Source organism: Streptococcus halichoeri (assembly GCF_019774635.1).
Classification (GTDB): domain Bacteria; phylum Bacillota; class Bacilli; order Lactobacillales; family Streptococcaceae; genus Streptococcus; species Streptococcus halichoeri.
The window spans coordinates 403177-518519 of sequence record NZ_CP081502.1 but is presented as its reverse complement, the minus strand read 5'-3'; the positions used below and the strand labels follow the sequence as shown (position 1 = coordinate 518519).

The window sequence follows — 115343 nt, the reverse complement described above, 5'->3', positions numbered from 1 at the left end:
ATGGCGGCATTTTGCATCGCTGTGGTGCTCATAAAACTATACTTGAGATATGAAGTACCAGCCTTAATCTTTTTTAGCACTTCTGGGTCGAACTGCTTATTCTTATAATATTTTGTCAAGTCATCCCGCGTGAGCCCTAAATCCAATAGGAAATCCGCATAAACATAACGATAAATAATAATATTCCAGGGGATCACTAACTTATGAGTGGCTTGATCTAAGAGCCTGATGGCCTGCTGCAGCTCAGGTGATAATTGTTGAATATTCCCTTTAACCTGGTCAATACTGGTATTGATTGGCGTTGCTTGGTTATAAGTATAAGCCTTCATCATCACTTTTTCAGCATCCGTAAAGTGAATCTTGCCTGACCAGCGGTCATTAATGATTGTATTGGTAACATCAGAATCTAGGAATTTAAAATAGGTCTTATCTCCCTCAAATACTACTGACTCGGTTTCATCATAGGGACTATTAGCCAAACTATAGGGCTGACCAACAACTAATGCACTTAGCAAACCGAGAGCAAGCACTAGTTGGCATACTTTTTTCTTCATCTCTTTATCCTTTTATATATCTTTGACCTTCCACAATGGCTTTAGCAGGTACTACCAAGTGGTAAGCTAAGCTTTTTTTGCTTGCTTTTGGGGTGACTGTTGACAGGGTGTGAGTAACACCACACCTTAATCTGTCGGACGATCTGCTCTTTCTGGCTGCCAATCACCACTAAAGCCCCAAACGCTTTGGTTTTTATCAACTTGTGCTTGCACATCAGTTACGGTGCCCATTTCAAATAGGGCGTGTAACAGTAGTAATTCTGTATTCATCATTCCTCCTTTTGAAATTAAATCTTAAATTACCTTTTTCAGAAAGGGAATGAAAGAACATTTTTTAAGAGGGCCACTAAAATTTAAACCTAACACAAATTTTTAAAAGCGCAGTATAAACACCCTATTGACCTAAAAGACCTAGCTGATTTGCAATGCAAAAAACTGCTCAGCGATTTTGCCAAACAGAGCACTTCTTCGAGCCAAATCTCGTCTATTTATCAGTATGTTTCAGAGTCGCATTCGTCTGGTCACCAGTATTTTACTAAAAATGTAGCCATTTTCTGGGATTGGGTTTTTTCTAAGCATTGTTACAGGTTGTGTTTTTGCTTTGGTTCTATTTTTGAGAGGCTTGCCTTTGCTAGACCCAGCGAACTTGCTATAAAGCCTACTTGGCAACGGGAGTTTATAAAAAGGCTCACAATGGTCCTAAGCAGCCTCTAGGAGTCATTCTGACCTAGTTTTTTGAAGCTTTTCAAGCCTGCTGTAACTATGCTATAATATGGCAAAGGAGTTTTTCCATGACGATAAAAGTAATAAAACAAAATGCAAAAGAAACCCTCAAGCACTTGCCTGGCAAATTTATCCTCTTTCTTGCCCCCATTTTGCTTGGCTTATTTTCCTTTACAATCCAAGTTCACCAAAATTACCTGGTCGAACAAAACATCTCTATCTCGGCTGGGGTCACCTACTTTCCGATTTTATTAAGAGTGCTAACCTTTTATCTGACCTGCTCGGCCACCTTTACCATGTTAGAGGTCATTCGTAAACGAAAAACCACCATCCATCACGGTGATAATATCATTGCTTTGACGCGCCCTTATGTTTGGCACTTACTAGCGCTAGAGGTGGTTAAATTTCTCTTATTGGCTGTCTGGTCCTTGCTACTAATGGTTGGTTTGACACTTGTTCTTTTTGGCATTTATCCCCTCTTGTATGGCAAAAACTTTGAGGGCTTGGCCTATGATGCTAATAGCCTCTTGATTGCGGGGATTATTTTAAGCCTGATTGGCCTTGGCGTACGGATCATCAAGGAGCTGTCTTATAGCATGAGTGAATACCTTTTTTATGATCAGATAAGGACAAGTCACTACCAAAGTCCGCTAGCTGTCATCCAAGCCAGCAAAAGCCTAATGAAGGGACACAAATGGCGCTTTTTCCTCTTTCAATTGAGCTTTATTGGTTGGTTTGTGCTCGTCTTTTTAAGCTTTGGCATTCTCTACTTCTATGTCTTGCCTTACTATCTGACCAGCACAGCGATTTTTTACCAAAACCTTCTAGAAGAAAGCCGAGCTGCTAGCTAAAGGCTTTCGGGGCATTTAGAGGCCGGATTCACGCACGCTTTTCTAGCCTGAGCAAATACTAAAAAACTTGGTCGCAGTCCTTGCGATCAAGTTTTTTGATAGGGTTAATACCCCTTAGCCTGGCACTTAGGGCAAATACCATAGGCAACCAGAGGAATCCGGTTGACCCGGTAGCCAGTTTGGTCGTGGGCTTCTTTGGCCACATCCATAACATCAACGTCCATAAAGTCCGCAATTTGTCCACAGACTTCACAGACAATGTTGACATGCTGATGCCCCATGAAATCATAATAGGTTGTCAAATCATTGCTAATCTTGATTTCAGTGACAAACCCTTCATCAACGAGCACCTTCAAATTATTATAAACTGTTGCCAAACTCATGTTGGGGTAGTCATCTTTTAAATCTTTATAAATCTTATCCGCACTGGGATGCTCAGTTGAATGCACCATATAGGAGATGATTGCCTTGCGCGTCTGCGTTATGCGAATATGCTTTTCTCTTAGATGCTCCAAGACATTTTCATAGGCATCTAGAGCTTGCTGATGTGAATGAATGTCCATAAGCGATCTCCAATCTTTTTTCATTATAGCACAGAGCCACAGTAAAAACAAAGGGCCTAGACCCTTAGCCTAATAGTCTTAGATATTCGATCTTCAAGCATTTATCCATCACCACATCGTGGCGGTTAGCCTGGGACAAGTACTGGGCAGCCTCTTGACTAAACAGGCCTAATTGGGCCCAAAAGACCTTGGCCTTTGTTTGGCTAAAGGCCCTGGCTACCTCAGGTAGGGCCTCACTGCGTCGAAAAACATCAACAATATCAATGGGCTCAGGCACCTCTGTTAGCTGAGCATAAACCACTTGGCCAAGGACAGTTTGACCCGCTAATCGGGGATTGACCGGGATAATCTCATAGCCTTTACTCTGCATAAATTGGGCCACTTGATAAGAGGCGGTTTCTGGTCTGTTGGACAAGCCAACCACTGCGATACGCCGCGCTTTTTGAAGGTAATCTGTGATGAGCTGATCGCTCGGATTGTGAAACTGATACATGTCACTTCCTCTTTTCTTTTTTGCAAATACAAAAACCACAGCAGGCAAGCTGGAGGCAGCACGCTGGCAGGAACAGCGAGATGGCAGAAATAGGCTGAGCTACTAGCTGAATCAGGGCAAGCTTAGTTAGCTGAGCCAGTGTGAGCTGAGCCAGCAAACCAGAACAGCCAGCTAGACCAGCTGGTCAAAACTAGCTGAGCTAAAGGCAGGTCTTGCCTGTAAGCTAACGTAGCAGCAGGCTTTTCTCTACTTAGCCTCATACCAGGTTTTGCCGGCATTTTCATCAGCACGCAAGGGCACAACTAGAGTCACTGCAGCTTCCATGATTTCTTTGACCAGACTCTTAATCTGCGCCAGCTCATCATTTGGCACTTCCAAGACGATTTCGTCATGAACTTGCAAGAGCATACGGCTAGCATAGCCACCTTCTGTCAGGGCTTTGTCCAAATTAATCATGGCAATTTTCAAAATATCAGCGGCACTGCCTTGGATGGGCGAGTTAATGGCTGTGCGCTCAGCAAAGGAGCGCACGTTAAAGTTACGCGAGTTGATGTCTGGCAACTCACGGCGCCGCTTAAAGAGTGTCTCGACATAACCTTTATCTTTGGCTTTGCGTACAACATTATCCATGTAATCTTTAATGCCCGGGTAGCGTTCGAAATAAGTTGTGATATAGTCTTTAGCTTGCTTGCGGCTGATGCCTAGGTTATTGGCCAGGCCAAAATCAGAAATGCCATAAACAATGCCAAAGTTAACTGCCTTAGCATTTCTGCGGTCATTTGGCGTGACGTCTTCTGGTTTATCAATGCCAAAAACACGCATGGCTGTTGCGGTATGAATATCGGCATTGTCTTGGAAAGCCTTAATCAGATGCGCATCCTCAGAGATGTGAGCTAGGACCCGCAGCTCAATCTGGGAATAGTCTGAGCTTAACAGGACAGCCTTAGAATCAGAAGGTTGAAAGGCCTTACGTATCAAGCGACCTTGTTCCAAGCGAATGGGAATATTTTGTAAGTTCGGATCAACACTAGATAGTCGACCAGTCTGGGTCAAATCTTGCACATAGCGGGTGTGGATCTTACCATCAGCCATGATGTAATCTTGCAGGCCAATAAGATAGGTCGACTGCAGTTTGCTGATTTGCCGGTAATCAAGAATCTTGGCCACGATTGGTGCAATCGGTGCCAGACGCTCCAAAACATCAACTGCTGTTGAGTAGCCGGTTTTGGTCTTTTTGGTCATCTCAAGCGGCAGCTGCATTTTTTCAAATAAGATACTGCCCAGCTGTTTAGGGGAATTAATATTGAAGTGCTCACCGGCCATCTCATAAATATCTTGGGTTAGCTGCTCAAGCACCAGCTGATTTTCCTGCGCCATCTGCTCAAGCGTTGCCTTATTCACACTAATGCCTGCAATTTCCATCTTAGCTAGAACATTGGCTAAGGGCAACTCAATCCCAAAATAAAGCTCTTCTTGCTGGTGAGCGGCGAGCTTATCTAGCATGACGGGCTGACTGGCTACCAAGACGGCAATCTTTCTGGCCAGATGCTCAAAGAGCTGCTCATCTGCAGGCACTGCTCGTTTTACGCCCTTGCCGTAGACTTCCTCATCAGCGGCTAGATCAATTGCCGTATGCAGGCGAGCAATCGTCTCCATCTCATTGTTTTCGACATTGGACAAGAGATAGTTGGCCAGGCGCGCATCATAGGCTGCAGCAGGCAAATCCACTCCCAGATGACTCAAAAGCACCTTGCTGCGTTTAAAATCATAGGTCGCAATCGGCTGACTAAGCGCCGTTTTAAAAAGGTCCGAAGTCAAAAGACTGGTGTCTTTTGACACAAAAATCTGCTCTTTTGTCCCCCAGGCAAAGGCTATAATTGCTTCACGATGGTAATTTTCCCGCAACACTTCAAAATAATACACCGTGTCTTGGGTAAATTGCTCAGCACTTAAGGTCGTAACCACTTGATAGTCGATTTGAGCCCTTGCTGGTTGGGGCAAGTCTTTGGCTAAGCCGGCTTTGAATTGGACAAAGTTCATCTCATCATAAAAAGCAGCCAGTCTGTCTACATCTGGACCGGTGAAATACAAATCATCTAAGCTGATGGTTAAGGGAATCTGGGTGTTAATGGTCGCAAGCTTCTTGGACAAGAACGCCACTTCCTTGTCCTTTAGCAAGTTTTCCTTCATTTTAGAGGCTTTAAAGCTATCGAGCTGCTCATAGATCCCTTCTAGGCTACCATACTCGTGCAAGAGCTTGAGGCCCGTTTTTTCGCCAATTTTAGTGACCCCTGGGATATTATCAGACTTATCCCCCATGAGAGCTTTTAGGTCGATGAATTGCTCGGGTGTGATCCCCATTTTCTCCATGAGGTAGGCCGGCGTGAATTCTTCAAATTCGGCCACTCCCTTTTTAGAAATCTCAACCACGGTATTTTCGTCAGTCAGCTGGATTAAGTCTTTGTCACCGCTGACAATGGTCACATCAAAGGGTGTCTTTGTCTGCTCAGCCATTTTATCCAAAGTCCCAATAATATCATCGGCTTCATAATTGGCAAGTTCATAAAAAGGAATCCCACGCGCACTTAGCATGTCACGGATATAGGGGAACTGCTCGCGAAATTCATCCGGCGTTTGGGCGCGGCCAGCCTTGTAGTCGGCAAAGAGCTCAGTGCGAAAGGTGGTCTTACCCGCATCAAAGGCCACAAGGACATGCGTGGGCTGGACCCGCTTGAGCATATGGTCCAACATCAAATGAAAGCCATAGATAGCATTCGTATGTAGGCCAGAAGCATTGCGAAAACGATCGATCTGATTGTAGAGAGCAAAGAAGGCGCGAAAAGCGACAGAAGAACCGTCAATTAAGAGTAATTTATTCTTGTTTTCCATGCTTCTATTATAACACACCTCTAGCTAGGAGGCGTAATTATGGCGACATTGTCAAGAAGCAGAACGCAAGTGTGCCTGGTGGCATCAGGACAAAACAACAGGCAAGTCCGTGCTGCTGATTGCAGACCAGGACACATTTTCACGAAAACTTCATAAAGCTGGCCTGTTGGTGGGTGATTGGCTCGCCGCTACGTAGGCCACCTTTTTTGTGGACATACCATTGTTGATGAGAATGTCTGGACTAAAAGCTTTTTTCGGACTACCTTTGGCGGTGGTTCTGAGCTAGCTTTTGGTGATGAGGCTTAGGGAAGGCAGCCACAGTATAGTTTTGCCGGGCACTAGTCCTAGGCCCATCACAGAACGGCAAAACCCTTCCTGCTGGTGGCAAGAAGGGTTTTGATGTGGATTGAGTCTTAGCTAGCGCCCAAGGAGCGTGGTCCCTAGCTTACTTATAGGAAAAGGAGTAGAAATTGGCTTGCCGATGATAGCGGTGCTTAGTCTTTCTTGCGCTTGAGGCTAAGGACACCAGCAGAAGCCATGACAGACAGAGCAGCTGCCGTGAAGAAGCTAGTAGCCGCCTCACCAGTGGCAGGTAGTTGGTTGGCGCTGTGCTTGCCACCTGGTACTGACTGAGCAGCAGGTGCTGCTTGGCTTGCTGTGTTAGCAGCAGCTTTGCCTTTGTTTTGCTTGTCAGCTGGTGCCTGTGTGGTCTTGTCATCTTTGGCATTCTTAGCGTTGGCATCCTTGCTTGGAGCAGCAGGTGTTAGCGCCGTCCAAGGAATGCTGTGTTTCTCAGGCTTAGCCTGTGGAGTTTGGGCACTTGGCTTGTCTGTGCCAGCTTCTGGCTTAGCTTGCGGTGTTTCTGGAGCTTTCGGCTCAGCTGGTTTTTCCTCAGGAACTTTAGGTTCTGGTGCAGGCTTAGGTTGCGGTGTAACCTCTGGGTTTTGAGGAGTCTCTGGCGTGCTTGGAGCTTTTGGCTGATCCTCAGGCTTCGTCTCAGGAGTCTGAGGCATGTCAGGCGTTTTCTCATGCTCTTTTTTAAGCATGTCAAGCTTAGCCATCAAGTCTTGCAGTTCTTTTTCAAGCTTAGCCTTGTCCTCAGCGCTGAGCTTGCTTTGGTTTTCAAGCTTAGCAGTCGTTTCAGTTAGCTTACTTTCAAGACTCTTGATAGCGTTTTCCTTTTCAGTGATTTTTGCTTGCACATCAGCTAATTGAGCTTGAAGGTTAGCTTTATCGGCTTCACTGAGTTTGCTTTGGTCTTGCAGTTGAGCTTCAACTTCTGCTTTGGCCTTGCTGAGCTGCTCTTTTTCAGCCGTTAGTGCAGCGACCTGAGTCTCAGCAGCCTGCTTTTCAGAAGTTAGCTTGTTAACAGCTGCTTGGCCTTTTTCTACCTCAGCTTGCAGACTAGAAACTTGCGTCTTTTTCGCATCCAGTTCAGCTTGCAGCTTTGCTTTTTCAGCGTTATTTTTAGAGTTAGCAGCATCGAATTTTTCTTGAAGACCAGCTAAGTCTTTTTCTTCTTTTTCCAGTTTAGATTTTAAGTCTTGATTTTGTTTAGTTGATTCGGTAATTTTTTCACCGAGTTCTTTAACTTTCTCTTCGCTAACTTTTAAAGATTTAGAGGTAGCATTAGCTTTTTCTTGAAGCGCTTTCATTTGAGCTTTTAACTCAGCATTGCTCTTATCCGAAGTTGCCAGTTGGGTCTTAACTTTATCACGTTCATCTTTTAGACTTTGGCTTTCTTCTTTAGCTTTTTTGAAGGCAATAAGGGTATTACCTAATTCCTTCGAAAGGTTCTTCTTATCGTTAGTAAGACCCTTTAGCTGTTGCTCTTGAGTTTTATTTTGTTCTGCAAGGCTCTTTACTTGGTCATTATGAGTAATTTCTTCTAATTCTTTTTTTATTTCTTTATTAAACTTTATTAATTCATCTAATGTAGATGCATCTGCATAAGTTGAATCGGCAAACGCCAACTTTCCAACTTGTATCCTAACCCTACTTTCAAGAGAATTGAAATCTTTCTTTAACTTTTTAAGAATTTTTAGCTCTTCTGGATGTGAATTTTCCGCCTTCACTACTTCCTGCCCACTCAATAATCCCGCGCTGATGACTAGGCTGGCTAGTACTGCTTTTTTCCCCCAATGACCTTTTGCCATGTTCCTCTTATCTCCTTAGTTCGTTCATTTATCTGCCGTTTTGCAGCAAAGAACAGTATATATATATATATATAAACTTAAGGTCAGGAATTTTTAGTTTTTAAAACTTGTGATAAAATCAGCAGCGAGTATTTTAAAGCCTGTTATATAGGAATTTATAGAAAATAGTAACTGTGATTAAAGCAAGCAAAAATGACCTTCCATAAGTAAATCGCGGAAAGCCATTTTGTTAATCACTAAAGTTTTATTTTATGGAGTAGAAACGTCATCTAAATCTGACTAGTTTTCTTTACGTTGGCGCTTGAGGCTAAGGACACCAGCAGAAGCCATGACAGACAGAGCAGCTGCCGTGAAGAAGCTAGTAGCCGCCTCACCAGTGGCAGGTAGTTGGTTGGCACTGTGTTTGCCACCTGGTACTGACTGAGCAGCAGGTGCTGCTTGGCTTGCTGTGTTAGCAGCAGCTTTGCCTTTGTTTTGCTTGTCAGCTGGTGTTTGTGTAGTCTTGCCATCTTTGGTATCCTTAGCGTTGGCATCCTTGCTTGGAGCAGCCGGTGTTAGCGCCGTCCATGGGATACTGTGTTTTTCAGGCTTAGCCTGTGGAGTTTGGGCACTTGGCTTGTCTTTGCCTGCTTCTGGCTTAGCTTGCGGTGTTTCTGGAGCTTTTGGCTCAGCTGGTTTTTCCTCAGGAACTTTAGGTTCTGGTGCAGGCTTAGGTTGCGGTGTAACCTCTGGGTTTTGAGGAGTCTCTGGCGTGCTTGGAGCTTTTGGCTGATCCTCAGGCTTCGTCTCAGGAGTCTGAGGTGTGTCCGGCGTTTTCTCATGCTCTTTCTTAAGCATGTCAAGCTTCGCCATCAAGTCTTGCAGTTCGTGTTGGAGTTTAGCCTTGTCCTCAGCGCTGAGCTTGCTTTGGTTTTCAAGCTTAGCAGTCGTTTCAGTTAGCTTACTTTCAAGACTCTTGATAGCGTTTTCCTTTTCAGTGATTTTTGCTTGCACATCAGCTAATTGAGCTTGAAGGTTAGCTTTATCGGCTTCACTGAGTTTGCTTTGGTCTTGTAGTTGAGCTTCAACTTCTGCTTTGGCCTTGCTGAGCTGCTCTTTTTCAGCCGTTAGTGCAGCGACCTGAGTCTCAGCAGCCTGCTTTTCAGAAGTTAGCTTGTTAACAGCTGCTTGGCCTTTTTCTACCTCAGCTTGCAAGTTTTGAGCAGTCTTGTCAGCCTGGGTTTGAAGCGCTTTCATCTTTGCCTCAAGCTCAGTCTTAGCTTTGTTAGACTCTGTCAACTGCGTTTTAATAGCATCACGTTCAGCTTCTAACTTTTTCTTATCTGCTTCATCTTTTTCTACGGTAAGACGGAATTGCTTATTTAAACCATTTAACTCAGTAGTAGCAGTGCCCAACTGTTGTGAAAGGTCTTTAACTTGTTTCTTGCTATTGTCTAATTCCGCTGAAGTTTTCTTAGCATTTTCTTCTAACGTTTCAACTTTAGCAGTTAACTCAGAGTTATTTTGATTAGCTGCATCAAGTTGAGATTTGAATTCATCTCGTTGCACTCTGTAATTAACCATATCATCAAGGGCTCTGTCTAAAAATCTTGCTTTTGTGATACTGTCTAAGTCTAACTCTCGAGCTTGATTCGCTTGTTTTACCCTTGCTAAGTTAAAGTTATTATCTTTAGTTTCTGTTGCAGTTTTTAAAGCTAGATCTACTAGATTTTTTATTTGGTTTTCTAATCGGTTAGCTTGTGTAAGAATAGCGTTTGCTCGCTGTTTCTCATCCGCCTTTTCATCCGCCCTCACTACTCCCTGCCCACTCAACAGGCCCGTGCTGATGACTAGGCTGGCTAGTACTGCTTTTTTGCCCCAATGACCTTTTGCCATGTTCCTCTTATCTCCTTAGTTCGTTCATTTATCTGCCGTTCTGCAGCAAAGAACAGTATATATATATAAAGTTAAGGTCAGGAATTTCTGGTTGTTTTAAATTAACGACAAAAACTTTAAAATCATAGTCAAAGACCTATATTTTGCCGACTCTTCCTTGCTAAAAAATTTTTATAGAGGTCTTTTTTGTATTATTTCTTTATTTTTGTGACCAACACCAAGCGAATCTCACTCTAAAAGCAAGCAAAAACTCTGGGCATGCCAGAGTTTTTAGCTATTTTGTCCATTGGGCGACCTTTTCTGGGTGCTTGTCCACCCATTTTTGGGCGGCCTCTTGAGCAGGCATTCCTTTGTTAATGTCTAGCATGACCTCTTCCATGTCTTTTTTGCTCCAATGGAATTTTTGCAGGATGCGATAAAGTTTTGGTTTGTCTTTTTTCAAGCCTTTGCGGGCAATGGTGTTGATATTTTCTTTGGCGCCATAGGACTGTTTGGGGTCTTGTAAATATTTCAAGTCATATTTAGCAAACATCCAGTGGGGAGACCAGCCAGTAATCACAATGTCTTTTTGTTTTTTAATAGCCTGGTCTAGAGCCGTTGTCATTGCTCCGGTAGAAGCTGACGTCAACTGCCAGTCAGACAGATTGCTATAATCCTTGAGCGAGCGTTTAGCAGCTGCCATAATCCCCGCACCAGGCTCAATACCGGTAATCTTCTTGCCAGCCTGTTCAGAAAGATCTTCAATACTATTAACATCTTTCATATAAGTCGGCACCACAAGACCTAACCGGGTGCCTTTGAGGTTGGGGCCGAGGTTGTCAAGGGCATTTTTGTATTTTTGATATTGCTGAGCATGGGTCACAGGTAGCCAGGCACTAGTTGAAAAATCAGCATTGCCGTTGGCAATGGTTTGCCACATCACGGCATTGTCCAGGGGAACTAAGTTGACCCGGTAGCCTTCTTGTTTCAAGACCTGGGCAATAACATTTGTCGAAGCGACTTCTGAATCCCACTGCACATAGGCAATGTTGACCTTTTGGCCTTTTTCAGGGTTTGCGCTCAGCTGAACCACAACACGACCAAGGGCAGCTAAAACAAAGACAGCCACGGCCACAAGGCCGACCCACTTGGTTACCTGGCTTTTCTTGGCTTTGTTTTCCACCTTGGCATTAAAGGTTTGGGTGATGCGGTCTAAAATGATGGCTAAAATGACCAAGGCAAGGCCACTCACAAAACCAGTTCCAATGTCAGCATGCTGCAGGGCAGAGAGCACTTCGCGACCAAGGCCTGGTGCTCCGATCATCGAACCGGTGACCACCATCGAAAGCGCCAGCATCATGGTTTGATTAACACCAGCCATGATGGTGTTTCTAGCTAGTGGTAACTCCACCTTCATTAATTTTTGGCGTGGTGTCGAGCCAAAGGCATCAGAAGCTTCAACTAGCTCCTTTGAGATTTCTCGAATCCCAAGATTGGTAAAACGAACGGTCGGTGGTAAGGCAAAGATCACAGAGGCAAAGACGCCCGGTACCATCCCAATACCAAAGAAAGCGACCGCCGGGATCAAGTAAACAAAAGCCGGCATGGTTTGCATAAAGTCTAAGATGGGATTGACAATCTGCTTGACCTTATTGCTTTTGGCCATCCAAATCCCCAAAGGAATCCCAATCATAATCGAAATCAGACTGGCAACTAAAACCAGGGTAAAGGTATTAATCAGTTGTTCCCACAGGTTCTGATTATAAATAAAGAGTAAACCTAATAAGGTAAAGGTGGGCAGGGGCCATTTTTTCTTGGCGAGAAAGAAAACGCCAATTGTCACCAAAAGGATAAATAAGAGTGGCGGGATAAATAGAAGCGTCTGCGTCAGCCAATCCATCAGGGCATTACCAAGCGTTTGCACCACATCAAAGAGGCCTGAGAAGGTTTTGGTAATCCATTCAGTGATGGTCTCAACCAGCTTGGCCACTGGTAATGTCATTTGTAACACTGTATTCAAAATGATCTCTCCTTCTTTCTTAGTCTTGTTTTTGAAGGGCTTGTTGCGTTAGCTGCTCTTCTTCCATAATTGTTTTAGCCGTTACTTGGCTTGGTGTTTGGTCATCCTCTGAAATATTAGCCAAGGCTTCAATCACTCGACCACGAATCACCACACCTAATAAACGATTATTGGCATCAGTGACAGCAATGGGTGATGAGGAGTCATAAATCAAAGGCATAATGTCTGTGATGACGGTGTCCTTAGAAACCGTTCGCACATCCCGATCAATCACTTCTGCCAGGGGCAGACCTTTCTTGCGTGCCTCAATGGCAGCGTCTGCAGTCAGACTGCCCATTAATTGGCGGTGCCGATTTGTAGCCATCAACATGGATACTTCTTCGTTATGCATCCGATTCAAGGCAACCTGTGGCCCATCAAGTTCTAGTGTTGTGGTTAAAGGCTTAATCATAATATTTTGAGCAGTTAGTACCTTGGAGCGGTCCACATCTTCGACAAATTCGCGGACAAAATCATTGGCCGGATTGGTCAAAATATCTTCACCGGTACCGATTTGCATGATTTTACCATCCTTCATCAAGGCAATGCGATCACCAATGCGCAAGGCTTCATTTAAATCATGACTGATAAAAATAATGGTTTGTTGAAGATTACTTTGCAAATCAATCAGCTCATCTTGCATTTCCCTTCGAATCAGCGGGTCAAGAGCAGAGAAAGCCTCGTCCATCAGTAAGATCTTGGCCCCATTGGCCAAGGCTCGCGCAAGGCCGACCCGCTGTTGCATTCCGCCAGATAATTGATCAGGGTACTGGTCCTTAAAGTTGAGCAGGCCAGCATTTTCTAAGGCTTGTTCAGCACGCTTTTGGCGCTCATCCTTGGGGACGCCACGCAATTCCAAGCCAAATTCGGTATTTTCCAATATCGTTTTATGTGGAAACAAAGCAAAGCTTTGAAAAACCATGTTGATGTCATGGCGACGGACGTCTCGGAGGTCTTGGTCATTGAGCTTGGCAATATCTTTGCCGTCTAATTCAACCTGGCCAAAAGAAGGCTCAATCAGACGGTTGATCATCCGGACCAGCGTGGATTTCCCACTACCAGATAGGCCCATAATCACAAAAATTTCCCCTTCTTTAACGTCAAAGCTAGCATCATAGACGCCGACAGTTGCTCCGGTTTTTTTGAGGATCTCTGTTTTACTTTTACCCTGTTTCACTAATTCTAGGGCTGCTTTTTGCCGCTTCCCGAAAATTTTTGTCAGGTTTTTGACTCTTAAAATCGTTCCCATAATGTTCCTTTCTGCAAAACTGTTATTTCCTTAACGGATCGTTGATGAACCAATAAGTGGCTACCTCATTTATTATTAGTGAGGTCTCTTTTTCGGTCGAAAAAAATAATCCGACAGGACAGAACACGTTTATGATAACACGTGTGGTCACTTTTTGTCAAATCTGACGCTCAGTAAGCCTTGATTTCAGCGAAAAAACAGCTTCTTAGCTCTGATTTTTCACAAGGATTCTGCACCAAAGTGACCTTTTTTAGACCACAGAAAGCACGGGAAAAACAGCTGTGCGGTATCTCAAAAAGGTAAAGCACCTGTCCCTTAGCAACGCTAAAGGATAATGTGCTTTACCTTTTTTGTTTTGTGCTGATGCTTAAAGCATGGGACCAACCCCCCTTGCTCCAAGCGGATGACCTATAGTAGGGCTTTGAATTGAATATTAGACTCTTCAAGGAAGCAATCGTCAAAGCCGCGTGGGTGATGGTACTCTAGCTTATCCTTGTCTAATGGATAGGTATACTTGCCACCAACTTCCCAGATAAAGGGATGAAAGGCATACTGTAACCGTTCTTTACGCATCTTCCACAGGGCTAAGATTTCATCTGTTGAGGCCATAAAGTTTGACCAAATATCATAGTGCACAGGGATGATGACCTTGACCCGGAGATTTTCTGCCATTCTCAAAAGATCAATTGAGGTCATTTTATCCTGAATACCTAGTGGGTTTTCCCCATAATTATTTAAGGCGACATCAATCTTGAAATCACGGCCATGTTTGGCAAAATAGTTAGAAAAATGCGAGTCAGCGCCATGATAAATGGTTCCACCTGGTGTTTCAAAGATATAGTTAACAGCTTTGCTGGCCATCAAGTCATCGGTGATGGCTAGCCCTTTTAGGCTTTCACCATTTTCTTCGTAGCCATCAATAGGTAAGGTGACCAAGCAGGTCCGATCAAAGGATTCCACCGCATGGACCTTGACGTCTTTAAAGGCAAAGCTCTCACCCGGAGCAATCACAATAATCCGATCTTCCGGCACGCCCCAGTTGACCCAAATGTCTCGACAACCAACTGGTCCGACAAATTTTACGTGATCTAATTTGGGATTATTGATAATGGCTGCCGCTGTTGAAATATCAATGTGATCACTATGGACATGAGAGACCAGGTAGTAATCTAAATCAGTAATGGCAAAAGGATCAATCACCATTGGTTGCACGCGCAAGTTGGGCTGCAATTTGCGCACACCTGCCATGTTGGCCATCTGGTGACCCCAAACCATGTTTTTAACCTGCTTGGTGGCCTTACCTCGTGCTGACCACAAATCCATCACCACATTGGCTCCACCTGGTGTTTTAATCCAAACGCCACAATTCCCTAACCACCACATGGCAAAATTACCCTCAGGGACCACTTCTGCTTCAATTTCTTCATTCAACCAGGTTCCCCATTCTGGGAAGGTTGACAAAATCCATGACTCCCGGGTAATGTCTTGTACTTTAGCCATAGTTACCTCCTGATAATAGCTTTTTTCTAATTTCAGTATAGTCTTATTCCTAAGGGATAAAAAGACCAAGTCTCACACAGAAACAGTGTTCAAAAATAGGCCGTTAGACCAGCTTGAGCCCATAAAAAAAACGCCTCAGTAAGCTTCCCTAAGCAATAGGGTACTGAGGTTCACAGCTTAGCCTTTTGTAAGCTTATTTCTCAAGGAGGTCTTGCATTAATTCTTGACGGATTAATTTTTCAATTTGGCTTTTAAGGGCAAAGCCATCCTCTTGAGAAGCCACATACTGGCCGATTAATTTTTCCAGCATTTGAGAAAAAACTTGTGGCTTGGTTGTTTGCTGATGCTTAGCATAGCGCAGCAAATTCAAAATATCGTCATCGGTTAAAATCGGGTTGACCACCAAGGTAGGCAAGGAACACTCAAGGTCTGGATGCGTGGTAACCACAAAATCAACGTTGAGCAAATCAGAGACACTTTGGAATTGCTCCGTGGTAAAAATACCAATGGTTTGACTATTGACCAAGTAGAACTCGCATTGCTTGTGGAGTAACTTTTGCAGACCAATGCCCGCATCTGACACAATAATCATCTTGATGCACTCGGGTTTAGCTGAGCTATTGCGCAGCTCACCGCCTAGATGAATGGTAATATCTGCAATATCATCATCTGTTAGCTCGATATGCCAGGCCTCCTCCAACAAAGGCACCGCCGCCTTGGTTTTTTCAAATAAATCAAGGTATTTTTCTTTGATGTGATTGGTTAAGGGGTTCATGGCTGTAATGCCATATTCTTTGCGATAAATAAGAGCCTTGCAGTGCGTGGTCAACTGGCGGATAAGATCGGCCTTGTGGGTGAAGTGCAGGTGGTCTTTATCTTCTAAACGGCGTAGAAAATTTGTCAAGTCAGTGCGCATATTTTGATAATCTGAGCTTTCGGCATGCTCATCCTTGTCTTTACGAAAAGACAGCATCAACATGGCGATCAGTCCGATTTCCACATGGTCTAATATGAGGTTGAAGCGAACAGCTAATTCATCTGCTAAATCCCGCGCAATATAATATTCTTTGCGTTTCCAGATCCTATCAAACTCTTGCTGTAGTGTTTCTTTAAACTCTGAACTAAAGGCCATATTACGATAGCTGAGCAAGATAAAAGGCAGAATTTTAATCATAAATTGGTAGTCACTGGCATTAATTGTCTTACCCAAATTAGCCTGAGAAATAGGCAGATAATCCTTAAGAAAAGCCAGCAATTCAGGTGAAAAATAAATGGTCTTGGTCAAGGTTTTGGACAGTTTTAGCTGCAAGCAAGCTTGAAAACTACTGTTACCACCGCGATAGACACCATCTAGCAGATGGTACAAAAACTGAATAAAGGACAAAGGATGGCATTCAAAGAAATAACCGCGTGCCTTGGTGACCTGTAAGCTAATGGAATAAGGTTTCTCCATCAATAACAGTCTTAGATCGTTGAGATCATTTAAGACGGTGTTACGAGAGACATCATTGATTTGCATCAGGCGATCAATCGTGACGCGATCAGTGGACACCGCAATAAAGAGGGCGGCCAATTTGACCCGCTCATCACTTTTCATGACGTAATTGTAGTCATCAACATCTGCCAGCAGGGAACGACAAGCAGCCTTTTGGCGCTCAGTCAGACAAATCCCCACTCGGGGTAAAGCAGCCACAGGAACAATGTCGGCAGGCAAGGCTTCATTGATCTTGTCCAAATGATAGTAAATCTTGCGTCGGGATTGCCCTAATTGCTGTGAAATGCCCATAATGGTCTCAGCTTGCTCTAACTTTATCAGATAAGTCAAGAGGTCATAACTTTTGTTATCTAAAAGCATCATTTAATGGCTCCTTCATGCGTCTTTTAAGTTTACCATTCTGTGATTAAAGAAGGTTTTAGAACAACTAGTAAGCAACTATTATAGTATAGCAAAAAAAGCCGAGGTCACCTGGATACCTCATGCTTATTTTTTAAGAATGCACCTGCTCTTTTTGCCCATAATAGGCATTAGGCCCGTGTTTGCGCAGATAGTGCTTGTCCATAATATACTTAGGCGCTGGCTCTACATGTGGATTGATCTGCTCGGTCAAGCGATTCATCCTAGCCACTTCCTCAAGCACGACGGAATGGTAAACGGCTTGCGCTGGATCCTTGCCCCAAGTAAAAGGCCCATGATTGCGTACTACAATCCCAGGAACTGCCAGCGGATCTAAGCCTCGGCGGGTAAATTCTTCAATAATGACCGTGCCTGTTTCTTTTTCATAGGCACGGTTAACTTCAGCCTCACTCAAAGAACGAGCACAAGGAATCGCGCCATAGAAATAATCAGCCTGGGTCGTGCCATAAAAAGGCAAGTCACGCCCTGCCTGGGCCCAGGCCACAGCCTCGGTTGAGTGAGTATGGACAATCCCACCAATAGCTGGCCAGGCATTGTAAAGCTGGACATGGGTCGCCAAATCAGACGAAGGATTCAGATCCCCTTCTAGGATGTGACCTTCAAGGTCCGTTACCACCATATTTTCTGGAGTGAGTCGATCATAGTCAACCCCAGAAGGCTTAATGACAATCAAGCCGGCCTCTCGGTCTACCTCTGAGACATTGCCCCAGGTAAACTTAACCAAGCCATAAGCAGGCAAGGCCTTATTGGCCGCACAAACCCGCTGCCGCATCTCAGATAACGATTTCACCATTAGATAACACCTGCTTTCTCCATCAGTGGGTAAAGAAAGGCCTGCGCTTCTTGGATCGCTTTTTGGCTCTCCTCTACCGTTGCGTCATTTTTGCACCACATTTCAATCAAAAAGGGACCATTGTAGTTTGTTTGCTTTAGCACTGCAAACATTGCTTCCCAGTCAACACAACCTTGACCAAAAGGCACATCACGAAATTGCCCCTGGCTCTGCTCGGTCACCGCATAGGTATCCTTGAGATGCAGCGCAGCAATAGACTGATGGCCATTGTAAAAGGCACTCCACAAATCATTATGCCAAGCAGCAAGGTTACCTGTATCAGGATAGACAAAAAGGTAAGGCGAAGCAATTTCTTTTTCAATAGCTAAATATTTTTCAATGGAATTGATAAAAGGATCATCCATGATTTCAATGGCCAGCATGACCTGGGCTTCTTCGGCCCAAACACAGGCTTGGCGCAAGTTTTTGATAAAACGCGCACGGGTTTCAGGGGACTTTTCCTCATAGTAAACATCATAGCCAGCTAGTTGAATCGTACGTACACCAATGTCTTGGGCAAAAACGATACACTTTTGCATCATCTCCATAGCCTTGGCTTCCTTAGCTGGATCATTAGAGCCCATGGGAAACCGCCTGTGCCCACTAAAGGTGATACTTGGCACGCGTACACCTGTTGCAAAAATGGCTTTAACCAGCTCAAGCCGCTCGGCTTTTGACCAATCGAGCCGCGCCAAGCGTTCATCTGATTCATCAATGGACAATTCCACAAAATCAAAGCCCAGCTCTTTAGCAAACTGGAGGCGCTCTAACCACGTTAGCTCTTTTGGGATTGCTTTTTCATAAATACCTATTGGACGTGCCATGTTTTACCCCCAAATGCGTTTAATTTCAGCCTTGAAAGCTCGTGCAGCGGCTGCTGGATTAGGAGCTTCGGTAATCCCACGTCCAGCAATGAAGGTAAAGACATCCACTCCGGCAAATAATTGCAGTGTATCAGTTGAGAGACCACCCGTCACTGAAACCCGAAAACCCATATCAATCAACTGTTTCACCTTATTGAGGTCCTTTTCTCCCCAGCTATCACCAGCCAGTAGGGCATCTCGTGATTGGTGATAAATGGCCTGGGAAATACCGGCATCAAGCCAAGCTTGGGCCTGCTCAAAAGTCCAATCACCATACAGTTCAATTTGAATCTCGCCACGGTCGCCGCGCTCTTCTTTGATAGCTTTTAAAGCAGCGGCCATGGTGGGAATTGTGGCACAGCAAATGCAGGTCATCCAGTCGGCACCTTGTGCCGCATTGTTTCTAGCAACTGTGCCACCAGCATCGGCACACTTGGTATCGGCCACAATTATTTTTTCTGGAAATAAGCTGCGCAGGACTTGGACCAACTGGCTGCCTACTTGGAGTAGACAAACAGTGCCTGCTTCAATCACATCAACTTCTTGACCAACGGCAACAGCCGCTGAAATAGCCCCTTGTAAATCTGAATGGTCAAGGGCAACTTGTAACTGGGGTAAACGTTTTGTCATTTTTCTTCCTAAAGCGAGAGCCCCCCTCCTCCCTTTCTAACAAGGCTTTGCCATTGTCACAAAGCCAGGGTACTAGAGTGGACTGTCTCGACTTGCTTTTCCTTTCCTTAAGGTATGGAGCAAGAGCACTGCCTGGGCGGTACTCTTTTTTTGTAACATGCATGCGATAGCTGGTGATAAGAGGGGCTAGCACCCCGAGCATCGGACACCAGCCTTAAATAGCATAAAGGGCTTGAGATGACCGAACCACCAAGGGCTACGGAGGCTCTCCTTGGCAACCATTGCTTTTGGCGGACCTATCTGCTTGGCAAAGCTTCGCCAGATAAGGCTGCCTAGTGTTTTCAGCCCAAAACTAGCTATCTAGGTCAAAACCGGCCAGGTAGGGGCTGTCTTTTGAGGCCGCAACCATAGCCAAAACCTCTTCCTTGGTCTGGCAAGCCACGAGTCGTGCAATCGCATTGTCTAATTCAAATAAAGCAATAATTTGGGGAATAGCCACTGACGTGTGAATGGCAGAGCTCGTAGCAGCCAACGTTAGGAGGACTTGGACTTCTTTGCCATCAGCAAACGTCACCGGCTGCTTTAAGGTCACCAAGGAAAACGCATCGCGATTAACCCCGTCTTCTGGACGGGCATGCGGCATCGCCATGCCTGGCATTAGGATATAATATGGCCCATATGCTTCTGTAGAAGCAATGATGGCCTGATAGTAGGCTGCATCAACCGCTCCGCTCTCAATCAATGGATCAACGGACAAGCGTACAGCCTCTTGCCAGGTATTTGCTTCTAAGCCCAAGCGAATCGAATCATTGTCTATAAAGGCTTGTCTTAAATTCATCTGTTCTCCTTTTAGCAATAAGAGCGTGATGAAGACTCACTCCTCTTTCAGCTTTTTTATAAAACGGCTTGTAATTTTGCCTTGATCTCATTGTCGTCCATCAAATTATCCAAGCCAACCAGATGGCCTTTGGTCCGACCATCCAATTCATGAATCAAGTGATTGGAGGCCACCACAATATCATAACCGGCCGCTAAGCCTTTAGCTTCGCCAACTGAGCAAGAAGCCGATTGAATATCAGTTACACCTAATTGCCGAAGGGCGTTTTCAACTTTCATTTTAATAACCATGGATGAACCCATGCCATTTCCACATGCTGTTAGAATTTTAACCATTATGATTCTCCTATTTTTTCACTTATTGTGCTTCACCACGGTAGTAGGCTTCTTTATCTTTAGCTTTAGCAAATTGCCATTGCGGAATAGCCAAGAAAAAGAGACAAACGATAAGATAACCGGCGATACCGAGGTATTTAAAGAGATAGCCAAAGGCTAACCACGGAAATTCAAAGTCAATATTACCATGATAGCCACCTGTGAGTCCCAAAAGACCAACAGCAACGGCCCCCAAAGCGACCTGAATCACCCCTGAGAGGAAGGACAAAGCAACGGCTGCTTTCCAGCCGCCACGCTTATCAGCATAAACAGCGATCGCTGCATTATCAAAGAAGACTGGAACAAAGCCCGTAATAATCAAGATAGGATTTTTAAAGATAACCAGCAAAGCAATCGTGATCAGCTGACCGATCAAGCCAAAGGCAAAGCCTGACAGCACAGCATTGGCAGAGCCAAAACCATAGGAAGCCGCAACATCAACTGCCGGGAAAGAACCTGGTAACAGCTTATTGGAAATCCCCTGAAAGGCATTGGTCAACTCAGTAACAAACATCCGTACGCCCTGCATCAAGATAAACAAATAGACTGAGAAAGTTAAGGACGTTTGGAGAATGTACATGAAGAAGGCCTGCTTGGCCGGGACAAAGGCCCCTGGACCAATCAACTGGGCATTTGACATGATTTCAGGCCCAAGTACGGCCAAAATAGCACCAAAGAAGACCAGCATTAAGGTGGCTGAGGCAACAACTGTATCATGGAAGATACTTAAAAAGGTAGGTAATTTCAGATTATCAAGATTTTCTTCCTTCTTACCAAAGAAAGGGGCTATCTTATCCACAAACCAAATGGCAAACTGCTGCTGGTGACCAATAGCAAAGCCTCCGCCGCCTGTTAAACGTTGCGTAGCTTCGACCGTCATATTGGAACTTACAGCCCAATATAAGCCACAAACAATCCCAACGGCCCAAGCGCCAAAAGCATTTTGAAATTGAGGAATCAAAAGCAGTACAAAAACAGAAATGGTAGCGGCCTGCTGAACCATGATATGACCTGTAATAAACAAGGTACGAACCTTGGTCACCTTGCGAAGGGCCACCAATAATAAATTAACCCCAAAGCCAATCAACAAGGCTGTCGTTGCCACACTGATGAAGCCCATAGCCTCAAGCTTGGTATTGGCTGCTGCTAGACCAAAGTACGGATCAATAACTGCCGCTTCTAATTGAAATTTTTTAGCAAGCGCCACTAAGATCGGACGAAAGGTCGTAACAAGGCCGCCGGCCCCGACATTTAAAATCAAGTAACCAACAGTTGCTTTAATAAAGCCAGCAAACACTTCATGCAAAGGCTTGTTTAATAGCAAGTATCCTACTAAGACCAACAAGCCAACGAAGAAGGCTGGATTTTGCAAAATATTTTGCGAAAACCAATTTAAGGGAGCTAGGAAAAATTCCATGACCGTCTACCTCTTTCACGTTTGATAAATTCTTTACACTGTCATTATAATTTTTGTAAGCGTTTTAATAAAGACCAAGTATCACACAGTCCTGTGTTCAAAATTGGGCTTTCCAGGCCTTGTTCAGGCCCAGAACCAATAGCAAAAAAGCGCCTGGAGATGCAAATGCTTGCCCTTTAGCATCAGCAACTGCAAAACAAGCCCAAGCATGCAAAAAGAGCTGACAGGCTTGAACTGTCAACTCCGTAAAGGTTATAATATCAGACTACCTGGCCGACCACCAACCGTGCTGGATGGCTTAGCGAAAGGATAGATTCAGTCTAATCAAGCTGGCTTGTGGGCAAAGATGGAGTTAGGCTGGACGATTCGGCCATCTTGTGGACAAAGCCGGAGTTAGGCTGGACGATTCAGCCATCTTGTGGGCAAGGCTGGGCTCAGACTGGGCAAGCTGGCTGCCGGTGATTTAGCTGCTTGTCGCATACTGGACTTGGTCTGGTTAATCCAGCCGCCTGGTCGCCAAGCAGGTCAGGTCGACCTTATTTGACGACAATATTAACCAACTTATCTGGAACAGCAATGACTTTGATGATGTCCTTGCCAGCTACTTCCTTTTGAATCTGCGCGCTAGCTAAGGCTGTGGCTTTGAGGTCTTCACGTGTCAAGCCCTTAGCAACCATTAATCGTGCTTTGACCTTACCCTTGATTTGGACAACAATCTCCACTTCGTTTTCCACTAGTTTGCTGTCGTCCCAGACAGGCCAAGGGACGTAGGCAAGGGACTGACCTGAGGCTGTTAATGCTTGCCAAAGCTCCTCAGCCAGATGGGGAGCAAATGGTGCAAGCAATTGCACAAAGCCCTTAGCATAGTCCATAAACAGCTGGTCTTCTTTGTTGGCCGCATTCACAAAGACCATGAGTTGGGCAATAGCTGTGTTGAACTTCATCTGCTCAATCTGCTCAGTCACGGCCTTAACAGTCTCATGGTAGACCTTGTCCAAAGCTCCGCTATTTTCCAGCGACCTTTCTTTGGTCATAATCAAACGGTAAACGCGGTCAAGAAACTTACGCGAGCCTTCTAGGCCTTCTTCTGACCAAGCAATCGAGGCATCCAGTGGGCCCATAAACATTTCGTAGACCCGCAGAGTATCTGCCCCGTATTGTTCAATCACCTCATCTGGATTGACCACATTTTTCAGTGATTTGGACATTTTGGCTGGAGCTTGTTCTAGTTCTTCGCCCGTTTGGACATTAAAGAAAGAGCCATCTCGCTTTTCAACCTTGTCAGTAGCAACAAGTGCTCCGCGGTGATCGCGGTAGCTTGTACCCAAGATCATCCCTTGGTTAAAGAGCTTTTGGAAAGGTTCCTTGGTCGGCACCACCCCAAGATCATAGAGGAATTTATGCCAAAAACGGGCATAGAGAAGGTGTAAGACAGCATGCTCTGCCCCACCGATATAGATGTCGACTGGCAACCAGGCCTTAAGCAGATCCTCATCTGCTAATGCGTCATTATTATGCGGGTCAATGTAGCGTAAGAAATACCAGCTCGAGCCAGCCCACTGCGGCATGGTATTGGTCTCACGCCGCCCCTTAACACCATCAGCGCGTGTCACCTGCAACCAATCCGTCAAGTTAGCTAGCGGTGATTCCCCAGTCCCAGAAGGCTTAATATCCCTAGTAACCGGCAAAACAAGGGGCAGCTCCTGTTCTGGCACTGCTGTTGATGTTCCATCTTCCCAATGAATAATCGGGATAGGCTCACCCCAATACCGCTGCCGGCTAAAGAGCCAATCCCGCAGACGGTAGTTGACTTGTTTCCTACCAACACCCTTTGCTTCAAGAAAAGCCAGCATCTTATCAATAGCTGCGGCCTTATCCAGCCCATCAAGAAAGTCCGAATTAATATGCCGACCGTCCTCTGTATAGGCTGCCTCAGCCACATTACCACCCTCTAGCACCGGAATAATCTCAAGGCCAAACTGCTTAGCAAACTCCCAGTCCCGCGTATCATGCGCCGGCACAGCCATAATCGCACCCGTTCCATAGCTAGCTAGCACATAATCTGACACCCAGATCGGCATCAGCCGGCCATTAACCGGATTAATCGCATAGCTACCGGTCCACACCCCCGTCTTTTCCTTAGCCAGATCCGTCCGAGCCAGATCCGATTTGAGACTAGCTTGGTGCTTATAGTCGGCCATCGCTTGCGCTTGCTCAGGCCGGGTAATGGCGTCCACCAGTTCATGTTCTGGGGCCATAACAGCGTAGGTCGCACCAAATAAGGTATCCGGCCGCGTTGTAAAGACCGTAAAAGCCTGATCACTCTCTGCCACCGCAAAAGTCACCTGAGCACCCAGAGATTTGCCAATCCAGTTGCGTTGCATATCCTTAATGGACTCAGGCCAATCCAAGTCCTCCAAGTCCTCAAGCAAGCGCTCAGCATAGGCTGTGATCTTGAGCATCCATTGGCGCATGGGCTTGCGCACAACTGGGTAACCACCCCGTTCAGAAGTGCCATCTGGCAAGACTTCTTCATTAGCGATGGCTGTGCCCAATTCTTCCACCCAGTTGACCGGAACTTCGGCTTCGTAGGCTAAGCCTTTTTCATAGAGCTTGGTAAAGATCCACTGGGTCCACTTGTAGTAATTAGGGTCAGTGGTATTAATTTCTCTGTCCCAATCATAAGAAAAACCAAGTGCATTAATCTGCCGCTTAAAGTTCGCAATATTTTCAGCTGTAAAAGCAGCCGGATCATTGCCCGTATCCATAGCATATTGTTCAGCTGGCAAACCAAACGCGTCCCAGCCCATAGGGTGCAGCACATTAAAGCCTTGAGCTCGCTTATAACGACTGAGAATATCCGTAGCAGTGTAGCCTTCTGGATGGCCAACGTGCAGCCCAGCCCCCGAAGGATAGGGAAACATGTCTAAGGCATAAAAATGCGGTTTCTCAGGATCTTCTCCCGTTTTAAAAGTTTGATTCTCAGCCCAAAAAGCTTGCCATTTGGGTTCAATTGCTTTGTGATTATAAAAGGCCATATGATTATCTCCCGGCATAAAAGTCTATTAGTTCTATTATAGCACGATATGAGGCATTTACCAATGGCATAACTAGCGAAAAAACCTCTCATAATCTGTCACACCACAAAGGGCTAGGGCAAAAGCACAGCAGCACAGAAAAAGAGCTCCTCTAAAGGAACTCCTTGTCATTGTTTAAGTTTAGATGATTGTTGGACTTAGTTTTCTTTGCGTTTTGCAGCAAGTGTCACCATGCCGGCGCTTGTCATCACGGCAAAGGCTGCTGCTGTAAAGAATGGGTTAGCAGAATCACCAGTTGATGGAAGTTGGTTAGCAGCGCTCTTCATAGCTACAGGGTTGCTTGCTAAATGTTTAACGTTAGATTTAGCAGCTGGAGCATCGGCTGCTGGTGCTGCTTTACCTGGTTTAACTTGAGGCATTCCAGGAGCTTTAGGCTCAGCTGGTTTAGTCTCTGGAGCTGGTTTAACGTCAGGCGTTGGAGTTGGTTGATCTTTTTTAGCTAGTGAGTTAAGGATGAAGTCTTTAAGTGACTTAACGCCTTCAACTGTCTTAGCACCATCAATTTTCTTAATGTAGTAGTCGCTCACGCCAGCTGCTTTCAAGGCTTTCTTAGCATCGTCTTTAGCAAATTCAAGCTTGAAGTCATCTGGTGTCTTAACATCGCCGGTTAAGGTATTGATACCTTCTGCTATACCTTCAACGTTCTTAGCCAATTGGTCGGCTTTTGATTTAGCAACAGCATCCAAGATAGAATCCTTAAGCGCTTTAACGCTGTCAACTGTCTTAGCACCATCAATTTTCTTGATGTAGAAGTCGCTCACGCCAGCTGCTTTCAAGGCTTTCTTAGCATCGTCTTTAGCAAATTCAAGCTTAAAGTCGGCTGGTGTCTTAACATCACCTGTCATGGCATTGATGCCTTCTGCCATACCTTGTGTATTCTTAGTAATGATGACAGCTTTTTCAGCTTTATCAACTTCAGCGCTAATCTTGTTAACCACAGCCGTAGAGGTAGCATCTTGTAGCTTATCCTCAAACTCAGCTTTTGCAGTTGCTGAAATTTCTGTTTTAGCATCAACGTTATCCAAAGCGGCTGCTTTTGCATCAGAAAGCTCTTCACTAGTTTTAGCTCTCGCTACCATTAATTGGAAACTTTCACCGTTGTCTGTTGTTTCAGCTGCTTGAACACTGGTTACACCTGCTAACACTGCTGCAGATACTGAGGCAATCCCAAAAGCGGATTTTCTCAAGTAAGACTGCATTTTCTTGTTTTCCATTTTCCTATTCCCCTTAATTATTTTTACATTAGGTTAAGTATCCTATAGATAACTTAATGACATTATATTACACATATATTATTAAGTCAATATTAAGAATTTTTCAGACTTTTTAATAAATCCCCGTTGTCAGCAGCCTTGAAAAGCCGCTTTCATGCATTTATTCCGCCTTTTTCGTCTTGTTTTTTGACAGGTTCGTTTTGCTGTTTTATTATAAATTCGGACAATATCATTATTACTTTTTTGTTACAAGTCTATAAGAACGTGACCTGTTTTTGTAAAAATAAGGGCTATTATCCTTGTACATGAGCCACTGCGCAGCCTTTTATGAGAAGAAAAAAAGGATACTGTAAGGGTTTTCAAACACGCATTAAAATCCTAAATCTCTGGTGCCTAGCAGGCAACAGCTGATACTAGCAACTGGTCTTTAATCATGGCAAAGCAGCTTATATTCTGGAATTTTTCCTTTTCTGCTCAAGCAAGACGCAAAAAGGCCACCTCTAACTAACACCTATCAAGGGGATAGGCTAGTTAGGGCAACCTTGTCATCACACTCTGTTACTTGCTGGTTATCCGCAGCCAAATGGTACACCGATAACCAATGCTTAAAGCGCAGCCTGCTTTAGCTGCCATCAAAGGGACTTTGTGCCTGTGCTGAGCAAACCCCCGCCGTGGCGGCTCACTAAGCACAGCGATTCTCTCACCTAATTAGGGGTTACAAATGGTGCTTAGGAGAGCTCGGCGATTTGATAAAGCTCAACTTCGGCCACGGTTTCAGAACCAAACATGTTCAGCATGAGTTTGACCTTGTTATTTTCAATCTCAACGACGCGCCCTTCTTGACCCATGAAAGCGCCATCAATGATTTGGACGACATCGCCTTCTTTAATATTGGTATCAAAGACATCCACTGTTTGTCCCATGGATAGGAGGATCGCTCGGATTTCTTCTTCTAATAGCGGTGTTGGCTTAGAACGGTTCCCGTGCGAGCCCACAAAGCCAGTAACATTGGGCGTGTTACGCACCACAAACCAGGCTTCATCAGTCATGACCATCTCAACTAGCACATAACCTGGGAAGCGGTTTTCTTCAATTTCCTTGGTTTGTCCATTTTTTTCCACATTAACCGTTTGCGTTGGAATTTCTACCCGTAAGATGTTTTCCATCATATTATAGGTTTGTGCCCGTTGTAAAAGGTTCTCTTTGACCTTGTTTTCATAACCAGAATAGGTCTGAAGGACGAACCAACCCTTATCAAAAGAATCTAACATTGCTTTTCCTTTCCTTAATAAAAAAGCCTAAGAAGGCTTTGGAAGTGATTACTTTCCTTCATTATAATAAATGCCAAGGAGGCTGTCAATCATCTACCATTAGGAATCATTCCCGTAGTTAATATTGTTGTCCAATTTGTTATAGTCCAAAGGGAGATAATAATGACTTTCCTTGTCTTAACAATTGGTCAACAATATTCGCTGATGCCCTTTCTTCCAATTAAATGCAAAAAAGGGCGAAATAACCCCTTGTTTATGTGGTGATTTTTTTGAACCAGTTAAACTACCCAGCTCGCAAGGTGAGTCCTTGTCCCTGACTTGGCTTTCCTTAAGGCAAAGCCGAGCATAACTAAAAAGCTCATGGCAACAGCTAAACTCATCTTCTTTAACCCTCGAATAGTATGGGTCTCAAACCTAAAGTCTCTGTCTAATCGTCCATTCACTCGCTCCACAGCTATTCGCTTCCTGTATAGCCTCTTGAACTTCTTACTATCTCGCGCTACTTGATTAAAGATAATCGGTTCAACACATCGTTTTAAACGAAAAATACAGTTATCTTGATACTTAGGGTGAAAACCATATCGTAAACTATCACTAGAAGAATCATAGCCCTTGTACATGAGCTGAATCGCTTGGCCTCTATCATCTACCCAAAACACTTCTCCTGATTGGTTATAAATCAAATCGGTATCCAAATATTGCCTAGTGCCATTCTTTTTCCACTTATGTGGGTTATCAATGATTGTGACGATATGAGCCTCCTCCAAAAGAGCTTGAAGAGGGCTGCCACTGTAGCCTTTGTCTGCCATTAGGTACTTCCCTTTTTCAAGCGTCATTGGACTGAGGTTCCTGATGAGCTCTTTCGCAACCGTTGGTTCCCCTTTTGAGGCTGGTGTTACTCTCCAAGCCACAGGTAATTCATAGGTCGTATCAACGATAAGATGACAACGATAGCCATAATGGGTTTCTTTAGTTACCATCCCATTTTTATGAGGGCACTGTTTGATTCCACTATCGGCATCTAAATCGGCACGCTTATCTTTCTTTTTCTTATATTTACCATAAGGACTAGCATAGCTATCTATGAATTTACCATCTAAGGCCAAGTTAACACCGAAATTAGGAAGAAGGTCATATAGTTCAGATATGCCAGATAATACCCAGTCCTCAATATCAGGGCAGACCTCTTCCAAGTCCTGGATGAAACGGGAATAAGCAGATTTAGAGGGGGCATGGACTAGTTTTATCGTCCCATTTTTCAATTTAACCCCGTGGGTTTCAAAGCCACAGATTTGACGTAGTTGACTATTCATATTAAGCTGACGAATCAACTGTTGATCGGTTTCCAATTGAAGAACTATTTTAGCAATATAGGCAATGAAATAGGACTGGATGGTGTAATCTTTTCGACCATGTTTTCGTTTGGCTTCTAACTGGTCAAAGAAATCCGTTTCTGGAAGACCATCTAATACCATCAAAATTTTTTCCAAATCACCCAGTTCCTGATCTTCAAAAAGGTTAAGCTGTGTTATAATTTTCATAGTGAGACCTCGTTAATAGAGATTTTTGCTTAAAACTATTATAACGCTTTGACGTTTCATTGAGGCTCACAAAAGGGAAAAATCGCTACTTAACGTGGCGATTTTTCTTTTTGAGGGTTTGAAAAGCTATGATGGCTATGGAATAACTAACTACGGGAATGATTCATTAGGTGATTGCATGACAAAAGAAAGCTAGCAAAATAAGTCACCACTAGCCAGAGGCAATTACAAGCGCTAGGGGTTTCAGCTTCTATTTTTGGCCAACAAACTAGCGCCCACCACGTAAAACAGCTCACGCAGCCAACAACATTGAAGCAGTCATAGCTCAAAACAAGCAAACTAAAAAAGATTGGAGAAAGGAACTTGTGCCCCTTTCTCCAATCTGCGACTAGGCGTAATTTTGCTCCTAGCATTTTGCCCTTATTTAGAACAAGTTAATAATACTTAAAATCCCTTTTGATAGGATTTGGTCAAAGATGAAAATAATCACTGTGAAAAAGGCTGTATACTCAAGAACTGAGATAAAGTCTTTCCAGCGCTGTTTTCGATTTGGCCATGTTGTATCTTTCAACAGTTTAAAAATACCACTGACAAAGCTCATCAGACATCCCCTTTAACGTGTTTCTTTATGTACTGTATATTTTTTACAATATTTACAAAATTTATTGACTTCTAGACGTGTTGGTTTAGGCGTACTGCTTACTGCAATTGAGTAATTACGGCTTCCACATTCGATACACGCTAGGCTTGCTTTTTTTTGTGCCATAACGCCTCCCATGAAAGCTATTGTAGCACGAATCAACAGCTAGCGCAAGTTATCTTGCTAACGGATAAAATCAACAATTCCATTCCAGAGATTCTGGGCTTTCTCGCGCAAGCCCGCACGGTCAACTGCATCTGACAGTGAACGCGAAGCTTCTTCGGCTGATTTTCGCAAACCATTGATAATTTCCTGCGATTTAGAAGCCGTATCCGTAGCCGTTTCATTAACCCCGTAAATGGCCGAAATCCCATTTTGGGCATAGGCGTTTTCGACCTTGAACGGTGTCCCCTTGGTATAAGGGAGGATATAGGAGGCCTGGGTACTGAAAATAGCTGACGCAGTCCCAGCACTCGAATCTGTCAAATAATGGTGCTGATCAGTTTTATTAAAGCCGACCCACTGGCTGATAACGACATCGGGTGTATAGCCAATCACCCATTGATCGCCCGCCAAATCAGGATTAAAATCAGTCTCTGTTGTCCCTGTCTTGCCGGCCATGGTATAACCATAGACATTGGCATTGACCGCAGAGCCATTAGAGAAGGTGCCAAGCATCATGCTCGTCATCTTATCTGCCACAGACTGACTTATCACCCGTTTGGTTTGATCCTGGTGTTCTTTCAATACATGGCCATTTGCCGTTTCAATCCGAGTAATGAAATGAGCAGAGTGCATGACACCCTTATTAGCAAATGCTGAATAGGCTTGCGCCATTTCTAGTGGATTGGTCGTCACACTGCCTCCTAGGGCAAGGCCCAGTTCTTTGTGAGCAGCAGCCATGTTTAGGCCAAATTTCTTCCCATAGCTAATGGCCTTGTCAATCCCTAATGCATCTAGAGTGGCAACTGCTGGTATATTATAAGAATTGGCCAAAGCCTGATACATGGGAACATCTTCAGATTCGTAATTTCCATAATTATGCGGCTTATAGCCCTTGAAATCACGCAGAGTATTTGGCAGCGTCTTATCAATAGACCAGCCAGCAGCAATCGCTGGCGCATAAACGACTAAGGGCTTAATGGTCGATGCGGGGCTACGTTTGGCCTGGGTCGCATAGTTAAAACTCCGAAAAGTTGGATTTTCTGTACTATTGACTCGACCAACAAGGCCGCGCACCCCTCCGGTTTTGGGGTCTAAAACAACGCTAGCGCCTTGAGCCTGGCTATTGTCATACTCTGAGACCGGAAAGAGGCTCGTGGTGTTAAATGTCGTTTGCATACCGGCCTGGTAATGCTGGTCCAACTCCGTGTAAATCTTGTAGCCATTATTGACTAAGTCTTTCTCTGAGATGCCATAAGTCCTTATAGCTTCATTGATAACCGCATCAAAATAAGATGGGTACTTGTAATCATTGGTTTTTTTCGTATAGTTATCAGCTAGCCGCTCGCCCATGCCGACTCTCTCAGCAGCTGCTGCATCTGCCTTGCTGATTTTTTTAGCGTCCACCATGGCCGCCAAGACCGTATTGCGGCGGTTTGTGGCATTAGCTACTGAATAATAAGGATTGTAAATCTCTGGTCCCTTTAGCATACCCGCTAAGGTCGCTGCTTCATCAAGCGTCAGATCACGCGCACTGGTCCCAAAGTATTTTTGGCTAGCATCTTCTACGCCCCACACACCATGGCCAAAGTAGGCATTATTGAGATACATGGTCAGGATGTCTTTTTTGCTATATTTTTTACTCAGCTCCAAAGCCAGGAAGAATTCACGCGCCTTACGCTTAATCGTCTGATCTTGTGACAAATAGGCATTCTTGGCCAATTGCTGAGTGATGGTTGAGCCCCCACCAAAATGCCCGGCAGTAACTACCGCTAGCAAAAAGCGTTTGATATTAATCCCATTATTAGTATAGAAGGTCCGGTCCTCTGTTGCAATCACAGCATCTTGTAGCCGCTCTGAAACAGCATCAAGTTCAACATAACTGCCTTTTTGACCCGTCAATCTACCTGCATAGGCCTCTTTTTTGTCATAAATAAGAGTTGTTGCCTTCAAGGCACTCTGCAAGTCAGATACCTTGGCCGTTTTAGCCAAATAAAAGAGATAAGAGCCAAAAACCAGGACAAAGAGCCCCATACCAATCAGGAGCAATTTACCAATATGATAGCGGCGCCAGAAACGCCGAAGCGGATGTTGCGGCGATGGTAAAAAACGCCCTAAACGCCCCAACCAGGCCGGTTGATTAACCTCAAACGCATGGCTATTTGTTGTCCGACGGCGCTTATAGGAAGATTGCTGTGCAGATTCAGAGGGTGGTTCTTGATTGTCAGCAGCAGCCTTAAAGCTCGCCTCCTGCCTTTGCTGCGCTTTTGCAGCTTGTTTTTTCTGGTGCGCCTGATAAGCGTTTGGAAAAAATTTTTTATAGAGTAACTTAAAAAATGACATAAGTGTAAGATCCCATCACAGCACCGCCTAGTGCTCGTCCAAGACACCAGGCTTTGAATAAGCAATCGCATCAATTTGAAAAAGCAAGCCAGCCGGCCCACCTTCCTGGGCAAATTCGGTTTGAATGGCCTTGCGCGCCGGGTATTGCCCATTAAAACGGTCTTTGATGATTTTTTCCAAAACCGGGTTATTCCAAATATCTCTAAACAAGCAGTCCATCTTAACAACAGCTTCCAGTGTTAACCCAACTAGACCTAAACGGCGCTCCATCTCATCAAAAGCACCATTAATCTGGTCCTCAATGCTATCGCCAATGTTGCCACAGCAGTAATTAATAAAATAAAAATCGCCTGCCTCAACCAGGCCTGTAAAGCCTGCGCTTTCATTGACGTCATAACGTCTAATACTTTTCATTTGTTTACCTCAATAAATGTCCATTTAGTCTATCTATTATACCAGTTTCTCGTCAAATACAAAACTAAAAACCAACGCCACGATTGCTTATGCGCAGCCGTTTGTCTACCTAAAATTCAGCCTAGTGGTTGACCCTCCCAAAAAACCAGCAAAACAAAGACGCCTTTAGCTAAGCACAGCCCCTGATGAAGCAGCGCTAGCTTTTCTAACCCAAAAGGCCTTTGCGCAGGCAAAAACATGGTATAATGGTTTTAATCACTCATTAAAATCCTGAAAGGAAACCCCTATGAATAAATTTGATGCCTTTAAAGAAACCCTTACTCCAGAGAGTTTAAAAGCTATTTATGAGGAAACCCGCATTGAGGTGGCTAATGATGAACGCGAAGGAACCGAAGCCTTCTCCGTTGCACTAGCTTCTCAAATGGCTGTTAATCTGGTCGAAAAATACCATGATTGGCTCGATGAGAGATAAACAGATACAGCCAGAGCTGCAAGAATATAGCTTTTTAAGCCCCTTTGACGACTGTACTGTCAAAACCCTCCTTGAAGACAAGCTGCTCATCCCGCGCAAAATCCGCCATTTCTTGCGTACCAAAAAACATATCTTTGTAAATGAAGAACCAGTGACCTGGCAAAGCCTGGTGCCAAAAGATAGCCACATTAGACTGCTCTTTGACCAGGAGGACTACCCAGCTAAGGACATCCTGCTAGGTGATGCCACACTTGTCAACTGTCTCTATCAAGACCAGCACCTCATTGTCGTCAATAAGCCAGCTGGCATGAAAACCCATGCCAATAATCCTGGTGAGCTAGCTCTCTTAAACCATGTCTCAGCCTACGCACAGACCACCTGCTATGTGGTTCATCGTTTGGATCAAGAGACCAGCGGAGCCATTATTTTTGCTAAAAACCCCTTTATCTTGCCCTTGGTAAACCGGCTACTAGAGAGCAAAGCCATCTCTCGGGATTATTGGGCTTTGGTTGAAGGACACTTGCCCAGCAAGGACCTAACCTACCGTGACCCTATCGGTCGGCATCGCCATGACCGACGTAAGCGGGTCGTTGATGTCAAGCATGGCCAGTTGGCTGTCACCCATGTGCAAGCTTTAAAAAGCTTTCCACAGCAGCGCACCCTGATTAATTGCCGCTTAGAAACTGGCCGTACGCATCAAATTCGGGTGCATCTGGCCCATCACCACCATCCCTTGGTAGGAGATCCTCTATATCACCCTAATCCCAAAGGGCGGCTGATGCTCCACGCCCACACTTTGCGTTTTACCCACCCTTTGACTCAAAAAACCATTCGAGTAGAAGCCCAATCAGATAGCTTTCAAGCTCAACTGACGCCATAAAAACCCTCTGACATCATTGAAAGCCTTGCCAATCGTTAGCTACTGTGAGAAGCTAGTCGTAAGGATTCCATGACCTAAGAGGGTTTTTTAGTTACCTTGTTTATTCTATCAGAGGAGTTGGGCTGGTTTGGGGTTATTCCTTAGTCAGCCTTGGGCCGGGCAGGGGCTTGCTGTAGTCAAAGGCGTGTCCTTGCTGGGTTTGCCATAAGAGCAGCGTCAGCTTATTACCATCCACCAAGGCCCCATGGGCATAGGCCACGTTTTGGCCACCAAGGCCGCCACCAATAGTAAAAACTGTCGTGTCAGCGCCCGGCTCGCAGGTAAAGACATAGCGCTTGTCGCCCTTTTCCTCTGCTTTGAGAACCTTGAGACTTTTGGTGATTGGAGCTTTTTTCTTGTCTTTGAATATCTGGCTGAGGCTTACTTTGCCGTCTTTGGCAAATGCCAAGCGGTAGTGCACACCGTCTTTGTCCATGCTCCAGGTGCCAATCAGATCTTCTGGGAAAATAGCTGGCGCTTTCAGGTCGCTTTTTTCGCCAGTTGCCGTAATACTGTTGGTACCAGAGTGACTAACCAGGTAGTGGCCGTCACGTTTTTTGACGGTCATTTGCCCAGAAATATCCTGAGTCACATGGCCTGAGGTTTGCTTAGCTGGATCGGTATCCTTGTCATAGGTGTAATCATATAAAGCTGCAAAGTCAAGTACATAGCTGGTTTTACCCACTTGCTGCAAGTGCCTTAAGCTAATGTTTGGGATGGCAAAGTGGCTGGCTTTACGGCGATCTGTCATCAGCTTGCTCTTAACACTCTCTTTGAGGCCCTTGTAAAAGGCGTTACTAGCGCCCTGCTCAAAAACTGCAGCGAGGTCGGGCGGATCTTGCTGGCTAACGGTATAGGCCATGAGGTGGTTAAAGGCAGACAAGAGAACCTTTGTGGCCATATTATCATCCAAGAGATTCCCAATTGATACATCAACGGTCTCCCCATCGCTGATCGGTGCTAGGGGAACTTTTTTGGATTTTAATTGGCCATCAGGGAAGTTTTTCTTGACAAAAAGTTTGCTGGTTGGGGTGACGGGAAAATCTGTCACGGCAAAGCTGCCGTCTTTTAAGGTGCCAATCCGTATACCATCAGCGTAGACTTCCCCGTCCTTCAGGTCACTAACGACCTTAAACTGTTTGATGGCAACGCTCAAGTCGATTGTCGTCTCTTGACCATCATAATCCTTGGTCACATGCACCGGCTTACCTTTGTAATTGCCATTTAGAGCGATGTGATAAGAGGCCTTGGGGAGCCGTTTGACAACAAGGGTATCATGGTCAGTTTGTGTCGTAGCCACCAGTTTTTGATTCAGCAAAATATCACTCTTAGCCACATTGGTCTTGATGGTCAAAGTGAGGGGCTTTACGGCTACCCGATAATCTGGGAAAATGCCAAAGCGGCGACCAACCACCTTCATGTAAGTGGCATCACCACTGCTAGCCTTTTTTAAAACAGCCTTCATTTGCTTAGCTTCTGTTGTGGTTAGCTTGTTAAATGTTGCAAAGCGTGCCTCATCTGAGGTTAACTGTTGGTTGTTATCTTGCCAAATCAAAAATGCTTTGATATTTTCAAATGTATTGCCCGGCTTTTGCCGTGCTTTAACGTAACGCGTAGCGGTGGCTCCCTTTGAAAAATAAAAAGCCCCACCAGCCAAACCAAGTAGCACAAGGCCCACAAGGACCATGAGAGCTAACTTTCCTTTATGCCTTGGTTTCATCATAGGTCTCCTAACTGCTCGTTTTTATGACCATTATAGCAAATTTTCAACCATTTCGAAAAGTCCAACTGAAGATTGTCCAGCTTTATGCGCAAGCATTTTTCTCACTTATCTTAAAATTTAGATAGATTACATTTATACAAACCTTAGCTTACAGCTTGAAAATTTCTAGCTAGCAGCTTATACTACATGAGAAAGCGCTAACACATCTAACTGGAGGTTCCTTATGAACAAGAAAAAAATAGCCTTTGGAGCTATCACACTGCTCTCAACGCTGGCTCTACAAAGCCAAGTGGATGCCTGCACTGGCTTTATCATTGGAAAAAATCTCACCACTGATGGAACAACTCTGTTTGGACGCACAGAGGACTTAGAGCCTAATCATAATAAAAACTTTATCGTTTACAAAGCCAAGGACAATGCCAAAGGAGCCAAATGGAAAGACCAGTCTAATGGCTTTGAATACCCACTGCCACAGCACGCCTACCGCTACACTGCCGTGCCTGACGTTACTCCTAAAGACGGAGTCTTTGACGAAGCCGGTTTTAATGAACATGGGGTTTCCATGTCTGCGACAGTCTCTGCTTCAGCTAATAAGAAAATCCAAAAGCAAGATCCCTATGTCAAAGATGGTTTAGCAGAGTCATCAATGACCAGCATGGTCTTGCCCTATGTCAAAACAGCTAAGCAAGGCATTGAAAAAATCGCCAGTATCATTGATGACAAGGGGGCCGCAGAGGGCAATATTGTCGTTTTAGCTGACAAAGACGGGGTTTGGTACATGGAAATATTATCTGGTCACCAATATGTAGCTATCAAATTCCCTGATGATAAGTTTGCCGTCTTTCCTAATACCTTCTACCTCGGTCATGTCAACTTCAAGGACAAAGACAGAGTCATCGCTTCAAAAGGGGTGGAAAGCCTCGCTAAAAAAGCCAAAACCTATCAGGAAGTGGACGGCCAATTCCACATCGCCCGCTCCTACAATCCCCCAATGGATGACGCCAATCGCTCGCGCGTCTATTCCGGTATCAAATCACTCAACCCTGATGCCAAGGTCACTTACAAGGATGCCAACTATGAGCTATTGCAAAGCAGTGATAAAAAGCTAAGCCTTGAGGATGCGATGAAGCTCCAGCGCAACCGCTTTGAGGGGCTCAATCTCAAACCACTTGATCAGATGGCATTAGATGGCAAAGGCAAGCCAAAATCCAAAAAAGCCGTCAAAGGCTATGCCTATCCTATTTCCAACCCCAATGTTATGGAAGCCCATATTTTCCAATTACAGCCTGATATGCCAGCCGAATTAGGCGGCGGTGTCATGTGGCTAGCCATTGGCAGCCCGCGCAATGCCCCTTATTTGCCTTATTTAGCTAATATCACAGATACCTATCAGGCCTACCAAGAAAAGAGCACCAAATACAATAAAAAGTCGTGGTACTGGAGTATTTCACATATCAATAACATGGTCGCAGCCAATCCAAAACAATTTGGCACACAGGTCATTGACGAGGTCAAGCAATGGGAAAAAACCTGGATGAAAGAGCAAGAGCAAACCAATCAGGAATTAACCAACCTGGTCAAGAGTGATCCTCAAGCTGCCGCTGAAAAAGAAACCAAGCTTTCCAAGGAACGCGCAGCTAAAACCTTCAAACGGCTCAAAGAAATCGAAGCCCGCTTAGAAAAAGACAGCAGCAAAAAAGACGATAAAACCAAAAAATAACCCGCAGCAGTATGGAGCTGCAGCAGCCAGGACAGGCCGCACCAAGGATGGTCCACAGCAAGGGTTGCAGTAGCAAGCAAGAGCTGCACCGCACAAGCAAAGCTCTGACTGGTAAAAAAGTGAGGCCGACATCTCAGACATACCATAAAAACACTAAAGGCTATGGACAAAAAAGATCCAAGCCTTTAGTGTTTTATGTCTTATCTTATTAGAAGCCGCCCATCATACTAGGATCCATACCACCTGGCATAGCTGGCGCTTGTGCAGCTGGTTCTGGTTGGTTGGCAACCACTGCTTCTGTGGTTAAAATCAAGCTAGCCACTGAAGCTGCGTTTTGCAATGCTGAGCGCGTTACCTTCACTGGGTCAATAATGCCGGCTGAAATCATGTCGACCCATTCACCCGTTGCAGCATTAAAGCCAGTGCCTTCAGAGCTGTTCTTTAATTTGTCAATAATCACTGAACCTTCATAGCCAGCATTGTAAGCAATCTGACGGACAGGTTCTTCAAGGGCACGCATCACGATGTTGCGACCGGTGTCTTGATCACCATCTAATGCAAGTGCTGCGACTTTTTCAAGTACAGAGATGAAAGCTGTTCCACCACCTGCCACGATACCTTCTTCCACAGCTGCACGGGTTGCATTTAAGGCATCTTCAATGCGCAGTTTCATTTCTTTTAGCTCTGTTTCGGTTGCTGCACCGACTTTGATGACAGCAACGCCGCCGGCTAATTTAGCCAGACGTTCTTGTAATTTTTCACGATCAAATTCAGAGCTGGTTGATTGGAGCTGTGACTTAATCAAGTCCACACGTTGCGCAATGGCATCAGCGCTGCCTGCGCCCTCAACAATCACTGTTGAGTCTTTGTCAATCGTGATTTTCGCTGCTTGACCCAGCGCAGCCATTGTCGCATCCTTAAGGTCAAGTCCTAGTTCTTCTGTGATGACTGTCCCACCGGTTAAGATGGCAATATCTTCAAGCATGGCTTTACGGCGATCACCAAAGCCTGGCGCTTTAACAGCAACAACGTTGAAAGTACCACGGATCTTGTTTAAAACAAGGGTTGGTAATGCTTCGCCATCCACATCATCAGCAATCATCAACAACGGACGGTTGGTTTTAAGCACTTCTTCTAAAAGTGGTAAGATTTCTTGGATATTGGAGATTTTCTTGTCGGTAATCAAGATAAACGGATTTTCCAATTCGGCAACCATCTTCTCATTGTCGGTAACCATGTATTGAGAAAGGTAACCACGGTCAAATTGCATCCCTTCGACAACTTCTAGTTCTGTTTCCATTCCACGAGATTCTTCGATAGTAATAACACCGTCATTACCTACGCGTTCCATGGCTTCAGAGATGTATTCACCAACTTTTTCGGAACGAGAAGAAACTGCTGCGACCTGAGCAATGGCTTCTTTACCAGAAACAGGTTGGGCAATCGCTTTTAATTCAGCAACTGCTTTTGCGGTAGCTTCTTCAATACCTCGGCGGATGCCAATGGGGTTAGCCCCTGCTGTAACGTTTTTTAGGCCTTCTCGCACAATTGCTTGTGTCAAGACGGTAGCAGTGGTGGTTCCATCACCAGCAATGTCGTTTGTTTTTGAAGCGACTTCAGACACAAGCTTTGCGCCCATATTTTCAAAATGATCTTCGAGTTCAATTTCCTTAGCAATCGTAACCCCATCATTAGTGATCAGTGGTGAACCAAATGCTTTTTCTAGTACCACATTACGACCTTTTGGGCCTAAGGTTACCTTGACGGTATCTGCAAGGACATCTACACCGCGCACCATTGCAGAACGCGCATCTGCTGAAAATTTAATCTCTTTACTTGCCATTCTATGTTCTCCTTTATTTTTTAAATGTGAGCCAAGTCAAAGACCTCGTCTCAATCAAGGCTTTTGCTCAGCAATGATTGCCTCACTGAGGCTACCGCAGCTAGGCTTACAAAATTGCTAGAATATTAGCTTCGCGGACTAAGACGACCTTCTCATCGTCAACTGTTACGGGAACGCCTTGGTCAGCTTCCACTAAGACGCGATCACCAACACTAACAGCAGCTGGAATCACTTCGCCAGTGATTGTACGAAGGCCCGTCTCGCTGACAGCAAGCACGGTTGCTTGTTTAGTCGCTTGCGTGTGGGCACCAGCCAGAACAAAACCACCAATGGTTTGTTCTTTTTCTTCGTCGACTTTAACGACCACACGGTCACCTAATGGTTTAATCATGGTTTTTCCTCCAACTAAAATATTTCGTGATTTTTTAGCACTCTATTGTACCGAGTGCTAAGATAATTCTATTGTATCACTTGGTCAAAAATAGTCAAGACAAAAATAAGCAAAATTTAAATATCCCGCTAACCCGCAGCTACACCACTGTTTTATCCTATCATCCAGCTCGAGCGAGGAGCATCACACAGGTCTGTGGCCCCACAAAATAAACCAGCAAGAACCGCAAGTTCTTCTAGCTAGCCTCACAAAAGCCTGCTTTTTAGCTTGGCTTTTCATCCTGCTTACTTGGCGTAGTTCATTGTGATCCAGCGCCACTCCTAGCCTTGATCAGCAGCAAAAAAAAGCACCCAAACAGATGGAAAAGGTCTCCCAAAACGTTAGCTTGTGTCGTCTAACGTTAGGAGTCACACAATCTGTTCAGATACTTTTTTAAGAAACACTATCGAAGGTCACCTCTTGCTGCTTCAAGCCAACTTTCAGTGTTTGCCCGGCTGACAGCTTGCCAGCTAGGATCAATTCTGACAGCGGGTCTTCGATGGTTGTTTGGATAGCGCGGCGCAGAGGCCTTGCCCCATTCTCTGCATCATAGCCAATAGTTGCCAGATGGTTGAGCACTGACGGCTGTAATTTCAGCGTCACGCCTTTTTCTGCCAAGACAGCTACCAGTGGCTTGACCATAATTTTCACAATATCTTTAATGTTGGCCTGACTCAAGCTGTGGAAGACCACCTTCTCATCAATCCGGTTGATGAATTCTGGGCGGTAGGTGCGTTTTAGCTCTTCCATAATTCGGCTTTCCATAGCCTTGTGGTCCTGGCTGACAGCCTTGGCCCCAAAACCAACAGTCTTATCATCACGCAAGGCTGTTGCGCCCAGGTTACTGGTCATGATAATAATGGTATTTGAAAAATCAACCTTACGACCCCGGCTATCTGTCAGCATACCGTCATCAAGCACTTGCAGCAAGACATTAAAGATGTCTGGGTGGGCTTTTTCGACTTCGTCAAACAAGAGCACAGCATAAGGCTTATTGCGCACTTTTTCTGTCAGCTCGCCTCCTTCATCATAGCCAACATAGCCCGGCGGTGCGCCATTTAGCCGGCTTGCCGCAAATTTCTCCATGTATTCGGACATGTCAAAACGAATCAGCGCAGACGCGTCATCAAAGAGCACTTCTGCCAAAGCCTTGGCGAGTTCTGTTTTACCAACACCTGTTGGGCCTAAGAACATGAAAGAACCAATCGGCCGCTTGCCTGTGCGAATGCCAGATTGATTACGCCGGATAGCGCGAGCAATGACAGAAACAGCCTGCTCTTGGCCAATCACCCGCTGGTGTAGTTCTTTTTCGAGGCGCAAATATTTCTGACTGTCTGCCCGGCTTAGTTTTTCAACTGGAATGCCAGATAGCTTGCTCAAGGTGGTCAAAATGTGGTCTGGTGTCACTGCAACTGCCTTAGGCTCGCTCTCATCCTGTGTTTGCTTAAGCAGCTTAGAGACGCGTTTCATATCACCAGCAATCAGCGCCTGATCGGCCGGTGTCAGATCCTTAGGCACTTCCTTTTGCACCAAACCTTGGACAGTTGCGCTCGCCTCATCCAGTAGGTCAATCGCAGAATCAGGGAGATGCTTGCTTGTTAAATAGCGATGCGCCATCTTGACTGCTGTCTCCACTGTTTCGCGTGCAATCGTCACATGATGAAACGTTTCATAAGTCGACTTCAACCCCATAAGAATCTCAGTCGCATCAGCCTCACTTGGTTCGTCAATCAAAATCTTGGCAAAGCGGCGAGAAAGCGCAGCATCTTTTTCAATATGCTTTTGATATTCTTCTTGGGTCGTGGCACCAACCATATGAAGCGTGCCCCGGGAAAGGGCAGGTTTCAAAATATTCGCCGCATCTAAAGTGCTATCAATCCCACTACCTGACCCCATAATAGTGTGCAACTCATCCACAAATAAAATAATCTTGCCGTCAGCTTCAATATCAGCAATGATTTGATTCATCCGTTCTTCAAAATCGCCCCTAAAGCGCGTGCCAGCAACCACACTCATCATGTCTAGCTCCAACACCCGCATCTCACGCAGCTCATAAGTCGTTGTCCCAGCCACAATCCGCTGGGCTAAGCCATAAGCAAGCGCCGTTTTCCCGACACCAGCATCACCAACCAAGACCGGATTATTCTTGGTCTTGCGGCTGAGAATCTGCACCATCCGTGACACCTCTGCCTCACGCCCAATCACCGGCTCAAGCTTGCCCTGACGCGCAAGCTCTGTCAAATCGCGCGTAAAATCAGACAAGTCCCCTGTCGCTTGTGGTTTCATCATCTCTGAAAAACCACCAGCCTTGGCTTTTTTGGGCTTACGCAGATCATGGATGGCCTTAATAGTCGCCTTTGAATAACCCGCATGCATCTCAAGCGCCCGACGCAAATCCGCCAAACGAAAAGCACCCTTGCCGTCGTCCTTGAGCTTAAAGCCCGCCAATTCTAGCACACGGCACGCCAAAACATCAGGATTCAAAAGCATCGCAAAAAGCACATGCTCTGACCCCACATCCTTAGCTCCGGTCACCTCTTGAATCGTTGCCGCAAAAGCTAAAATCGCCTCCAATCCCCGTGATTGCAGACGCAACGGCACCTTAGTTACCTCTTCCTTAGGGCTTTTACCCATAGCTAAAATCGCTGCCGCTTCGTATTCTTCCATCGGAATACTATGCTCAAATTCACTAAACACCAGGCCAGCCAAAGAATTTTCTACCTTGACCATTGCTAAAAGAATGTGCCAAGTCTCTAAGAATTGGCTGTCGTAACGCGCAGCTTGGTACTGCGCTTGTTGAAAGATGTCTCGCATCTTTTTAGAGTAGTCAACCATTAGAGGGACCCCTTTCTATCAATCCGCTGCAAAAGGCGATAAAACATCCGGGCCCGAATCGTTGGAGCATCTCCCCCAAGCACTTCATTCGTTGCCATCGCTAAAATCAAATTGCCTTCACGCTCAGTGATCAGATTTTCATTATAGAGCAGCTGCACCGAATCAGTAAACAGCGCCTCACTCATGGTTTCCTTCAACGAGCCACGAAGACTTCCTATTAAATGGTGCTTATCCGAAAAATGCACCTTAGCAATCCGGATATAGCCACCCCCGCCACGCTTACTTTCGACCTCATAGCCTCGACTCTCAGTAAAACGCGTTTTAATCACATAGTTAATCTGACTAGGAACAACCTGAAAAGAGTCTGCCAGCATCGAGCGCTTAATCTCTGCAATCCCAGACTGCGCCAACAATTCCTTGATGTATTCCTCAATGCTATCTGAAGTATTTTTGCTAGGCATCCTGCTCTCCCTCCTTTTTGTCTCACATTTACAAGGTTCGTCAATTTGACTAAAACTGACTTTCATTATATCAAAAGCTCTCCCGTAAACGCAACTATTAATCATCTCACACTCACCCTCCCCGAAAAAAATAGTTATTAGTACCCATCACCCTAGCCCCAAAGGCTCCAGATAAGCCGCTACTACCGGGGAGGCATCGCAGCAAAAAAAGCCGGAAAAATAAGGCTTCAAGCCCCCTTTACAGACTTGTTCACATTTTTTGAAATGCAGCAATTCCGTGACCTTGAGTATATATATATATATATATATACTGATGGGTGCTATAAATGAAAAGGAGATTAGAAAAAACATGGCAAAGCACCATAGGAATTGGACAAAAAAGGCGGTGTTAGCAAGCCTTGTCGTCAGTGCAGGATTGTTGAGTGGACAGGGGACAGTACGGGCGGAAGAAAATTCCAAATTTAACTTGGATAAGTCTATCAGTAATCAGTCATTTAATATAGATGAATATGTATTTTCTAAAATTGCAATAGAAGAAAATACAAAAGAACGCACCCAGCATATCATAGATAGTTTAAAAGGTATTCACACTGACTATCTGTTAGAACTATATGAAGATCTTTTTGATCTTAAGGCACCTAGCGAAAACTTTTTGAGTAAACTGGACTTTTTAGAAGCTCCTCAAAACTATGATTCAAAGATTAGTCCTTATTATGCAAATCAAACCGGACTTGGTTTGCGCGATTTGCAGCCTCTTAATAATGATAAGCAGTTTTTATCTATCCGAGATTTGATAATACAAGAAGTTGGTCGTCGAACCAAATATTATGAAAAAGCTGTTAATAATGCCAAACAATTGAGTAAAAGCGGCAAAGAGGTGGAAACAACACTTACAAAGGCTACTGAAGAACAAGATAAACTTCAGAATCAGCTAAGTTCTGCAAAAAAGCAAAACAAAGAGCTGCAAGCTAAAAGTGACGAGATTTCGTCTAAACTAGTTCAAGCCAAGCAATCAAATGCTGAGCTAACAGAGCAAATGAAAGCCTTGGAAACGAAAGCCAAACAAACCTCAGAAGAGCTAAGTGAGACTAAAACTCGCGTTAAGCGTCTAACAGAAGAAACTGAAAACGCTTCTAAAGAAAAAGCTACTTTACAAAACCAACTTGACCAGGAAAAAACAGCGCTATCCAATCTTCAACAAAAATTCGCTGCTACTAACTCTCAAAACACTGCGGAAAAAGCGAAGCTTCAATCAGAGTTAGATGCTAAGAAAGCGCAAATTTCTAGCCTGCAAGCTAAGGTAGAAGAAAGTCAAGCAAGTCTTGATAAGCTTACTGCTGAAAAAGAAGCTGCAGATGCTAAGGTTGCTGAATTGACCGCTGAAAAAGTTAAGCTAAGTCAAGAAAAAGACAGCATTCAAGCTCAGCTTAGCAGCCAAACTGAGCTCAGTGAAGAGGAAAAAGCTAAGCTTAAAGAACAATTAGCTGATATTCAAGCTAAGATTGCTGAGAAAGACGCTTCAATCAAGTCACTAGAAGGTAAACTTGATGCACTTAAACAGCACGAGCAAGAAAAAGTTCCGGAAATGCCTAAGATTCCTGAGGCTAAGGATGAGGACCAACCAGCTGAACCTATGGATCCAGAAAGCAAACCGGAAGTTCCAAGTCAGCCAGATGTACCTCAAATGCCAGAGGTAACGCCTGCGCCTAAACCAGCACCAGAGCTGCCTAAAGTTCCGGAAACCAAACCTCAAGCTCCACACGCACCGGAAGCTGGTAAGCCAAGTACACCGGAGCAACCGGAAATCAAGCCAGCTCCGACCCCTGCTATTCCGGAAGTGAAGCCAAGCAAACCACACACTCCAGAAAAACCAGGCAAAGGCAAACCAGCGGCACCTAAAGCTAACCATGGCAAAGCTAGCCACGCAGCAACGCCTGCGGCGCCACACATGGCAGCCCAAAACACTGCTGCGCACTTGCCACAAACGGGTGATAGTGTCAACCCATTCTTCACTGTGGCGGCCCTATCTATCATGGCTTCTGCTGGTGTGCTTCCCACTAAACGCAAAGAAGACTAGTCAGATTTACACAGATAACATTTCTACTCCGTAAGATAAAACCTTAGTGATTAATAAAATGGCTTTCCACACTTGTCGTGGAAGGTCATTTTTGCTGGCTTAAACTGCTGCTACCACTTCCCCAAAAACCCTTCATATCAACCTTAAAACGTTTCCTAAACTCCTAACCATATCTTTTCAAACCTAGCAATCCCTGGCCTTAAGTATATATAGTAACTCGCTTTACAGAATTTTACACAACCTCACAAAACCTTACGACAAAAGGCGTTTAGAAGCGTTTGTTAATTATATTTTGACGTAAAAATCCGGTTGATAAGGTACTATTGGCACCTTTTCCCAAATAATTTAAAAAAGTTTGTAAAACAGTATTGACAAGTCATAGTACATGCACTATAGTATAAGTATCGAAATTGGAATTATTAGTGTCATATCAACTGTTACAATGATTTTTGGGAGGTTTAAAATGGCAACAGAAAATCTGTCAAGTCAACAAAAAGCCGATAGGCGGTGGGCTGAAAAAAACAGAGAACGCAGGAATTATTTATCAAAGCGCTCCACTGCCAGAAGCTTTATTAATAACAACGCTACAGCGGAGGACTTGGTGGAACTTGAAAAGTTAATCAAACTAAATTTAAAAAAATGGATTTAAGTATTGACAAGACATAGTGCATGTACTATTAACATGGGATAAACAAATAGGGACAAAAATGAAAATCAACCCCACAGCGAATTAAGGGACTCAGCTATGTATTAACCATTTTAAAAATAGTCCATTAACTTTGTTCAATGAACGGACTTTACCATCATCCGATAATGTACCAATAAATGCTGTTATATCAAGGATTTTAGCTTTTGCATGTACAGATTCGCGCGAATACCAAGCACAAAAAAGAAAAAAACTGACAAAACTGGCGTCTATTTTATGCTATGCCATTAGCTGGACTGTCAATCTCAACTTACGATGTTGTCTTTTGGTAAAAAATCATCTGCTAATACGTTGATTAGTTTACGCCAGTAAAAATATAAAGGAGAGTCGAAAAATCTATGGACTATCATAACCTTAACGATTTAGAAGTTAGAGAGATTATTAAAAAACTGAAATACCCACAAAAATTATTGAGTTTTCAAGATATAAAAACACAAGTATCATCTCTATTTGGTAGAATAGACTTAGATGAAGTAGTTATCGATGGTGACGACGTTAGGTATGTGCTACACATTTTTAGAGGGCAAAGAAACCCTAACCGATTCAGTATCCATCTGCGGTTTAAAGAATTTCACGATAATATCGTTCGGGTGGATATAAACCCTTCCAACAAACACCTTAACCCAGATGGAAATGTTGTTTCTGGTAATCATATCCACATTTACTCTAACAAATACGCTCAACGTGACAAAATAGCTATTCCTCTAGAAGAATCCGACTTTCCAAACGTAAATCTTATCTCAGACGTGTTTTTAGAATTCATCAATTATACGAATATTCAAGAGGAGGAAATTCAGATTGAATAACTCAAGCAAGCTTAAAAGGATATACTTTGATTGGTTGATGAAGGAATACTCCTTTACCGATTTAGACAAAAATGTTGTCGAAATTAGCATTCCCTTTTTGGATAATGATTTCGACTACCTAACCATGTACGCTGAATTTTTGCCAGATGGCAAGATATTATTAACAGATGATGGTTGGACTTTGGATAACTTAAAAAGCCACGGTATTACATTTACAGAACGAACAAAAGCCAAAAAGGCCACACTGCGAACTATCACAAGTAGTTTAGGAATAGAAATACAGAATAAAGAACTCTGTATAAAAACCGATTTAGACAAATTTCCAATCGCAAAACAACGGTTACTCCAAGCCATAATACAAGTGAATGATATGATTGTCCTTCAAAGCCCTCATATCAAAAATATTTTTCATGAGGAAATAGAGCAGACCTTAAACAAACGAAAAGTATTCTTTTCCTCTAGACCCTCTTATGCTGGCAAAGAGGGAATAACTGTCCAATTTGATTTTGTTGTCCCTATACATAAAAAAGAACGCCTAGTAAGAACTATCTCAAATGGGAATAATTTAAATCATGCTAAATTACTCGCTATGGATACTCGCTTGCTGCACAATCACAAGAAAAACGTAGAATACATTGCCTTAATTGATGATATAAACCATAACTTTAGTAAGCTAGCTGAAACGCAAGCCATTTTCCAAGAGAATTCAGCAGATCATATTTTAATTCTTCCACATAGAGAATTCATGAACAATCCCAATGCTTTAACAAACATCGTATAATCGAATAAAAAATCACGCGCATGGCAAAAGATTAAACCAGCGCCTGCTGGTCTGCTTGCCACTAAACGCAAAGAAGACTAGTCAGATTTGGATGACAGTTCTACTCCGTAAGATAAAACCTTAGTGATTAACAAAATGGCTTTCCACACTTCCCGTGGAAGGTCATTTTTGCTTGCTTTAACTGCTGCTGTGATTCCCCAAAAACCCTTCATATCAACCTTAAAACGTTTCCTAATGCTTTAATCATAACTTTGCAAGCCCGGCAAATCCTGACCTTAAGTATATATATATATATATATATACTGGTGGTTGCCGTAAAAAGCTTAGAAATGAAAAGGAGATTAATTTAATATGGCAAAACACCATTGGAGCAAAAAGGCGGTCCTCGCATCACTCATGCTAGGCGCAAGCGTTTTGGTAAATATACATGTAAGTGCGAAAGAAAATTTTGAACTAAATCCAGAGCTAACTAAACAAGCACTTGATCAAGAACTAACAGAACTTTCTTATATAGCTGGAAACGATGATTCGGCAGAACGTACTAAAAAACTCATAAAAACTTTAGAAGGGCTTAATACCCCAACTATATTAGAGTTGTTCGATAACCTAATGCATCCGACATCTCGTTCTTATTCTGAAAACTCTGCACTAAATAGCTTAGAAAACTTGATGGCCCCTATGTCTGATCAAGATGATTTACGTATACGTCATTTTTTTGGATTCAAAAAAGGCCTAGGCTTACATCATATAACCCCTGAAAATGGTGGTCCTAATAAGATACCTTTTACTCTCTTATTAGAAACAGAAATCAGTCGACGCCTAAAATCATATGAAATCGCACTGAAAGATGCTGTGAATTTTAGTTCAAAAGGAAAAGAAGTCCAACAAAACCTTGAAAAAGTCTCAGAAGAAAAAAATAAACTGAATACTGACATTGAAAAGAAAAAGGAAGAGTTAGAAAAGCTTACAGAAGAAAGGAAGAACCTTACTACACAGTTAGAAGAAGCTAATAAAACTAATGAAGCTTTAACTACTAAAGTAGGAAATATTGAAACTCAAGCGAAGAAAGCATCAGAAGAAGCTAAAGCTCTACATGAGCAAGTTAATGAAACTGCTAATCAAAATCAAAACTTGCAATCTCAGCTTGAAAGCAAACAAAAAGATTTAACTGACCTTCAACAACGTTTTGATACAGCTACGGAATTAAACCAAGAAGAAAAAGCTAATCTGCAAGCAGAATTAGATTCTAAGAAAGCTGAAGTTGACCAACTACAAGCTAAAGTAACTGAAAGCCAAGCTACTCTTGATAAGCTAACTGCCGAAAAAGCTGAGGCTGAGGCGAAAGTTGACAGCTTGACAAGTGAAAAAGCTGAGATTGAGGCGAAGCTTAACAGCCAAACTGAGCTCAGCGCTGAAGAAAAAGCTAATCTTGAAAAACAATTAGCTGATATTCAAAGCAAAATCGCTGAAAAAGATGCTTCAATCAAGTCGCTTGAAGGTCAGCTTGACGCCCTCAAACAGCAGGAGCATGACACAGCACCAAGTACTCCGGAAACACCTCAAGAGCCTGAAGTGAAACCTGAGGACAAACCAGCTGAACCTCAACAGCCTGAAACCAAACCTCAAGCTCCGCAAGCACCTGAAGCTGGTAAGCCAAGCACACCGAAGAAACCGGAAATCAAGCCGGCTCCAACTCCTGCTATTCCTGAGAAACCAAGCACACCACACACTCCGGAAAAACCAGGTAAGGCTCATCCAGCGGCGCCAAAAGCCCACCACGCAGCTACTCCTGCGGTTCCACACATGGCAGCACAAAACACTGCTGCGCACTTGCCACAAACGGGTGAAGCTGCGACCAACCCATTCTTCACTGTGGCAGCCCTATCTATCATTGCTTCTGCTGGCATACTTGCCACTAAACGCAAGGAAGACTAGTCAATTGCCTTTCTAGCCACGCTATTGGCACAACTGCCACTCTTTTATAATCCTTTCAAAGCAAAAAAGGGGCTGCTCTCTCCTATCAGCCCTCACTCTAAAAACCAATTCCAATGACAAGCTTTCCACGATACCTAGCGTGGAAAGTTTTTTGTTGGGGTCTTTTTTAAAAGAAAAAAGCCTGGGCAACTGTAATGGCTGAGGGATAACTAAACAAAGGAGTAGCTAAAAAGCAGCTTTCTCTTTGTCGCCTTATAAGACCAGTGGTAGCTTCACCCACTACAGAAATGAGTCACAAGGGAGACTTCGTACATTAACCACTGCCTCTGACATCCCACCCGCTCTACAGCAACAAACATAGTCTCCTCTCCTGCACTCTATATCCTACCTCGCTGTCCTTACCTTAACAAGCAAACCTTGCTTGTCCCAACCGGGCTCGCCTACCTGTACGTTTCTAGATGTCATGCCCTCCCTAAGCCCTAGCCCTTAGCCGATTCCACAGCTCCACCTTTGCTTGTTCCTAGCTGCCTCCGGCCTCTGAGCACAGTCAAAAAGCCCTATAAGCTCAGCGATTCTTCACTCGCAAGCCCATAGAGCCATTAAAAAAGCTGACCTGAGGTCAGCCTTTATTGGGTGTCATTAAGATAATTTCATAATGTTGACTGCTTGAGGGCCACGTTGACCTTCTTCAACATCAAATTCAACTTTTTGTCCTTCATCTAATGTTTTAAATCCATCAGATTGAATAGCTGAAAAATGTGCAAAGACATCTTGACCGTTTTCAGTTGAGATAAAACCGAAACCTTTTTCAGCGTTAAACCATTTTACTGTACCTTGTGCCATAACCATCCACTTCCTTTCTAAAAAAACATTTGTAAAAATGATAGAGAGAAATAAAGATGTTGCACCTATATATACTAACTCAAATACTCATTTACATTTATCCTTAGTCTACCACACCCTACGCCCCTTGTCAATACTTATATTACCTAAAGAAAATCCTCTGCCCCTAAACACTTGACTAGAGAGCAGTTAAAGCTAACTCTTTTTTAGCCTAAGGCCTTATTTTTTCCAACCCGACTTGCTCATTAAGCTTTAGCCCCCTTTTGGTTTCGCTTGGCTAGACTGCTAATGTCCCAGCCAAGCAAACAAAAGCTGAGCTGGTTGAGCTGGATACTGCAAAGCCCTGCTGCAAGTGCTGATAGGAGCTGATCTTATCTTAGGAGGTTGAGCAAGGCTTTTAGTTGAGGAATTTGCCAATCTAAGTTAGAATGTCAGAAGAATCGCTCGGGCGGAAATCACCTGCTGGCTAATGACTTTTTCTCTAAAGAGTTGGTTTGTAGGTCCAAAAGGGGTCAATGCTTATCCGTTGGTCTCTAATCATTTGCTGCCTGCTAGGCTTTGCCTATGCCTCGCCCCTAGCCCTTTAATCTCTTAAATGAAAGGAGTTTCCTATGGATACGTCTCATCGTTTGCAGGCCCTGCGCCAAAAATACCTTGAAGAAGAGCTTGAGCAGTCTTTACGCAATGAGATCGATTGCCCGGACTCGCGCAAGGCCAAGCGTTTAAAGAAAAAGCTGATCACCTTAGAAAAAGAGCGCTGCCATATGCTCATTGAGCACCGTGACCCATCTGCCATTACTCAAAAGATCGCTCTGTTAAAAGCAGCCTATGCTAAAAATACAGCTAAAAAGTCAGAAAGTAGGTCCCAATGACCATCTCAATTCTGATGATTACTTTTCTCATTTCGCTGATTCTCTCCAATGTTATCAACCGCATCTTTCCCCATCTCCCCCTGCCAGCTATTCAGCTCTTATTTGGGGTGTTGTATGGGATTTTTGTTCGAGACATCCGGATTACCTTTGATCCTGAACTGTTCTTAGCCTTTGTGATTGCGCCTTTAAACTTTCGTGAGGGGCAAGAAAGTGATGTTATCAGCTTTATTCGTTCGCCCCGCATCGTGCTCTACCTGATCTTGCCAACGGTGTTTATTACCACCCTTGTCATGGGCTATGGTATCAATTATCTCTTACCTGTGACCTTTCCTTTGGCTTTATGCTTTGCCATGGGAGCGGCTTTGGCGCCTACAGACGCAGTGGCCCTTCTTTCTTTAGCAAATCGCTTTAAATTTCCCAAGCAGGTTAAAAACGCACTGACTTCGGAAGGACTTTTAAACGATGCGAGTGGTTTGGTCGCCTTTGAATTTGCATTAGCGGCGCTAATGACAGGACACTTCTCCATGGCTCAGGCCAGCTGGCAACTATTGGTAGCCATATTTGGCGGAGTAGCAATAGGGCTTTTCTTTGCTTTATTGAATCGCTTAGTGCTCTCTGTTTTGGAAAAGTTTGATGCCGCTGACGTTACAGGAGCCCTCTTGTTAGAATTAATGCTGCCATTTGTGGTTTACTTTGTGGCCAGTCTCTTGAATGTTTCTGGTATTATAGCCGTTGTTATAGCTGGGGTCATGCAGGCTAATAAGATTCGTAAGGTTACTCTATTTGATGCCCAGGTGGACCGCGTTACTACTATTATTTGGAGAGCTATCCAATTTATCCTCAATGGGCTGGTTTTCATGATTTTTGGTGTGGAGTTGACTCAAATCATGGGGCCGGTCCTCTCTAGCCCACACTATAGCAATCTCTATCTCCTCATTTTGGTGCTCGCCTTGACAGCTCTGCTATTTTTCAGTCGCTTCGTCTTACTTAGCCTTTTTTTCCTCATAAGGAGCCGCAATCACCATAAACCCTTTCGCAAATACTTACACCACCTTAATTTATTAACCTTCTCAGGGGTAAAAGGTAGTGTTTCGATCGCCATCATTTTGCTATTACCTAAGTTAGAGGCTTTGCAACATAGCTTAGTGCTCTTTACTGTTGGTGCTGTGACCCTGCTGAGCTTTTTAGTTGGTCTTCTTGTTTTGCCACGGCTGGCGCCCTTACAGACAACTACCGACAATTATTTTATCAAGATTGCCATTCTCGCTGAAGTGCTGCAACTATTAGAATTAGAAGGCCGGGAAAAACCACACAATCAAGCAGCCTTATATGCTGTTATGGATACCTACAATCGCCGGATTGCTAATTTGATTTTAGAGCAAGAGCCAAATAGTGTCAAAGAAGAACTGGCCGAAATCCAATTAATGATTCTTTCAATTGAAAGCGAGGGGCTTGAGCATGCCTTGCGTACTAAAGAAATGACACTGAAAGAATACCGTATCTATCAACGCTACCTCAAAACACTAGAAAAACAAGTCAATCGCAGCTTTGTTTCTAGCTTTACGTATGCTTTGACCATTTTTCTTCGTGTCATGCGCCGCCTTTTCCGCGAAATTCGCGCTTTTCGCCCTTCCGTAGGACTAGCCCTAAGCCACCGGCAGCCACAATTGACAAAAGAAAACCGCGAACGCTTAACAGAGCTCTATCTCACTAATACTGAATTAATTCTGGATACTTTAGAAGACTTAGAAGGTTTTTACAACACTTCTTTGGTTAATTTTCTGCAGCACCAACGTCTGCAAAATGCCGAATTAATCAAATCAGGCCTCTTTGTAGAGCGGGTTATTACCAATGATGTTCCAGATACCGCACAAGAACGCCTGCACGGCTATTATTTGGAACGTTATGTTATCTTTGACTATGAAAAACAAGGGGAAATCACAGCTAAAGAAGCACAGCGCTTCCGTGATGAGGTTAATGAGCTTGAAACCTACACCTTACGTGACAATACCTCGCCTGGCTTTGCCGATTTATTACAACTGCATCATTTTTAGGAGATCTTAATTACGGTGTCGTTTGGTGTTTTGGGGGATTAGAGGGCTAGGCCATTTCCCCTTTTTTTCTGTCGCATTCACTTTACAACGCTGCTCCTAACTGTTAAATTCGAAAACGTCATTGGTAACTAAGTTTATCAAAGGGGTCATAAATTTCGATATTATGCATTAAGGGACCCTATCACTGTGCTCCATTTGGTTAATAAAAAACGAATAAAGTGATGAGGGATATAATGCTCATCGTTTCATTCGTTTTTTTGTTTGCCATATGTAGCTGTCATGCTTCTTTTAGTGGTCTGTTTTTCTCATATTCTCTTTTTTCCAAGCAATTTATTTTGGATTATTACTAGTTAGTGATAAGATAAGACCATAAGAATTCTAATCCCTTGGGATTGAGCAAAAAAAGAGGAACAGCTATGACAAACTCAGATTTATTAGGACTCCATCACGTAACTGCAATGACAAACGATGCTGTGCGCAACTACCATTTCTTTACAGAAGTATTAGGGATGCGCCTCGTGAAAAAAACGGTCAATCAAGACGACATTCACACCTACCATACTTTTTTTGCCGATGATAAAGGCACAGCAGGCACTGATTTGACCTTCTTTGATTTCCCGGATAATCCTAAAGGCCAGCGTGGCACAAATGCCATCACCCGGATTGGCCTGCGCGTGCCGGATAATGCAGCTTTAGATTATTATCTGGATCGTTTTAAAACGTATGGCGTCAAAAACGATGGCATTATTGATCTCTTTGGTCATAAAGCGCTGCCCTTCGAAGAAGAAGACGGCCAACGCTACCAACTAGTCTCCGACCAGCACAATCACGGTGTCAGAGCGGGCACACCTTGGCAAGACGGACCTGTCCCTACCGACAAGGCCATCTACGGCTTAGGCCCTATCGAAATCACCGTTTCTTACTTTACAGACTTTAAACTCTACTTGATGCAAGTCTACGGCATGCACCCCGTCAAAGAAGGCGACGACTATAGTCTCTTAGAAGTCGGCGAAGGCGGCCACGGCGGCCAAGTGATCTTGCGCCATGATGATAGTAGCCCACAAGCTATTCAAGGATACGGTGAAGTTCATCATGTCTCCTTTCGAGTGGCAGACAGTCAGGCTATTCAAGCCTGGGCTGATAAGTATCAACAGCTCGGCATTATGAACTCTGGCCTTGTTGATCGCTTCTACTTTGAAGCACTCTATTCTCGTGTTGGCCATATCCTTATTGAGCTTTCAACCGATGGCCCGGGCTTTGCCACTGACGAGCCTTACGAAACCCTTGGTGAGACCCTCTCATTGCCACCATTTTTAGAACCAAAACGCCAAATCATCGAAGACAGCATCAAGCCCTTTGATACCAAACGCCACCATTAAAAGGAGGTTTGACTATGGAAGCCATCCAACATATCCACCATATCAGCGCCATTGTCGGCAATGTCCAAGAAAACCTTGATTTCTACCGCCAGGTCCTCAAACTGCGCCTGGTTAAACAAACCGTTAACTTTGACGATCCCTATACTTATCACCTTTATTTTGCTAACCAAGATTTAGATCCTGGTAGTTTAATCACCTTCTTCCCCTGGGAAAATAGCAAAGCTGGCAAAAAAGGTAGTGGGCAGGTCGGACGGATTGGTTTTCGAGTACCTAAAGGTTCTCTGACCCATTGGCAACAAACTCTCACTGAGCATCAGGTTGCCTATACCCAAGAATTATGGGCCCAACAACCTGCCCTCTTCTTCCAAGATGTCCACGCCGTTGATCTGGCCCTAGTTGAAAGCACAATTGAAAAAGACAGTCCAGACATTCTTGGATTTCAAGGGGCCTATCTTCACTCGCATGACTACCAGGCCAGCCGCCAATTTGTACTGAACTATATGCAGTTAAGCGAAGGGCACGAAGGTGCTGATTATTACAGCTTTGTCACCCGCGGTCCCCTCAAGCATCAATTAATTATACCTAAGGTCAATGAACAGCGTGGCCTCCTTGGCCCTGGCACCGTGCACCATATTGCTTGGAACGTGGCAGATGAAGTTAGTCTTAAAAAGTATAAACAGACCCTAGAAGCCGAAAACTTCAATGTGACAACGATTCGCAACCGGAAATACTTCAAATCCATCTATCTTCGAGAGAGTGGCAAAGTAATCTTTGAATTTGCGACTGCTGGGCCGGGGATGACTGTGGATGAGCCGTTTGCAGAACTTGGCCAAAGTTTACAACTGCCTACTATGTATGAAGAGCGGCGCCAAGAAATCCTGCAACACTTAAAACCTTTGAGGAGTTAATCTATGCTATCTTTACATCACACTCAAGTCAGTGCCAAAGACCAGTATAAAATCCTAATTGGCAGTGTTATTCCAAGGCCAATTGCTTTTGTGACCACTCAGTCACAAGAGGGCATTGTCAACCTCGCCCCCTTTAGTTTTTACAATATTGTATCTTATAATCCAGCAATCTTATCCATTAGCGTGCAACGTCTAAATGGCCAAATGAAGGACACTACGCGCAATATTCTAAAGCAAAGAGAAGCCGTTATCCATAATGTTTCACTGGACAACGTGGCACAGGTTAACCAAAGTGCGAAAGACCTAAGTTATAACGATAGTGAGCTAAAACGCACGGGCATGACCTTAGTTCCCTCTTCCACCATCAAAACCCCAGGGGTCAAGGAAGCCAGTGTTCGCTTTGAAACAGAACTTTACCAGCATGTGCCCATCCGTGATGAGCAAGGAAGTGTCATTGCTGATTTGCTTCTCTTAAAAATACGTCATTACCATTTGGATGAAGCCGTCTACCAAGATACTTATATCAATTATGAACACTTGAACCCCCTATCACGGCTGGCCGGCAATGACTACGCCCAACTGGGTGAATTACACACCCTCAAACGACCCTAGAACTCAAACGACTCTAGAAGGAGTATATCATGCACTATTTGTATCAAGCAGGTTCGAGCAGGCAACGGCTTTTGGTCCTTTTACACGGCACGGGCGGCGATGAAAACAGTCTTTTGCCTCTGGCCAAGCAGCTAGATCCAACTGCCAGTATCCTTGCCATTCGCGGTCAAGTCAGTGAAAATGGTGCCCTACGCTATTTTAAACGCTTAGCACATGGCCACTATGATCTTGCCGACCTCCAGCAACGTGGCCAGGCGTTACGTCAGTTTATACTGAGTTTTGCCCAGCAACATGACTTTAAAACGGAGCAGATTACCTTAGTCGGCTTTTCCAACGGAGCTAACATTGCAATTAATATGCTCTTAGCCAATCGCAGCCCACTCAAAAAAGCCATTCTCTTTGCTCCTATGTATCCTGTTGATACCCGATCCCTCACTGAGTCTAAAGCCGATACAATGGTCTTCATCTCAACCGGCACTCAGGACCCCATTGTCACCACAACCGCCAGTCAAGAAGTTCTTAATCTTTTCACCAGTCGCCAGGCACAAGTGACAAGCTTTCAAGTTAGAGGACACGAAATCACCCTAGAAAGCCTAGAGGCCGCAAAAGTCTGGCTTGAAAAGCAGTAAGCATGAACACTTGCCAAAAGAAGGCAAGCCCCTAGAAAACTACAAAACAATGGGGATTATCATCCTAATATCTGCTAAAGCACACAAGCCTTTGAAGCCACAGATAATTACGAAACCCAATGCTGTCACAATTATTTAGCTTCATTGCCACCACTTGGATAACTCAAAGAGGAAAAAAAGAAACCTGAGAGCCAAAATATATCCGGTAATTTGACCGATTTTTGATTGACTTTTTTCTTTTTTTCTCTTTTTTTATCCTGTCACAAAAAATAAAAACCTTGATTTAACAACATTTCTAAGAAGTTAATCAAGGTTTATTTTATACATAAAAGGCGGTAGACGGATTTGAACCGACGATCAAGCTTTTGCAGAGCCGTGCCTTACCACTTGGCTATACCGCCGCAACATCATTCATTTTATCTTAAATCATCTTAAACGTCAAGTTTAATTTACGAGCCCTCACACCCTCTAGCAACCAAAAACAGCCAGCTACTTTTTTCTGTCTTTGGCTGCTTTAGAGGCTTGGTCAAAAGCTTTCCAAGAAACTATTTCTATGCCCGCCCTGCTATTTACTATGTTTTTTGGGGCTTTCACTAAGATCTCGACTACTGTCACGGGCACTACTCTTGCAACTATGCTTTTACTGGCAGATCTCTTACTGTACTGCACTGTATCTCCATCTGCTACGCCATCCCACATAGGCAGAATCACTAAGGCTGCTAATTATTTCACTGGCTGCTCTAGCTTGCAAAAACCGCGGCTCTTATCCGGCTCCTGCCCATAACCACGCGGTTTGGCCAGGCTTCAAAACTAGCAACTCAAACGTGTCCTAGCTTCTCTTGCGCAGCCATTTCCCTAGAACACCCTTGGCTAAAACGCTTTCGTTAGACAATTTTATCCACTTTTTCTATAATAGATAATACCAGACTAAATTAGAAGAAGGAGGAAATATATTATGTCTTTAGTCGGAAAAGAAATAGCTGAATTTTCAGCAAATGCCTTTCATAACGGAAAGTTTATCACTCTTAGTCAGGATGATATTAAGGGCCAGTGGGCGATTTTTTGCTTCTATCCTGCAGATTTCTCATTTGTTTGTCCAACAGAATTAGGGGACTTACAAGAACAGTATGAAACACTGCAATCACTTGGTGTGGAAGTTTATTCTGTCTCTACTGACACTCACTTCGTCCACAAGGCTTGGCACGATGATTCTGATGTGGTTGGTACGATCACCTACCCTATGATTGGTGATCCGTCTCATGCCATTTCACGCGCTTTTGATGTGCTTGGTGAGGATGGTCTTGCCCAACGCGGTACCTTCATCATTGATCCTGATGGGGTTATCCAAATGATGGAAATTAATGCGGATGGTATTGGCCGCGATGCTAGTACGCTGATTGATAAAGTACGCGCAGCTCAATACATTCGTAAGCACCCTGGTGAAGTTTGCCCAGCTAAGTGGAAAGAAGGCGAAGAAACCTTAACACCTAGCTTTGATCTTGTCGGCAAAATTTAACAGACAATATACTAGATACTAGCAAAGGAGGAAGGCGATGGCACTTACCCCAGATATTAAAGACCAACTACAACAATATCTGTCCCTGATGGAAAAACCTGTCATTCTAGGCCTTTGTACTGCAGACGACAGCAACTCTCAAAAAGTTGCGGACTTTGTCAATGAAATTGCGGACATGTCTGAGCAAATCACCGTGCAACCAGAAACCCTAAAACGCGTACCAAGCTTTTCCATCCACCAAGATGGACAAGAAAGCGGGATTGTCTTTGCCGGTGTTCCCCTTGGACACGAATTTGCCTCATTTGTCCTGGCCCTAATCCAGGTTTCAGGACGAGCCCCTAAGATTGAGGAGGCAACCACTAAGCGCATCCAGGCTATCAAAGGCCCTCTAGCTTTTGAAACCTATGTCAGCTTGTCTTGCCACAATTGCCCTGATGTGGTGCAGGCCCTCAATATTATGGCTGTCTTAAACCCCGCTATTTCCCACACCATGATCGAAGGCGGGATGTACCAAGACGAGGTCAAACAAAAAGGGATTATGTCTGTCCCAGCAGTTTACCTAAATGACCAAGAGTTCACCTCAGGAAGAGCGAGTCTTGAAGACTTATTAGATAAAATTGCAGAGCCCGAAACAGCGCCTGATTTCTCAGACCAAGCTCCCTTTGACGTTCTTGTGATTGGTGGCGGCCCAGCCGGCAACAGCTCAGCTATCTATGCGGCCCGTAAGGGCCTCAGAGTGGGACTTCTGGCCGAATCATTTGGCGGCCAAGTCATGGATACCGTGGGCATTGAAAATATGATTGGTACCCCTTATACCGAAGGACCTAAGCTCATGGCTCAAATCGAAGCACACACACAATCCTACGATGTGACGATTATCAAAGGCCAGCGCGCCAGCCATATTGAAAAAGTCCAAGACGAGATTCAAGTCAGCCTAGCCAAGGGTGGCCTCATCAAGGCAAAAACCGCAATCTTAGCCCTAGGAGCCAAGTGGCGTAACATTAATGTCCCTGGCGAAGACCAATTCAAAAACAAAGGTGTTACCTACTGTCCACACTGTGACGGTCCCCTCTTTGAAGGCAAGGACGTTGCTGTTATTGGCGGCGGGAATTCTGGCTTAGAAGCTGCACTAGACTTGGCTGGACTGTGCCGTCAGGTCACCGTTTTGGAATTCCTACCTGAACTCAAGGCGGATCAGGTGTTACAAGATCGTGCTGCAAAAACAGCTAATCTGACCATTGTGACCAATGCCGCAACCAAGGCCATTACCGGCGATAGCCATGTCACAGGTCTAACCTATACCGACCGTCTTTCTGGTCAGGACAAACAACTAGCTGTGAGTGGTGTCTTTGTCCAAATTGGCCTGGTGCCAAGTACTAAATGGTTAGAAGACAGTGCCATTACCCGCAATGAGCGTGGGGAAATCAGCGTTGACAAGTATGGCGCTACCAATGTCCCAGGTATCTTTGCAGCGGGTGATTGTACCGATGCCCCTTACAAGCAAATCGTCATTGCGATGGGCTCTGGTGCAACTGCTGCCATTGGTGCTTTTGACTATTTAATCAGGCAGACCTAAAAAGGCCGCCAATCAGGCACTAACCATATGTCAATAGCATTGCCCAAGGCTGTGGACCACATGTCCCAGCCTTTTTGGCATGAGCAAGATTATGCTTGCGAACGGCTGATTTTTCTGGTAAAATGAAGGAGTCGCCTATGCGACAAATACTCATCCTAAACCTATTGTAGACTTGTTGCCTGCGGGTTAGTTCTGCAAGTTGACGTTAAGGAGAGGCGAAAAAACATTTTATAAAGGAGATTTTACTCATGGCAGTAATTTCAATGAAACAACTTCTTGAGGCTGGTGTTCACTTTGGTCACCAAACACGCCGCTGGAACCCTAAGATGGCTAAATACATCTTCACAGAGCGTAACGGCATCCACGTTATCGACTTACAACAAACGGTTAAGTTAGCCGACCAAGCTTACGAATTCGTTCGTGACGCTGCTGCTAATGATGCTGTTATCTTGTTTGTTGGTACCAAAAAACAAGCTGCTGAAGCAGTCGCTGACGAAGCAACTCGTGCCGGCCAATACTTCATCAACCACCGTTGGTTGGGTGGAACTCTCACTAACTGGGGAACAATCCAAAAACGGATCGCTCGTTTGAAAGAAATCAAACGCATGGAAGAAGACGGAACATTTGAGCTACTTCCTAAAAAAGAAGTTGCCCTTCTTAACAAACAACGTGCTCGCCTTGAAAAATTCTTGGGCGGTATCGAAGACATGCCACGCATCCCAGATGTGATGTACGTTGTTGACCCACATAAAGAACAAATCGCTGTTAAAGAAGCTAAAAAATTAGGTATCCCAGTTGTAGCGATGGTTGATACCAATGCTGATCCAGATGACATTGATGTGATCATTCCGGCTAACGATGACGCTATCCGCGCCGTTAAACTCATCACTTCTAAACTTGCTGACGCTGTTATCGAAGGTCGCCAAGGCGAAGATGCCGATGTAGACTTCGCAGCAGAAGGACAATCTAGCGACATTGAAGAAATCGTTGAAGTTGTAGAAGGCGACAATAACTAAGCTACAAGCCAGCTGCCAGTAAAACTGGTCAGAGGACTTTAACTTTCGTACATGTCACACGGGGCAGAAAAACAAGCAAACCGCTCTGTCCCGTTTTTTTTGAAACTGAAATTAATTATTTTTTGGAGGATTTACTCATGGCAGAAATTACAGCTAAGCTTGTCAAAGAATTGCGCGAAAAATCTGGTGCCGGCGTTATGGACGCCAAAAAAGCACTCGTTGAAACCGATGGCGATATGGACAAAGCCGTTGAATTGCTTCGCGAAAAAGGAATGGCAAAAGCTGCCAAAAAAGCAGATCGCGTTGCAGCTGAAGGCCTAACTGGTGTCTATGTTAATGGTAATGTCGCAGCCATTGTGGAAGTTAATGCAGAAACTGACTTCGTTGCTAAAAATGCCCAATTCGTTGACCTCGTTAATGAAACAGCAAAAGTCATCGCCCAAGGCAAACCAGCTAACAACGAAGAAGCTATGGCCTTAATCATGCCTAATGGTGAAACACTTGCCGCAGCCTACGTTAACGCTACTGCCACTATCGGTGAGAAAATTTCCTTCCGTCGCTTTGCCCTTCTAGAAAAAACAGACGCCCAACACTTCGGTGCTTACCAACACAACGGTGGCCGAATCGGCGTAATCTCTGTCATCGAAGGTGGAGACGAAGCACTTGCCAAACAAGTGTCAATGCATATCGCAGCAATGAAACCAACCGTCCTTTCTTACACAGAGCTTGACCCACAATTCATCCATGACGAGTTAGCACAAATGAACCATGCTATCGAACTTGACAATGAATCACGTGCGATGGTTAACAAACCAGCTCTACCATTTATGAAGTATGGCTCAAAAGCACAATTAAGCGATGAAGTCATTGCTCAAGCCCAAGAAGACATCAAAGCAGAGCTTGCTGCAGAAGGCAAACCAGAAAAAATCTGGGACAAAATCATCCCAGGAAAAATGGACCGCTTTATGCTTGACAACACCAAGGTTGACCAAGCTTACACCCTCCTTGCCCAAGTCTACATCATGGACGACAGCAAAACCGTTGAAGCTTACCTTGACTCTGTCAATGCAAAAGCTGTCAACTTTGCCCGCTTCGAAGTTGGTGAAGGTATCGAGAAAAAAGCCAACGACTTTGAAAACGAAGTTGCCGCAACCATGGCAGCCGCACTTAACAACTAATCCTGCAACACCCCAAAGCCAAACAGCCAGATGCGCTGCTTGGCTTTTTTTGCGGTCTACAGACACCAAACACCAGCAGAGAAAAGAACCCACACGCCTAGGACCAAGTATCCTCCAGCTCAAGGCAACTAGCCTGGGCCAACATTGAAAGATCAGTCGCCAAAACCAGAGAGCAAAAGCGCAGCTTCACACCCAGCCAAACCAAGCACCTAGCCTTCAAAGAACAGCATACAAATCCCTGCCAGACTAGGCATTGCTTTTAGTCCACAATCGCACACCAAACACCCAGCCAGTTTGACAAAAAATAGCAGTAATAAATCCTAGCAGCCACACCAAAAAAACACGACCAAATACCCAGCAACCAGCCCACTCCCACAGACCCTAAAGCCTATTATATCAAGGCTTAAGCGCTCCCACTTGCTACAACCATAACTTTGTAAGCCCAGCAATTCCTGACCTTAAGTATATATATATATATATATATACTGGTGGTTGCCGTAAAAAGCTTAGAAATGAAAAGGAGATTAATTTAATATGGCAAAACACCATTGGAATTGGACAAAAAAGGCGGTGTTAGCAGGCCTTGTCGTCAGTGCGAGCTTACTGAGTGGACATGGAGCTGTGAGAGCAGACAATGAATTAACAGAAGCAGAGCGATTAGATATATATACAAATGGCATTGACATGCTTAAAGAATACAAAAACATGCACGATTACTTACAATCAGTCTATTCTCCTGCTCAATTGCTTTATAGCACTCTCGATTTAGTAAACAAATATTCAACTGATTATCTATATAATAAAGTATATGATGACACACAGAAACTCAGTAACTTATTAGATAAAATAACTAATAAACAAAAAATAGCTGAACTTAATCAAAAGGAACAAAAACTAAGGGAAGCATTTGATTATTCAGTTGAAGAATCAATGAATCGTCAAAAACAAATTGAGCAGCTCACTGATGACCTAAAAACGTCAAAAGAAAAAATAACAACTTTAGAAGCTAAAGAAACTGAACTTAACGATCAAGTAGCTTCCTTAAAGGAAAAAGGAGAAGCTACAGAGAAAGATTTAAAAGCTAGCCAAGAACAAGTTAAAAATCTTTCTGAGCAAGTTTCAGAGTCCACAAAGAAAAACAACGACTTACAGTCTCAACTTGATACTGAAAAGAGTGAATTAGCTGATATTCAAAAACGTTTCGATGCTGCCACAGAAACTAATAAAGAAGAAAAAGCGAAACTTCAATCCGAATTAGAAACTAAAAAAGCCGAAATTGAGGGGCTACAAGTCAAAGTTGATGAAAGCAAAGCAAGTCTTGATAAGTTGACTGCCGAAAAAGCTGCGGCTGAGGCGAAAGTTGCTGAGTTAACCACTCAAAAAGCTGAGATTGAAGCGAAGCTAAAAGACCAAAGCAGACTCAGCTCTGAGGATAAGGCTAAACTTGAAAAAGAACTGCAAGACTTGATGGCGAAGCTCGACATGCTCAAGAAAGAGCAAGAAAAAACTCCGGAAACACCTCAAGAGCCTGAAGTGAAACCTGAGGACAAACCAGCTGAACCTCAACAGCCTGAAACCAAACCTCAAGCTCCGCACGCACCTGAAACTGATAAGCCAAGCACACCGAAGAAACCGGAAATCAAGCCGGCTCCGACCCCTGCTATTCCGGAAGTGAAACCAAGCACACCACACACTCCTGAAAAACCAGGCAAAGGCAAGCCAGCGGCGCCAAAAACCCACCACGCAGCAACGCCTGTGGTTCCACACACGGCAACACAAAATACTGCTGCGCATTTGCCACAAACGGGTGAAACTACAGCTAATCCATTCTTCACCGTGGCGGCTCTATCTGTCATTGCTTCTGCTGGCGTTCTTGCCACTAAGCGCAAAGAAGACTAGTCAAACGACTGCTAATCAGGTTTATTGATGCCATATTCTTCTAGCTCTTGTGCCACTCTCTCCTAAGACACAAGAGCATAAAAAAGGTTGAAGAAAAAGTCTATTTTGGACAATTTTCTTCAACCTTTTTTTGTTATGCTGCAAATTAAAAACTCTCAGAAGCATTGCCATATTAATACTTCTAAGAGTTTAACCATTTACCAGCTCACTTAGGCTAAGCTAAATGACGATATTCGATAGGAATTTGTCTACGTTCTGAAAAAACCTTCTCTCTTAATGGCACAAGGATTTTTGCATTCTTGCTAAGCTGCTCCTTCGCTGCTCTAGTTGACACAACCAAGGAAGGCCCTAATCTCTAGCCTCGCACCACAGGGCGTGCTGTCTGGCACCCGGTTGCGTCCATTCAGCTAGCTTTTAACGCGCCCGCGCCCGCCCTGGTCATTCCAGAGGAATCATCTCAGCAAGAAATCCGTCCTCGCTTGCTGGGAACGGGTGCTATGTACGGCATGTCCATCCTACGTCAATCAAGAAATCCGCCTTCAAGAAGGCCGGACAGTTTACCACAGCCACTGAAAAAGTTACGGACAGAAAGTCGTCCGATGAACTCGTTTATTTTCGTTATAAAAATATAACTATTAAAAACGAATGATAAGCCATCCCTAAGCTTCCAAGGATAGTTACCATTCGTTCTTTACTAATAGAATTTATTGGCGTTCTACTTTTTCAGTAGCCTCCAATTTGCCCAGCTTCTTAGTTAGCTTATACCCAAGTCTTACCAGATAATGACCCGGTCTTTTGGTGCCCGCCACATAAAGTCGCCTTCAGTAATATCAAATTCCTGATGGAAATCATCAAAGTTGGTAATGGTGACGTTGGTCCGCCATTCAGCTGGGGCATGCACATCAACACTTGCTAGCATTTGCATGTACTCTTCACGCGCCTTCATCCGCCAGATTCTCGCAAAGTTAATAAAGAAGTCACGGACGCTGAAGTCTGCTTCTTTCTTAGCAGCCTCCAAAGCACAAGCCACACCACCTAAGTCTGCGACATTTTCAGACACGGTTAGTTTACCATTCACCTTAGCACCATAAGAATCTAGGCCATCAAACTGCTCAACCACCTTATCCGTACGCTCCTTAAAGGCTGCATAGTCCTCATCTGTCCACCAATTGTTCAAACTACCGTGCTCATCAAAAGAAGCCCCATTGGTGTCAAAAGCGTGGGAAATCTCATGGGCAATCACTGCTCCGATACCACCATAGTTGGCGGACGAGCCTTGATGCAAATCATAGAAAGGCGCTTGCAAAATAGCCGCCGGAAAGACAATCTGATTTTGTTGTGGATCATAGTAGGCATTGACCATGTGCGCTGGCATGTGCCACTCGCTGCGGTCTACCGGCTTATTCCACTTGCTCCACTCATAAGCAACGGAGATTTGGGCCAAACGATTAACATTTTCCACCAAACTGAGTTTTGGATCAATCACCTTCTTAGCATAGGTTTCGGGTAATTTTTCCGGATAGCCGATGTGAGGGGTAATCACATTCAACTTGACAATGGCTTTTTCCCGTGTAGCTGGCGCTAACCAATCGGCAGTCTCTAAGCGTGACTTATAAACCTCAATCATCGTTGCAACCTTATGCTCCACGTCGGCCTTAGCCTCAGGTGAGAATTTCTGTGACGCATACCAAAGCCCCAAAGCTTGATTATAAGGACCTTGCGCTAGATAAAAGGCCGCCTTCTTTTTGTCCATCGCCTGTGGGGTGCCAGAGAGTGCTCGGCTATAAGCCCCAGATAGGACACGAATCTCATCAGTCAAGTAAGCATTGTAGGCATTAGCCGCATCAAGAATCAACTCTGCTTGCAACAAGTCCCAGTTGCTTTGAGCAAAATAATCTTTAGCAAACTCTGTCCAAAAACGCTCCTCAGGAACAATCACCTTGTCAGGCTGTTGCCCCAAGATTTCTTGGAAAATATCAGATAATGGCAACTCAGGCACTAGGGCTGTAAAGTCTGACCAGTCATATGGATGATAGAGTTTGGCATATTCGGCTGATTCTTCTCGAGACAAGACATATTTGGCTAGTTTAGCATCCAAAGCAATGACTTTATCTAAAAGCTCAGCGATTTCTTCACTAGAAAAACCAAACTTAGGCAATAAATCCTCTTGCGATTTGCGCCAAACAGCTAATAATTCTTTTCCTTTTTCGTTGCCCTTGGCATAGTAGCTGGTATCTGGCAAAATAATGCTAGGAGCTTGCGCCCATAGGACGTTTAGCTGGGCATTCATGAAGTCTGGCGCAACACCAAATGGGAAAATATTAGGCTTAGCAGCTAGTTCATAGGCAGCCACGCGTTTAGCAAAGTCAGCAAAGGATTGCAAAGAGCGGTATTCTTCAATCAAAGGCAGCACTGGCTCGACACCGACCGCCTCACGCTGCTCATAATCTGAGGTCATTTTGTGAAGAGCAATGAAATTGGTGAGGATTTTATTTGTAGGGAGGTTTTTACCAGCTAGCCATTGATCAGTTGTTTCCAACATCAGGTCCTCAATAGCGTCCGCTAGGTCTGAAAAACCACCTGTTCGCGGCTTGTCATCGGGAATAACGGCTGTTTTTGCCCATTCCCCATTGACAGCATGGTAGAAATTGTCTTTATAAGTAACCATAGTTTCTCCTTTTCGCATTAATTGCCTCTATTTTATCAGAAATTTCCGATAAATGCATCCGCTTAACAAGAGTTTTACCCTGACTAGGCAAGCAAAAACCCCCTTTTGACGGTCAAAAGGGGGACTGGTTCTTAATATTGCCAAATGGCCAGAGTTTGGTAGGGCCGTAAGGTGATGGTTTTCTGGATAAGCACATCCTCGTAATTGGACAAAAGGACTTGCCCCTGGCTGTAAGTGCCAGGCAGGGTTACACGAATCTCGGTAGCAAAGAAGTTATTGAGCACCAGTAGTTTTTGTCCTGCCAGACGACGCTCAAAAGCATAGACCTGGGCATGGTCGCACAGGGCTGCATGATGGTCGCCTTGGGCAATGATGGGCAGGTTTTTGCCCGGCCAGACAGCCACCAAGTACCTGCACGCGATTTGCTTTTTTGGCTACCACGTCAAAAGGGGGTTACAGGATTTCCTTACCCGCATTAGGTCCTGACTGCAAATTAAAGACACGCTCAATATGGATGATACCTACTGCCTTAGGTTCCTTCATTTTCCCCTGCGCCCAGAGCTTTGCCTCCTCATAAAGTGGACCAGAGGTCTGCATTTCGGCCTTGCCCATAAAGCGGTAGCCTTTTAAGGCCTGCCGATCAATAAAAGCAACTTCTATTTTGCCATTCTGCTCAATATTAGCCATGGTTTGCCCGCCAGTATTTTCATTAAACATTAAGGTCTTGGCATCATAATAGCGCATGGAGCGTTTTGGACCAATATTGGGATTACCGGCCTGGTCCACTGTTGCAACAATGGCTAACTCACGGTCAATCAAGGCTTTCATTTCTTCTGTTATCATCTTTTTACCTCCTCTTTCTCATTAAATCATACAGGATTCACATTCCTCAACCTGCTGGTCTTCGGCGTAGTGTTCACTGCCAGCTAAGACCTCTTGGCGGACACGCACATAATAGATCGAAGCACATTTTTGCCGGAAGGCCTGGATATAAGCCCGGTTTAAATCACGAGTACTTGCATCCTCATTCATAAAGAGAGTCAGTGAAATCGCCTGGTCAATATGTTTTTGTGCCGTTGAGACAATATTAATAATCGGTTCTGGTCCTAATTCAAAGGCCCCATCCTTATAGTAATCATAGTTGTCCTGGGATAGCTGATAAGCAGGCACATAGACGCGACCGAGTTTTGCTTCCTTTCTGACTTCGACTGGCGAAACCACTGGTTGCAAGCTTGGCGTACATGATGTTAGATAGCTGATTGAGCCTGTTGGAGCAATGGCTAGCAAGTGTGAATTGGCAAGGCCGTACTGTTGAATGTCTCGCACCAAAGCTTGCCAGTCTTCTTTGGTCGGTAGTGTGAACTCACAGTCTTTTAACAGCTGGCTAACACGCTTAGTTTCTGGCGTGACACTCGCCTCAGTGTATTTGGCAAAATAGGAACCATCAGCATAATCAGATTGACTAAAGGTTGCAAAAGCTCCTACCTTCTTGGCCAATTGCATCGAAGCCTTAAAGGCATAATAAGCCATGCTATAGAAAAAGCAATTTGTAAAATCTATAGCTTCTTTAGAATCATAGTAGATCGCATTGGTCGCCAAAAAGCCATGCAGGTTCATCGCACCAAGTCCCAGAGCATGATTGGCCTGATTACCTTTTTGGATGGACGGGGCAGAATTAAGATCTGTTGAACGCGATACACGATCAAGTGCCTCAATGCTGGTTGTTATCAGGTTTTCAAACTGTTTGCCATCAGCCATTGCCTTAGCAATATTGATCGAAGCCAGGTTACAGCACACATCCTGACCAATTTCTGCAAAAGATAAATCTTCATTATAGCGGCTAGGCGTGCTAAATTGAGCGATTTCTGTACATAAGTTTGACATGATAATCCGCCCTTGCTTGTGATGGGGATTGCGTTCATTAACCGTATCTTCAAAAAGAATATAAGGATAGCCAGACTCAAACTGTAACTCGGCAATCATCTGAAAGAGCTGGCGAGCCTTAATGTAGGTTTTCTTAATCGCGGGGTTAGCCACCAAGTGCTCGTATTCCTTTGAAATCGAAATATCAGACATTGGCTTACCATAAACGCGCTCAATATCATAAGGAGAAAACAGAGCCATATCGGCGTTTGCCTTAGCTAATTCAAAGGTAATGTCAGGAATCACCAAGCCTAGCGATAGCGATTTGATCCGGATCTTCTCATCCGCATTTTCGCGCTTACTATCTAAGAAGGTCAACACTTCTGGATGGTGAGCATGCAAGTACACCGCGCCAGCTCCTTGCCTTTGGCCCAACTGATTAGCATAAGAAAAGGAATCCTCCAAAAGTTTCATAACAGGAATAATCCCCGTTGCCTGATTTTGGATATTCTTAATAGGCGCGCCAAACTCACGCAGATTGGTCAAAGCCAAGGCCACGCCACCGCCACGTTTAGAAAGCTGCAAGCTAGTGGAGATAGCCCGCGAAATGGATTCCATATTGTCTTCGACCCGCAGCAAATAGCAAGAGACAAACTCGCCTCGTCGTTTTTTCCCCGCATTTAAAAAAGTTGGTGTCGCTGGTTGAAAACGCCCTTTTAACAGATGCTCTAAGATTGATAAAGCTAAGCTTTCTTGGCCTCCAGCCAAAAAGAGGGCATTCATCACCGCACGATCTTGAAAATCCTCTAAATAATAACGATGGTCATCCGTCTTTAAAGCATAGCTATTGTAAAATTTGAGAGCCCCCATAAAGGTTTGGAAAGGTTCAACATCCTCATGGGCTTTTTCAAACAGCTGATGCACAAATCTTGCATCATAAAGGTCTAATAGCTCCGCTTCATAATAATCATGCTGAAGCAGATAAGCCAATTTAGCCTCCAAATTTTCAAAAACCATGCGATTAGGTTTGATTTCCTCTTCCAGATAGGCGCTAATAGCCTCTTTGTCGGCTTCAAAATGATAGTGACCATCATTATCCTTGTAACGCGTCAAGGCATTATAGGCTAAATAGTCTTTCGTTCGTTTCATATCGTTTCTTTCTCTCTTTTTTTCAAATAATGTTTCACTAGACTGACATCGGCCGCTGTCCCTAAAAGTTCAAACTGATGCAGCAAGGGCACAGCCAACTTTTGGGCTATAATATTACCAGCCAAAGCAAAGGTATCACCAAAGTTAGTATTACCAGAACCAATCACTGCCCGGCAATATTGCCGATTATGGCGGTCATTTAGAAAATGAATCACTTGCTTGGGCACAGCCCCTTTTAGATCTCCCTTACCCCCAGCATAGGTTGGCACAATTAAAATATACTCTTCGTTCACCTGGATAGGACTCCCATCAATCGGAATCCGCAGGCTAGGGCAGGCCAATTTATCCACAAAACGTTTGGTATTGTTGGACCGTGATGAGAAAAACACCACCAAATCAACCGTGACATCAAAATTCCCAGTCGTCATCTTCAGTTTCCTCCCGATGCCCCATAATATAGGAAGAGCCATTGCCTGAGAAGAAGTCATGCGTCTCATCTGCTCTAGCTGATAATTGGGCAAAAATTTCTGGCGAAACATAGGTTTCTGCCTCTGTGAAGGGAGAATCGTAGCCTAAGTTTTGCAGAAACTTACCAGCATTATAGATGCTAAAGCTGATAGCCTCGTCTGCTAGATCAAAGCCAGCATATAACTCTGTCAGGAAGGCCTTTTCAAGTTCGATTAATTCGTCTAATAATTGAAAGACAAATGCTTTCATTTCGGCCTGCCGCTCGGCTGACAGCTGCTTGACCTTTTGTTGGTACTTATAGCCACTATAATAATTATGAATCACCTTATCACGCAGGATCAGTCGAATAACGTCTGCCGTATTAGGTAAAAAGCCTCGCGCTGTTAAGTAAAAAGGCAGGTAAAAGCCACCATATAGCAAAAAGCCAGGCATCATAGCTGCCGCAACCTTTGATTTCAAAGGATCGTCTCCTTTATAATAAGGAATTAACTTTTGCGCACGCGCCTGTAGACTGGGCGTTGCGATCACCCATTCGTGCGCTTCTTCGATCTGTTGACTATTACACAGGGTAGAAAAGATACTACCATAAGAGCGCGCGTGGACCGCTACCATAAAGGCAAAATTCGTATAAATCACCTGTTCATGATCTGTCTGTGCATGCTGGATTTGCGCAATATCACCCACAGTTGCTTGGACTGTATCTAATAGGGTCAGCCCCGTAAATGTCCGGGTTATCAGCTGCTGCCAGTTAGCATCCAATTGCTGCCAAGACGTCAAGTCATTGGACAAGGGAATTTTTTCAGGTAACCAGAAGTTCTGGGTCACCCTGTTCCACACTTCCAAGTCTTTGTCGTCTTGAATCTTATTCCAATTGACAGAACGCATACTGCTATTTTCTGCCCCAAGGGTATAAGCAAGCGGGGATTGTGACTTCTGATAATAGTCTAAGGCCATAAGTTACTCCATTTCATGATTTCTACTAATCGTTATTTTGGCATACAAAAAACCTCTCAAGACGGGACGTCTTGATAAAAAGTACCCATCTTGAAAAGTTAATTGATAATCTATTCTTAACATTGAGTCATCACCCAAAGTCAACTGTGTTATTGTAAAACGAAAAACAGGTCTTCGTTTTACTTGCTCCGATTTTCTGTTTTATCAACAGGCTTGAATCAATAATAACACAAAATGTAGTGGTCTTCAACACAAAATACCACAATATAGACGATTTAAGCATATTGTAAAAAATGTAAAAATTAATTTATTAAGTAGTCTTAATTAAAAAGTTAACCATACCTTATTATAACAGTCTTTAGCAGGGTTTACCACAAAACACATTTTAGCCCAGTCATTTGTTTGTAAACTAACTAGCATTAAAAAGAAATCTTACTGAATATTAAATAAAAACCTTAAGCAAACTATCCAAAGCAAGGCCCAGCCACATTTCACCTTGACAGACCAGCCTGAGCTCGACTAAAATGACACTATGTTAACTTTTTTAATCCCAACAGCAAAAGAACTCAACCAGCCCAAGACAGCACAAGCAGGACACCTTCCCAAAGGAATGCCAGCAGTGCTCCACACACTGACTGCCAAGAGTCCAGCCCAATTAGCCACTGCCCTTAAGCTGACACCGCAAGCAGCGCAAGCAGAATTAGCACGTTTTCAGGCCATCAAGCAAGAAAAGGCCTGCGTCTCTCCAGCCTTTGAACTCTTCAATGGACTCATGTATCGCTCTTTAGGACGCGACAGCCTGACTGCTGGCCAACTCAACTACCTCACGCAACAGGTTTTCATCACCTCTGCCTTGTATGGGATTATCCCATTTGATTACCCGATTGCTCCTTATCGTCTCGATTTTCACAGCAGCATCAAAATCACAGGCAAAAGCCTCAAGCTCTACTGGCGCCCTTTTTATGATCGCTTTGCCCATGACCATGCCAATGCCCCCATCATTTCCCTTTTATCAAGTGAATTCACCCAGGTCTTTTCTAAAGGCGGCCAAGAAAACTGGCTGCAAATCGCCTTTAAAGAAGAAACCGAAGGCCAATTAAAGACGCACTCAACCATTTCAAAAAAAGCCCGCGGTGCCTTTTTACAGGCCTGCGCCAAAGCAAACTGCCAAACGCCAGAAGACCTCAAAAACTTAAACTTCGACGGCTTTCACTGGCAGGCAGAATTATCCACCGCTCAGCTTTTTACCTATGTCAAAAAGAACTGCCCTGCTGATCATTAAAAAAAGATGAGTTACATTAAAGCCAAAAAAGTCAAGCCTAGACAGGCCTGAGCCATGCTGGCTAAATAGCAGAGCTTGTAGCCTGTAGCCAATCTGGCCCTAACTCACTGATCGCTGGGACTTTTTCTTTTCCCAGTGGCGTTCAATTTTATGAGAAAATTTCTTAATCTGATTATAAAAACATTTGATTTTTGAGCTGTTTTTCGTTACACTAACCTTACAGATGGGAAACCCATCCTAAAATAAAAAATAAGAGAGAGGATAGCCAGATGACAACTTTTTGCAAAAAACTTGCCATTGCAGCGATGACCAGCCTAGCCTTAGCCGGAGCTTGCCTGACTGCTGCTCACACTAGCAAGGCAGATGACTTTTCTGACTTCTCAGACTTTGACGAATTTCTTTTAGCACCTAAAAAAGATGGCTATAGCGCATTGCTTGACTTTTTAAAAGAGCAAGGTGTTGAAGACTTTTATGCCGAAACTTACTTAGAAGAGCATGCCGATAAAGATTTCAAGACATTATTGGTTAAATTCCAAGCTAAAACAGCTCAGGAAACAAACCTAGAAGTCACTACTGAAATGAGTAAGACCTTCTTAGAAGCTGCACCAGTCTACAACAAATAAACTTAAATATCCTAGAAACACCTTCTAGCAGTGTGACTATGCTTTACACCTTATTATTATAGTCACCAATATGAAAAAGCAACCTGCCCCCTCAGGTTGCTTTTTTAGGCTTGCTTCAGTGCTGTCCTGACTGATTTTAAAAAGGCGCCTGAGGATGGCCACTGGGTCTTGTTTGGTCCTAGCTCTTTCTTTTTCCATTCCACTTACCAGTTGCCTTATTAGTGTGAGGGCACACACAATAGCTATGGAGCTTTAAGACCAGACAAAACCCAAATAAGCCTTTCACCGACTGCCGGAAAAAGGCTTAACAGATTTCTTGTGATGGACAGCTAGTAGACATTTATTAATGATTGATGGCTGCTCTACAATACAAGCTTTGCTGATGATATAGGATTAGCCCTGGGGATGACTACGATCCTTCTTGTTTCTGCTGTAGAGGCATTTAGACGCACCCGTCATTTCTTGGCCTATCTATTCAATCCAGAGCATTATCATCGCTTTATTTGGCTCGGCCGCCTTAAAAGATCCGCCAAAAAGGAGCTGTAAAGCCTTAAGTACGGGAGTTATACACCATTTTCATACTTATCCACAGACTGTGGATAAGTATGAGGATAATGTGGGGAAAGCTTGTCAGGCAAAGCCTGCTCTTCTAGGGAAGCAGGCCCCTGAGATTTGGCCGCAAGTCCTGCCAAGTTCGAGCTTAGCTTTAGCTTTTTTGACATGTCACAAGAGCTGGTCTCGCGATACCTGCTCAAAAGCTTGATCGCCGTCATTTAACTTTTCCCAGATAACGACCTGCTTGGTCGCTAAGGACTTAGCCACATCAATGATCCGCTGATTGCTTGAACCACGAAACTGCAACATCAAGTTCTTCTTTGTAATGTCAAAGCGACCATCAACTAAAATGTCAATCAGCTCTAGCATCTCCAGTTTGTCCGGCGTCTCTTGCATTAATTCTTCCCAGGTGTAGCCGGTCCAAGACCACACATCTTTTTCTGGTAACTCTGTTCGAACACGCTTGAGCAGCGGGAGCAATATACCGGTATTGAGAAAAGGCTCCCCCCCAAGCAAGGTCAAGCCTTGCACATAGGGTTGGGCCAGATCTGTCATGATTTGTTCTTCTAATTCCTGACTGTAGGGAATGCCTGCTTTAAAGGACCAGGTGGCAGCATTGTAGCACCCTTTGCAATGAAACATACAGCCTGAGACATATAAGGAATTGCGCACGCCTTCCCCATCAACAAAATTAAAGGCCTTATAATCAATAACCCGTCCCTGGCTTAAGTCTTTAGATTTCCATTCTTGGGGTTTAGGGTTATTCCAATTACTATTTGTCATGAGTCTCCTTTGCTAATCCAATAACGCTCCACCCCGTTTTGAATATCTTCGAGTTGACCTTGATTAGCTAAAATAACCTTTCTACTGGCTAGATTAGTCCTTGAGCAAGTCACCAAGACCCGGGTGATATTTTTTTGCCTCGCTAAGCTCACGCCCTGGGCCAGCATGGCCGTGGCATAGCCCTTGCGCCGCTCTAAAGGGCGGACCGAGTAGCCAATGTGGCCGCCTTTTTGGCGTAGAGCCGCATTTAGTGCTAAGCGTAAACTTAAGAAGCCTAGCGCCCGCCCTTGCTGATTAAAAGCAACCAATTGGATTGAAGGAACCTGATCAGCTCTCAAGGAAAGACCGGCTTCTCGCAGCTGATTTTGCTCAAGCCAAGCTTGATAGTCAAAATCCGTCAGGTCCCAAAAACCACCATCATGCGGGGATTGAAATGCCTGAAACTCAGCCATCATTTCCATGACAGCTGCTTGGTCACTAGACTTGGCCGACGTAATTCCATCTTCTCACTCCTTACTTGGGTAGATGCATACCTCATTCTTCCCTTGCGGCACTAATCGCTAGCCTAGGCATAAGCTACAGACAGCTGCTTGCACAGCTGTTTTTGTGTAAACACATGCATTTAATCCCAGGGATTTGTCGCATATAGGGTAACGAAGCTTTCTGCGAAATGCTGCCAATTGCTATCATGGCACCAGTCATTCGCAAACCTCACTGTTGCTTTCTTGTTTTCTTGACAAATTGCTCCTTTAGCGCCTCAAGCTTGGCTTTTTTGTCCTGCTTAGCACGCGAATGCTTCTCGTGGTATTTTTCTACCTGTTGCATGCCTTTGTAGTCTAATTGGTATTTTCCCATTCTCTTTCCTTTATTCTCTAATTCTTTCTATCTGCTAAGTCAAGCTCTCGCACTTCCTCCCCTAAGGGCTAGGACACGCAAATAAGCTCGTCCATTAACGTCCGGGATATTTAATGGTGGAACCATTCATATGTTTCACACGCGCCGCTATTTCCTTGTGACGGCCATGAACCATTGGACGCGCCTGAGGGTTGCCTAAATAGCCACAGGTCCGCTTAACCACATCCACGGTCTTAGGGTCACTGTTGCCACAGTTTGGACACATAAAACCCCGTTCAGTTGGCGTAAAATCGCCCTCGTAGTAGCATTGATAGCACTTATCAATGGGGGTATTGGTGCCCAGGTAGCCTACACGATCATAGGCATAATCCCAGACAGCCTCCAAAGCTTTAGGGTTTTGCTGCAAGACAGGGTATTCACAATAATGAATAAAGCCGCCCGATGCACCAGCCTCTGGATAGACCTTTTCAAAGTCTAACTTTTCAAAAGGTGTTGGGTTCTTACGTACATCATAGTGGAAAGAGTTGGTATAATACTCTTTATCTGTAATGTTTTCCACAATACCAAATTTCTCAGTGTCCAACCGACAAAAGCGATCGGTCAGACTCTCAGACGGCGTTGAATACACTGAAAAATGGTAGTCATATTCGGTAGACCATTCCTCACAAGCTTTTTTCATCGCTTTAACAATGGCTACCGTGAAGTCCTTTGCTTCTGTATTGCCTTCCCAGTCTCCCCCATAAAAGACAGAGGCGACCTCATATAGGCCAATATAGCCTAGTGAAACCGTTGCACGGCGATTCTTGAAAAGCTCATCGACATGACCATTCTTAGAAAGCCGCTTACCAAATGCTCCATATTGATACAAGATAGGCGCATTAGCCGGTGTCGCTTCCTTGACACGTTCAACACGATAAACTAAGGCATCCTTAGCAATTGCTAGCCGTTCAAAGAAGAGCTGCCAGAACTTGTCCATGTCACCGTTTGATTCCATCGCCACACGGGGTAGATTCATCGTAACAACTCCTAAATTCATCCGCCCTGACGTAACATCTTGCCCGTTTTCGTCCTTCCAGCCTTGCAAGAAGGAACGACAGCCCATAGGAGCCTTGAAAGAGCCAGTTAAATCAATGATCTTATCATAGGAGAGCACATCTGGATACATGCGCTTGGTTGCACACTCCAAGGCTAATTGCTTAATATCGTAGTTAGGCGAGCCCTCTTCCAGATTAAGCCCACGTTTTAAGGTAAAAATTAATTTTGGGAAAATAGCCGTCCGATGCTCGCTCCCAAGACCCTTGAGCCGAATCTCTAAAATAGCTTTTTGGATTTCCCTCTCAAACCAGGAAGTCCCCAAACCAAAACCTAAAGAAGTAAAAGGTGTTTGCCCATTTGAAGTAAACAAGGTATTAATCTCATACTCCAGGGACTGCATAGCATCATAAATATCTTTTTTGGTTTTTTCCAAGGCATATTGCTCGCGCTGATCCTCTGCCACCCAACGCTTGGCATCCTTCATGTGCTTAGCGTAGTTTAACTCCGCATAGGGTGCCAAAAACTCATCAATACGATCGGCAGTACAGCCACCATACTGGCTAGAAGCGACATTAGCAATGATTTGTGAGATCTGAGCTGTCGCTGTCTGAATGGACTTAGGACTCTCCACCTCAGCATTGCCGATCTTAAAGCCCTTGCTTAACATACCCTTAAAGTCAATCAAGCAACAATTGGTCATTGGGGTATAAGGACTATAATCCAAGTCATGATAGTGAATATCCCCTTTTTGGTGCGCATTAGCCACATGGGGCGGCAACATTTTTAGACCAATTGACTTACCCACAATCCCAGCAGTTAAATCACGTTGGGTATTAAAGACATCACTATCTTTGTTAGCATTTTCATTAACCACCGTCTGATCCTTATTTAGCAATTTATCAATGGTAAAATTAATGTCAGTTGCTTGCGAACGGGCAAAGTCACGCTTAGTACGGTAATGAATATATTCTTGTGCAATCGCGTATTCATTAGCTGCTAGCAGCTCATGCTCAACAATATTTTGAATTTCGTAAATTTTGACATTTGTGGGAAAACGTTCACTAATCTCTGCTACCACACGCTCTGAAATCGCTTCTAACTTTGCTTCGACCAATGGTGACATCCGTGTCACCTTGCTGCTGGCCTTCAAAAGCGCACTGTAGATTTTGCGAGTATCAAAATCAACGTGGCGACCATCGCGCTTAATTACTTTTATTTCAGGTTGCTCAACTTGCTTAAGAGTTTCTTGGGTCATTCTTATTCTCCTTACTGACATATTATATCACTCAACCAGAAAAAATCAATATATTGTGGTAAATATAATTTATTACCACAATATATTGATTTTATTAGACTTTATAAACTGAAATGCTCATTTTTTCTGATATAAATGAAAGTGTTTGCTAGAATCCTTGCGAACTTTTCGATAATTTGTTTTTAATACCTTACCTATTTTAGCAGGAAGCGGAAGCTTTTGATTAACGACAATGTAGCGAGCCCTGTTTTGGAGCAATTCATCCACCAAGAGTTGCTTATTAGCTTTAGTAGATAAATTCACCAGTGGCGTTGGAAAATGCGATGCGGATTTCATCTGCGTTTCTTGGTAAATGCGAGCAGAAGTATCCCAAACATAGAGCTGATCAGTGATACTACCATTCTTTAAGAGGTATTGGCTAATCGCATGGCGTTCCTTGTGAACTGGCAAATCACGCACATAGCCAATGAGCGGCCAAGCCACCAGAAGCAAAATCGTTACTAAAGGCAGATAGAAGTGTCGCTGCAGGTAAATGAACCTAATCAACCAAGAAGCACTATGATTCTTTGAGCGATGGTGCGTTGTCCGTTGGGTATATTTGTTAAAACGCTGATTAACCGGAATTGCTGTTAAAATAAGTGCAAAAGGTAGCATCGCTAGCAAAGGATAGGTAAGATACTCCCTTGCAAATAAAGCCAGAAAAAGATAGCCAAACGCCACAATTACCATCAACCATTTGACCCAAGAATCGTCTTCTTCCTTACGGTGTTCCAGAAAGTAACCAAGCCCTGTAAAGAGCCCTAAGCCACCAGCCACCACCAGTTGTAGCAAGAAACCAAGCAGTAGCGGGTGAACTCCTGAGCCTGGAGTCGTTAATGAATAGAGAAAAGCTTGGTTAAGATAAGGTTTTAAGAGTTGCAGACTTAAAATAAAATAGCCAGCAGTATAACATACAAGTAAGAAGCCAAAGACAGCTGCCAAGAATTGATAGAAGCCGCGAGCCAAATGCCTTTTTTGATAGTTATAACTCATAACCACCACAAGGCTCACCAGCCCAAACACCAGACTACGTGGTTCCAAGAGCATGGCTAGAGCACAAGCGCAGCCAAAGAAAATAAAGGCTTCATCCTTAGTCAACTGGGCAAAATACTTTGTTAAAAACCAAAGGCCAGCCAACAAGAAGGGCATCGCAAACTGGATGGGATAAAGCCCACCAAAGCCTAAGCCGAACGAGCCTAAAAAATAAAAAACAGTGAAAACGGAGGCTACTTTTTGATTAGACGTAAAATAGGCTACCAGTTTATAAAAATAAATGCCCGCACCGTAAAAGAAAAGGGTCTGCCAAGCTATCAACCAAAAAGAAGAGCCCCAGGCATAACTAATCGCTATTAACAAGAAATAAAGGATACCACCCGTGGAAAAAATATCGCTATAAGGTAACTGGCCCCGTAGCAACAGCTGACCAATATACAAATATTGCGATTGCAAACTATTGGACAAATCTGCCAAAAAAGGATTAGCCACTGTTAAAAAGCTGGCCAAGAAACTTAAAATTAGAATCTGCAGCTTATGTAAATGGGGCACCTTGGTCTCATACTTGGTCGTATGTAGTGTGGAACCATTATAGGCAATAGTTGTTGGGGGTTGATACTGTAATGCATCAGGTCTGTGATTCACTGTTTTCTCCTTGAATAATCTTACAACAAGTATATCAAAAACTGACATTTAGTCAATTTCTCCCCGTTTTCGACCTTAGCCTCCTTCACTAGCAAAAAAGGGTCTAAACAGCCTGTGCCTTTTGCCAGGCTCTTTGTTGAGCCAATCGCCCTTACCATGCTAAAAAACAAAAAAATAGCCAAGCTGGCTATTCCTTACTCTTCGTCTAAAAAGCTATTAAAGACTTCTTCAATCATATCCCACTCTGCATCGGAGTCTTCAGGGATGGGTTGAAGGTCACCTTCTGTTCCATCCTCATTTTCAATAAATGAATAGGCCTGAATTTCAATCTCACCTGACTCGTCTTCTTCTGAACCAGCTGGGACTAACAAAACATAATTCTTACCAAATTCTTCCCGGCCATCGATGGTCAACAAAATTTCAAAGAGGGTCTCATTGCCCTGCTCATCAACAAGCGTGATAACATCGTGTTCATGATTATGATCATGGTCGTGCGTATGTGCCATATGCTTCTCCTTAAAAAGATCTATCTAAATAATTTTGTAATATCAGCTGAGCAGCTAACTTATCAATAACTTTTTTGCGTTTCTGTCGGCTAATATCAGCCTGTTCAACTAACATTCGCTCTGCCTGAACTGTAGTTAAACGCTCATCTTGATACACAACCGGTAGATGAAATAATGCTTCAAGTTTATCCCCGTAAGCTCTGCTGGCTTCCACGCGCGGTCCACAAGTATTATTCATATTTTTGGGCAAACCAATCACAAATTTTTCCACTTGGTATTGCTTTACCAGGTCACCAATTTGCTCAAAACCAAAACTATTTTTTTCTTCATCAATAGCAATAATTTCCAATCCCTGAGCGGTAAAACCCAAAGGATCACTAATGGCAACACCAACTGTCTTTGAGCCGACATCAAGCCCCATTATTCTCATTTTACGTTGATTCCATTTCCTTGTAGATAATAACGGACCAGCTCTTCTACTATCTCATCACGTTCGTACTTGCGAATCTGGTTTCGCGCATCATTGTATCTAGGTACATAAGCAGGGTCACCACTTAATACATACCCTACAATTTGATTGATCGGGTTGTAACCTTTTTCTTCAAGAGATTGGTAAACAGCCGTTAAAGTTTCACTGATTTCTTTTTTTTCACCATCATCTAATCTAAAACGAACTGTTTCATCTGTAAATCCCATACTTACACCTTCTTTCTAACATTAAGTACCATGTTATATTATAGCCTATTTTTTAGGAATTAACAAGAAATCTAATTAAAGGTCACTAAAAAGGAGTGCCAGGAAAACTTGAGACTTATTTCAAGCTCCGCAGACCACTCCTCATCAAAAACAAATAGCCACTAATTGCAACCGGAAAAAGCTTTTCAAACGTGTTTCATGATAGGCTCACACTTACTAAGACTGCCAACAAGTCAGCTTCTACCTAAAACAGCTTACAGGGCTGCACGCAAACGTGCCTGAGTATTTTCAATATTACGAATCGAACGAGGTAAGAAGGCGCGAATGTCATCTTCTTTGTAGCCAACCTGAAGACGTTTATCATCAATTAAGATCGGGCTCTTTAAAATCCGAGGATTATCTTGAATTAAATCCACCACTTCACTGACACTTAACTCATCAATATTACAGTTCAAGGCCTTAGCATAGCGATTTTTTGAAGAGACAATGCTCTCAACACCATTTTCTGTTTTGGATAAAATAGCTAAAATTTCCTCTTTTGTGAGCTGTTCTTTTCCTAAATTTTGTTCTTTATAAGCTAATTTATGACCATTAAGCCATGTCTTTGCTTTTTTACAACTGGTACAACTTGAAATAGTATAGATCTTAATCATGTCGTTAGTTCTCACTTTCTATCTCGTGATACTGTCATTGTAACATAGACAGAATTGGAGAAGTATCGGTCTTTGGACCTATTTTTTCAAATAGGGTTAGGCAAATATTGGCTATTAAGACCTTATAATCCTTGATTTAGAGGGATTGCTGAGCATTTTGCAATCAAAGCTCTGCTATAACAAGCACACGTCCTTGGCTGCACAGCTGTACGACTTGGCCCTTTGAACAGTATCATAAACATTGCAACTAGCAATAAACTGGCAATGTCCTCGTTAGCAAGAACAGCAAAAAACAAAGAGTAAGCTATAAGGGACACTATGCTCTCAGTTTTTAAAAGAAACTCAGGAACACATGCTAAGGTCAACCTCCGACTTCAAAAATGGCTAGGAGGAAGACCTTTACATATACATATGAAGGCCCCTTTTTCTGAGCCCTAAACAACACAAAAAAATGAATGGAACATAGCCGCTGCCCTTAGGGACCGACTATCTTCATTCATTTTACTTGGGTAAACAACGAAACATTGAGCGGCTCTCCTATTGTTAATCTAAATGAACTTCATAAACTTCACTTCTAATCCCAGCAAGGAACCACCGCTCGCCGCTTAATTTTAATCTACTCACTAAAAGCTTGATTGCCACAGAGTGCTATTCTTCGATTTCAATGGAGTCATCAAAGTCTAGCACCAATTCAGCTGCTGTTTCTTCAGGAACAGCAGCTGCCTCACTAGGCGTTTGATCATCGTCAATTAGACCTGCTTTGACACGGACTTTACGATCAATCTCATCAAAAACCTCAGGATGATCTGCTAAATAACGTTTTGCATTCTCCGAACCTTGACCAATCTTTTCACCATTGTAAGAGAACCATGCGCCAGCTTTTTGGATAATATCCATATCAGAAGCTATTTTGATGAGTTCACCTGTACGCGAGATGCCTTCTCCGTACATGATTTCCACTTCTGCCACCTTAAACGGAGGTGCTACCTTGTTCTTTACAACTTTAATCTTTGTTTCTTTACCAATATTGCTATCTTTTTGGTCACCGGTTCCCTTAATCTGAGTATTACCACGGACATCTAGGCGCACAGATGCGTAGAACTTAAGCGCGCGACCACCTGGCGTTGTTTCCGGGTTACCAAACATAACCCCAACTTTTTCACGTAACTGGTTGATAAAAATAGCAATAGTCTTTGTCTTGTTAATAGAAGCAGACAATTTGCGCATAGCTTGACTCATCATCCGAGCTTGCAAACCGACATGACTATCACCAATATCGCCGTCAATTTCGGCCCGGGGAACCAGCGCAGCAACTGAGTCCACTACCACCAAATCAACGGCACCAGAATCAATCAGCTTGCCAGCTATTTCTAAGCCCTGTTCACCAGAATCGGGTTGAGACAGTAGCAACTCATCAATATTAACTCCTAAAGCAGCAGCATAAGCTGGGTCCAAGGCGTGCTCAGCATCAATAAAAGCAGCAATGCCTCCTTCTTTTTGAGCTTGAGCGACGGCATGCAAAGCGACTGTTGTCTTCCCAGAAGATTCCGGTCCATAGATCTCAATAATCCGGCCCTTAGGGTAGCCGCCTGCTCCAAGCGCCATATCTAGTGCTAAACTCCCTGAGCTCATTACCTGAACTTTTTGTTCGGCACGCTCTCCTAGGCGCATCACGGCACCTTTACCAAAATCTTTTTCAATGTTTTTTAGGGCATCATCTAGTGCCTTGCGACGTTCATCGCCAAATTTTTTACTGATTTCTTCAGCTTTTTTTCCTTTTTTTGCCACTCTTTTCTCCTCATATCACTACCTTTGACTAAAAAACAGATCGGCTATTTTTTAGGTCACAATCAATCTATTATATCAAACTGTCCTCACTTAATAAAGCATTTCGGACCATGTTAAAGGCGTGTAGTGTTGCTATATATCTTACCTCATTTCGGCTTTTTCCGCCAATTAAAAACTTATTGACCACTACATCGTCTTGACTAGCAACAGCAATGAAAACTGTACCAGCAGGCTGACCTTCTAGCATAGATGGACCAGCTACCCCTGTTAGAGCAACACTCAAATCGGCACCAACTTGCCGTTTTGCGCCTAGAGCCATTTGCTCAGAAGTATAGGCGCTAACCACGCCATGCTCTTTGAGATCTGGTAACGAAAGCTTTAGCATGTTTGCCTTTTCTTCAATACTGTAGGTGACAAAGCCACCTTTAAACACCTCTGATGCGCCCGAAAACTCCGCCAATTTTGCTTGAAAGAGACCAGCAGTTAAGCTCTCCGCCGCTGTAATTGTCTTATCTTTTTTCTTTAAGAGGCGAAACGTCTCTGCTGCTAAACTATTGTCTTCTCCATAACCATATAAAAAATCACTCAAAGGTAAGCCATCTAAACTCTTACGAGCTAATATGCGTCTTTCCAGATCAGCCAAGCGGCGTTGCGCCTGCACTTCACTGCTTGCCTTTGTGGACAAGCGTAGAGTGACCTCACCAATCTTGGCATAGGGGGCAAGCGTTGGGTCAGTTTGCCCCTCTATTAAATCCGCTAAAACAGTAACCAGTTGGCTCTCCCCTATACCAAAAAAACGTAGCACTTTGGAATAAAGGCGCGACTGATCCTTGCTTAGTAAAGGAATAAGATGGTGGTTCACCATGGGTTTCAATTCACTTGGTGGACCAGGTAAGACCACATAAGTCACCTGATCAAGCTCTAAAAAGCCACCAATAGCTAGACCTGTGTCATTTTGCAAAGGGATAGCCCCTTTGATTAATTGGGCTTGACGTTCATTATTAGGGGTTCTATGGTGCTTAGGCCGTTGAGCAAAAAAGTCATCTAATTTCTGATGGGCTTGCTTGTCCACTACTAAAGGACGCTGCAAATAAGCTGCAAGAGTTTGTTTCGTCAAATCATCCTCGGTTGGACCTAACCCTCCACATAAAATAACTAAATCACTCCGCTTACTGGCCAGGTCAATAACCTGCAATAAGCGTTCTTGGTTATCACCGACAGCTGTTTGAAAATAGACATCTATACCTAATTCAGCCATCTTTTCAGAAAGAAATTGACTATTAGTATTCACAATTTGTCCTGTTAAGATTTCCGTACCAACTGCAATCAGTTCAGCTTTCATCCTGTCACCTACTTTATTATTCGAATTTTACATCCTTATTTTAACAAAAAGTCAATTCTTTTCCCAAGAATTGACCAGTAAAGTGAGAAAGCCAAAGCCCCTCCTATTAACGAAAATCACAATCTACCTCGTGGTCATTAACAAAGCCTGCTGCCTCTAAAAAAGCGTAAACCGTTGTTGGTCCGACAAAAGCAAAACCTCGCTTTTTCAAATCTTTAGCTAATTGCTGTGAGAGTTGTGTTTGAGCGGGAACAGGGTGTTGCGCATCAACACGATTCATTATGACTTCACCACCGACAAACTCCCAGAGATAGTTTGCAAAACTGCCCCTTTCTTGTTGAATGATCCGCACCGCTTTGGCGTTGGTAATAGTGGCTTGTAGCTTTTGCTTATGGCGGATAATCTGTGGATTCTCTAAAGCGTTAGCCAAGTCCTGCGCTCCCATTTGCCCCACACTGGCAATCTCATAGTTATGAAACACCTGACGAAAGGCTTGCCGTTTTTTCAAAACCGTCGCCCAAGATAGACCCGCCTGATAGGTCTCTAAACACAACAGCTCAAATAAAGCACGATCATCTGTCAAGGGCTTGCCCCACTCCAAGTCATGATAAGCTTCATATTGGTGATTGCCTTTTGGTACCCAGGAACATCGCTTCATCGTTTTTGCCACCTAAGCTTTCATCAGCATCTTGAGGGCTGATTTTATGTACTGCTCAGCCGTCTGCGTTTCCGTTCCCGCAAAGAACGTCCGTATTTTCTTGAGCTCATTTGCTTTATAGCCCAGCGCTAAGAGGGCTTCCATCGCCTCATCCAGATTGTGATTGTCTGATTGCTGGGCTGCTTTAGCTTGCGCTTCGTTTTCTGTCAAGTCTGTAAACTTACCAGCCAAGTCGAGAATCATCTGCTGGGCCGTTTTCTTACCAATCTTAGGAAACTTCATCAAGTATTTAATGTCACTATTGTCAATTGCGGCCACCAAGCCCTCATTATCATCAACGGCCACTATTGCTAACGCTGTCGTTGGTCCAATCCCAGAGACAGAGATTAAGTTTAAAAAGACAGCCTTTTCATCTTCCGTATGAAAGCCAAATAGTAAATGGGCATCTTCACGGATGACTTGGTGCAAATAAACTGTCACGTCTTGGTTGACACTATTTGTAAAACTATAGGGATTGGCTACATAGATAATATAGCCCAGGCCCCTCGCTTCAACAACAATATATTTGGCAGTGATCTTGGTCAATTGTCCTTTAATATAATCAAACATGTTTTGTTCCCTCTTGTTTCATCTGAGCAGCCTTGACAATGGTTGACATACCTGTAAAGGCAATTGCAATAAAAAGCAGCTGTACTCCCAATCTCCCTCCAAAATGACTAATGGATACTAATAAACCAGCAAGGATAGACCCAATGGGATTAGCCATTGAGACAAATCCTGTATAAGAACCAATTTTTTCTTGATTCATCATTTCGGCACGTAACACCTGACTAGCTGGAACATTAATCATTTCTCCTAACGTAAAAATTAAAACGGCAATCCAAATTGGCAAAAGGTGATCAAAGGAAAAGGTTAAGAGCATGCCCAACGAAAAGATAGCTGAGCCAACGACGAGTTGTGGTAATAAAGACCACTTTTCTGTCAATTTATTAACCGAAGTCATAAAAACGACAATTAGTATCGTATTTGTAAACACCATAATAGAAAGCATCTTAGCACTACTAATCGTCTGACCAAAAAGGACCTGTGTGTGAAAATGGAGCTTTAAATGTACCGGAACATAGTTGTCCATTTGCATCCAAATCGAAGCAAACAAACTTGAACCCAGTGTGTACCAAATAAAGGACCGATCACTAAGGACCGAACGATAATTGGCAAAAGTTGCTAAAATTCCTGAGCCATGTTCAAAATGATGACTAGCTGGCTTAGTCTCTTGAAAGTACAGATAAGCAACGCCTAAGCAGATCAGTGAAACCACAAACAAGGCCAGCAATAATTCAAAGAAATACCGATCATAAAACAAACCAGCAAGACCTGCTCCAAACATGACTGCAATGTTAATAAACCAATAATTAAGAGTATAAACATAGCGACGATTGCTTGCATCAGTAAGGTCAATCAGCATGGCTTCATAAGCTGGCGCATAAAAGCTAGACGCAAATTCAACCAGTAAAATACCAATAAGCGTGAGACCAGGAAGGGTGTGCCCAGGATAATTCGCAAGGATGGTACAAAGCCAGCCGCCGGTTGCTCCAAAGGAGCCCACGATAATGACCCATTTGCGACCAATAGCATCTGACAAATGGCCACCATAGAGTGTCCCTAAAAACCCCACTAAACTGGTCAGCATCATGACGATTCCTGTCCAAAAGGTACCAAAATAGTGAGTATAATACATAGCCATAAACGGAAAGACACTACTACCTAAAGTAATGGTAACAAACCGAACCAGTTGCCGCAGTTTGATTTGTTTTGGTAATGCTAGAAATTCTCCCATAGTTACCTCTCTAATATTTGCCAAGCTCTCTTAGACTCGTATGATTTTCCTGTATCCGCCTAAACATCTTTTCCATATCTGAGTTGGTAAAATGAATCAAGACAGGGCGTCCATGTGGGCAATTATAAGGATTTTGGCACTGCGCTAGCTCTTGCAACAAACGCCTAGCAGAATAATCATCCAAAGTATGATTAGCTTTGATGGAACGCTTGCAAGACATCATAATGGCCAATTCAGCCCGGTAACGCTTCACAGAAACCTCATTTGTAAGCAACAACATATCACACATTTCATAGATGCCGGATTCAATTTCACTCTCTGCCATCCAAATCGGATGCTCCCTTAAAATAAAGGTATTATGCCCATAGGGTTCTAAAAAAATACCAACTTGTTCCAGCATAGCTTGCTTTTCTTGCAAATTAATAAAGTCAGCACCAGAAAATTCAAAGAGGTAAGGTACTAATAATTGCTGCAAGCTACTATCAACATCACCAATTTTCTCGCGATAGTATTCGTATTTAACCCGCTCTTGGGCAGCATGCTGATCAATGATAAAAAGGCCATCTTTGCCTTGTGCAAATAGGTAGGTCCCATGCATTTGGCCAAAGTAATCAATTTCCGGGAAAGTCGAGGCTTGTTCTTCTTCTAAACGATGCAAAAGGCGATCAATTTTCCCCTTACTTTCACCCTGTAAACTAGGGTGGTCACCATGGTCTGCATCGTCTGGTGCTAGGCGGCTAGCGTGCTTGATGCGCACTTGACCTTGGTCAACACTATGCTCTTCTCCCATATTAGGTAAGCTTGGTTCATAAGGCTCAGTGCTTTTTTCTGTGTGATTAACAGCATAAGCTGGCGATGATTGTTCCGTAACGGTTTGAGGTTGAAACAAGCTAGCAAAATCAAAGTTATCTCTTTCAGGGCTTGACGGCAGTGTAAAACTTGTTTGCTCGGGCTTATTTGATGACTTAATACTTGATTTGGCCAAATTTTCTAAAGCATCAGGAATTAAATCCTGCTCCCGTAAACTCTCAGCAATTGCTTGACTAATAAGCGCCATCAATTCCTTCTCTTTAGAGATCCGCACCTCTTGTTTAGTAGGGTGGACATTGACATCCGCTAAGTACGGATCAATCTTAATGGCAATGACCACAATGGGAAAACGGCCCACCATTAGCTTAGAACCATAGCCATCAAGAATGGCCCGATTAAGTAAGAAATTCTTGATGTAGCGGCCATTGACTAAGAGAGAAATATAATTGCGATTAGCCCTGGTCAATTCAGGTAAACTGATATAGCCACTGACTTCAAAGTCCAAATCAGTTTGTGAAATTGCAATCATCTTCTTAACTGTCTGTAAACCATAGATACCAGCAATTGCCTGGCGCAGATCCCCTGTTCCTTGCGTCTTTGTCATCTGCTTGCCATCACTTATCAAGGTAAAGGAAATCTCCGGATGCCCTAAACTAAGGCGGTTAACAATATCCACTATATGAGCCAGCTCAGCCTGTAGGCTTTTCATGTATTTCAAACGGGCTGGGGTATTAAAAAAGAGACTTTCAACAGTGACTTTAGTACCCACAGGTGTAGAACATGGTTCTAAGGTCTCAATCTTTCCGCCTTTAGCCACTAACCGGGCACCGTGCGATGAGGTTTTTGTTGCTGTTTCAATCGTCAGGTAACTGATGGAGGCAATAGAAGGTAAGGCCTCGCCCCGAAAACCTAACGTCCGAATGCGAAATAGGTCCGCTTGGTTTTTAATTTTACTGGTGGCGTGCCGAAGCAAGCTAAGGGGTAAGTCTTCTTCAGACATCCCAGAACCATTATCACTAATTTTTATTTTCTTTAAGCCAGATTCTTCAATTTCAATGCTAATTTGCGTGCTATTGGCGTCAATGGCGTTTTCTACCAATTCTTTGACAACACTACTTGGTCTTTCAACGACCTCACCAGCAGCAATTTGGTTGGCGAGAACTTCTGGCAATTCGGTTATTTTTGACATATCTTTTCCTCGCTTTTCATATTGTTTATTATAGCATAAAACACTAGTCACTTAGGTGTGTAACTAGTGTTTAGCAATTTAGAGCTTTTGTTTGAGTGAGATAAGGGCTGCCATTGCTTCTAATGGAGTCATGTTGAGTGGGTCTAACTGAGCTAGTTCTTGAACCAAGCTCTCTCTTACTGCTGATTCCTCTGTAAATAAAGAGAGCTGTTGGCTTGCTGGCTGTGCCTCTACCAGCGCAGAGTCTTCTGCTTCTGGATGTAAAATGGCATGTGATTGGCCCTCGAGATGACTCAAAATGGTATCAGCACGCTGCAACAAGGAAGCAGGCAGACCGGCAATCTTTGCGACATGAATCCCATAAGATTTATCGGCTGGTCCCTGACTGATCTTATGCAAGAAGGTCACGTCGCCGTCTTTTTCAAGGGTGGTAACATGGACGTTTTCTAGATGTTTGAGTTTTCTTGACAGCTCTGTCAACTCATGATAGTGAGTGGCAAAAAGAGTTTTTGCTCCCACATAATCATGGATGTATTCAATAATAGATTGCGCTAGGGCCATCCCGTCGTAAGTCGCGGTCCCACGGCCCAACTCGTCAAAGAGAATTAAGGAATGCTTACTTGCGCGCTGGATGGCATGATTAGCCTCCATCATTTCCACCATAAAAGTTGACTGGCCAGAGATAAGGTCATCTGCTGCACCAATCCGTGTAAAGATAGCGTCAAATATTGGCATTTTAACCTGATCAGCTGCTACATAGGATCCCATTTGCGCCATGATAACTGTCAAGGCTAGTTGACGCATATAAGTGGATTTACCACTCATATTAGGCCCTGTAATCAGTTGGATGGTCTTACCTGCTTGTAAATCAATGCTGTTAGGAATGTACTCTTGCGTCCCCATAACCTTTTCTACAACAGCATGACGCCCGTTTTCAACAATAATATCTCGTGTACTATTAAAAATTGGACGCACATAATGATTATTTTCAGCTACAGTTGCCAGACTTTGCAAAACGTCAATCGTTGCAATGGCCTTGGCCAAGGCTTGCAAGCGTCCAATATAAGCTTCCACTTGACTGCGAATACGCAAGAAAATATCATATTCTAGATTGGCCGATTCTTCTCGCGCCTCTAGCATCTGCCCTTCAATTTTGGCTAACTCAGTGGTGCCATAGCGCTCCGAATTTTTCAGCGTTGCTTTTCGAAAGAAATGTTCAGGTACTAAATCCAGGTGAGAGTTAGTGACATGGAAATAGTAACCATCTTTTCGATTATAGTCAATCTTGAGGTTGTTAATCCCTGATGCTTCGCGCTCTCTAGCTTCTAAATCTGCAATCCAGCTCGTCCCTTCTTTCATGACAAGCCTATAATGGTCCAGGCGCTCATCAAAGCCGGTCTTAATGATGTCCCCTTCGCTAATCGTTGCCGGAGCATCCGGGTTAATCGCCGAGCTCAACAAATGCGCCAACTCTGGCAAAGGATCCAAGTCCTTGACAAGCTTGTCAAGGTGTTTACTCCGAAAACTCTGTAAAATTGATTTTATCGTTGGAATCTTGCTAAGCGTCTGGGCAAGCTGTAAGAGATCTTTGGGATTAACCTTGCCAAACGAAACCCGGCTGGTCAAGCGTTCAATATCATAGACACCTTTTAAACTATCACTCAAATCCACCCGCTCAATAAAGGCATCTAAAAAGACTTGTATAATATTTTGCCGCTCAAGAATTTGCTCATGGTGAAGGAGGGGCCGGTCTATCCAAGCTTTGAGCAGACGCATCCCCATAGCTGTTTTAGTTTCATCTAACAGCCAGTATAGACTGCCATGCTTTTTGCCTGTTCGCGCATTCGCTACTAGATCAAGGCTGTTTTTCGTGGCATAAGACATCTGCAAGTAATCTTTTACCTCGTAATGCACCGCCTTTTGTAAATGGCTAAGCTCGCGCATTTGTGTTTTATGAACATAGCTTAACAAGCGTTTACTTGCTTGCACCTCAATTGTCGTTAAGGTATCCACAATTAAATCTGTTTCATCAATGAGGTCTGTTTCATAAGAAAGTAGCCACTGATATTGCTTTACACAGCGCTCCTTCTCTTCTGCTGACAGAGAAAACCCTAAAACAACTTCTTTGGCCTGCAGATTCAATATTTCACTGCAGACACTAGCAAAACTATCTAGATTAGTAACAAAAAATTCTCCTGTTGCCAAATCCATATAAGCTAAGCCATAATCTTGCCCCATAAAATCCACCGCAACTAAGAAATTATTAGCAGTGTTTGGTATGGCAGAATCCACCACCGTTCCTGGGGTAATCACTTGGACAACTTCGCGTTTGACAACACCGACAGCTTGTTTTGGATCTTCCATCTGCTCGGCAATGGCCACTTTATGGCCCATTTCCACTAAAATATCAATGTATTGCTGGGCTGAATGATGGGGTACTCCCGCCATTGGAATAGGATTCTCAGCATTTTTATTGCGGCTGGTTAGTCCTATTTCTAAAATTTGCGCTGCCTTGACAGCATCATCATAAAATAATTCGTAAAAGTCTCCCATCCTAAAGAGTAAAAAGGCATCGGGATAATTTTCTTTGATTGCCAAATACTGTTGCATTCCAGGAGAGATCGTCGTTTTTGTCATGTCAAAACTCCTTATTTAACTCTTCTTCAATCATCTGTGTGATATGGTGTAACAAGTCACTGGCATCTTGCATTTTAGCACGGTAAGCTTCGACAAGAGGGTGCTAATCTAGTTCTCTTGCCAGCGACTGGGCTCTTTGTAAGGACTGCTCAGCAGCAAGATCTTTTGCAATATGAGTGAAGATGATCCCATCTTGTTGCTTCACCTTCATCTCATAAGCTTTCTTTGACAGAGCTGGTAGTTGATCCAGTTCTTGCTTGGCCGCATGATAAGCAAGAATACTTGGATGCTGCTTTAGCCTTGTGATTAAGTGTGCTAAAGCTAGCTCATAGTCACTCATAGGCCCGCCGCCAAATCTTGCTCATATTGCCTCGCAATAGCTTCATTACGGCAAATAATGAGCAGGGTGTCTGCGCCAGCAATTGTACCCAAAATATCCTCAATGCCATCATTATCAATCAGATTGGCCAAAACATCTGCCTCACCAAGGTTGGTATGTAAAACCAGCATAAAGCCTGCTCGATTAACGCTCAAGATATAAAAACGAACATCCGGACTAAAAGGTGTGGTCATTGGCTCAGCCAAACTATAATACAGCTTTCCCAGTTCATCTCTTAATTTTAGTAGACCTAATTCTCTTAGATCTCGTGATAAGGTAGCTTGGGTTACAAGCACCCCTTCTGCTTGCAGATGCTTTTTGATTTCTTCTTGGGTGCCAATGCGCTGTGCTTGAATGATGCGTTTGATATGCTGCTGCCGCTCGATTTTATTCATTATCTTTATCCCCGACTGTATAATTATCCTATTGGATTATATCAAAAAAATAGTATTTTAGCATTATTCTTCTATCTTTTTTTCAAAGCAAGGCTAGCTAAAGGTTGATTTAAAAACCTTATTTCTTGCTTTTTAGTTTTGCCTTTTACCTATCTCCTAAAAGAGCAGCCGCTGTTTTTCTCATTTCCCTTTGGACCAGATGATCTCCTTATTTTTAGTATATTTTTTCATTGGGCCACTCGTATTATTTCCATAGTTGTGTTAAAATGAGATGACAAACTATTTTAGGAGAAACAAGATGGATACTAAAACACTGATTGCAAGTGAAATAGCAAAAGTTGTTCCCGAGTTGGATCAAGAAGCTATTTTAAACTTGATTGAAAAGCCCAAAAATTCTGATATGGGAGACCTCGCCTTCCCTGCTTTTAGCCTGGCAAAAGTATTACGTAAAGCTCCTCAAATGATTGCTAGCGAGATAGCAGAAAAGATTGATGCTAGCTCATTTGAAAAAGTGGTGGCAACCGGTCCTTATGTCAACTTCTTCCTAGATAAAAAAGCTATCTCTAAAGATGTGCTACATGCCGTGCTTTCTACAAAGGCTGATTACGGACAACAACACATTGGCGATGGGCAAAACATCACACTAGACATGTCCAGCCCTAATATCGCTAAGCCCTTCTCTGTTGGTCACCTGCGCTCGACAGTTATTGGGGATGCCATTGCTAACCTTTACCAAAAATTGGGCTACACGCTCTTTCGTATCAATCACCTGGGTGACTGGGGCAAGCAGTTTGGTATGCTCATCGTTGCCTACAAGCTTTGGGGCGACCAAAAGGCCGTGGAAGCTGATCCTATCGCTGAACTCCTCAAATTATACGTGCGCATCAATGCTGAAGCTGAAGAAAAGCCTGAATTAGACGATGAAGCCCGCATGTGGTTCAAAAAACTAGAAGATGGTGACCAAGAAGCCTGGGACCTCTGGAAATGGTTCCGCGATGAGAGCCTTGTCGAATTCAATCGCATCTACGACAAACTCAATATTAGCTTTGACCATTATCACGGTGAGGCTTTCTACAATGACAAAATGGATGAAGGCCTTGCTATTCTTGAAGCCAAACATCTCTTGAAGGATTCCAAAGGGGCTAAGATTGTTGACCTCGAAAAATATGATTTACCACCTGCTTTGATTAAAAAATCTGACGGTGCTACGCTCTATATTACCCGTGATATGGCCACAGCCATGTACCGGCAAAAAACCTTTCATTTTGTGAAAAATATCTATGTGGTTGGTCAAGAACAATCCAACCACTTCAAGCAACTCAAAGCTGTGCTAAAAGAAATGGGCTTTGACTGGTCAGACGACATGATTCATGTGTCCTTTGGTCTTGTTACTAAAAATAAGAAAAAATTATCAACCCGTAAAGGCAACATCATTCTTTTAGAACCTACACTTGATGAAGCGGTATCGCGCGCGCTATCCCAAATTGAAGCTAAAAATCCCGAGCTCGCCAACAAAGAAGAGGTGGCTAAACAAGTCGGGATTGGTGCGATTAAATTCTACGATCTCAAGACTGACCGCGATAATGGCTATGACTTTGACTTAGAAGCCATGGTTTCCTTTGAAGGGGAGACTGGTCCTTACGTCCAATACGCTTACGCTCGGATTCAGTCCATTCTTCGCAAAGCTCAGTTCTCGCCTGATAGCAGCGCTAGCTATTCTCTAAATGATGCTGAAAGCTGGGAAATTATCAAGTTGCTACAAGATTTTGCTCGCCATATCGAGCGTGCGGCTGAGAAGTACGACCCTTCAATCATTGCAAAATATGCAATTCAATTGGCTCAGGCCTTTAACAAATACTATGCACATACGCGCATTCTTGAGGAAGATCCTGAACGCCAAAGCCGCCTTGCACTGTCTTATGCGACCGGTGTGGTCTTAAAGGAAGCACTTCGCCTGCTTGGTGTAGAAGCACCAGAAAAAATGTAACCTCAGTGAAGTCAAAATCCGACAGATTGAAGAAAAGGGCGATTCGGTCACTTTTCTTCAATCTTTTTTGGTGTAACATACAAAACCCCTAGCAGTGCTTGTAAATGTAGCATAGCTAGGGGTTTTATCACGAATAATCTCTTTGTTACGATTAGACTGGCTTATCATAATTTTTGCGGCGAATCTTGAAATCCGAACTGATAACCTCATCCACATCCACAATGGAAATAAAGGCATCTGGATCTAAGTCCGCCAAAATTCGTTTCACATCTCGTACCTCATTGGGACTGAGCGTAACATACATGACATTATATTCATTACCAGAGTAGGCGCCCTCGCCCTTAAGGAAGGTGACCCCTCGGTTGATTTCGGTGAGAATAGCTTGCGCAGCCGCCCGAGAATGCTTGGTTATGATAATCATGCCCCGAATCGTATAACCGCCATTTTGCACCACTGTTAACACTTGACTAAAAACAAAACTGGCAACCAAGGTATAAAGCATATGCTTTAAATCAACATAGGACAAGGAAGCAAACAAAACAATAGCATCAATAAAAAGAAGCGTTTGTCCTAATTTCAAACCACATTTTTCTTCGGCAATACGGCCAATAATATCTGTTCCTCCTGTAGTTGCCCCATAGCGAAAGACAATGCCACTCCCAATTCCGGCACAAAGTCCAGCCATCACCCCGACCAACATCATATCATCTTGCAAACCAAGCTGCAAAGGAACTTTTTGCCATAGCCACATGAAAACAGAAACCATCAAGGTGCCATAGATGGTCATGACTAGCGGCCGACGGCCAAGGACACGTGCGCCAATGATAAATAAGGGAATATTTAAAATCAAGGAAGAATAAGCCGGATTGATGCCCAGCAGCGCGTGAATAATCAAGGTTATCCCTGCTACACCACCTTCGGCCAAGTGATTTGCCATATTAAAATTAACAAAACCAAAAGCATAAATCGCAACCCCTAAGGTAATTAAGCATAGGTCTCTAAATTTAGAAACAATTCCTTCAATCGTCATTGGTTCACTCCTTATCTTATTTTCATAAAAAACTAGTTGCCTCATAAAAGACAAACTAGTTTATTTTTTTCGTTTTTTCTGCTTAGGAACAAAATAGTCAGGCTGGTTGAATTCATCCACATCAAAAATAGAAATAAAAGCCTGAGGATCAACCGTATTAATCAACTGGCGGACATCGCGCACATCACGCCGGCTAAGAGCAACGTAAATTACTTTTTTTACATTGCCCGAGTAGGCGCCCTCACCATTTAAATAAGTAACCCCCAAACCGAGCTGACGCATAATAAAATCTGCTATCAAGTCTGCCTGATCCGAAATAATAATGGTTCCACGGACAGTATAGCCACCATTTTGCACCAAATGAACAATCTGCCCATACATGAAGCTCGCGATTAGTGCATACATCATCTGTGGAAGGGAAATATAAGTCAAGGAAATAACCATGACAAACAGATCAATTCCTAGCAAGGCCTGATTGAGTTGTAAGCCAAAACGATTTTCAATAAATTTGGCAATAATATCCGCTCCGCCTATCGTACCACCATGACGAAAAACCAGACCGCCACCTAAGCCACCTAAAATCCCGGCCATAAGTGAAACTACCAAGTTATCATGATCTAAATCAATTGCCAAAGGGAACTGTTGAAAAACCCAAACAAATAAATACATGGCTATAATTCCAATTACAGTATACATGGTTGAGCGTTTCCCAAAGAAGCGACTACCTAAAAAAACAAGTGGCAAGTTAATGAGATAACCAGTAATGGTCGGATTGATATTAAACAAGGCCTTACCTACCAAGGTCAGACCAGCCAAGCCATTGGCAGCAATCTTATTAGCCATGTAAAAATAGACAAAAGCAAAGGCATAGACCGCAGAGCCTAACACAATTAACCCCATGCTTTTCAGGTTTAAGGTTTTACCAGTCTGCATTAAGCTCCCTTCTACAACTAGTCATCTTCAATAAATTTTCCAATTATCCGCACATTTTCAGCAATAGAGACAAAGGCCTTTGGATCAACCTTCATCATCAAAGCTTTAAAATCATTATATTCCTCATGAGTCAAAATTGTAATAAGGATAAATTTTTCATGATGGTTGTAAGTGCCTTCTGCATTATTAATACAGGTAACACCTCGATTGAGACGATGATGAATTGCCGAAATAACTTTCTCAGGAACTTCAGTCACAATCATAGCCTGCATCTTCTTTTGCTTAGTGAAAATGGCATCTGTCACACGACTCGAAACAAAGATAGAAACCATTGAATAAAGAGCATACTGCCAGCCAAAAAGAATGCCAGCAAAAACCAAAATTAAGCCATTCACCACAAAAGAAATACTACCAACATCCCGGCCTGTTTTTTGCCTAAGGGTCAAACTGACAATGTCGGTACCCCCACTTGAAATGCGTGATTTCAAGCCAAGACCAATCCCTAGTCCCATGACCAAACCGCCAAAAATGGCATTAATCAATGGGTCTTGGGTCAACGTTACTGCTGGCATGATCTGAATAAAAAGCGAGCTCATCGTAACAGTGATGAAGGTAAAAATAGTAAACTTATGGCCAATACGATACCAAGCAAGCAGCATTAAGGGAATATTAATCACATAGTAAGCCAGGGCAACCGGTATCATAAATCCTCCCAAATGCTTACTCAACGCTGAGATGACTTGGGCAAGTCCTGTTGCCCCACTAGCATAGACGTGGCCAGGCTGAAAGAAAAAGTTGACCGCAATACTGGATAATATCCCATATAGTAAAGAAGCAGAAATTTTTTCGGCATATTTTTCTTTAGAAATACTTCGTAAAGCATGAAGTAAACCAATCTTTTTTGCCCCACGACTAATGACATATTTAACTTGCTTATTGATTGGTGTTTTTTTATAGTGTCTAACTTGCTTATTCATGACTTTCTATTTGGAGACTAAGTTCCTCCAATTGGGCTTTTGAAACAGGGCTAGGTGCTTGTGTCATTGGATCACTAGCTTTATTATTTTTAGGAAAGGCAATCACTTCGCGGATATTATCTTTACCAGCTAAAAGCATGACGAATCGATCAAGACCAATGGCCAGGCCACCATGAGGTGGGAAACCATAATCCATTGCTTCAAGCAAGAAGCCAAATTGTTCTTTAGCAGCCTCAGCTGTAAATCCAAGAGCCTCAAACATCTGCTCTTGCATCGCTTTTTGATTAATCCGTAGGCTACCACCACCAAGTTCATAACCATTCAAAACAATATCATAAGCAACCGCACGAACCTTGGCTAAATCACCTCCAAGATCCTGGGCAGTTTCTTTTGTTGGCAAGGTGAAGGGATGATGGGCAGCCATATAGCGGCCTTCTTCCTCAGACCATTCAAACATTGGCCAATCAACCACCCAGAGGAAGTTGAACAGCCCCTGATCAATTAAATCAAGCTCTTTAGCAATCCGACTGCGAAGAGCCCCAAGAGCTTCGTTAGCAATTTCCAAGCGGTCAGCCACAAATAATACCAAATCATTGTTTTCAAGCTGTAAAGCATCTGTCAAGTAAAGTTCAATACTTGTCAAGAATTTAGCAACGGGTCCTGAAAGGCTACCATCACTATATTTAGCCCAAGCTAATCCTTTAGCTCCATACTGTTTCGCAACTTCAGTTAAGTTATCAATGGCTTTGCGAGAATAATGATCTGCCTTATTTTTAACCACAATTGCTTTTACAGCAGGAGCTTCTGAGAACACTTTAAAGTCAACTTTCTTGACAATTTCTGTCAAGTCATGTAAAAGCATTGCATAGCGGGTATCTGGTTTATCTGAGCCATAGTAATTCATAGCATCATCATACGCCATCCGTGGGAAAGGCAGCGTTACTTCAATTCCCTTAGTTTCTTTCATAACACGGGCAATCATACCCTCTACAATATCTTGAATTTCTTGCTCGCTCAAAAAAGAGGTTTCTAAGTCAACTTGTGTAAACTCAGGTTGACGATCTCCACGCAAATCTTCGTCCCGGAAGCATTTCACAATCTGGTAATAGCGATCAAAACCCGCATTCATCAGCAATTGCTTAGTAATCTGTGGACTTTGGGGCAGTGCATAGAAATGACCTTGACTCACCCGACTTGGAACCAAATAGTCACGCGCCCCTTCAGGAGTTGATTTCGTCAACATAGGTGTCTCAACATCAATAAAGGCTAACTCATCTAAATAGTTACGAATAGAATGGGTGATTTGCGCCCGTAGTTTGAAATTTTCAAACATCTCAGGCCGCCGTAAATCAAGATAACGATAACGCATACGTGTGTCGTCATTAGCTTCAATACCATCTTTAATTTCAAACGGTGTTGTCTTTGACGTGTTGAGAACAATCAAACTTTCTACTTTCAGTTCCACTGTTCCCGTTGACAAGTGCTCATTGGCCTGTTCGCGTGGAGCAACCTTACCACTCACTTCAATGACAAATTCGCTGCGCAGGCTCTCAGCGACCCTCATCACTTCAGGAGTTACTTCTTCTGGATTAATAACAAGTTGCATGATACCTTCGCGATCTCGTAGGTCAATAAAAATAAGTCCACCTAAATCACGCCGACGGCCAACCCAGCCTTTTAAGGTCAGTTCTTGTCCGATATGCTCTTTGCGCACACGTCCTGCATACATACTTCGTTTCATTCCTGATCTCCAATACATTTTAGTTCCTACTCATTATAACAAAAAGCCCTTAAAAACCCCACCCATTTAGGTAGAGTTTTTCGGAATGTTTAATGAAAGCAAATCTTCATCTCTTATGAGGACTAAAGCAGGTCAACTATCAACACTAGCCTAAGCCTAGCTGCTTCAACTATCCAGCACAGCCATTTAAAAAAGCCCCAAAAAGGAGCTTTATGCAGGACTTAAGCCAATTTTGCTAAAACACTTGCAAAATTTGACTTTAAGTCATCAAATGACACCTGGATTTCCTCACGTGTTTGATTATTGCGAATAGAGACCCGACCAGCCGCAACCTCGCTGTCACCAATAGTCATAATTGTCTTAGCATTAAAGGCATCAGCTGATTTAAATTGCGCTTTAATTTTTCGTCCAAGATAATCACGTTCTGCTTTAAAGCCTTGGCGACGAATAGCTTGGACCAATTCCAATGCTGCAAAGTTAGCCTCATCACCCAAAACAGCAATATAAGTGTCCAATTGATCCTCAATTGGCAATGTAATCTTCAATTTATCAATAATCATCAATAGACGCTCTAAACCAAGCCCAAAACCAAAGGCAGGCGTTTCTGGCCCATCAAAATAAGTGACCAAACCATCGTAGCGTCCACCACCACAGACCGTCAACTCTGAGCCATCAATCTCAGTCATAACTTCAAAAATCGTATGATTATAGTAGTCAAGCCCTCGCACCATATTGGTATCAATAGTATAAGCTATTCCCAGTGCATCAAGCAACTGCTTCACTGCAGCAAAATGAGCCTGACTCTCCTCATCCAGATAATCTAAAATAGACGGCGCGTGCTTTACAGCTTCTTTATCAGCAGCTTCTTTAGAATCCAAAACACGCAGTGGATTTTCTTCTAAACGCCGCTGACTGTCCTTGGACAATTGGTCACGCAAGGGGGTTAGATAGTCAATCAAGGCCTGACGATAGGCTGCACGACTCTGTGGATTGCCCAAACTATTAATCGCTAACTTTAAGTGATCAATCCCTAATGCCTCAAAGAAATCATAGGCCATAGCAATGGTTTCAACATCAGTAGTTGGATTAGCTGAGCCAAAGCATTCTACACCCACTTGGTGGAATTGACGCAGCCGCCCCGCCTGAGGTCGTTCATAACGAAACATGGGTTCAATGTAGTACAACTTAAGTGGTTTTTGTACCTCTGGAGCAAATAGCTTATTTTCCACATAGGAGCGAACTACCGGTGCCGTGCCTTCCGGACGCAAGGTGATATGCCGACCTCCCTTGTCCGCAAAATCATACATTTCCTTGGAGACAATGTCCGTTGTATCTCCAACCGAACGGCTGATGACCTCATAATGCTCAAACATCGGCGTGCGAATTTCCCCATAATGGTATTTTTTAAAAGTTTCACGTGCAACCTGCTCAACATATTGCCACTTAGCAGCATCTGCCGGCAAAATATCTTGTGTTCCCTTTGGTTTTTGAAGTTTCATCCCTTAGATACACAGAAAGTCCCCAAAATGGGCTAACTTTCGTCCTTTCTATTAACGTTTAACCTCCCTTATTTTACCACAAAACTTTCTATTAAAGAAATGGGCTCAGCTAGAAACAATGCTTACCACGAGGCGGCAAAGAACGACTCTGAGGAGTTTGATTGAAATGGCCCATAATATAATTTTCAAACGAAAAGCCCTGCTTCACAGCCCGCTCAAAGGCGAGCCCTCGCTTATAATTAAACCAAAACTCAAGCATTGGGGATAAAAGATAAAGCAAAATACCTAAATGTGGAAACATAAGAGCCAAAAGCATAACCACTATATCCATCACCGAAAACAGCAATAAACGCTTATGATAGAAGTCATGAATCTGGTCCCGCTTAGTCTGGTATTGCTTATCTGTACTACGCACCGTTAGACGAATTGTTAATAAACTAAGCAAAAAGCCCGTTAATAAATTAATAATACCAAAAAAGAGAATTGTTACCCATTTAGCATCAAAAGTCACCAGCATCTTGGTCGCTAGGGGAAACAAAGCTAAAACCAATGAGCCAGCATATCAAGCATAAAAGACGTAAACCCAATCTCCTCCACATTGCTCACAACCTGCGTTCGACGAAACCAAAAGTTAAAAACAATAATAAAGGAAATTAAAAAAGTTCCAATAGCATAGGCAAAAGATGGCAAATCAGCCAGCCCTATGGGTAGTTTAATTTCTAAAACTAAAATTGTCATGATGATTGCAATAATGCCATCACTCAGAGTATCAAAACGTTTAACAATAGCATGAGTCATTTTTTAATCTCTCCTTACTTCCATTACACCTAATCATACCACGATTACTCGTAGTTTAAAGAGGGAGCACTCCAAAAAGGCAAAAAAATCTGTCAAGTAACTTTACTTTACAAAAAAGATATGGTATTCTATTACAGTTGATTCAAAATCAAGAACATTAACACTAATTGGAGGATAGAAAAATGGCAGTTCCTGCACGTCACACGTCAAAAGCTAAAAAGAATAAACGTCGTACACATTACAAATTGACAGCTCCATCTGTACAATTCAACGAAACTACTGGAGATTACTCACGTTCTCACCGTGTATCCCTCAAAGGATACTACAAAGGACGTAAAATCGCTAAAGCAAACGAAGCTAAATAATAGAAGGGAGATACCATGCGCGTAAATATCACACTTGAACACAAAGAATCTGGTGAACGCTTGTACCTTACTTCAAAAAACAAACGTAACACGCCAGACCGTCTACAATTGAAAAAATACTCACCAAAATTACGTAAACACGTCGTTTTCACAGAAGTGAAATAGTCTCATAGACCAGCGGACTATGAAAAGCCCGAGCCTTGAAACAGCACAGCAAGGAAGGGATGAGGGAAGCTTTGTTCCCTATATAAAGAAAGCCTATGAAATCAACATTTCAAAGGCTTTTTTGTTGATTTTAAACAAACGATAATAGCTAGTAAAAGCCTCTTTAATTTAGTACTGCTATCAAGCTAGATAATTTTAGTTTAACATACTTTTACTTTTATAATCGCCTAAATCTTAAATGGTTGTTTTTAAGTCATAAATGGTCATTTTTTCAGAGGTCAAGGCTTTATACTGGTTGGCCATTATCTAAGATAGTCTTTAAAACTTCTTGATATTGCTTTTCTCTCAATTCCTTAATCACTTGGGATAAATAATCAGATTGGTAATCAATAAAATCAAAATTCAAACTGATAATTTTAGCCTTGACCGGTAATTCCAACGCTTCTATAATACTGGGCAAAATGCCCCATTTAGCTGGAGTAATTGCTCCAGTTTTTTTAATTATCAGCTTACGCCCTACAGTTTACCTCTTAGTGAGTTCATGGCTGTCTCCCCTCACAAAAACTAACCATTAGAACCATCTCTTTGAGCCAAGCCCTCCTCTGAACAGCTAGTTCACAGCCATCGAATCCACCAAACCATAAACCGACACTTAACAAACCTCTCCATTACCTATATTCGAAAAACAAAAAAAGAAATGCCTAAAAAATAATAAATATGTTTAAACATACAGCCCCAAAAACAAGAACTAAAACTCCCACAAGTACCGTCAAAACACGGTTTAAAACGCTTCCTAAATTTCTAACCATAAGTTTGTAAGCCCAGCAATTCCTGACCTTAAGTATATATATATATATATATACTGGTGGTTGCCGTAAAAAGCTTAGAAATGAAAAGGAGATTATATTAATATGGCAAAGCACCATTGGAATTGGACAAAAAAGGCGGTGTTAGCATCACTCATGCTGGGGGCAAGCATATTGGTGACAAGTACCAGTCAGGCGGTAGAAGTGCCCGATGAGACATTTGCTAAAGATGTTTTTGATTTAACATCTTTAGCATCAATAAATCATCTAAAAGATGATAGTGAAAGACTAAAACTTCCTAAAAAAGTGCAGGATACTCTTAAAGAACTTAAAACATCTGATTTAATGAAATTAATTATAGCAGAGTATTTTAGTGGTCCTCGCCAAAATCCCGAAGTAATTGATGAGTTTCTCAAACTAACCACAGACACAAAAGAGGATGCAGACTCTACATTAAGGTTAGTTAAAGATGCTGGATTACGTGATTTAGTTATTCTTAATAAAGAACGTCATACTGCGTGGAGCTCAGAACTATTTCCAGCTTTGCTTCTGGGAGAACTGGCTCGGCGTGGTGAAAATTATGAAAATATTTTAAGCAGTTGGAGACAAGATAAGAATGAACTTGAAGCCCAGTTACAAGAAAACGATGAAAATATTTCAAAACTTACTGGGGAAAATAAGCAACAGAAAATCGAACTTACCAACCTGAAATCTAATCTCGAAAAAACAGCACAAGAGCTTAAAGATTCTAAAGAAACAAGCAAAAATCTAAAAGCACAAAGTGAAAAACTGACAAGTCAGCTTGCTGATTCTAATAAGTCCAAACAAGAACTTCAAGCTCAAATGAAGGACTTAGAGGCTCAATCTCAAAAAACTTCTGCTGACTTAAAAGCTAGTCAAGAAAAAGTAAACGCTCTCAACAAGCAGATTAGTGACTCTACTAGCCAAAACCAAAACTTGCAAGCTAGTCTTGAACAAGAAAAGAAAAACTTAGTTGACCTTCAACAACGTTTCGATGCTGCTACAAAAGCTAATACGGAAGACAAAGCGAAACTTCAATCCGAATTAGATTCTAAGAAAGCTGAAGTTAACCAACTACAAGCCAAAGTTGATGAAAGCAAGGCTACTCTTGATAAACTGACTGCTGAAAAAGCTGAGGCCGATACTAAAGTTGCTGAATTAACTGCTGAAAAAGATAAGCTAACTCAAGAAAAAAACAGCATTCAAACTCAGCTGAACAGCCAAACTGAGCTCAGCGCAGAAGAAAAAGCGAAGCTTGAAAAGCAATTAGCTGATATTCAAAGTAAAATTGCCGAAAAAGATGCTTCAATCAAGTCACTTGAAGGTCAGCTTGACACCCTCAAACGGCAAGAGCATGACACAGCACCAAGTACTCCGGAAACACCTCAAGTGCCTGAAGTGAAACCTGAGGACAAACCAGCTGAACCTCAACAGCCTGAAACCAAACCTCAAGCTCCGCAAGCACCTGAAGCTGGTAAGCCAAGCACACCGAAGAAACCGGAAATCAAGCCGGCTCCAACTCCTGCTATTCCGGAAGTGAAACCAAGCAAACCACACACTCCGGAAAAACCAGGTAAGGCTCATCCAGCAGCACCAAAAGCACACCATGATAAAGCACACCATGCAGTAACGCCTGCGGCTCCACACATGGCAACACAAAACACTGCTGCGCCATTGCCACAAACAGGTGATGCTGCGACCAACCCATTCTTCTCCGTAGCAGCTCTCTCTATCATTGCTTCTGCTGGCGTCCTTGCTACTAAACGCAAAGAAGACTAGTCCCATCATTTCTAGCTAGATTTACACAGACTAGACTCCAACTCTTTTCCATAAAATAAATCCTTAGTGATGAAAGACTTGACAGCTTTGTCAACCCCTAACATCTCATTCTCAACTCCAAAAGGGGCTAGGACCATGGTCCTACCTCAAATATAAAAAGCAAACAAAGTCGTTTTCCCGTTAATCGGAAGGCTACTTTTGTTTGCTTTTTTAGTAACATTTTTCCACCTATCAAATCTAATAAAAAAGCACACCTCAGGTGGAGAATGTGCTTTGTCATATCATCTAATCAAAAAGGGAACCTTCTAGATATACCCTCTCAAGGGTTTGTTAGTTTATAGATTGGCCAACTACATAAGTCAGCATAGCTGCTTGACCAGCCGTGAAGGTCCGATAAGAAATCATTCCAAGGCCTAAACAGTTTGACTCTGCAATAAGGATAGAACCATCTTCTTTGACGTCTTCGACGATAGCCACATGGCCAAAGGTTGGATCTGCGCCGGCTTGGCCTGGATTAAATGAAATGGCATAACCAACTTTAGGCTGATGAGTCGTTTCATAGCCAGCAGCATATTTCCAGCTACCGCCATTTCCCATGTAAGGTCCAAAGCGGTAACCAAGCTCTTGTGCCCGATTATAAACATACCAGGTACATTGTCCCCATGGGTAAGTTCCGGCCACATAATCTAAGACATGGTTGGTCTTAGCAAGTTTATAGCCGACAGGAACAGCTGCTAGGCTGGCGCTAGACTGCAATAAGAGCTCCTTAGGAATCTCAGGCGTACCGCCGTGTTGGTCAATCCACTCGTCAACACTTTCCATAATTTTCGCCCGAGCTTTTCCGGTTCCACTCGCATCTGTGAAGTAAACCGAGCCTTCTAAGGAAACATTGAGCTGTCCTATTGCTAAGAGCTTTGCTTTTTTATCTTGTAGGGCAAAACTAGTATTGTGGTTTTGGATAATGGTTTCTTGTGTCATTCTGATGACAGCTTTTTCATCATTGAAATTTCTGGCATTGCTTGGATTATGGTCAAAAGCACCAAAACCAAACATATTAGCACCTGGTTCTGTAGCAACACCGGCAGTTCCCAGTGAGCTTTCAGCCATTGCAATTGCAATAATTGCTCGCGCATCAAGTCCAGATAGCTTTTCCCACTCTAGAATTTTCTTCCCATTAATCCGATTCTGATCATAGGCAATCTTAGTTGATTGCAAAAAGCCATCTAACTGCTCTGCTTTGATGCCATAACGATGAGATAGGAGATTATGAGTGTAAGCGTCCTTACCAGACCAATGCTTAACATAAGAAGCGCTAGCAATTGCCGAAGGCAGCTCCATAATATCTAAGTCACTATCATCAAAAAGCGCTGCTGGAGCAGAGCTAGCGAACTGAGGCAGAGGCGCTTGAACCTGTGCTTGAGGTTGAACAGGTGTTACGTGGTTTGGCTTAGTACCAACGTTTGGTGCTGGACTTGGCTTAGGTTCTGTGGCACTAGGGACGGTGGTTGAAGGCTTTGCACTAGAACTACTCGAAGGAGTTGAGGTACTTGGAGTAGTTGCGGGTGCAGTACTAGGTGCTACAGGTGCTTGTGATGCCTCTGATGCTTCTTGAAGGTCTTTACTTGAATTGGTTTGAGTGGGTGCTGTTGTGTTAGTTGCTGAATTCATGGACAAAATCTCTGAAGGTAGTGTCGCTTGGGCTGACTGGCTAGCTGACTCAGTATGGCCAGCCTCTTTGGGAGCTATTTCTGGGTCTTTGGAAGCAGTTGTAACTGTCTGAGCACTCGGCGTTTGCACTTCCTGAGCAGCAACACTAAGCGTTTGCATGCTTGAAGCCAGCAGTACCAACAACATGAATAAAGCAATATATCTCTCTTTTTTCAAAACGTTAATCTCTATCTCCTTGGTTACGGTTAGTTTCATTTTTTCCCTATCTAGTATATATTATTTCCTATTATAAGTCTATCAATTTTTTCTATCATTCAAAAGACGCTAAGCCCTTTTACCATCTGCTTTATCAAGTATTTTAAAGAAATAAAAAATGGTCCTAGGAACCCTATTCTTGTACTTATTGACAGTTATCTATTATATTTTTAAAAAGTGTGGTAAAAAATCGTTACTAGAACAAATATTTTTCGAATAAAAAAGTAAGCGAATCTATAAATCAGCACTCATCACGTTAAAATCTCTTTTTATCATTCTTTTTTAAAAATAATCAGCTTTTTCGAGCAGTCAGATCTGTCATAGCTAAGCTTAAGTTTTCTGTGGTATGTTTTTTATGTGTAAGCCTTTTGGATATCCAAGCATATGATACAATGGAAATAGTCTAGACTTTAGGAGGACCACATGAGATCATTTATTACACGTATCATCAAAGGCATGATTATTGCCCTAGGCTTTATTTTACCCGGTGTTTCAGGTGGCGTATTAGCTGCCGTTTTAGGCATCTACGAGCGTTTGATTAACTTTTTAGCCCATTTGCGGATGCACTTCATTGACAACATTTTATACTTTTTACCAGTGGGGATTGGCGGCATCTTAGGAATTGCCCTTTTTTCCTATCCTGTTGAGTACCTCCTAGAACATTTTCAAGTGCCCGTTCTTTGGGGCTTCGCTGGAGCAATCATTGGCACCCTGCCAAGTTTACTAAAAGAAGCCACCAAAGACGCTAAACCCGATGTTAAAGATCACCTTTGGTTCTGGTGCACCTTATTTCTTTCTGGCTTCTTTCTTTACTACCTCAATGACTTCATTGGCACCCTTTCAGCCAACTTCTTTAGCTTCATTTTAGCTGGCATACTTATTGCCCTTGGTGTCCTAGTGCCTGGCCTTAGTCCCTCAAACCTTTTACTGATCCTTGGGCTCTATAGTCCCATGCTCCAAGGTTTTAAATCCTTTGACCTCCTAGGAACCTTCTTACCCATAGCTTTGGGTGGTATCATCGCTATCCTTACCTTTTCCAAAGCCATGGATCACGCGCTCAAGCACCATCATTCCCGCGTCTATCACTTTATCCTAGGCATTGTCCTCTCAAGCACCCTACTAATCTTAATCCCTACCCCAGGTAACCCCGAATCCATCTCTTACCAGGGCAGTAGTTTTGCGACTTGGTGCTTTGCTCTTCTTCTCTTTGTTTTGGGAATCTGGCTTGGCCTCTGGATGAGTCGCCTTGAGGCAAAGTACAAATAATCCATCACACCCTTTATCTACTGGCTGAGCTTCATGCATTAGCATCCCATAAAAAATAAGCTAGCTCTAATAGCAAGCATCGCATCTTCTCTCACCATGCCTCACTCATTATCACAACATTATAAATCACGAAAAAAGCAGCCCTAGGAAAGAGCGAAGCAGCTTTTATTTTGATTTTTTCAGACATGTTGTCCGTTTTAGTAAGTATTGACTTTTCTTTATTTCTTAGAAAAATAACCTAATACTCAAATAATTTTTCTAAAAACCATTCAATTACATAGACACCGTGTATAAAAATGTGCTAAAATAGAAAAATAAACGTAATGTGTTTTAAAAAATGGTAACAGAGAAATTATGACAAATAAACGAAAAGAAGCAACAAAAACAGCCCTACTTGATGCAATGGTTCTCCTTTTAAACAAAGAAAGCTTTGATGACATCACCACCATTGAATTAGCTAAAACAGCCGGTGTCAGTCGTTCAAGCTTTTACACACACTACAAAGATAAATATGAAATGATTGATTCTTATCAACAGATGCTTTTTCATAAGCTAGAATATATCTTTGAGCGTGAGTATGAAAGCCGTGAGCAGGCATTTTTAGAAGTATTTCACTTCCTGGAGCGAGAGCAACTGCTATCAGCTTTGATTTCCGCCAATGGTACAAAAGAACTACAAAATTTTATTATTAATAAAGTGCGCATTCTCTTGAGTTCAGAATTGAAAGACCGCTTAGGTACAGCTGGCATGTCAAAAATTGAAATTGACTATCAGAGCATTTACTTAGCCTATGCCTTCTTTGGGACCTGTCAAACATGGATTGCACGAGGCAAAAAAGAAACACCACGAGAAATGACTAATTTTGTCCTTAAAATGCTGGATAAGTCAGCTCGTTAGAGATCTGTTGACGTATATTGGGTAATGACCATCCGTTTAAAAACAGGAAAAAGATGAAAGGGTTACCCTCAAATTACAGAGATTTTTTTAAGAAGTTTAAAGACTTCTTTTTTTAAGTATATATACTATATTTTTATTAAAAAAAGAGATAAAATAATAACACTGGTTAATCACTTGTATCCAATATTAGGAAACATCCTGCATAGGAGATAACGATTAAGGACACTTTTTATGAAAATACATTTTTTTCTTGCCCTCAGTGCTATCCTCATTCTGAGCGGGCTCAGTACCATCATCACTGGCATCTTTTTCAGAAATGAAAATTCTATCTCCAGTGGCTTTCTGCAGTTTGTCATCGGCTTTATTGTCTTTATTTTAATAGAAATCATTATCATCAAATTTATTTAAAAAAGTCGTCCAAGATTAGCCAACCTCAAAGATAAAACTAAAAAAAGGACTGCCTTGTCAACACAAGAAGGGCAGTCCTTTCTAACAGATAAACAGACTTATATTACTGACTACACAAGCACATATTCCTATAGCGCCATCTAGCTTATTTTAAGCACTTAGCTTTTTGAAAAATGGCCAAGCTAGCAAGATGATAAAACTAATAAACAACACTAAGGCCAAGCCACCAGCTGCATATTCCACCACAGGATATAAATCATGAAAAGTACCAGCCGCATGTGTTTTACATATCATCACAAAACCCCAGCTAACTGCTACTAAAACAGAAGGATTGTGACTATAAAAGACCAACCAAAAAGCAAGTAAGCTAACTAGAATTAACACCAAAAGGGCCATTGTTGTCAAAGATAAAGGATAACTAATCCTAAGTTTCCTAAACCAAGCAGCAAAATTCATAAAACTTGCTACTAATAACCAGCCCGCATGCAGACCAAAAGTTACTCGAATTAACCAAAAATTTTGCTCGTCTTTCACCTCTCGAATAATCCAAAGCAGAAAGAGAAAATAAAGGGTGATAACTAAAGCAGAGAGGCCTAGGTAATTATTATTAAACAGAATAACCCATAGCATATTGGTCGCTAAAGCACCTAGCAAGGGTCTAAAAAGTCTATGTTGAATGCGCAAAAGCTGAACATCTTGTGTCTTAAGCCACCAAAGTAAAATAAGGGTTAATAATAAGTAAATCAAGGACCAAATCGAAAACGCTAAGGGAGCAGGAGTCAATAAGCTTTGGTAGCGGTCAGAGATTTCTTTACTGGTATAAGGCGTAATTAAACCAGTCACCGACAGATAATTTAAAGCCAAGGCTAAGCCAAAAACCATCAGCAGGACAGCCGTGTGTAAACTATGTTTTTTCATAAATAACTCCTTGCATTATATCTTTAGACAGATAATCTTTATCAAATAGACAGAAAAAAAGGCACAAAACGTGATTGAATAACAAAGGATGCTGTCAAGCCGCTTGCACAAAGACAACAGAAAAAAAGTGTTAACCTTAACAAAGGCAAGCTCAAACAAACAATCACTGTATCAATGGCTTAACTTGGTTAAAAGTGACTAAGGCTGTGGACTTTTGTCCCAGCCTCTAATCATAGTCCATAGATGACATTTTTGACTGATAGACAAAACAACACCGGACAAAGGCCTAAGCATAGCCTTACTTGCTTTCTATTTTGCTAATAGCTAATCGCAGCAAATGCCCTTGGTAAAAAAGACTATATGCATCTCATAAATAGATCGATTCAGCACTAATTCAAAAATGAACTCAAGCTTCTTACCTAAGAAACAACTGAGTAAATGAACCTGGCATGTTATATGTTTTCCTATTTATAAAAACAAACACATCCCCATTAGTACCTAAAAGCCCATTGCCTTTGTACAACAGTACTTAGCCTCTGCTTCTGCCAGATAAATCAGTAACCTTAGAAAACGTAACAGATTGTTACCTCTGCTCGCTCTTAGAAAGAAAAAATTCTTAAATACGCCTTGCCAGACTTTATCCGTATAAACTCAGATTAAAGACAAAGTCTTTTTTTGCTACTTTTAAGTGCTAACAAGGTTAAGCGTCATTATACAGTCAGTGATGTCAGGAAAACCCATGCCAGCCATACTTAAAGAGTCTTCCTAGATTCTACTGTTTCCAACTGGCAAAATAATCCTATTTCCATTTTCCATCACTTTTCTCACAGCAAAAGATTATTCTTAGCTGATTTGCTAGCTAAAAAGTTATTTTAAGATTTAATAATACTTCTAAACAAATTTCAACAAGAGAGACTTAGCTAAACTTCTAGAACAAGCCTGGCAGGTGGTCTTTTCTTTATTCTAACCTAAATTACCAGTTTGCACTAGCAAGGAGTTCAAAAAAAGCAACCTGAACTTTCATTTCAGCCACGCCTTGTTTCCTGTTAAGTCAATTAAGCTTTGCAGCTTCAGCTGCCCACACTCGTATTCAACAGACATCTAGTCAATCACCTACTAGTAGGATTAGTACACACCACCACAACTAAGATGTTTACGAATACCTGTAAGCTCTTATCTTAGCTAAAATCAGCATAGCCATAAAATCGTAAAATAACTATCAAATAATAATCATAGAGTAACTTATAGACCTTGTAAAGGTCACATAAAAAGATAGTTAGCAAGAAAATCAACCATATTAACTCCTTAGAACAACTTCGTCTTAGCAAGGAAACCTATTTTGGATGAATAGCAAATTGCTATATGAAGAGCTTACCTCTTAACCCTTACGTGTCAAGTAAAGCCATTTACCTTTACAGGTATTAAACCAAATCAGCATTAGCGACAAAATAGCAATCCTATATTACCTCATCACGTTTAAAATAGCTAGCCGGCAACATCCAAATTACTGAAACAACATTGTCAACTAAGTTGACAAGCTTTCTAACTCAGTTAAAAGCAAAGCTAAACAAATTTTCCCCATTTTTCACAACAAAAAGGTAAGCAAACCCAGAAGACAACGATTTAAGCCAAAGCAAAAAGCCCACTGTTGTAGGCTTTTCATTAGTGCAAATCTTATCTTAAAGCATTTTGTTATCTTACTTGATTTTAGTGGTGTAAAGTAGCTGTAAACTAGGTGAGTTATCACTCCTAGTTTCTTTAATAACAGTGTAAACTAATTACACTACGGAAAACATAAAGGGTAACTAAAAAGGAATTAAAAAATGAGTTCAGTAAGCAAGAAAAAAGGCACCTTAATGGGTGTCTTTTAATTGTAATTATTTATAGGACAAAATGAAAACGCTGAGTAATCGGTTTGATTGTAATACTGACTTTCGTAACCAAGATGATGATGATCTATAAGTAAAGGTATCAAATTATTAGTGTTTGACACTTTATGACAAATTAATCTCATAGAGTTGCCTTTAAATCCAAATTGCCAAATTTCTAAACTCTCCACACTTATTTGGGGATGAATAACCCTAATCGCTTTTTGATATTTTCCGATTACACGAGTATTATTAACTTTATGACAATGATAGAATTCTGTTGTATTACTACATTTTAACCAACCTTCAGAAACTTTTGGCATAAGTTCATTAAATAAAAATGTCATTTGTTTTGCAAACATTGTCTCATCTTTTAAATAAGTTGTGAAGTCATTGTGTTTAAAAGATTTTATCCAATTTGGATAGACAAAAGAAAAATAAACTCTTTTTTCATCATTATTTATTCTGTCATTTACATTTGGAATTTGAGGTTTGTTTTTGCTTTTAATTTTGGGAATTTTCTTATTCTTTTTTGCCATATTTGTTAAACAAGTTGTGAAGAATAAAAATTATAAATTTTTTTACAATCAATTATTTCAGTGCTAATATCAAGAGGTTTTATATCTCCTCTTGCCTCCATCCATGGATCTTCAGAGTGAGAAAGTTGCTCTAGTTTGTTACCGTTAAAATCACCATAAATTTCAATTACTTGGTTAATTGTGTCGATTTCATCATCGTTTAATACATTATCAATGTTAATTTCAATTTCACTATTATCAATAATTGAGTAACGATTTTTCTTATATCGATTGTAAACTTCAGGGATAACTGGGCCGTGCGCCCATGCTTCAAAATCAGAGTTAAACAATTTAGATGCTTTGATTTCTTCGTCTGAATCATTTTCTGCTGTTAAAGCAAGATGCCAAGAAAAACAGTAAAATAGCATTTTTTGTAATTTTTTGGGTGTCATTTCTGGAACTTTTTTTATATCAATTAAATACTTGATAGTTGCTTCTAATTTATTTTCCATGTTTCCTTCCTCCTTTTCAATATAGGAGTTTACTAATACAAGAACTTATATTCCTATACAATTACATTTTAACATAAAAATACCATTTATATAATAAATTAAACATTTTGTCAATAGTTTTTATTGAATGTTCTATTCTATCATAATTTTAAGAGGATTTTTTGCAGTTTTTCGATTTTAGGAAAAGAAAAAGCACTTATTCTTTCCGCCAATAGTTTCATCGCCTACAATCCATCGACGGATGATTTTAGAAAATGTTAATACTTCTTGACTTGGTCTTGACATCGTTCCCATTAAATCTCTTTTGTTGTTTAATTGTTTAAATATTTTATAGCTTCTTTTTCTGTTACCTCTTCAAAATCACTGAAATCACTAAAGAATAAACGATCATACCAAGCTTCTTGTTCTTCCCAGCCTTTTGCGCTGTTATAAACTTCTGTTAAACCATTAGAGTATCTAACAATTTTGGGGTGTTCAGTTTTTATAAAAAAATATTTTGTAATCATATTAATTCACCCACTTTCTAAGAGGGTTATACCTCTCTTCTACTTCATATCTTAATACTAATTATACCACAACAAGCATCCATTCCTATAATACCTCGCAAACTCAAGCAAGGCCCTTTTCTTAGTCTCGTAGTACCAGCTTTCAGATCGATTCAGTTTCTTCATAAGTTCCTGATTAGATATGTTTTCACTAAGCAAGTAACATTCAATCAGTATTTGCCTATATTCTGACTTAGATAGTTGATTGATGGCGTGTTTAATAGCATCCAGCTCTTCTAGAGCACATTTGCGACTTATTTCGAGGCGTTTTCTGGGCGTGGAATGGTAATAATCTATATCAAACTGGTAAAGCTCGTTATAGGTCAAATCAAGGCTATTGGCGATACGTTGCCATCTATGGAACTCTTTTAGTTTACGATGGCATTCTTCTTGTTCATCTAATACCTTTAGCGCCTCTCTGTGTAATTTGAATACTGTATTCCTTGAACAACCCAACTGGTCGGGTACCTCATCCCATGACAAAGCATCCACATATCTAGCTTTAATAACAGCTATCTGTTTGTCATCTTGCAAAGTAGCAATCATGGCCAATCTCTCATCTCGTTTCTTGGTCAAGTCTAAAAGATGCTTGGCAATATCTTTTTCAATCCCTTCCAAGACTCCAGGATACTGAAAAGCATTCATGAGCTTAATATCCCTGTCTCTTTGTTCCTCAAATAGATCTATTAAGGCATAGATTGACTTTAGTTCTTTTAATTTTTCTTTAACCCCCATGATAGTTCCTTTTTGGTATAATATATTTATCGAATTATTAATCGAAAGGCGTTCCATGTGGACGTCTTTTTTGTGTTTATTTGTTCGTTTTATAGTATTTCGCTTTGAGCTTCTAAAATCATTTCTAAGCGCTTTTTAGAATAGTAATATTAAATATCAACTTGGTAGATAAAAACGCTAAAATCATACTTCATTTTAGTCTTATGGGAGTTATAAACGAACCTTATCCAAAAAATGGTGGAGTATCCTTACTACTCCACCATGGCTATTATCCTATCCCTAATTTCTTTATTCTGACTAAATGCCACAATATCGGGAACATCAAGCGTATCATCTACTGTTGAAGCGTAATTAGTCGCACTAACCCATGAAGTGAAGATGTCATCAAAGTTTTTAATTAATATGTTCTAACCGTTTTAAAATATTATTTTTCTTTACCATCAGTCATCCTCTGGAATAATATCCCAAAATATAATATAACCATCTGGAATGGTGTTTAAAAAGCGTTCTGCTTCTTCTTCAGTTTCCAATTCCGCTATGAGCTTAGCTTCAAGGAACTTAGGAGCATGATCTTGCTTCTTTATCTGATATTTGCCATCTTCATACTCTACAAAGACAACGCCAGAAGCGTTATCTAAACTATGTAGTCGCCTTAACTTATCAACTCGTTTTTTTAGGCTACTGGTCATCTTCAAACCTCGCTTCTAGTTCTTCGACCATTTCCACAATATCATCTAATTCATGAGCTCTGTAAGCAGCGTTTAAGACACTCTGTGCTGATTGTTGCCTTGCATACGGACTAATAGACTTATCTAGCATAATCTCACGTAACACTTCAACAGCTTCAATGCTAGCACTCTGCAATAAAGCTGTCGTCTGTTGCATTAATTCGCTACGATAGCGACGGAAAGCCCTCTTGAATGTAATATCTTTCAGGTATTTATGTGCTGTTACTCTACCAATACCTGCTCTCTCAGCTGCTTCCGTAATGGTTTTACTAGTCACCATCGCAGCCATAAACTTTTCTTGTTTAGGCGTTAAACTCTTATCGATAAAAACCACCCCCTCTATTTGTTTAGTTTTGTTTTTGACTGAGAATGTCATTCTTTTTGTTCTGCGGCCAAAATCACAGTTCTGATGGTTTCTTCCAATTCCTCAACACTACGATGCCCCTCAGAATCTAACTCCTGTCGTATGTCATTAACCAATTTTGTAATAACCTTACGAACCCTTGAAGAAAAGTACATATCCTCAGGATACTCTCCGAGAGCTATGATTCTGAATAATAAATGTTCTAGTTCCATGAAATACCCTTTTTTCAAATACATCCTAATATAATCTAAATGCATAAAATCCCCCTAAGATACTGAACCTCTAGGCTTATCATAATCTCCTTCAAAGAAAATTTTCCCTTTAAAATTACGTAACAAATCAACTAAATATTTACTTGCATAAATTTCTGGCAACCTTACATCTCCTACCTGAAGATAATTAACTGAGCGATTTTTAACCTCTTCCAGTGGATGTTTAATGATTGGCTCACCGAACTGACGATCAGCATTTAAGTAGTCTAAAACAGCAATGTGATAATGGAATTGCTTAGCAATCTTTTGGCGCATTTCTTCGCTGTCATTGCGAGACATTAACATTTCAATATACTGAAACTCACTAGGAGAAATTGAATTAGGTGTCATTTCTTGCTCTAGTTTTTTCCAAGCGTTTTGCGCAGCTTCAACTTCAATTTTCTGGATATCGATATTAAGATTGTGTTGAGCTTCCCCAATCTCTCTAAGTTTTTCTTCAACTTTTTTGCGTTCTACACGATATAAATCTATTTGACCACGCTCTGTGTAACGGTCATCTTGTTCTAGCTCTTTTACAAAGTTATTGAATTGGTCAACTTGTTCACGAACTTTAAATTTCAGATCTTCCAATTCTTGACGATAAGAGTCTAACTTATAA

At 42.7% G+C, this 115343-nt stretch carries 99 protein-coding genes, 1 tRNA gene and 4 pseudogenes (2 of these 104 only partly in view); 29 read left to right on the top strand and 75 right to left on the bottom strand.

The window, feature by feature from the left end; all coding sequences use genetic code 11:
* Positions 1-554: the 5' portion of an ADP-ribosyltransferase gene (locus tag K5J94_RS02630; RefSeq protein ID WP_221913422.1), read on the bottom strand. 199 nt of this gene lie to the left of the window's left edge; the window shows 554 of its 753 coding nt (coding positions 1-554); the start codon lies at positions 552-554; its stop codon lies off the left edge, out of view.
* A 126-nt stretch (positions 555-680) separates the two neighbouring features.
* Positions 681-824, bottom strand: coding sequence for a hypothetical protein (locus tag K5J94_RS02625; RefSeq protein ID WP_159584551.1), 144 nt, complete (start codon positions 822-824; stop codon positions 681-683).
* A 521-nt stretch (positions 825-1345) separates the two neighbouring features.
* On the opposite strand from K5J94_RS02625, the gene K5J94_RS02620 reads away from it, so the two are divergent.
* Positions 1346-2128 carry a DUF975 family protein gene (locus K5J94_RS02620; RefSeq protein ID WP_221913419.1) on the top strand — a complete coding sequence of 261 codons (783 nt, stop codon included), beginning with the start codon at positions 1346-1348 and terminating at the stop codon, positions 2126-2128.
* Positions 2129-2232: 104 nt separating this feature from the next.
* Here the strand turns inward: K5J94_RS02620 and perR are convergent, their stop codons facing one another.
* From perR to K5J94_RS02505, 23 genes are all read right to left on the bottom strand, one after another.
* Positions 2233-2691 (bottom strand): peroxide-responsive transcriptional repressor PerR, encoded by a 459-nt coding sequence (perR, locus tag K5J94_RS02615; protein WP_159543391.1) that lies wholly within the window; start codon positions 2689-2691, stop codon positions 2233-2235.
* Between the two features lie 64 nt (positions 2692-2755).
* Entirely contained in the window at positions 2756-3184 is a 429-nt protein-coding gene (locus K5J94_RS02610) for a CoA-binding protein (RefSeq protein ID WP_159543393.1), read from the bottom strand.
* A 246-nt stretch (positions 3185-3430) separates the two neighbouring features.
* Positions 3431-6073, bottom strand: coding sequence for a DNA polymerase I (gene polA, locus K5J94_RS02605; protein WP_221913418.1), 2643 nt, complete (start codon positions 6071-6073; stop codon positions 3431-3433).
* Between the two features lie 494 nt (positions 6074-6567).
* A complete protein-coding gene (locus K5J94_RS02600; protein WP_221913416.1) occupies positions 6568-8229 on the bottom strand; it encodes an LPXTG cell wall anchor domain-containing protein in 1662 nt (553 codons plus the stop codon).
* A gap of 279 nt (positions 8230-8508) precedes the next feature.
* Complete coding sequence (locus K5J94_RS02595; RefSeq protein WP_221913414.1) at positions 8509-10104, bottom strand: LPXTG cell wall anchor domain-containing protein; 1596 nt, start codon at positions 10102-10104, stop codon at positions 8509-8511.
* Between the two features lie 274 nt (positions 10105-10378).
* Complete coding sequence (locus K5J94_RS02590) at positions 10379-12103, bottom strand: ABC transporter permease/substrate binding protein (protein ID WP_159563901.1); 1725 nt, start codon at positions 12101-12103, stop codon at positions 10379-10381.
* Positions 12104-12122: 19 nt separating this feature from the next.
* A complete protein-coding gene (locus tag K5J94_RS02585; protein ID WP_159543405.1) occupies positions 12123-13391 on the bottom strand; it encodes a quaternary amine ABC transporter ATP-binding protein in 1269 nt (422 codons plus the stop codon).
* Between the two features lie 408 nt (positions 13392-13799).
* Positions 13800-14891, bottom strand: a complete 1092-nt coding sequence (ulaG, locus tag K5J94_RS02580; protein ID WP_159563900.1) for an L-ascorbate 6-phosphate lactonase — start codon at positions 14889-14891, stop codon at positions 13800-13802.
* A 193-nt stretch (positions 14892-15084) separates the two neighbouring features.
* Positions 15085-16749: a BglG family transcription antiterminator gene (locus K5J94_RS02575; RefSeq protein ID WP_159563899.1), complete on the bottom strand. Its 1665-nt coding sequence runs from the start codon at positions 16747-16749 to the stop codon at positions 15085-15087.
* A gap of 130 nt (positions 16750-16879) precedes the next feature.
* Positions 16880-17599, bottom strand: a complete 720-nt coding sequence (locus tag K5J94_RS02570; RefSeq protein WP_221913412.1) for an L-ribulose-5-phosphate 4-epimerase — start codon at positions 17597-17599, stop codon at positions 16880-16882.
* Positions 17599-18462 (bottom strand): L-ribulose-5-phosphate 3-epimerase, encoded by an 864-nt coding sequence (locus K5J94_RS02565; RefSeq protein ID WP_159543413.1) that lies wholly within the window; start codon positions 18460-18462, stop codon positions 17599-17601. The genes K5J94_RS02570 and K5J94_RS02565 overlap by 1 nt, the downstream gene beginning before the upstream one ends.
* 3 nt (positions 18463-18465) lie before the next feature.
* Positions 18466-19131: a 3-keto-L-gulonate-6-phosphate decarboxylase UlaD gene (locus K5J94_RS02560; RefSeq protein WP_159543415.1), complete on the bottom strand. Its 666-nt coding sequence runs from the start codon at positions 19129-19131 to the stop codon at positions 18466-18468.
* A gap of 352 nt (positions 19132-19483) precedes the next feature.
* Entirely contained in the window at positions 19484-19969 is a 486-nt protein-coding gene (locus K5J94_RS02555) for a PTS sugar transporter subunit IIA (protein WP_221913409.1), read from the bottom strand.
* 56 nt (positions 19970-20025) lie between these two features.
* Positions 20026-20304: a PTS sugar transporter subunit IIB gene (locus K5J94_RS02550; RefSeq protein ID WP_159543419.1), complete on the bottom strand. Its 279-nt coding sequence runs from the start codon at positions 20302-20304 to the stop codon at positions 20026-20028.
* A 22-nt stretch (positions 20305-20326) separates the two neighbouring features.
* Positions 20327-21760: a PTS sugar transporter subunit IIC gene (locus K5J94_RS02545; protein WP_159549861.1), complete on the bottom strand. Its 1434-nt coding sequence runs from the start codon at positions 21758-21760 to the stop codon at positions 20327-20329.
* 536 nt (positions 21761-22296) lie between these two features.
* Entirely contained in the window at positions 22297-24798 is a 2502-nt protein-coding gene (gene leuS / locus K5J94_RS02540; RefSeq protein WP_221913407.1) for a leucine--tRNA ligase, read from the bottom strand.
* 197 nt (positions 24799-24995) lie between these two features.
* On the bottom strand, positions 24996-26072 hold the full coding sequence (locus tag K5J94_RS09485; protein ID WP_221913405.1) for an albumin-binding GA domain-containing protein: 1077 nt from the start codon (positions 26070-26072) through the stop codon (positions 24996-24998).
* A gap of 728 nt (positions 26073-26800) precedes the next feature.
* On the bottom strand, positions 26801-27343 hold the full coding sequence (nusG, locus tag K5J94_RS02530; RefSeq protein ID WP_159543429.1) for a transcription termination/antitermination protein NusG: 543 nt from the start codon (positions 27341-27343) through the stop codon (positions 26801-26803).
* A gap of 278 nt (positions 27344-27621) precedes the next feature.
* Positions 27622-28884: a transposase gene (locus tag K5J94_RS02525; RefSeq protein WP_221912573.1), complete on the bottom strand. Its 1263-nt coding sequence runs from the start codon at positions 28882-28884 to the stop codon at positions 27622-27624.
* Between the two features lie 424 nt (positions 28885-29308).
* Positions 29309-29485: a preprotein translocase subunit SecE gene (gene secE / locus K5J94_RS02520; protein WP_159543431.1), complete on the bottom strand. Its 177-nt coding sequence runs from the start codon at positions 29483-29485 to the stop codon at positions 29309-29311.
* Between the two features lie 12 nt (positions 29486-29497).
* Complete coding sequence (rpmG, locus tag K5J94_RS02515; RefSeq protein ID WP_159543433.1) at positions 29498-29650, bottom strand: 50S ribosomal protein L33; 153 nt, start codon at positions 29648-29650, stop codon at positions 29498-29500.
* Positions 29651-29707: 57 nt separating this feature from the next.
* Complete coding sequence (pbp2a, locus tag K5J94_RS02510) at positions 29708-32029, bottom strand: penicillin-binding protein PBP2A (RefSeq protein WP_221913402.1); 2322 nt, start codon at positions 32027-32029, stop codon at positions 29708-29710.
* A gap of 27 nt (positions 32030-32056) precedes the next feature.
* On the bottom strand, positions 32057-32443 hold the full coding sequence (locus K5J94_RS02505; protein ID WP_159543437.1) for a RidA family protein: 387 nt from the start codon (positions 32441-32443) through the stop codon (positions 32057-32059).
* A 286-nt stretch (positions 32444-32729) separates the two neighbouring features.
* Between K5J94_RS02505 and K5J94_RS02500 the strand changes: the two genes are divergently transcribed.
* Both K5J94_RS02500 and K5J94_RS02495 read left to right on the top strand, forming a co-directional pair.
* Positions 32730-32915, top strand: a complete 186-nt coding sequence (locus K5J94_RS02500) for a hypothetical protein (RefSeq protein WP_221913400.1) — start codon at positions 32730-32732, stop codon at positions 32913-32915.
* On the top strand, positions 32893-33795 hold the full coding sequence (locus K5J94_RS02495) for an RluA family pseudouridine synthase (protein ID WP_221913398.1): 903 nt from the start codon (positions 32893-32895) through the stop codon (positions 33793-33795). Before K5J94_RS02500 ends, K5J94_RS02495 begins: the two co-directional genes overlap by 23 nt.
* Positions 33796-33928: 133 nt before the next feature.
* Here the strand turns inward: K5J94_RS02495 and K5J94_RS02490 are convergent, their stop codons facing one another.
* Positions 33929-35557: a zinc ribbon domain-containing protein gene (locus tag K5J94_RS02490; protein ID WP_221913396.1), complete on the bottom strand. Its 1629-nt coding sequence runs from the start codon at positions 35555-35557 to the stop codon at positions 33929-33931.
* Between the two features lie 223 nt (positions 35558-35780).
* Here K5J94_RS02490 and K5J94_RS02485 point away from each other — a divergent pair, with 223 nt between their 5' ends.
* Positions 35781-37277: a C69 family dipeptidase gene (locus K5J94_RS02485; protein ID WP_159563891.1), complete on the top strand. Its 1497-nt coding sequence runs from the start codon at positions 35781-35783 to the stop codon at positions 37275-37277.
* Positions 37278-37485: 208 nt separating this feature from the next.
* On the opposite strand, the gene groL is transcribed toward K5J94_RS02485, so the two are convergent.
* The 4 genes from groL to K5J94_RS02465 all read right to left on the bottom strand — a co-directional run bounded on the left by groL (position 37486) and on the right by K5J94_RS02465 (position 42846).
* Positions 37486-39120: a chaperonin GroEL gene (gene groL, locus K5J94_RS02480; RefSeq protein WP_159543448.1), complete on the bottom strand. Its 1635-nt coding sequence runs from the start codon at positions 39118-39120 to the stop codon at positions 37486-37488.
* A 106-nt stretch (positions 39121-39226) separates the two neighbouring features.
* The gene (groES, locus tag K5J94_RS02475; protein ID WP_159563890.1) at positions 39227-39511 is read right to left on the bottom strand and encodes a co-chaperone GroES; all 285 of its coding nucleotides are present in this window, start codon (positions 39509-39511) and stop codon (positions 39227-39229) included.
* A 432-nt stretch (positions 39512-39943) separates the two neighbouring features.
* On the bottom strand, positions 39944-42385 hold the full coding sequence (locus K5J94_RS02470; RefSeq protein ID WP_221913394.1) for an ATP-dependent Clp protease ATP-binding subunit: 2442 nt from the start codon (positions 42383-42385) through the stop codon (positions 39944-39946).
* Complete coding sequence (locus K5J94_RS02465) at positions 42385-42846, bottom strand: CtsR family transcriptional regulator (protein WP_159543454.1); 462 nt, start codon at positions 42844-42846, stop codon at positions 42385-42387. Before K5J94_RS02465 ends, K5J94_RS02470 begins: the two co-directional genes overlap by 1 nt.
* A gap of 349 nt (positions 42847-43195) precedes the next feature.
* Between K5J94_RS02465 and K5J94_RS02460 the strand changes: the two genes are divergently transcribed.
* The 5 genes from K5J94_RS02460 (at position 43196) to K5J94_RS02440 (ending at position 49151) form a co-directional block, all read left to right on the top strand.
* Entirely contained in the window at positions 43196-44923 is a 1728-nt protein-coding gene (locus K5J94_RS02460; protein ID WP_221913391.1) for an LPXTG cell wall anchor domain-containing protein, read from the top strand.
* 463 nt (positions 44924-45386) lie between these two features.
* On the top strand, positions 45387-45572 hold the full coding sequence (locus K5J94_RS02455; protein ID WP_159543458.1) for a hypothetical protein: 186 nt from the start codon (positions 45387-45389) through the stop codon (positions 45570-45572).
* Between the two features lie 395 nt (positions 45573-45967).
* Positions 45968-46435, top strand: a complete 468-nt coding sequence (locus K5J94_RS02450) for a DUF6978 family protein (protein ID WP_159543460.1) — start codon at positions 45968-45970, stop codon at positions 46433-46435.
* Positions 46428-47216, top strand: a complete 789-nt coding sequence (locus K5J94_RS02445; RefSeq protein ID WP_159543462.1) for a DUF1828 domain-containing protein — start codon at positions 46428-46430, stop codon at positions 47214-47216. Before K5J94_RS02450 ends, K5J94_RS02445 begins: the two co-directional genes overlap by 8 nt.
* A 351-nt stretch (positions 47217-47567) precedes the next feature.
* A complete protein-coding gene (locus K5J94_RS02440) occupies positions 47568-49151 on the top strand; it encodes an LPXTG cell wall anchor domain-containing protein (RefSeq protein WP_221913390.1) in 1584 nt (527 codons plus the stop codon).
* A gap of 639 nt (positions 49152-49790) precedes the next feature.
* Here the strand turns inward: K5J94_RS02440 and K5J94_RS02435 are convergent.
* Positions 49791-49994 carry a cold-shock protein gene (locus K5J94_RS02435; protein WP_159543468.1) on the bottom strand — a complete coding sequence of 68 codons (204 nt, stop codon included), beginning with the start codon at positions 49992-49994 and terminating at the stop codon, positions 49791-49793.
* 611 nt (positions 49995-50605) lie between these two features.
* Between K5J94_RS02435 and K5J94_RS02430 the strand changes: the two genes are divergently transcribed.
* The 6 genes from K5J94_RS02430 to K5J94_RS02405 all read left to right on the top strand — a co-directional run bounded on the left by K5J94_RS02430 (position 50606) and on the right by K5J94_RS02405 (position 56448).
* Positions 50606-50866 carry a hypothetical protein gene (locus K5J94_RS02430; protein ID WP_159543470.1) on the top strand — a complete coding sequence of 87 codons (261 nt, stop codon included), beginning with the start codon at positions 50606-50608 and terminating at the stop codon, positions 50864-50866.
* On the top strand, positions 50863-52920 hold the full coding sequence (locus K5J94_RS02425; protein ID WP_221913389.1) for a cation:proton antiporter: 2058 nt from the start codon (positions 50863-50865) through the stop codon (positions 52918-52920). The genes K5J94_RS02430 and K5J94_RS02425 overlap by 4 nt, the downstream gene beginning before the upstream one ends.
* A 416-nt stretch (positions 52921-53336) precedes the next feature.
* Positions 53337-54299 (top strand): ring-cleaving dioxygenase, encoded by a 963-nt coding sequence (locus K5J94_RS02420; protein WP_221913388.1) that lies wholly within the window; start codon positions 53337-53339, stop codon positions 54297-54299.
* A 14-nt stretch (positions 54300-54313) separates the two neighbouring features.
* A complete protein-coding gene (locus K5J94_RS02415; protein ID WP_221913386.1) occupies positions 54314-55207 on the top strand; it encodes a VOC family protein in 894 nt (297 codons plus the stop codon).
* 3 nt (positions 55208-55210) lie between these two features.
* Positions 55211-55819, top strand: a complete 609-nt coding sequence (locus tag K5J94_RS02410; protein ID WP_159563884.1) for a flavin reductase family protein — start codon at positions 55211-55213, stop codon at positions 55817-55819.
* Between the two features lie 29 nt (positions 55820-55848).
* Positions 55849-56448 carry an alpha/beta hydrolase gene (locus tag K5J94_RS02405; protein ID WP_159563883.1) on the top strand — a complete coding sequence of 200 codons (600 nt, stop codon included), beginning with the start codon at positions 55849-55851 and terminating at the stop codon, positions 56446-56448.
* Between the two features lie 330 nt (positions 56449-56778).
* On the opposite strand, the gene K5J94_RS02400 is transcribed toward K5J94_RS02405, so the two are convergent.
* Positions 56779-56849, bottom strand: a tRNA-Cys gene (locus K5J94_RS02400).
* 554 nt (positions 56850-57403) lie between these two features.
* On the opposite strand from K5J94_RS02400, the gene ahpC reads away from it, so the two are divergent.
* From ahpC to K5J94_RS02375, 5 genes are all read left to right on the top strand, one after another.
* Entirely contained in the window at positions 57404-57964 is a 561-nt protein-coding gene (gene ahpC / locus K5J94_RS02395; protein WP_159543482.1) for an alkyl hydroperoxide reductase subunit C, read from the top strand.
* A 37-nt stretch (positions 57965-58001) separates the two neighbouring features.
* Entirely contained in the window at positions 58002-59540 is a 1539-nt protein-coding gene (ahpF, locus tag K5J94_RS02390; protein WP_159563881.1) for an alkyl hydroperoxide reductase subunit F, read from the top strand.
* Between the two features lie 248 nt (positions 59541-59788).
* A complete protein-coding gene (gene rpsB / locus K5J94_RS02385; RefSeq protein WP_159543486.1) occupies positions 59789-60556 on the top strand; it encodes a 30S ribosomal protein S2 in 768 nt (255 codons plus the stop codon).
* Between the two features lie 137 nt (positions 60557-60693).
* Positions 60694-61734 (top strand): translation elongation factor Ts, encoded by a 1041-nt coding sequence (gene tsf / locus K5J94_RS02380; protein WP_159543488.1) that lies wholly within the window; start codon positions 60694-60696, stop codon positions 61732-61734.
* A 534-nt stretch (positions 61735-62268) separates the two neighbouring features.
* The gene (locus K5J94_RS02375; RefSeq protein WP_231700368.1) at positions 62269-63633 is read left to right on the top strand and encodes an LPXTG cell wall anchor domain-containing protein; all 1365 of its coding nucleotides are present in this window, start codon (positions 62269-62271) and stop codon (positions 63631-63633) included.
* 772 nt (positions 63634-64405) lie between these two features.
* Here the strand turns inward: K5J94_RS02375 and K5J94_RS02370 are convergent.
* The 6 genes and pseudogenes from K5J94_RS02370 to nrdF all read right to left on the bottom strand — a co-directional run bounded on the left by K5J94_RS02370 (position 64406) and on the right by nrdF (position 70735).
* Entirely contained in the window at positions 64406-66301 is a 1896-nt protein-coding gene (locus K5J94_RS02370) for a M13 family metallopeptidase (protein WP_159795049.1), read from the bottom strand.
* A 131-nt stretch (positions 66302-66432) separates the two neighbouring features.
* Positions 66433-66687 (bottom strand): annotated as a pseudogene (locus tag K5J94_RS02365) (alpha-glucosidase C-terminal domain-containing protein); the annotation flags it as partial.
* A 67-nt stretch (positions 66688-66754) separates the two neighbouring features.
* On the bottom strand, positions 66755-67144 hold the full coding sequence (locus tag K5J94_RS02360; protein ID WP_159545998.1) for a pyridoxamine 5'-phosphate oxidase family protein: 390 nt from the start codon (positions 67142-67144) through the stop codon (positions 66755-66757).
* 21 nt (positions 67145-67165) lie between these two features.
* A complete protein-coding gene (gene nrdE / locus K5J94_RS02355; protein WP_221913384.1) occupies positions 67166-69313 on the bottom strand; it encodes a class 1b ribonucleoside-diphosphate reductase subunit alpha in 2148 nt (715 codons plus the stop codon).
* Positions 69310-69741: a class Ib ribonucleoside-diphosphate reductase assembly flavoprotein NrdI gene (gene nrdI / locus K5J94_RS02350; RefSeq protein ID WP_221913381.1), complete on the bottom strand. Its 432-nt coding sequence runs from the start codon at positions 69739-69741 to the stop codon at positions 69310-69312. The genes nrdE and nrdI overlap by 4 nt, the downstream gene beginning before the upstream one ends.
* A complete protein-coding gene (gene nrdF, locus K5J94_RS02345) occupies positions 69722-70735 on the bottom strand; it encodes a class 1b ribonucleoside-diphosphate reductase subunit beta (RefSeq protein WP_159545994.1) in 1014 nt (337 codons plus the stop codon). The genes nrdI and nrdF overlap by 20 nt, the downstream gene beginning before the upstream one ends.
* Before the next feature lie 532 nt (positions 70736-71267).
* Here nrdF and yaaA point away from each other — a divergent pair.
* Together yaaA and K5J94_RS02335 are read left to right on the top strand one after the other, a co-directional pair.
* Positions 71268-72017 carry a peroxide stress protein YaaA gene (yaaA, locus tag K5J94_RS02340; protein ID WP_221913379.1) on the top strand — a complete coding sequence of 250 codons (750 nt, stop codon included), beginning with the start codon at positions 71268-71270 and terminating at the stop codon, positions 72015-72017.
* A gap of 269 nt (positions 72018-72286) precedes the next feature.
* Positions 72287-72640: a hypothetical protein gene (locus K5J94_RS02335; protein ID WP_221913377.1), complete on the top strand. Its 354-nt coding sequence runs from the start codon at positions 72287-72289 to the stop codon at positions 72638-72640.
* A 723-nt stretch (positions 72641-73363) separates the two neighbouring features.
* On the opposite strand, the gene nrdG is transcribed toward K5J94_RS02335, so the two are convergent.
* From nrdG to argR, 18 genes and pseudogenes are all read right to left on the bottom strand, one after another.
* Positions 73364-73978 (bottom strand): anaerobic ribonucleoside-triphosphate reductase activating protein, encoded by a 615-nt coding sequence (gene nrdG, locus K5J94_RS02330; protein WP_159583527.1) that lies wholly within the window; start codon positions 73976-73978, stop codon positions 73364-73366.
* Positions 73975-74480 (bottom strand): annotated as a pseudogene (locus K5J94_RS02325) (GNAT family N-acetyltransferase). Before K5J94_RS02325 ends, nrdG begins: the two are co-directional and overlap by 4 nt.
* A 209-nt stretch (positions 74481-74689) precedes the next feature.
* Positions 74690-74833 (bottom strand): hypothetical protein, encoded by a 144-nt coding sequence (locus K5J94_RS02320; protein ID WP_167547754.1) that lies wholly within the window; start codon positions 74831-74833, stop codon positions 74690-74692.
* Positions 74834-74927: 94 nt separating this feature from the next.
* Positions 74928-77123, bottom strand: a complete 2196-nt coding sequence (gene nrdD / locus K5J94_RS02315) for an anaerobic ribonucleoside-triphosphate reductase (RefSeq protein ID WP_221913372.1) — start codon at positions 77121-77123, stop codon at positions 74928-74930.
* 117 nt (positions 77124-77240) lie between these two features.
* Entirely contained in the window at positions 77241-78800 is a 1560-nt protein-coding gene (locus K5J94_RS02310) for a DUF2079 domain-containing protein (protein WP_221913370.1), read from the bottom strand.
* Between the two features lie 194 nt (positions 78801-78994).
* The gene (locus tag K5J94_RS02305; RefSeq protein ID WP_159546224.1) at positions 78995-79306 is read right to left on the bottom strand and encodes a DUF1292 domain-containing protein; all 312 of its coding nucleotides are present in this window, start codon (positions 79304-79306) and stop codon (positions 78995-78997) included.
* A 10-nt stretch (positions 79307-79316) separates the two neighbouring features.
* Positions 79317-79736 carry a Holliday junction resolvase RuvX gene (gene ruvX, locus K5J94_RS02300; RefSeq protein WP_159546222.1) on the bottom strand — a complete coding sequence of 140 codons (420 nt, stop codon included), beginning with the start codon at positions 79734-79736 and terminating at the stop codon, positions 79317-79319.
* A complete protein-coding gene (locus tag K5J94_RS02295; RefSeq protein WP_159546220.1) occupies positions 79733-80002 on the bottom strand; it encodes an IreB family regulatory phosphoprotein in 270 nt (89 codons plus the stop codon). The genes ruvX and K5J94_RS02295 overlap by 4 nt, the downstream gene beginning before the upstream one ends.
* A gap of 254 nt (positions 80003-80256) precedes the next feature.
* Positions 80257-80655 carry a transcriptional regulator Spx gene (spx, locus tag K5J94_RS02290; RefSeq protein ID WP_159545866.1) on the bottom strand — a complete coding sequence of 133 codons (399 nt, stop codon included), beginning with the start codon at positions 80653-80655 and terminating at the stop codon, positions 80257-80259.
* Between the two features lie 648 nt (positions 80656-81303).
* Positions 81304-82443, bottom strand: a complete 1140-nt coding sequence (gene recA / locus K5J94_RS02285; protein ID WP_221913368.1) for a recombinase RecA — start codon at positions 82441-82443, stop codon at positions 81304-81306.
* Positions 82444-82513: 70 nt separating this feature from the next.
* Positions 82514-83785 carry a competence/damage-inducible protein A gene (locus K5J94_RS02280; protein ID WP_221913366.1) on the bottom strand — a complete coding sequence of 424 codons (1272 nt, stop codon included), beginning with the start codon at positions 83783-83785 and terminating at the stop codon, positions 82514-82516.
* A gap of 106 nt (positions 83786-83891) precedes the next feature.
* Positions 83892-84443 (bottom strand): DNA-3-methyladenine glycosylase I, encoded by a 552-nt coding sequence (locus K5J94_RS02275; protein WP_159563868.1) that lies wholly within the window; start codon positions 84441-84443, stop codon positions 83892-83894.
* A 12-nt stretch (positions 84444-84455) separates the two neighbouring features.
* A complete protein-coding gene (gene ruvA, locus K5J94_RS02270; RefSeq protein ID WP_159563867.1) occupies positions 84456-85052 on the bottom strand; it encodes a Holliday junction branch migration protein RuvA in 597 nt (198 codons plus the stop codon).
* Positions 85045-86280, bottom strand: a complete 1236-nt coding sequence (locus tag K5J94_RS02265) for an MDR family MFS transporter (RefSeq protein ID WP_221913364.1) — start codon at positions 86278-86280, stop codon at positions 85045-85047. The genes ruvA and K5J94_RS02265 overlap by 8 nt, the downstream gene beginning before the upstream one ends.
* A 10-nt stretch (positions 86281-86290) precedes the next feature.
* Positions 86291-88279 (bottom strand): DNA mismatch repair endonuclease MutL, encoded by a 1989-nt coding sequence (gene mutL, locus K5J94_RS02260; protein ID WP_159548324.1) that lies wholly within the window; start codon positions 88277-88279, stop codon positions 86291-86293.
* Positions 88280-88357: 78 nt separating this feature from the next.
* Entirely contained in the window at positions 88358-90916 is a 2559-nt protein-coding gene (gene mutS, locus K5J94_RS02255; protein WP_221913362.1) for a DNA mismatch repair protein MutS, read from the bottom strand.
* Positions 90917-91019: 103 nt separating this feature from the next.
* Positions 91020-91256 (bottom strand): hypothetical protein, encoded by a 237-nt coding sequence (locus K5J94_RS02250; RefSeq protein WP_231700367.1) that lies wholly within the window; start codon positions 91254-91256, stop codon positions 91020-91022.
* Complete coding sequence (gene argR, locus K5J94_RS02245; RefSeq protein WP_159548318.1) at positions 91253-91690, bottom strand: arginine repressor; 438 nt, start codon at positions 91688-91690, stop codon at positions 91253-91255. The genes K5J94_RS02250 and argR overlap by 4 nt, the downstream gene beginning before the upstream one ends.
* A gap of 298 nt (positions 91691-91988) precedes the next feature.
* Here argR and argS point away from each other — a divergent pair, with 298 nt between their 5' ends.
* A complete protein-coding gene (gene argS, locus K5J94_RS02240) occupies positions 91989-93677 on the top strand; it encodes an arginine--tRNA ligase (protein ID WP_159545848.1) in 1689 nt (562 codons plus the stop codon).
* Positions 93678-93828: 151 nt separating this feature from the next.
* On the opposite strand, the gene K5J94_RS02235 is transcribed toward argS, so the two are convergent.
* From K5J94_RS02235 to K5J94_RS09475, 7 genes are all read right to left on the bottom strand, one after another.
* Positions 93829-94707, bottom strand: coding sequence for a YitT family protein (locus K5J94_RS02235; RefSeq protein WP_159583544.1), 879 nt, complete (start codon positions 94705-94707; stop codon positions 93829-93831).
* 60 nt (positions 94708-94767) lie between these two features.
* Positions 94768-95640 (bottom strand): YitT family protein, encoded by an 873-nt coding sequence (locus tag K5J94_RS02230; RefSeq protein ID WP_221913360.1) that lies wholly within the window; start codon positions 95638-95640, stop codon positions 94768-94770.
* A 17-nt stretch (positions 95641-95657) separates the two neighbouring features.
* On the bottom strand, positions 95658-96617 hold the full coding sequence (locus K5J94_RS02225) for a YitT family protein (RefSeq protein WP_159545842.1): 960 nt from the start codon (positions 96615-96617) through the stop codon (positions 95658-95660).
* A complete protein-coding gene (gene aspS, locus K5J94_RS02220; RefSeq protein WP_159794985.1) occupies positions 96610-98358 on the bottom strand; it encodes an aspartate--tRNA ligase in 1749 nt (582 codons plus the stop codon). Before aspS ends, K5J94_RS02225 begins: the two co-directional genes overlap by 8 nt.
* A gap of 221 nt (positions 98359-98579) precedes the next feature.
* Positions 98580-99857 carry a histidine--tRNA ligase gene (gene hisS, locus K5J94_RS02215; RefSeq protein WP_221913358.1) on the bottom strand — a complete coding sequence of 426 codons (1278 nt, stop codon included), beginning with the start codon at positions 99855-99857 and terminating at the stop codon, positions 98580-98582.
* Between the two features lie 109 nt (positions 99858-99966).
* Entirely contained in the window at positions 99967-100407 is a 441-nt protein-coding gene (locus K5J94_RS09480; RefSeq protein WP_231700366.1) for a hypothetical protein, read from the bottom strand.
* Positions 100398-100655, bottom strand: a complete 258-nt coding sequence (locus K5J94_RS09475) for a TMEM175 family protein (RefSeq protein WP_231700365.1) — start codon at positions 100653-100655, stop codon at positions 100398-100400. Before K5J94_RS09475 ends, K5J94_RS09480 begins: the two co-directional genes overlap by 10 nt.
* 182 nt (positions 100656-100837) lie before the next feature.
* Here K5J94_RS09475 and rpmF point away from each other — a divergent pair, with 182 nt between their 5' ends.
* Complete coding sequence (gene rpmF / locus K5J94_RS02205) at positions 100838-101020, top strand: 50S ribosomal protein L32 (RefSeq protein ID WP_159545834.1); 183 nt, start codon at positions 100838-100840, stop codon at positions 101018-101020.
* 15 nt (positions 101021-101035) lie between these two features.
* Entirely contained in the window at positions 101036-101185 is a 150-nt protein-coding gene (rpmG, locus tag K5J94_RS02200; RefSeq protein ID WP_001265622.1) for a 50S ribosomal protein L33, read from the top strand.
* A gap of 286 nt (positions 101186-101471) precedes the next feature.
* Here the strand turns inward: rpmG (K5J94_RS02200) and K5J94_RS02195 are convergent, their stop codons facing one another.
* Positions 101472-101645: a hypothetical protein gene (locus K5J94_RS02195; RefSeq protein WP_221913825.1), complete on the bottom strand. Its 174-nt coding sequence runs from the start codon at positions 101643-101645 to the stop codon at positions 101472-101474.
* A gap of 451 nt (positions 101646-102096) precedes the next feature.
* On the opposite strand from K5J94_RS02195, the gene K5J94_RS02190 reads away from it, so the two are divergent.
* Positions 102097-103791, top strand: a complete 1695-nt coding sequence (locus tag K5J94_RS02190; protein ID WP_221913356.1) for an LPXTG cell wall anchor domain-containing protein — start codon at positions 102097-102099, stop codon at positions 103789-103791.
* 330 nt (positions 103792-104121) lie between these two features.
* On the opposite strand, the gene K5J94_RS02185 is transcribed toward K5J94_RS02190, so the two are convergent.
* The gene (locus K5J94_RS02185) at positions 104122-105714 is read right to left on the bottom strand and encodes a CHAP domain-containing protein (RefSeq protein ID WP_408022833.1); all 1593 of its coding nucleotides are present in this window, start codon (positions 105712-105714) and stop codon (positions 104122-104124) included.
* A gap of 423 nt (positions 105715-106137) precedes the next feature.
* On the opposite strand from K5J94_RS02185, the gene K5J94_RS02180 reads away from it, so the two are divergent.
* The 3 genes from K5J94_RS02180 to K5J94_RS02170 all read left to right on the top strand — a co-directional run bounded on the left by K5J94_RS02180 (position 106138) and on the right by K5J94_RS02170 (position 108285).
* Positions 106138-106980 (top strand): DUF368 domain-containing protein, encoded by an 843-nt coding sequence (locus tag K5J94_RS02180; protein WP_221913354.1) that lies wholly within the window; start codon positions 106138-106140, stop codon positions 106978-106980.
* A gap of 354 nt (positions 106981-107334) precedes the next feature.
* On the top strand, positions 107335-107877 hold the full coding sequence (locus K5J94_RS02175; protein WP_159546067.1) for a TetR/AcrR family transcriptional regulator: 543 nt from the start codon (positions 107335-107337) through the stop codon (positions 107875-107877).
* A gap of 231 nt (positions 107878-108108) precedes the next feature.
* Entirely contained in the window at positions 108109-108285 is a 177-nt protein-coding gene (locus K5J94_RS02170; RefSeq protein WP_159546069.1) for a hypothetical protein, read from the top strand.
* A 150-nt stretch (positions 108286-108435) separates the two neighbouring features.
* Here K5J94_RS02170 and K5J94_RS02165 read toward each other — a convergent pair whose 3' ends face one another.
* From K5J94_RS02165 to K5J94_RS02125, 10 genes and pseudogenes are all read right to left on the bottom strand, one after another.
* On the bottom strand, positions 108436-109203 hold the full coding sequence (locus K5J94_RS02165; RefSeq protein ID WP_221913352.1) for a hypothetical protein: 768 nt from the start codon (positions 109201-109203) through the stop codon (positions 108436-108438).
* 1867 nt (positions 109204-111070) lie between these two features.
* The gene (locus K5J94_RS02160) at positions 111071-111610 is read right to left on the bottom strand and encodes a hypothetical protein (RefSeq protein WP_221913350.1); all 540 of its coding nucleotides are present in this window, start codon (positions 111608-111610) and stop codon (positions 111071-111073) included.
* A gap of 5 nt (positions 111611-111615) precedes the next feature.
* Positions 111616-112101 (bottom strand): Panacea domain-containing protein, encoded by a 486-nt coding sequence (locus K5J94_RS02155; protein WP_221913348.1) that lies wholly within the window; start codon positions 112099-112101, stop codon positions 111616-111618.
* A gap of 311 nt (positions 112102-112412) precedes the next feature.
* Complete coding sequence (locus K5J94_RS02150) at positions 112413-112607, bottom strand: hypothetical protein (RefSeq protein ID WP_221913346.1); 195 nt, start codon at positions 112605-112607, stop codon at positions 112413-112415.
* Positions 112608-112664: 57 nt separating this feature from the next.
* A pseudogene (locus K5J94_RS09470) lies at positions 112665-113044 on the bottom strand (ArpU family phage packaging/lysis transcriptional regulator).
* Positions 113031-113381: pseudogene (locus K5J94_RS09465) on the bottom strand (DUF1492 domain-containing protein); the annotation flags it as partial. The pseudogenes K5J94_RS09465 and K5J94_RS09470, both read right to left, overlap by 14 nt.
* Before the next feature lie 440 nt (positions 113382-113821).
* Positions 113822-114070 (bottom strand): hypothetical protein, encoded by a 249-nt coding sequence (locus K5J94_RS02140; RefSeq protein WP_231700364.1) that lies wholly within the window; start codon positions 114068-114070, stop codon positions 113822-113824.
* Positions 114060-114398 carry a replication protein gene (locus K5J94_RS02135; protein ID WP_221913738.1) on the bottom strand — a complete coding sequence of 113 codons (339 nt, stop codon included), beginning with the start codon at positions 114396-114398 and terminating at the stop codon, positions 114060-114062. Before K5J94_RS02135 ends, K5J94_RS02140 begins: the two co-directional genes overlap by 11 nt.
* Before the next feature lie 83 nt (positions 114399-114481).
* On the bottom strand, positions 114482-114730 hold the full coding sequence (locus tag K5J94_RS02130) for a hypothetical protein (RefSeq protein ID WP_221913342.1): 249 nt from the start codon (positions 114728-114730) through the stop codon (positions 114482-114484).
* 9 nt (positions 114731-114739) lie between these two features.
* Positions 114740-115343 carry the 3' portion of a hypothetical protein gene (locus tag K5J94_RS02125; RefSeq protein WP_231700363.1) on the bottom strand. The gene runs 212 nt beyond the window's last position, so the window shows 604 of its 816 coding nt (coding positions 213-816); its start codon lies off the right edge, out of view — the gene reads right to left on this strand; its stop codon occupies positions 114740-114742.

What these genes read in the sequence shown, in the direction of transcription:
- K5J94_RS02375 (WP_231700368.1), top strand. Translation starts at nt 62,269, where the DNA reads ATGGCAAAACACCATTGGAATTGGACAAAAAAGGCGGTGTTAGCAGGC.
- perR (WP_159543391.1), bottom strand. Translation starts at nt 2,691, where the DNA reads ATGGACATTCATTCACATCAGCAAGCTCTAGATGCCTATGAAAATGTC.
- K5J94_RS02620 (WP_221913419.1), top strand. Translation starts at nt 1,346, where the DNA reads ATGACGATAAAAGTAATAAAACAAAATGCAAAAGAAACCCTCAAGCAC.
- K5J94_RS02410 (WP_159563884.1), top strand. Translation starts at nt 55,211, where the DNA reads ATGCTATCTTTACATCACACTCAAGTCAGTGCCAAAGACCAGTATAAA.
- K5J94_RS02160 (WP_221913350.1), bottom strand. Translation starts at nt 111,610, where the DNA reads ATGGCAAAAAAGAATAAGAAAATTCCCAAAATTAAAAGCAAAAACAAA.
- leuS (WP_221913407.1), bottom strand. Translation starts at nt 24,798, where the DNA reads ATGGCCTTTTATAATCACAAAGCAATTGAACCCAAATGGCAAGCTTTT.
- groL (WP_159543448.1), bottom strand. Translation starts at nt 39,120, where the DNA reads ATGGCAAGTAAAGAGATTAAATTTTCAGCAGATGCGCGTTCTGCAATG.
- aspS (WP_159794985.1), bottom strand. Translation starts at nt 98,358, where the DNA reads ATGAAACGAAGTATGTATGCAGGACGTGTGCGCAAAGAGCATATCGGA.
- ruvX (WP_159546222.1), bottom strand. Translation starts at nt 79,736, where the DNA reads ATGAGAATAATGGGGCTTGATGTCGGCTCAAAGACAGTTGGTGTTGCC.
- nusG (WP_159543429.1), bottom strand. Translation starts at nt 27,343, where the DNA reads ATGTTAGATTCTTTTGATAAGGGTTGGTTCGTCCTTCAGACCTATTCT.
- K5J94_RS02150 (WP_221913346.1), bottom strand. Translation starts at nt 112,607, where the DNA reads ATGATTACAAAATATTTTTTTATAAAAACTGAACACCCCAAAATTGTT.
- K5J94_RS02600 (WP_221913416.1), bottom strand. Translation starts at nt 8,229, where the DNA reads ATGGCAAAAGGTCATTGGGGGAAAAAAGCAGTACTAGCCAGCCTAGTC.
- K5J94_RS02420 (WP_221913388.1), top strand. Translation starts at nt 53,337, where the DNA reads ATGACAAACTCAGATTTATTAGGACTCCATCACGTAACTGCAATGACA.
- rpmF (WP_159545834.1), top strand. Translation starts at nt 100,838, where the DNA reads ATGGCAGTTCCTGCACGTCACACGTCAAAAGCTAAAAAGAATAAACGT.
- K5J94_RS02250 (WP_231700367.1), bottom strand. Translation starts at nt 91,256, where the DNA reads ATGAGTGACTATGAGCTAGCTTTAGCACACTTAATCACAAGGCTAAAG.
- K5J94_RS02360 (WP_159545998.1), bottom strand. Translation starts at nt 67,144, where the DNA reads ATGATAACAGAAGAAATGAAAGCCTTGATTGACCGTGAGTTAGCCATT.
- argR (WP_159548318.1), bottom strand. Translation starts at nt 91,690, where the DNA reads ATGAATAAAATCGAGCGGCAGCAGCATATCAAACGCATCATTCAAGCA.
- K5J94_RS02435 (WP_159543468.1), bottom strand. Translation starts at nt 49,994, where the DNA reads ATGGCACAAGGTACAGTAAAATGGTTTAACGCTGAAAAAGGTTTCGGT.
- K5J94_RS02170 (WP_159546069.1), top strand. Translation starts at nt 108,109, where the DNA reads ATGAAAATACATTTTTTTCTTGCCCTCAGTGCTATCCTCATTCTGAGC.
- K5J94_RS02305 (WP_159546224.1), bottom strand. Translation starts at nt 79,306, where the DNA reads ATGGCACATACGCACGACCATGATCATAATCATGAACACGATGTTATC.
- K5J94_RS02560 (WP_159543415.1), bottom strand. Translation starts at nt 19,131, where the DNA reads ATGACAAAACGTTTACCCCAGTTACAAGTTGCCCTTGACCATTCAGAT.
- K5J94_RS02130 (WP_221913342.1), bottom strand. Translation starts at nt 114,730, where the DNA reads ATGCATTTAGATTATATTAGGATGTATTTGAAAAAAGGGTATTTCATG.
- K5J94_RS02225 (WP_159545842.1), bottom strand. Translation starts at nt 96,617, where the DNA reads ATGAATAAGCAAGTTAGACACTATAAAAAAACACCAATCAATAAGCAA.
- mutL (WP_159548324.1), bottom strand. Translation starts at nt 88,279, where the DNA reads ATGTCAAAAATAACCGAATTGCCAGAAGTTCTCGCCAACCAAATTGCT.
- groES (WP_159563890.1), bottom strand. Translation starts at nt 39,511, where the DNA reads ATGATTAAACCATTAGGTGACCGTGTGGTCGTTAAAGTCGACGAAGAA.
- K5J94_RS02470 (WP_221913394.1), bottom strand. Translation starts at nt 42,385, where the DNA reads ATGGTTGACTACTCTAAAAAGATGCGAGACATCTTTCAACAAGCGCAG.
- K5J94_RS02525 (WP_221912573.1), bottom strand. Translation starts at nt 28,884, where the DNA reads ATGAAAATTATAACACAGCTTAACCTTTTTGAAGATCAGGAACTGGGT.
- K5J94_RS02275 (WP_159563868.1), bottom strand. Translation starts at nt 84,443, where the DNA reads ATGAAGCGATGTTCCTGGGTACCAAAAGGCAATCACCAATATGAAGCT.
- K5J94_RS02495 (WP_221913398.1), top strand. Translation starts at nt 32,893, where the DNA reads ATGATTGGCTCGATGAGAGATAAACAGATACAGCCAGAGCTGCAAGAA.
- nrdI (WP_221913381.1), bottom strand. Translation starts at nt 69,741, where the DNA reads ATGACGACTGGGAATTTTGATGTCACGGTTGATTTGGTGGTGTTTTTC.
- K5J94_RS02140 (WP_231700364.1), bottom strand. Translation starts at nt 114,070, where the DNA reads ATGACCAGTAGCCTAAAAAAACGAGTTGATAAGTTAAGGCGACTACAT.
- pbp2a (WP_221913402.1), bottom strand. Translation starts at nt 32,029, where the DNA reads ATGTCATTTTTTAAGTTACTCTATAAAAAATTTTTTCCAAACGCTTAT.
- K5J94_RS02135 (WP_221913738.1), bottom strand. Translation starts at nt 114,398, where the DNA reads ATGGCTGCGATGGTGACTAGTAAAACCATTACGGAAGCAGCTGAGAGA.
- tsf (WP_159543488.1), top strand. Translation starts at nt 60,694, where the DNA reads ATGGCAGAAATTACAGCTAAGCTTGTCAAAGAATTGCGCGAAAAATCT.
- K5J94_RS02335 (WP_221913377.1), top strand. Translation starts at nt 72,287, where the DNA reads ATGACAACTTTTTGCAAAAAACTTGCCATTGCAGCGATGACCAGCCTA.
- K5J94_RS02555 (WP_221913409.1), bottom strand. Translation starts at nt 19,969, where the DNA reads ATGAATTTAAGACAAGCCTTTATAGACAATGATTCGATTCGCTTGGGC.
- K5J94_RS02265 (WP_221913364.1), bottom strand. Translation starts at nt 86,280, where the DNA reads ATGGGAGAATTTCTAGCATTACCAAAACAAATCAAACTGCGGCAACTG.
- ahpF (WP_159563881.1), top strand. Translation starts at nt 58,002, where the DNA reads ATGGCACTTACCCCAGATATTAAAGACCAACTACAACAATATCTGTCC.
- ulaG (WP_159563900.1), bottom strand. Translation starts at nt 14,891, where the DNA reads ATGGCTAAAGTACAAGACATTACCCGGGAGTCATGGATTTTGTCAACC.
- K5J94_RS02550 (WP_159543419.1), bottom strand. Translation starts at nt 20,304, where the DNA reads ATGGTTAAAATTCTAACAGCATGTGGAAATGGCATGGGTTCATCCATG.
- K5J94_RS02295 (WP_159546220.1), bottom strand. Translation starts at nt 80,002, where the DNA reads ATGGGATTTACAGATGAAACAGTTCGTTTTAGATTAGATGATGGTGAA.
- K5J94_RS02465 (WP_159543454.1), bottom strand. Translation starts at nt 42,846, where the DNA reads ATGCCTAGCAAAAATACTTCAGATAGCATTGAGGAATACATCAAGGAA.
- K5J94_RS02505 (WP_159543437.1), bottom strand. Translation starts at nt 32,443, where the DNA reads ATGAAAAGTATTAGACGTTATGACGTCAATGAAAGCGCAGGCTTTACA.
- K5J94_RS02190 (WP_221913356.1), top strand. Translation starts at nt 102,097, where the DNA reads ATGGCAAAGCACCATTGGAATTGGACAAAAAAGGCGGTGTTAGCATCA.
- nrdE (WP_221913384.1), bottom strand. Translation starts at nt 69,313, where the DNA reads ATGAAACGAACGAAAGACTATTTAGCCTATAATGCCTTGACGCGTTAC.
- rpsB (WP_159543486.1), top strand. Translation starts at nt 59,789, where the DNA reads ATGGCAGTAATTTCAATGAAACAACTTCTTGAGGCTGGTGTTCACTTT.
- K5J94_RS02235 (WP_159583544.1), bottom strand. Translation starts at nt 94,707, where the DNA reads ATGACGATTGAAGGAATTGTTTCTAAATTTAGAGACCTATGCTTAATT.
- K5J94_RS02595 (WP_221913414.1), bottom strand. Translation starts at nt 10,104, where the DNA reads ATGGCAAAAGGTCATTGGGGCAAAAAAGCAGTACTAGCCAGCCTAGTC.
- K5J94_RS02405 (WP_159563883.1), top strand. Translation starts at nt 55,849, where the DNA reads ATGCACTATTTGTATCAAGCAGGTTCGAGCAGGCAACGGCTTTTGGTC.
- argS (WP_159545848.1), top strand. Translation starts at nt 91,989, where the DNA reads ATGGATACTAAAACACTGATTGCAAGTGAAATAGCAAAAGTTGTTCCC.
- K5J94_RS02175 (WP_159546067.1), top strand. Translation starts at nt 107,335, where the DNA reads ATGACAAATAAACGAAAAGAAGCAACAAAAACAGCCCTACTTGATGCA.
- K5J94_RS02570 (WP_221913412.1), bottom strand. Translation starts at nt 17,599, where the DNA reads ATGGTGAAATCGTTATCTGAGATGCGGCAGCGGGTTTGTGCGGCCAAT.
- K5J94_RS02180 (WP_221913354.1), top strand. Translation starts at nt 106,138, where the DNA reads ATGAGATCATTTATTACACGTATCATCAAAGGCATGATTATTGCCCTA.
- nrdF (WP_159545994.1), bottom strand. Translation starts at nt 70,735, where the DNA reads ATGGCCTTAGACTATTATCAGAAGTCACAATCCCCGCTTGCTTATACC.
- K5J94_RS02575 (WP_159563899.1), bottom strand. Translation starts at nt 16,749, where the DNA reads ATGATGCTTTTAGATAACAAAAGTTATGACCTCTTGACTTATCTGATA.
- spx (WP_159545866.1), bottom strand. Translation starts at nt 80,655, where the DNA reads ATGATTAAGATCTATACTATTTCAAGTTGTACCAGTTGTAAAAAAGCA.
- K5J94_RS02490 (WP_221913396.1), bottom strand. Translation starts at nt 35,557, where the DNA reads ATGATGAAACCAAGGCATAAAGGAAAGTTAGCTCTCATGGTCCTTGTG.
- K5J94_RS02440 (WP_221913390.1), top strand. Translation starts at nt 47,568, where the DNA reads ATGGCAAAACACCATTGGAGCAAAAAGGCGGTCCTCGCATCACTCATG.
- rpmG (WP_159543433.1), bottom strand. Translation starts at nt 29,650, where the DNA reads ATGGCACAAAAAAAAGCAAGCCTAGCGTGTATCGAATGTGGAAGCCGT.
- K5J94_RS02425 (WP_221913389.1), top strand. Translation starts at nt 50,863, where the DNA reads ATGACCATCTCAATTCTGATGATTACTTTTCTCATTTCGCTGATTCTC.
- K5J94_RS02625 (WP_159584551.1), bottom strand. Translation starts at nt 824, where the DNA reads ATGAATACAGAATTACTACTGTTACACGCCCTATTTGAAATGGGCACC.
- nrdG (WP_159583527.1), bottom strand. Translation starts at nt 73,978, where the DNA reads ATGACAAATAGTAATTGGAATAACCCTAAACCCCAAGAATGGAAATCT.
- K5J94_RS02455 (WP_159543458.1), top strand. Translation starts at nt 45,387, where the DNA reads ATGGCAACAGAAAATCTGTCAAGTCAACAAAAAGCCGATAGGCGGTGG.
- ahpC (WP_159543482.1), top strand. Translation starts at nt 57,404, where the DNA reads ATGTCTTTAGTCGGAAAAGAAATAGCTGAATTTTCAGCAAATGCCTTT.
- K5J94_RS02565 (WP_159543413.1), bottom strand. Translation starts at nt 18,462, where the DNA reads ATGGCACGTCCAATAGGTATTTATGAAAAAGCAATCCCAAAAGAGCTA.
- K5J94_RS02280 (WP_221913366.1), bottom strand. Translation starts at nt 83,785, where the DNA reads ATGAAAGCTGAACTGATTGCAGTTGGTACGGAAATCTTAACAGGACAA.
- rpmG (WP_001265622.1), top strand. Translation starts at nt 101,036, where the DNA reads ATGCGCGTAAATATCACACTTGAACACAAAGAATCTGGTGAACGCTTG.
- K5J94_RS02500 (WP_221913400.1), top strand. Translation starts at nt 32,730, where the DNA reads ATGAATAAATTTGATGCCTTTAAAGAAACCCTTACTCCAGAGAGTTTA.
- K5J94_RS02450 (WP_159543460.1), top strand. Translation starts at nt 45,968, where the DNA reads ATGGACTATCATAACCTTAACGATTTAGAAGTTAGAGAGATTATTAAA.
- hisS (WP_221913358.1), bottom strand. Translation starts at nt 99,857, where the DNA reads ATGAAACTTCAAAAACCAAAGGGAACACAAGATATTTTGCCGGCAGAT.
- K5J94_RS02165 (WP_221913352.1), bottom strand. Translation starts at nt 109,203, where the DNA reads ATGAAAAAACATAGTTTACACACGGCTGTCCTGCTGATGGTTTTTGGC.
- K5J94_RS02545 (WP_159549861.1), bottom strand. Translation starts at nt 21,760, where the DNA reads ATGGAATTTTTCCTAGCTCCCTTAAATTGGTTTTCGCAAAATATTTTG.
- yaaA (WP_221913379.1), top strand. Translation starts at nt 71,268, where the DNA reads ATGTTAACTTTTTTAATCCCAACAGCAAAAGAACTCAACCAGCCCAAG.
- K5J94_RS09475 (WP_231700365.1), bottom strand. Translation starts at nt 100,655, where the DNA reads ATGACTCATGCTATTGTTAAACGTTTTGATACTCTGAGTGATGGCATT.
- K5J94_RS09485 (WP_221913405.1), bottom strand. Translation starts at nt 26,072, where the DNA reads ATGGAAAACAAGAAAATGCAGTCTTACTTGAGAAAATCCGCTTTTGGG.
- K5J94_RS02230 (WP_221913360.1), bottom strand. Translation starts at nt 95,640, where the DNA reads ATGCAGACTGGTAAAACCTTAAACCTGAAAAGCATGGGGTTAATTGTG.
- K5J94_RS02460 (WP_221913391.1), top strand. Translation starts at nt 43,196, where the DNA reads ATGGCAAAGCACCATAGGAATTGGACAAAAAAGGCGGTGTTAGCAAGC.
- K5J94_RS02155 (WP_221913348.1), bottom strand. Translation starts at nt 112,101, where the DNA reads ATGGAAAATAAATTAGAAGCAACTATCAAGTATTTAATTGATATAAAA.
- K5J94_RS02485 (WP_159563891.1), top strand. Translation starts at nt 35,781, where the DNA reads ATGAACAAGAAAAAAATAGCCTTTGGAGCTATCACACTGCTCTCAACG.
- mutS (WP_221913362.1), bottom strand. Translation starts at nt 90,916, where the DNA reads ATGACAAAAACGACGATCTCTCCTGGAATGCAACAGTATTTGGCAATC.
- secE (WP_159543431.1), bottom strand. Translation starts at nt 29,485, where the DNA reads ATGAGCTTTGTCAGTGGTATTTTTAAACTGTTGAAAGATACAACATGG.
- ruvA (WP_159563867.1), bottom strand. Translation starts at nt 85,052, where the DNA reads ATGTTTGATTATATTAAAGGACAATTGACCAAGATCACTGCCAAATAT.
- K5J94_RS02370 (WP_159795049.1), bottom strand. Translation starts at nt 66,301, where the DNA reads ATGGTTACTTATAAAGACAATTTCTACCATGCTGTCAATGGGGAATGG.
- nrdD (WP_221913372.1), bottom strand. Translation starts at nt 77,123, where the DNA reads ATGACCCAAGAAACTCTTAAGCAAGTTGAGCAACCTGAAATAAAAGTA.
- polA (WP_221913418.1), bottom strand. Translation starts at nt 6,073, where the DNA reads ATGGAAAACAAGAATAAATTACTCTTAATTGACGGTTCTTCTGTCGCT.
- K5J94_RS02430 (WP_159543470.1), top strand. Translation starts at nt 50,606, where the DNA reads ATGGATACGTCTCATCGTTTGCAGGCCCTGCGCCAAAAATACCTTGAA.
- K5J94_RS02415 (WP_221913386.1), top strand. Translation starts at nt 54,314, where the DNA reads ATGGAAGCCATCCAACATATCCACCATATCAGCGCCATTGTCGGCAAT.
- K5J94_RS02610 (WP_159543393.1), bottom strand. Translation starts at nt 3,184, where the DNA reads ATGTATCAGTTTCACAATCCGAGCGATCAGCTCATCACAGATTACCTT.
- K5J94_RS02585 (WP_159543405.1), bottom strand. Translation starts at nt 13,391, where the DNA reads ATGGGAACGATTTTAAGAGTCAAAAACCTGACAAAAATTTTCGGGAAG.
- K5J94_RS02320 (WP_167547754.1), bottom strand. Translation starts at nt 74,833, where the DNA reads ATGGGAAAATACCAATTAGACTACAAAGGCATGCAACAGGTAGAAAAA.
- K5J94_RS02185 (WP_408022833.1), bottom strand. Translation starts at nt 105,714, where the DNA reads ATGAAACTAACCGTAACCAAGGAGATAGAGATTAACGTTTTGAAAAAA.